Genomic DNA, 115,343 nt, shown 5'->3' with positions numbered 1-115,343 from the left:
GGCGCGTGCGGGTCAGCGGCTCGTACGGGTGCGGTAGCGCCACGTCGAGAGAGTGGTGAAGACGGCGATGAGCAGGGCCGAGAAGGCCAGGGTGTAGAGCGCGGGATGGTGGGCGGGCCAGTTGTCCTGGAGGCGGAAGCCCGGTGGAGGGGTGTTGCCGAAGAGACGGCGCAGGGCGTTCGCGAGCGAGGTGATCGGGTTCCAGGCGGCGACGGTGGACAGCGGGCCGGGGAGGCCGGCGCCGGAGACGAACCCGGAGGAGATGAACGTGGCGGGGAACAGCCAGATGATGCCCACGCTCGCCGCCACCTGGACGTTCGGACAGACGAGGCTGACGAACACACCGATCCACGACATCGCGAAGGCGAAGAGCAGGACGAGCAGGAATCCGATGGCCACCTGGACGGGATGGGTGTGCGGGTGCCAGCCCATCAGCAGCCCGCACGCGGTGGTGACCGCGACGCTCGCCACGCAGGTGGTGAGGTCGGAGGTCGTCCGGCCGAGCAGCAGGGAGACACGGGAGACCGGCAGCGTGCGGAAGCGGTCGACCATGCCCTGTTCCAGGTCCCGGGACAGTCCGACCGTGGTGAACGTCGTGGTGAAGGCCACGGTCTGGGCGATCAGCCCGGGAACCATGTACGAGCGGTAGGCGTCGCCGCCCAGGCTGCTGCCGAAGACGTAGCCGATCAGCATGGCGTACACGACCGGTTCCACCAGGCAGGAGACGAGGAGTCCTGGCGTGCGCCGCAGATGGAACAGGTTGCGCATGGCGAGATCGGCGCTCTCCCGGCTGATCCGCAGGAGAGCGAACCGGGTGAGGGCGCTGCGGTGGGGACCGGCCGGGCCGAGGGGGTCGGAGCGACCGTCGGCCGGGGCGGGTGCGGGGCGCTCGGGGGCCGGCGGCTTCCCGGACCCCGGTGTACGGGTGATCGCGCTCACCGGGCCTCCCGGGCTCGCGCGCCGTTCACCGCGGGCTGTGCGGCACCCTTCCCGGTGGGGGCCTGAGTGACGCCCTTCCCGGTGAGGGCGAGGAACACGTCGTCCAGGGTGCTGCGGCTCAGACCCACCTCCAGGACGTCGACTCCCTCGTCGTCCAGCGCGGCGAGGGCACGGCCGAGGACGGCGGAGCCGTCGGTGACGGCCGCCTCCAGGCGGTGGGCCCGGCGGTTCACCTCCGGTTCCGTGCCGGTGGCCCGGGCCAGGGCGCGGACGGCGGGGGCGAGCTGGGCGTCGTCGGCGACGCACAGGACGAGCCGCTGGCCGGCCCCGGCCTTGAGGTGGTCGCTGGTGCCCTCGGCCACGACCGCGCCCCGGTCGATGACGGTGATGCGGTCCGCGAGCCGGTCCGCCTCCTCCAGGTACTGGGTGGTGAGCAGGATCGTGGTGCCGCCGGTTACGAGTTCGCCGACCGCTTCCCAGGTGTCGAGCCTGGCCTCGGGGTCGAGTCCGGTGGTGGGCTCGTCCAGGATCACCAGGGGCGGGGAGCCGACGAGTGCGGCGGCCAGGTCCAGCCGCCGGCGCATACCGCCCGAGTAGGTGCCCGCCGGGCGTCCGGCCGCCTCGGTGAGCCGGAACCGTGCCAGCAGGTCGTCGGCGACGCGCCGGGCCGTCCGGCCGCCCATGCCGCGCAGCCTCGCGACGAGGCAGAGATTCTCGAAACCGGTCAGTACACCGTCTACGGTCGCGAACTGGCCTGCCATTCCGATCGAGGATCGCACTTTTTCGGGTTCACTCGAAACATCCCAGCCGTTCACCACGGCTGATCCGGAATCCGGTTTCAGCAGTGTCGTGAGGATTTTGACCAGAGTGGTTTTCCCGGCTCCGTTCGGCCCCAGCAGGGCCATGACCTCTCCAGAGGCTACTTCCAGATCCACTCCACGTAACGCGTGATGATGTCGGAATTTTTTGTGGATTCCGTGTACGCGGATGGTCGGCGCGGTCGTGGGATGCACGGATGCCCAACTCGTCTCTGTCGCTGGCTGGTTGAGTCTGCCGCTTCCTGTTGTACTCCAAGCTTCCGACGTCGATCCATCTAGAGATGATCAAGGTTTTTTGGGCTCCGCTTTGTGTTTCTTGATCGTTACTTGGTGAGGGATTGAGGGGTTCTGCATCCCCGTCGACGTACTGTTTGTGTCGTGCATGAATTACTCACGATGCTTCGCGAAAGGGCGGTGCGTGACCCGCACGGGCCCGCCGTGACATTCGTTTCCGAATTCGATGAGATCCGTTGCTCGGTGCGTACCAGGGAAGAGCTCGATCTTTTTTCCCGGCGCATCGCGTCCTGGCTTCAGGAAAGGCTTCTGCCGGGCGATCGCGTCCTCCTCCTCCATCCGCCGGGCGTCGAGTTCGCCACCGCTTTCTCCGCGTGTGTCTACGCCGGCCTCATCGCCGTCCCCGCCCCTATGCCGGGCCGCTACCGCCATGAGCGCCGCAGGCTCGCCTCGATCGCCCGGGACGCGGGGGTGCGGGCGGTGCTGACGCAGGAGTCGGTCCTGCCGGACGTCGAGAAGTGGCTGGCCGAGGAAGGCGTCGTGGGCGCGGTCGTTCACGCCACCGACACCGGCGAGGGCGACCCGGAGGCCTGGATCGCGCCCGCCGTGTCCGCGCAGACCCTGGCCCTGCTCCAGTACACGTCCGGTTCGACCGGCACGCCGAAGGGAGTGATGGTCAGCCACGGCAACCTGGCGCTCAACGCGGAGTGGGTCGAGCGGGCCTACGGCCTCGGACCCGAGGCGCGGTGGGGCAGCTGGATCCCGCTCTACCACGACATGGGCCTGATCGGCATGATGCTGCCCGGCCTGCTTCGGGGCCGCGGATACGTCCAGATGGACCCGATGTCCTTCCTGCGCCGCCCGTACAACTGGCTGCGGATGCTGGACGCGCTCGACGTCCACGGCACCGCCGCACCGGACTTCGCGTACGACCTCTGTGTCCGACGGGTGACCGACGAGCAGCTCGCCACGCTCGACCTGTCGCGTCTGGCCGGCATGGGCGACGGCTCCGAACCGGTCCGCGCCGACACGGTGAGCCGCTTCTGCGAGCGGTTCGCCGCCGCCGGGTTCCGGCCCGAGCAGTTCCTCCCGATGTACGGGCTGGCGGAGGCGACCCTGCTCGTCTCCGGTACCCACGGGCGGCCGACGGTCGTGACCGAGGCCGATGTGCCCGCGCTGGAGGAGGGGCTCCTGCGGACCGCCGAGGACGGGGCCGCCACCCGCACGCTGACCGGATGCGGTCCCTCGACCGGCTCGGAGGTGCTGATCGTCGACCCGGACAGCCGTCGGACGCTGCCCGACGGCCGGATCGGCGAGATCTGGCTCGGCGGCCCCTGCGTCACCGCCGGCTACTGGAACAACACGGAGGCCACGGACGCCGCCTTCCGCGCGTGCACCGCCGACGGCCGGGGCCCGTTCCTGCGCACCGGCGACCTCGGCGGTCGGCGCGACGGCGACCTCTACATCACCGGCCGCCGCAAGGACGTCCTCGTCCTGCACGGACGCAACCTCTACCCCCAGGACATCGAGGACGAACTACGGGCTCAGCACGAGGAGTTGGAGGGCCTGCACGGGGCGGTGTTCATGGTCGGCGACGCGGACGGAGTGGACCACACGCCCTCGGCTGTCGTCGTGCACGAGATACGCGCCCACTGGGGTGCCGAACGGCTCGGCGAGATCGCCGTCGCGATGAAGCAGACGGTGGCCAGGGAGTTCGGCGTCCCGGTCGGTGCCGTGGCCCTCGTCCGGCCCGCCGGCGTGCGACGCACCACGAGCGGCAAGGTGCAGCGGTCGGCGATGCGCGCCCAGTATGTCGGCGGGGAGCTCCGGACCCTGCACCTGAGCGAGGATCCGCTGCTCACCTCGGCCCTCCTGACACATCGGCGGGTGAGCGCGTGACGACCGGCATCACGGCGACCGACGACCGTGCCCCGCTCCGCCCCGGGCCGACCACGGCCGGCCTGGAAGCCCTGCTCGCCGCGCACGAGGACGAGGCCTTCTCGCCCGCCGGGCTCGCCGCGCTCGACGAGCGCGAGGAGTTCCCCGGCCGGGCGGTCCGCGTCCTCGACGACGCGGGGCTCGCCGCGCACTACGTCCTGACCCCGGACAGCGACGTCACCGAGACCGTACGGCTGCTGCGGGCGGTCGCCCGCCGCGACCTGACCGTCGCGATCGCCCACGGCAAGACCTTCCTCGGGGCGGTCCCCGTATGGCTGGCGGGCAGTCCGGAGCAGACCACCGAACTCGCCGAACGGGTACGCGCCGGCGCCCCGGTCTGCTGGGGCCTGACCGAACGCGACCACGGAGCCGACCTGTTCGCCTGCGAACTGGCGGCGGTCGCGGAGCCGGTCACGAACGGCGACCCCGAAGCGGGAGCCGCCGCGACGGGAGGCCGAAAGGGCGGCGGTGCCGCAGGCCGAGGCGACGCCGACGCCGCCTCGCGGACAGGGGCAGGGGCAAGGACAGGGGCGGGGGAAGGGGCAAGGACAGGGGCGGGGGAAGGGGCAAGGACAGGGGCGGGGGAAGGGGCAAGGACAGGGGCGGGGGAAGGGGGAGGGACAGAGGCCGGAGGCGCAGCCGAAGCGCGGGCTGAAGTCGAAGGCCGGGCCGAAGCCGAGGTCGGATCCGGAGCCCGGGCCGATTCCGGAGCTGGAGCCGAGGGCGGAGTGCTACCCGGTTCCAGGGCCGGAGGCCTCGGCTGGCGGCTGGACGGTGAGAAGTGGCTCATCAACAACGCCACCCGGTCCGCGTTCGCCTGTGTTCTCGCGCGGACCGACCCGGCGGGTGGCCCACGGGGCTTCAGCCTCTTCCTCGTGGACAAGCGACGGCTTTCCGCGGGCGCGTGGCGGGACCTGCCCAAGGTCCGTACCCATGGCATCCGCGGCGCGGACATCAGCGGCTTCGTCCTCGACGGTGCCCGGCTGCCCCCCGACGCCCTCGTCGGAGCGGTGGGCGACGGGATCCCGGTGGTTCTCACCTCGCTCCAGCTCACCAGGATCGCGTGCGGCGCGCTCTCCCTCGGAGCGGCCGACCACGCGCTGCGACTGGCCCGGGACTTCGCCGTCGAGCGGGAGCTCTACGGCCGCCGCCTGGCCGACGTCCCCCATGTGCGCCGCGTCCTGGGCCGGGCCGCGACCGCCGCGCTGATCGCCGAGGCCGTGGCCCTGCTGGCCGCCCGCTCCGTCCACACCCTGCCCGGTGAACTGAGCGTGGTCTCGGCGATCTGCAAGGCGTTCGTGCCGACCCGGACGCAGGAGACGCTCACCTCGCTCGGTGAACTGCTGGGCGTACGGGGCTTCCTCACCTCTCCGCCCGGCGGAGGCTTCGCCAAGCTGGAACGCGACCACCGCATCTGCGCGATCTTCGACGGCAGTACGGCCGTCAACCGTGCCGCCCTGCTTCATCAACTCCCGCGACTGGGACGGCAGCTGCGGCGGCGCCGGGGCGACGCCGACGCCGTGCGGGCCACCGCGGACCTCACCGCCGCACTGCCCGCCTTCGACCGAGGCCGGCTGTCCCTGCTCTCCGTCACCGGCTGCAGCGTCGTCCAGGCCCTGCCCGACGCGGCGGACCGGGCAGGGCACGAGGGGCCGCCGGAGCTGGCCGCGCTCGCCGACCGGCTGCTCGGCGAACTCGCCTCCCTGGAGGCGGATTCGGTGGCGTTCGTGCCGGTGGCGGGAGGACTGCCGAGCGCCGCGTTCGACCTCGCCGCACGCTACGAACGCGCCTACGCGGCCACTGCCTGCCTCCTGCTGTGGCTGGAGAACCCCGCCCTGCGCCAAGGACGGCCGGGGGCCGACGCCCTGTGGCCGAGAGCCTGCCTGGCGGCCCTGCTGGGCGAGGAGGACCCCGAGGTCCTCGACGCCATGGCCGAGGTTCTCCTCGACCGCACCACACCGGTATTCACCTTGCTGGGAGGTGCCGCGTGAACCCCACCCCACCCCTCGCCCGCGTCCACACCCCGCAGGACGAGATCCCCGCCGTGCCGGGCCTCGCCCCGAAGCGGGCCGACGAGCTGGAACACCTGCTCGGCTCTCTTCTCGACCCCGGCAACCCCACGGGTGCCGCCGCGATCCTCGACGCCGACGAGCGCGCGGAGACGTTCGCCGCCGGGGAGTCGCTGCTGCACACGTACGGGCTGAACGCGGAGTTCGTACCGCCCGAGCTCGGCGGCCGGCTCGACCGGGCCGACCACCTCGCCGAGGTCATGCGCACCGTCTACCGCCGTGACCCGGCACTCGGCCTCGGGTACGGCGCCAGTTCGCTCATCGCGGGCGTCACCCTGTGGACGGCCGGGGACGAACGGCAGACCGGGCACGCCGCCCGCATGCTCCTGGACGGCCGCCGCATCGCCATCGCCTTCCACGAACTCGCGCACGGCAACGACATGGCGGGCACCGACTTCACCGCCACCCCCACCCCCGAGGGCCTGCTGCTGAGCGGACGCAAGGAGGTCGTCACCAACATCCGGCGCGCCGACGCCCTGGTCGTCCTCGCCCGCACCGACCCGAAACCCGGACCGCGCAGTCACTCCCTGCTCCTCGTCGACCGCGCCGCCGCCGACCCCTCCCGACTGACGGACCTGCCGCGCTTCGCCACCGTCGGCATGCGCGGCGTCCAGCTCGGCGGAATGTGCTTCGACGCTCTGCCGGTGCCGGCCTCCGCCGTCCTCGGCCGGGCCGGAGCGGGCCTGGAGAACGCCCTGAAGGCCCTCCAGATCACCCGTACCGTCCTGCCCGCCATGACGACCGGCATCCTCGACACCGGGCTGCGCATCGCCGTCACCCACCTGAGCGGACGGCACCTGTACGGCGGCCCCGCCACCGACATCCCGCACGTCCGATCCACGCTGGCCGGCGTCTTCGCCGACCTGCTGCGCGCCGAGACACTGGCCGCCGTCGGTGCCCGCGCGCTGCATCTGCTGCCGGGCTCGGTGAGCGTGTACTCCGCCGCGGTGAAGTTCGAGGTGGCCCGGCTGCTCCTGGAGGCCATGGACCGCCTCGCGGAGCTGCTCGGGGCCCACTTCTACCTGCGGCAGGGGCCGACCGCGCTGTTCCAGAAGCTGCTGCGGGACCTCGCCCCCGTAGGCTTCGGACACATCGCCCGCGCCGCCTGCCAGATGAGCCTGCTGCCCCAACTCCCGCTGCTGGCCCGCCGCTCGTGGGCCCCCTCCGGCGCCGGTGGATCCGTCGCCGAGCCGCCCGCCGACCTGTTCGCCCTGGCCGAAGGCCTGCCGCCGCTGCGCCACGACCGGCTGGCGCTGCACGCCGCCGGCCGAGACCCGCTCGCCGCCTCGCTCCACGCCCTGGCCGACGAACCCTGGGCACCGGACCACGCGGACCTGTCCGCCGCCGTCCGCTCCGATCTCGCGCGACTGGTCGAACTCGCCGAGGAGTGCGTGCTGTTGTCGCCCCTCGACCTCGGCGTCGACGCCCGTCCCGAACACTACGACCTCGTCACCCGGTACGTGCGTCTGCTGACCCGGACCACCTGTGTCCAGGTGTGGCGGCACGCGGAACCGGGGAGCTTCCTGGCCGATCCGGCCTGGCTGCGTGCGGCCCTGCACCGCTCCTCCCCGGGCCCATACCGGCCCGGCCCGCCGCCCGGCCCGGTGGAGGACGCCCTCTTCACCGAACTCCGGGACCGGCACAGGACCGGCCGCTCCTTCGGCCTGACCGCACGGCCACTCACCGTGTGACAGGCCGTCGGACGAAGCCGTCGTCCGGCCCAGGCCGTTGTCCGGCCCAGGCCGTTGTCCGGCCCAGGCCGTTGTCCGGCCCAGGCCGTCGTCCGGTCCTGCCCTGCCCGCACCCCGGCCATGTACAGCGGCCCTCACCGCCGTTCGCACCGTCCTCTCGTTCCGCCCCCACCAGAAAGAGAACCCCCAGATGACCACCGCTGGCTCCCGTGACGTGCACACCTGGCTGACCGAGCGGGTGGCGACGTACTTGCGTCGCTCGCCGCAGGACATCGACACGTCCGTCCCGCTGGCCGACTACGGCCTGGACTCGCTGACCGCGCTGGCCGTCACCGCCGACATCGAGGACGAGTTCGAGGTGACTGTCGACGACGCGCTGACCTGGGACCACCCCACCATCGACGCGCTGGCCGCGGTCCTGGCGGACTTGGTCGGGGAGCAGGCCGGGGCGGAACTCGCGAGCGAGAAGAAGGCCTGACGATGCAGCACGAGGAGCATGAGGAGAGCACCGCGGTGACGCGCCACGGCCTGCCGCTGACCGCCGCCCAGCACGGGGTGTGGGTCGCCCAGCGGCTCGCCCCCGACAGCCCGATGTACTCCTGCGGCATCTACTTCGACGTACCGGGCGCGGTGGACCGCGAGCTGCTCGCGTCGGCCGTCGCGCGGTCGGTGGCCGAGACCGAGGCACTCCGGGTCCGCTTCCACGAGACCGGCCAGGACGTGCGCCAGGTCCTGGACCCGTCCGTGACGGGCGAGTTGGCCTTTGTCGACGTGAGCGGCGAGCCGGATCCGGCCTCCGCCGCGCTGGCCTGGATCGAGGCCGGCCAGGCGCGGCCCATACCGCTCGACGGCAACGGCGGACCGTTGTTCCGGCACACCCTGCTGCGGCTCGGGCCCGAGCGGCACTGGTTCCACTTCGCCTACCACCACATCCTCCTCGACGGCCGGGGACAGGTCCTCCACTGCGGCCGGGTACTGGAGACCTACACCGCGCTCGCCGCCGGCCAGGAGCCGCCCGCCTCCGGCTTCGCCACCCTGGAGGAGGTCCTCGCCGAGCAGGAGGCCTACCACGCCTCCGGCCGCCGGGAGCGCGACGGCGCCTACTGGCGGGCCGAGTTCGCCGACCTGCCCGACTCCACGGAACTCGCCTCCGGCCCCACCCTCACCGAGTTCGCTTCCGGTACGACGCCCGCGGGGTTCGCCTCCGGCCCCATCCTCACCGAGTTCGCCTCCGGCACCACCGACCTCGCGCCCAGCCTGCCCAGCGAGGCCGGCCGGCTGCCGCAGGACGTCGCCCACCGCCTGTGCGGCCTCTCCGGGACCCGCTGGTCCCTCCCGGTGATCGCCGCCATGGCGGCCTACACCCACCGGGTCACCGGCGCCCACGACGTCATCGTCCGCGTGTTCATGGCGGCCCGGCTGAGCCCGAACGCCCTGGCGACACCGGCCATGCTGGTCAACGACGTCCCGCTGCGCGTGCCCGTGGACGGCTCCACGACCTTCACCGAGCTCCTCGACCGCGTCGCCGCCCGCCTCAACGAGGCGACCCGTCACCAGCGTTACCCCCAGGAGCAGCTCCGCCGGGATCTCACCGCCGCCGCCCACCCGGGCAGTCTCGGCGGGCCCTCCGTGAACGTCCTGTCGTTCGCCTCGCCCCGGGTGCCCTTCGGTGCCGTCGAGGCCCAGGCCCACCAGCTGGCCTCCGGCCCCGTCCGGGACCTCGCGGTGCACGCGTTCGGCGACCCCGCTGGCGAGGGCGTGGAGATCGTCCTCAACGCGCATCCCGGCCGCTTCACCCCCGAGACGGCTGCCGGGCACCGCGTCCGCTACGTCCGGCTGCTGGACGCCGTGACCGAACGTCCCGAGCAGTCGATCGGCGCGATCGACCTGCTCGACGACGAGCAGTGGGAGCGATTCCAGGCCTGGAACGAGACCGGCCGTACGAGGGACCGGCGCTCACTGGTCGAGCTGTTCGCGGAGACAGCCGGTCACAGTCCCGGCGCCGAGGCCCTGGTCTTCGACAACCACCGCCTCACCTACGGCGAACTCGACGCCCGCGCCAACCGCATGGCGCACGCCCTGCGCCGCGCGGGCGTCGGCCCCGAGTCACGGGTCGCGGTGCGGCTGCCCCGCTCGGCCGACCTGATCGTCGCCCTGCTCGCGACCCTGAAGGCGGGCGCCGCGTACGTACCCGTCGAACCCGGCCTGCCGGACGACCGGATCGCCTACCTCCTCGCCGACTCCGGGGCCCGCTTCGTCATCGACGAGGAGAACGCGGCCCGCCTCGGCGCGGGCGAACCGGACACGGACCCGGGTGTCGCCGTCCGCGGGGACAACGCCGCCTACGTCATCCACACCTCGGGCACCACCGGCCGCCCCAAGGGCGTGGTCGTCACCCACGCCGGGATCGCGGCCATGCTGACCTGGATGCAGGACGAGTACCGGCTGACCCCGGCCGACCGCGTCGTGCACAAGACGCCGATCGGGTTCGACGTGTCGGTGTGGGAAATCTTCTGGACCCTCACCCGGGGCGCGACGCTCGTCGTGGCCCGCCCCGACGGCCACCGCGACCCGGCCTACCTCGCCCGACTGGTACGCGACGAACGGGCCACCGTCATCCACTTCGTCCCGGCCATGCTGGGCCCCTTCCTCGACGAGTACGCCCATCTGCCCAGCGAGTCGCTGCGCATGGTCAGCTGTGGTGGCGAGGCGCTGCCCGCCGCGCTCGCCGACCGCTTCCACCGCGCGTGCGGTGCGCGACTGCACAACTCCTACGGTCCCACCGAGTTCTCCGTGACGGCCACCTCCCACGCGTGCGCCCCCGGCGTGCCGGTCACGATCGGCACGCCCACCACGGGCTCCCGCGCCTATGTGCTCGACCCGGCCCTGCGGCCCGTGCCGGACGGCACCACGGGCGAGCTGTACCTGGCGGGCGGCCAGTTGGCGCGCGGCTACCTCGACCGGCCGGGCCTGACCGCCGGCCGTTTCGTCGCCGACCCGTACGGCCCGCCCGGCACCCGCATGTACCGCACCGGCGACCTCGTGCGCCGCCGGGCCGACGGCGACCTGGAGTTCGCCGGACGCGCCGACGACCAGGTCAAGATCAACGGTCAGCGCGTCGAGCCCGCCGAGGTCGAGGCCGTACTGGCCTCGGCGCCCGGCGTCGACCAGGCGGTCGTCCTCGTGCACGACACCGCCGCCGGCGGCCGTCAGCTCGCCGGCTACGTCACCGGCACCCCCGCGACCGACCCGCGCGCCTGGCTCGCCGACCGGCTGCCCGCCCACATGGTGCCGGTGTCCGTCCTCACCCTGCCGTCGATCCCGGTCACCCCCAACGGCAAGGTGGACCGCCGGGCCCTGCCCGCCCCCGTCGCGCCCGCCGCCGGGCGTGCCCCCACGACCGCCGCCGAGCGGACCCTGCACGCCCTCGCCGCCGATCTGCTCGGCCACCCCGGACTGGGCGTGGACGACGACCTGTTCGTGCTGGGCGCGGACAGCATCCACGCCATCCAGCTCTCCGGGCGCGCCCGCCGCCAGGGCCTCGTTCTCGCTCCCCAGGACGTCTTCCACCACCCGACCGTCGCCCGCCTCGCCGCCGTGAGCCGCGCGGTGCCGGCCGACGCCCCCGCCCAGGACGACGACCCGGTCGGCCCCTTCCCCGAGACCCCCATGGAGCGGCGGCTGGCCGAACGCGGCGGCCCCACCGCCGGATACGCCCAGTCCCTGCTGCTCACCACGGAGCCCGGCCTGTCGTACGACGCACTGCGGGCCGCCCTGCAGTCCGTGCTCGACCGCCACGACGCCCTCCGTATGCGCGGGCGGGACATCCGGCCGGTGGGCGCCGTACGGGCGGAGGACTGCCTCGTACGGGTGGAGGCTGACAGCGGGCCCTCGCCGGACGCGCTCAGGGAGACCGCCCGCCGCCAACTCTCCCCCGAAGAAGGCCAGATGGTCCGGGCCGTCTGGTGCGACGCCGGGCCGTCCACCCCCGGCACCCTGCTGCTCGTCCTGCACCACCTCGTCGTCGACGGCGTGTCCTGACGGATCCTCCTGACCGACCTCGCCGAAGCCCTCGCGGCCGGAGCCGAGGGCCGCTCCCCGTCGCTGGCCCCGGCGGGCACCTCCGTGCGCCGCTGGGCCGAACACCTCGCCGCCCTCGCCGACGACCCGGACACGGGGGCCCAACTGCCCCTGTGGACCGAGCTGCTGTCCACCGAGGAACCCGTACTCGGCGCCCGCCCGCTCGACCCGGCCCTGGACATCCACGGCACCGCCCGCACGGTCACCGTCACCGTCCCCGCCGACCTCACCGACACCCTGCTGACGACGCTGCCCGCCGCCTACCGGGCGACCCCCGACGACATCCTCCTGGCCGCGCTCTCCGCCGCCGTCCAGCGGCAGCGGGGCGAGGGCCCCGTCCTCGTCGACCTGGAGGGCCACGGCCGCGACCACCTGCCCGCCGGCCTCGACGTGTCCACCACCGTCGGCTGGTTCACCCGCATCCACCCGGTGCGCCTCGGCACGGGCACCGAGACCGGGCCGCAGCTGATCAAGCGCACCAAGGAGGAGCTGCGCGCCGTCCCGCACGGCGGACGCGGCCACGCCCTCCTGCGAGACCGCCTCACCGGACTCCCGACCCCGCAGATCTCCTTCAACTACCTGGGCCGCCTGGACGCACACGCCCTCGGCGGCTGGCACCTGGCCGACTCGGAGACGGCCGTGGAACTGGTCGCCGACGGCGGCCTAGCCCTCACCCACACCCTCCAGATCGACGCGTACGTCCGCGACGGCGCCCTCACCGCCGTATGGACGTACCCGGAAGGCGTCCTCGCCGATGCCGAGGCCCGCGCGATCGCCGACGCGTGGACCGGAGCGCTCGCCGAACTCGCCGCGCACACCCGAGGCGGCGGCCTCACCGTCTCCGACGTGCCCCTGGTGCGGGTCACCCAGGAGGAGCTGGACAAGTTCCGTGGCGCGGCGGACGTGCTGCCGCTCTCCCCGCTCCAGGAGGGCCTGCTCTTCCTCGCGCTGTACGAGCCCGACGACCCGTACGTGGGCCAGCTCGTCCTCGACATCGACGGCGGCTTCGACAGCGACCGTATGAAGGCCGCCGCGGGGGCGCTGCTGCACCGGCACCCGAACCTGCGCGCCGGCTTCCGCACCCGCCCGACGGGCGTCCCCGTCCAGATCGTCCCCGCCGACGTGAAGGTGGCGTGGAAGGAGGAACGGGAGGGGACCGACCTGGAGGACTTCCTCGCCCGGGACCGGGCGCGCGGCTTCAGCGTCGTCCGGCCGCCGCTGATCCGGTTCACCGCGCTCGGCGACCGCCTCGTGGTGACCCACCACCACCTGCTGGTGGACGGCTGGTCCCTGCCCCTGCTGGTGCGCGAGCTGTTCACCCTGTACGGCGGCGGCGAGGAGCTGCCCCCGGCCCCCGCCTACCGCGACTACCTCGCCTGGCTCGCCGAACAGGACCCGGACGCCTCCGCTGAGGCGGTGGGGGAGCGGCTCACCGGTCTGGCCGCACCCACCCTGATCGCCCCCGCCGGGCACACCCCCGAGGGATACGGTGTCCACGAGGTCGTCCTGCCCGAGGAGCTGACCGACGCGCTGACCTCCCTGGCCCGTGCGCACCGGCTCACCCTCAACACCGTCTTCCAGGGTCTGTGGGCGCTGCTGCTGGCCGGGCTGACCGGGCGGGACGACGTCGTGTTCGGCACGACCCTCTCCGGCCGCCCGCCCGAGCTGCCCGGCGCGGAGTCGACGATCGGGCCGTTCATCAACACCCTCCCGGCCCGGGTCCGGATCGAGCGGGACGAGCCGCTGGCGGAACTGCTGGCCCGGGTGCAGAGCGAGCAGCAGGCGCTGCGCCCGCACCAGCACGCCTCCCTGGCGAGGATCACCCGCTCGACCGGCTTCGAGTCACTGTTCGACACCATCATCTTCTTCGAGAACTACCCGACGACCGACGGCATCGAGGCTGGCGGACTGCGCCTGGCCCACGCAGACCTCCACGAGCGAACCCACTACACCCTGAGCCTGTACGTCTTCCCCGGCGAGCGGCTGCGGCTGCTGTTCGGCCACCGCGGCAGCGTCCTCGGCCCGGAGGCCATGACACGGATCGCGGACCGCCTGACCGAACAGCTGGGCGAGGCGGTGGCCGGACTCGACGTACCGGCGGCGGAGCTGACCGCCGTGTCCGAGGCGGACCGGCTGCTGATCATGGGCGAGCGTGCCACCGCCCTGCCCGACGGTCCGCAGACCACCGGGCCGGGCGGGGGCGGGGCGCCCCGCACACCGCAGGAGGAGATCCTGTGCGGCATCGTCGCCGAGGTCCTCGGCGTCGAGGACGTCGGCGTCGACGACGAGTTCTTCGCGCTCGGCGGCACCTCGATCCTGATGATCCGGCTGGTCCACCGCGTCCGGGACGAGTTCGGCGTCGACCTGTCCCTGCGGGACGTGTTCGCCGCCCCGACCGTCGCCGGGATCGCCGAACGGCTGTCCGGTATCGGCCCGCAGGCCAAGCGGATCACGGCGGACGAGCGGCCGGCCCGCCTCCCGCTGTCGTTCGCGCAGGAGCGCATGTGGTTCCTGCAACGGCTCCAGGGCGGCTCCGGCACCTACAACATCCCCATCCAGGTCCGGCTGACCGGCCCCCTGGACGCGGACGCCCTCGGCGCCGCGCTCGCCGACCTCGTCGCCCGCCACGAGGCACTGCGCACGCTCTACCCGGAGGACGACGAGGGCCCCCACCAGATCGTGCTGCCCCCCGACACGCCCTTCACCATGGATGTCGTACGGGACGCGGGTCCCGCCCCCGACCTGCTCGCCTCCGCTTCCCGGCCCTTCGACCTGGCCCGCGATCTGCCGCTGCGGGCGACGCTCTACGCGACCGGCCCGGACACTCACGTCCTGCTTCTCGTGGTGCACCACATCGCCACCGACGGCGCCTCTCTGCGCCCGTTCACCGAGGACCTGTCCGCCGCCTACCGCGCCCGCCTCGACTGCGCCGCGCCCGACTTCCCGGCACTTCCCGTCCAGTACGCGGACTTCGCCGTCTGGCAGCGCGACACCCTGGTCGGGGATTTGCCCCGGCAGATCGACCACTGGAAGCAGAACCTGGCCGACCTGCCGCCCGAGGTCACCTTCCCCGGCGACCGGCCGCGCCCGGCGGTGGCCACGCACCGAGGCGACCACGTGGAGTTCAGCGTCGCGCCCGAGCTCTACCAGAGGGTCCTGGACCTGGCCGGCCGCAGCCGCACCACCCCGTTCATGATCCTCCAGGCGGCCGTGTCGACGCTGCTGACCCGGCTCGGCGCGGGCGAGGACATCCCGCTCGGCGGTGTCATCGCCGACCGTCCCGACTCGGCGCTCGACGACGTGGTCGGCGTCTTCATCAACACCCTCGTCTACCGTGTCGACACCTCCGGCGACCCCCGCTTCGAGGACCTGCTCGACCGCGTCCGCGAGACGGGTCTGGCCGCCTATGCGCACCAAGGGGTGCCGTTCGAACGGCTGGTCGAGGAGCTCAACCCGGAGCGGTCGAGGTCCCGGCACGCCTTCTTCCAGGTGATGCTGGCCTGGCTGGACCTGACCGAGGCCCGTATCGACCTGCCCGGAGTGCACGCCGCCCCCGGCCCGGTGACCAGCGGCACCTCCAAGTTCGACGTGCACTTCGACTGCCATGTCGAGGGCGACGGGCTGCTGTGCCGCCTGGAGTACACGACCGACCTGTACGACCGGCGCACCGCCGAGAGCTTCGCGGCCCGCTTCGTCCGCGTCCTGGACGCGGTCACCGCCGACCCGGCGCTGCGGCTCTCCGAGGTCGACGTGCTCGACTCCGGCGAACGCGCCCTGGTGCTGAAGGGCTGGAACGACACCGCCGTACGGTTCGACGGCGAGGCGTCGGTGGTGGAGCTGTTCGAGCGGCAGGCGGCCCGGCACCCGGACGCCGAAGCCGTCCGCTTCGAGGACGAGCACTTCGCCGAGCACCTCGACGAGCGCGTCACCTATGGCGAGTTCAACGCCCGCGTCAACCGGCTCGCGCACGCCCTGATCGCCCGGGGCGTCGGCCCCGAATCACGGGTCGCCGTGATGCTGCCGCGTTCGGTGGACCTGATGGCGGCCCTGTGGGCGGTGCTCAAGACGGGCGCCGCGTACGTGCCCATCGACACCGGCTACCCGGCCGACCGCATCGCGTACATCCTCGAGGACTCCGGCGCCCGGCTGCTGATCTCCGACCGGGACGTGGACGGCTTCGAGCGGATCGGTCCCGACGCGGGACCGGGGGAGTCGACGGCGAACCCCGGCGTCACCGCGCACGGCGACAACGCCGCGTACGTCATCTACACCTCCGGCTCCACCGGCCGCCCCAAGGGCACGGTCAACACGTACGCGGGCATGGCCAACCGGCTGTACTGGATGCAGCGCGACCACCACCTCACGCCCGCCGACCGCGTACTGCAGTCCACGCCGGTGAGCTTCGACGTGTCGGTGTGGGAGGTCTTCTGGACCTTGATGTACGGCGGCACCCTCGTCGTCGCCCGGCCCGACGGCCACCGCGACCCGCTCTACCTGGAGCGGCTGATGCGCGAGGAGTCCGTCTCGGTCGTGCACCTCAGCTCGTCCATGCTGGGCGCCTTTCTCGCCGAGACCCGCCTGCCGGACTCCGTCCGCCTGGTCGTCTCCGGTGACGAGGCGCTGCCCGCCGAGCTGGTCCGCCGCTTCCACGACGGCTCGCGGGCCGTGCTCCTCAACGCCTACGGCCCGACCGAGGCCGCCGTCGACGTCACCGCCTGGGCCGCGCCGCCGGACACCGAGACCGTGCTGATCGGCGGTCCCGTCGCCAACACCCGGGTGTACGTGCTGGACTCGGCCCTGGCGCCGGTCGCCCCCGGCGCGCCCGGTGAGCTGTACGTCGAGGGCGTCCAGCTCGCCCGCGGCTACCTCGACCGTCCCGCCCTGACCGCCGAACGGTTCGTCGCGAGCCCCTACGGCCCGCCCGGCGCCCGTATGTACCGCACGGGTGACGTGGTCCGCTGGACGGCCGACGGCGAGCTGGAGTACCTGGGGCGCGCCGACGACCAGGTCAAGCTGCGCGGTCTGCGCGTCGAACTCGGCGAGATCGAGGACGCGCTGGCCGACCACCCGGCCGTCGCCCAGGCCGCCGCGGCCGTGCACGGGCAGTGGCTCGTCGGCTACGTCGTCCCCACGGCCACCGGCGGGACGGTGGACGCCGACGAGCTGCGCGACCGGCTGGCCGCCCGGCTCCCCGAGTACATGGTCCCCGCCCAGGTGGTCGCCCTGGAGACGCTGCCGCTCACCCCGAACGGCAAGCTCGACCGCAAGGCCCTGCCCGTGCCGGACCTGGCGCACGGCTCCGGGCGCGGACCGCGCACCCCGCAGGAGGAGATCCTGTGCGGCCTGTTCGCCGAGGTGCTGGGCGCGGACGAGGTGTCGATCGACGACGACTTCTTCGCGCTCGGCGGCCACTCCCTGCTGGTGACCCGGCTGGCGAGCCGCATCCGCGCGGCCCTCGACACCGACGTCGAGCTGTCCGTCCTCTTCGAGGCGACGACCGTGGCGAAGCTGTCCGCCCGGCTCACCGCCGCGGGCCCGCGCCGGGCCGGCGTGGTCGCGCTGCCCCGCGAGGGGCGCCTGCCGCTGTCGTACGCGCAGGAACGGCTCTGGTTCCTTCACCGCTTCGAGGGACCGTCCCCGACCTACAACCTGCCCGTCGCGCTGCGCCTGTCCGGTGACCTCGACGTGACCGCGCTCACCGCCGCCGTCACCGACGTGGCCCTGCGGCACGAGACGCTGCGGACGGTCTTCGCCGAGGACGAGCACGGCCCTCACCAGGTGGTCCTGCCTCCGTCGTCCGTATCGCCGCCGACCGTCGTACGGATCGACGAGGCCGCGCTCGACGACCGGCTCGCCGACGCCGTCCGCGTCCCCTTCGACCTCACCGCCGAAGCCCCGCTGCGCGCCACGGTGTTCGACCTGGGCGACGGAGAGTACGTCCTCCTCCTCGTCCTGCACCACATCGCCGGCGACGGCGCCTCCATGCCCCCGCTGGCCCGCGACCTCGCCGAGGCGTACACCGCCAGGGCGCGCGGCGAGGACCCCGCCTGGACGCGGCTCCCCGCCCAGTACGCCGACTACGCGGTGTGGCAGCGGGACGCGCTCGGCTCGGCCGACGACCCGGACAGCGAGCTGGAGCGACAGCTCGCCCACTGGAGTTCCGCCCTCGCCGGGCTGCCCGAGCAGATGGAGCTGCCCTTCGACCGGCCCCGGCCCGCCGTGCCCACCCACCAGGGCGAGACCGTCACGTTCACCGTCCCCGCCGAGCTGCACGAGGCGCTGGTCCGTATCGCCCGCGAGCAGCACACGACCGTGTTCATGACCGTGCACGCGGCCCTGGCCGTGCTGCTGCACCGGCTGGGCGCGGGCGACGACATCGTGGTCGGCTCACCCGTGGCCAACCGCACCGACGACGCCCTGGCGCCCCTCGTCGGCTACTTCGCCAACAGCCTCGTCCTGCGCGCCGACCTGACCGGCGACTCGGACTTCACGGAGGTGCTGCGGCGCGTACGGGCCGCCGACCTGGCGGCCTACGCCCACCAGGACGTGCCTTTCGAACGGGTCGTGGAGGCGGTGAACCCGGTGCGCTCCACCACCCGGCATCCGCTGTTCCAGACGATGCTGAACTGGAACAACGCCGACCAGCTGGCCGTCCTCGACCTCGTCGACAGCCTGCCGGGCGTCCGGGGCCGGGTGCTGCCGGTCGCGTCCCCGTCCGCCAAGTTCGACCTGTCGTTCTTCCTGAGCGAGCGCCCGGAGGGTGGTGTCTCCGGAATCCTGGAGTTCGCCACCGACCTGTTCGACCGGTCCACGGCCGCACGCCTCGCCGACCGCTTCACCGGGCTGCTCGCCGACCTCACCGCCGAACCGGCCCGCCCGGTGCGCGAGTTCGACGTCGTGGGTGAGGAGGAGCGGCGGCTGCTGCTCACCGAGTGGAACGCCACCGCCCACGCGCTGCCGTCGGGCACCCTCACCGACCTGATCGAGGCCCAGGTGGCCCGTACCCCGCTCGCCCCGGCCGTCGCGTACGGCCGAACCGAGCTGTCGTACGGCGAACTCGACGCCCGCGCCAACCGGTTGGCCCGGCACCTCATCGGCCTAGGCGCCGGTCCCGAGCGGTTCGTCGCCGTGTTGCTACCGGTGTCCGAGGACATCCCGGTGACCCTGCTGGCGGTCCTGAAGACCGGCGCCGCCTATCTGCCGCTGGACCCCTCCCACCCCGCCGACCGGCTCGGGTTCATGCTGGGTGACATCGAGCCGGTCGCCGTCGTCACGACGGCCGGCCTCGTGGAGAAGGTCGCCCTCGTGTCGGACGTCCCGACGGTCCTGCCCGGCGATCCGGCGATCGAGCGGCGGTCCGCGGCCCCGGTCACGGGCGTCGAACGGCGGCCCGGGAACGCCGCGTTCGTGATCTTCACCTCCGGGTCGACCGGCCGGCCCAAGGCGGTCGTGGTCGAACACCGGTCGCTGGTCGCGTATCTGGCGTGGGCGACGCACGAGTACGAGAGCATCCGCCGCCGGGTCCTCGTGCACTCACCCGTCGCCTTCGACCTCACCGCCACCGGCATGTTCGGCCCGCTGATCTGCGGTGGCCGGGTGGAACTGGTCCGCTGGACATCGAGCGGCCCCGACCCGGACGCGGCGGTCACCCGGCCCGACTTCGTCAAGGCCACCCCCAGCCATCTGCACCTGCTGGGCGCCGTGCCGGACGAGTACTCCCCGGGCGGGCAACTCGTCCTCGGCGGCGAGTCGCTGCTCGGCGACGTCCTGGACGCCTGGCGGGCCCGGCACCCCGGCACGACCGTCCTCAACGAGTACGGTCCGACGGAGACCACCGTCGGCTGCAGCCTGTTCCGCATAGAGCCCGGCGACCCCGTGCCGCCCGGCGTCATCACCATCGGCACGCCCGCCTGGAACACCCGGATGTACGTGCTGGACGCGTGGCTGCGCCCGGCGCCCGTCGGCACCGCCGGCGAACTGTACGTCGCGGGTGACCTCGTCACCCGCGGCTACCACGGCCGCCCCGGCCTGACCGCCGGACGCTTCGTCGCGAGCCCCTACGGCCCGCCCGGCTCCCGGATGTACCGCACCGGCGACCTGGCCCGCTGGACGGCGGCCGGACGCCTGGAGTTCGTCAGCCGGGTCGACGACCAGGTGAAGATCCGGGGCTTCCGCGTCGAACTGGGCGAGGTGGAGGCCGTCCTGACCGCCCAGCCCGACGTGGACGCGGCCGTCGTCGTGGTCCGTGAGGACCAGCCCGGCGACAAGCGTCTCGTCGCCTACGTGGTGCCGGAGCCGGGCAGGTCCGCCGACCCCGCCGCCCTGCGCGCGGTCGCGGCCCGCGCCCTGCCGGACTACATGGTCCCCTCCGCCCTCGTCCCGCTGGACACCCTGCCGCTGACCGCCAACGGCAAGATCGCCCGCAGGGCGCTGCCGGCCCCGGACCTCACCGCCACGGGCGCGGGCAGGGCACCCGCCGAGGGCCTCCAGCGGCGGGTGGCGATCCTCTTCGCCGCCGTCCTCGGGGTGCCCGGCGTGGGCGCCGACGACGACTTCTTCCGCCTCGGCGGTCACTCCCTGCTCGTCGCCCGGCTGGTCAACCGGATCCGCGCCGACCTCGGAGCGGAGCTGTCCATCCGGGAGGTCTTCGAGCACCCGACCGTCGCCGGGCTCGCGGACCTGCTGGCGGACCGGCCGACGCGGACCTCCCGGCCCCCGCTGGTCAGGCGCGAACGGCCCGACCGGGTGCCCCTGTCGGCGGCGCAGCGGCGGATGTGGTTCCTCGACCGGCTCGACGGCCCGGCACAGACGTACACCATCCCCGTCGTCCTGCGGATGACCGGCACCCTCGACCGGGACGCCCTGCGGGACGCCTTCGGCGACCTGGTCCGGCGCCACGAGGCGCTGCGCACGGTGATCGTCGAGGGGCCGGATGGACCGGAGGGGCTGGAAGGCCCGCACCAGGTCGTCGTCGACACCGAGCCGCGCTTCGCGGTCCGGTCGTACGACCCGGCCGACTTCGACGCGGGGCTGGCAGAGGCCGCGAGTGTGCCGTTCTCCCTGGACCACCAACCGCCCATCCGAGCCGTGCTGTTCACCGACGAGGAGCACGAGCACGCCCTTCTCCTGCTCCTGCACCACATCGCGGGCGACGGCGCCTCCATGCGGCCCCTCGCCGAGGACCTCTCCACGGCCTACGCCGCCCGCCTCGCCGGCCGCGCCCCCGACTGGGCTCCGCTGCCCGTCCAGTACGCCGACTACGCGCTGTGGGAGCGGGAACTCCCCGCCGACCGGGTCGACTTCTGGACGCGGGAGCTGGCCGGGATCCCCGACCAGATCGAGCTGCCCACCGACCGGCCCCGGCCCGCCGTCGCGTCCCAGCGCGGTGGCACGGTGCACTTCACGGTGTCCGCCGCACTGCGCGGCCGAGTCGACGCCCTCGGCCGTGACCGGGGCGCCAGCGCCTTCATGGTGCTCCACGCCACGCTCGTCACCCTGCTGAACCGGCTGGGCGCCGGCGACGACATCGTGATCGGGACGCCCGTCGAAGGCCGCCCGGACGCCGCGCTGGAAGACCTCGTCGGCCTGTTCGCCAACACCCTGGTGCTGCGCGCCGACACCTCCGGCGCCCCGACCTTCGAGGAACTCCTCGATCGGGTACGGCGGTCGGACGTGGCGGCGTACGACCACACCGACGTGCCGTTCGAGCACCTGGTCGAGGTCCTCAACCCGGCGCGCTCACGCTCCCGGCACCCTCTCTTCCAGGTCATGCTGACGGTCAACCAGGAAGCCGTCGCCCCCACGCTGCCCGGCCTCGAGGTGACCGTCGGGGACGTGCCCGGCGACCGCGCCAAGTTCGACCTGTCCCTGTCGCTCGTCGAGACCGCCGAGGGCGGCTGGTCCGGATCGGTCGAGTACGCCTCCGACCTGTTCGACCGCGCCACCGCCGAGAGCGTCGCCGCCCGCTATCTGCGCCTGCTCCAGGAGGTCACCGCCGACCCGGCGCGCCCCCTGCACGCCCTGCCCCTGCTCACCCCCGCCGAACGCGAGGAGGCCCTCGTCCACCGCAACGACACCGCCCGGCCACTGCCGAAGGCGTCGCTACCGGAGATGTTCGAGGCCCAGGTGGCGCGTACGCCGCATGCCGTGGCCGTCGTCGCGGACGCTACGGAGCCCTCGAACGGTACGGAGCCCTCGAACGGTACGGAGCTGACGTACGAGGAGCTGAACCGTCGCGCCAACCGGCTCGCCCGGCACCTGGTCGCGCTCGGGGCGGGGCCGGAGACGGTCGTCGCCGTGGTGCTGCCGCGCCGCCCGGACGTGGTCGTGGCGCTGCTCGCGGTCCTGAAGACCGGCGCCGTCTACCTGCCGATCGACCCGGCCGACCCCCAGGCACGGATCGACGCGCTGGTCGCCGACGCGGGCGCCACGATCGTGCTCGACGAGGCCGCCCTCGCCGCCGCCCCGGACACCTCCCCGGACGGTGACCTCGGCGTCCGGGTCCACCCCCACCAGGCCGCCTACCTGATCTACACCTCCGGATCGACGGGCCGCCCGAAGGGAGTCGTCGTCGAACACGGCTCGCTCGCCGCGTATCTGAGGGAGGCCGAGGCGATGTACCCGGCCGCGTCCGGCGAGTCCCTGGTCCACACCTCCCTCGCCTTCGACATGCCGGTGACCACGCTGTTCACCCCGCTGATCACGGGCGGCCGGGTGCGGTTCGCCGACCTGGACGAGAACACCCCCACCCCCGGCCTGCTCAAGGTCACTCCGAGCCATCTGCGGCTGTTGGATTCGCTGCCCGACCGCGTCAGCGACGCCCGGGACCTGGTCATCGGCGGCGAGGCCCTCGACGGCACCGCTCTCCAGGCGTGGCGCGATCGGCACCCCGAGGCCGTGGTGATCAACGAGTACGGCCCGACCGAGGCGACCGTCGGCTGCGTCGTCCACCGCCTCGAACCGGACGACGACCTCGCCGCCGGGCCCGTGCCCATCGGCCGCCCCATCGGCAACGCGCGCGTGTACGTGCTCGACGAGCACCTGCAGCCCGTCCCCGACGGCGTGTGGGGCGAGCTGTACCTCGCCGGCGCCGGACTCGCCCGCGGCTACGCCGGACGCCCCGGTCAGAGCGCCGAGCGCTTCGTCGCCGACCCGTACGGTCCGCCCGGCACCCGGATGTACCGGGTCGGCGACCGGGCCCGCTGGAACCGCGCCGGGGTCCTGGAGTACGCCGGACGCGTCGACGACCAGGTCAAGATCCGGGGCTACCGGATCGAGCCCGGCGAGATCGAGACGGCGCTGACCGCGCTCGACGGGATCGCCCGAGCCGCCGTGGTCGCCCGCGAGGACCGTCCGGGCGACCAGCGACTGGTGGCGTACGTCGTCGCCGAAACCCCTTCGGCGGTCGATGAGTTGCAGGCCCGGCTCGCCACCGTCCTCCCCGCCCACCTCGTACCGTCCGCGTTCGTCGAGGTCGACGAGATGCCGCTGAACCCCAACGGCAAGCTCGACCGCAGGGCACTGCCCACCCCGCCGGACACCGCCGCCGGTACCGGCCGGGCACCGCGGACCGAACGGGAGGCCCTGCTGTGCGGGCTGTTCGCAGAGGTGCTGGGGGTGCGGGAGATCTCCGCCGACGACGACTTCTTCGCGCTGGGCGGTCACTCCCTGCTCGCCGTCCGGCTGGCCGCCCGGATCGGTGAGACTCTGGCGGTCCGCTTCAGCCTGTCGGCACTTCTCGAAGCACCGACCCCGGCGGGACTGGCACACCACCTCACGGAGGGCGGCCCGCACGCCGCGTCGTGGGTGCCGGACTCGGAAGCCGAGCTGAGTCCCGCCCTGCGCTTCACGTCCGGCACATCCCCCGCCGGCTCCCTCGACGTGCCGCACGCCGGCCCGCATGCCGGTGGTCCTCGGGAGATTCTGCTGACCGGGGCCACGGGGTTCGTCGGAGCCTTCCTCCTGGCCGAGCTGCTGCACCGGACAACGGCGCGGGTGCACTGCCTCGTCCGTGCGCGGACCGACGCCGAGGCGCGCGAGCGGCTGACCGGGGCCCTGCGGCGCTACGGCATCGACCTCAGGCCGACGCCGGACGATCCGCGGCTGAACGTCGTCCGGGGGGACCTGGCTGCGGTGGACCTCGGCCTCGGCCCCGCGGACTGGGCGGAGCTGCGCGAGCGGGTCGACACGATCGTGCACGGCGGCGCACACGTCCATCACCTCTCGCCGTACCCGCGGCTGAAACCGGCCAACGTGGAGGGCACCCGAACCCTGCTGCGCCTGGCCGCCGAAGGCCGGCCGAAGGCGTTTCACCACCTCTCCACCCTCGGTGTGTTCGGACTCGGCCAGGACTCCCGCCTGGTCACGGAGGATTCACCGATCGACGGTGAGAAACACCCGTTCGGGAACGGGTACGCGGCGAGCAAATGGGTCGCGGACCGGCTGGTGGAGCGTGCCTTCGAACGGGGGGCCACCGGCGCCATCCACCGGCTGGGCCGCATCTGGGCGCACACCTCCACCGGTGCCGTCAGCCCGGACGACATGTTCTCCCGACTGCTCACCAGCAGCGTCGCGCTGGGCTGCCATCCGACCGGACCGGAAGGGGAGGAAGCGCTGCTCCCCGTCGATGTCCTCGCCCGCGCCGTCGTGGGACTGATCCTGACCGGGACCGCGACCGCCCGTGTGCACCACCTGCACCACCCGCGCCGGGTCGGCGCCGGTGCCTTCATGAGCACGTACGACCGGATGCGCGGGACGGTCTCCGAAGCGGTCCCGCTCACCGTATGGCTGCACCTCCTGCGGCGCGCGAGCCGACGGGGACAGGACCTGCCGATCCTGCCCTACCAGGCGTATCTCGAAGAGCACGCCAGGAAGGTGCCGGACCCGTGGCAGGCGACCCTGGAGTTCGAGAACGACAGGACGCTCCAGCGGCTACGGGACCTGGGGGTCGGGGTCCCGGACATCGACGAGGCCGCGATCTCCCGCTACTGGAACTTCGTCGAACGGTGAGGCGAACCGCGCGGACCGGCCCCAGTGGCCCGGCCGCCTCCGAACGCCCCTGCGGAGGTGCCGTCCGCGACATGCCCCCAGACCAGTGACTGCCACCCGCCCTCCACATCGACCTGATGACCGGCCACACCGCCTGGACCGCCGGGCGGACCGTGGCCCAACCCACCTACAACGTAAGGAACACGGACTCATCATGACCAATCCCTTCGAGAACCCCGACGGCGTCTACCGGGTCCTGGCCAACGACGAGGGCCAGCACTCGCTGTGGCCCGACTTCACCGCCGTACCCGCCGGGTGGACCACCGTCTTCGGCCCTGACAGCCGCACCGCCTGCCTGGAGTACGTCGAGCGCGAGTGGACCGACCTGCGTCCCCAGAGCCTCGTCCGGGCCATGGGCGAGTGACGACGCGAGCGAAAGGGAACAGGCACGTGAGCAGCGTCGACATGACGCAGGCGCCGTACGCCCCGGCGGCCGTCGACGGCACGGTGCGGTACGGCACCCGCACGCTGGCCCGGTTGGGCCATGTGGCGGCGGAACTAATGGACCAGGCGGGCGACCGGGTCGACGACCAGGCGTGGGTGGCCCTCGCCCGGCACGTCTGGGAGGACGCCCCCGCCGAGGTGCGGCGCACCGTGAGGGAGTTCCGCAGGCATTCCGGCCCGGACGGCGCAGTCGTCCTCAGGAGGCTGTCCATCGGTGCCGCGTACCTGCCGCCGACCCCCATGGTGAAGGGATCGGTCCAGCACAGCCCGTCGCTGCCGGCGGCGACCCTGCTGCTGTTCGCGGCGGGGCTCGGCGACCCGGCCGCGTTCGCGGCGGAGAAGTCCGGGGCCCTGGTCCAGGACGTGGTGCCGGTGCCGGGCCAGGAAGAGGTGCAGGGCAACGTCGGCTCGGTCGAGCTCACCTTCCACACCGAGAACGCCTTCCACCCCCACCGCCCCGACTACGTCATGCTCCTGTGCCTGCGCCCGGACCACGAGGGCGTGGCGGAACTGCGCACCAGCTGCATACGACGCGTGCTGCCCCGGCTGACCTCCGCCACCCGCGAGGCCCTGGGCCGCCCCGAGTACGTCACGCAGGCACCCCCGTCCTTCGGTCGCGGCGACGGCGGCACCGTCCACGCCGTCCTCACCGGCGCCCCCGAGGACCCGGACCTGTGCTTCGACGAGGCGGCCACCCGTGCCCTGACCCCCGAGGGCCGGGACGCCCTCACGGAACTGGCGAGGGTGGCCCACGAGACGTACACGGGTGTGCTGCTGCGCCCCGGCGATCTCGCCGTCGTCGACAACAGAGTGACCCTGCACGGGCGTTCGGCGTTCACCCCGCGCTACGACGGCGCGGACCGGTGGCTCCAGCGGACGTTCGCGTTCAGCGACCTCCGGCGCTCCCGCGACCACCGCCCCGGAGACGGAACGGTCCTGGTCAAGTGACCCGCTCAGGCAACGGCGAAAGGCGAGCACACGATGAGTACTGACACGGCACCCCGCACGGTGTCACCCCTCGCGGTGTTCGAACGCCACGAGTCCAACGTCCGCAGCTACTGCCGCAGTTTCCCGGTGGTCTTCGAGCGGGCCCGGGGACACCACCTGTGGGACGGCACCGGACGCCGCTACGTGGACCTGCTCTGCGGGGCCGGTTCGCTCAACTACGGCCACAACCCGCCGGAGATCGTGGACCGGGTCATGGCCTACCTGGCGGCCGGCGGCCCGGTGCAGTCGCTGGACCTGCACACCGCGGCCAAGGCCGACTTCCTGGCCCGCTTCACGGAGGTGATCCTCGAACCCCGGGGCCTCGGGGACCACGTGGTCCAGTTCCCGGGCCCGGCCGGCACTCTCGCGGTCGAGGCCGCCCTCAAGCTGGCCCGCAAGGTCACCGGACGCACCAATGTGATCGCCTTCACCGGCGGCTTCCACGGCGCGTCCCTGGGGGCGCTGGCCGCGACCACGGCGCCCCTGCTGCGCGGTGCGGCCGGGGTCACCCTGAGGGATGTGACGGCCCTCCCCTACGGGGACGCCCCCGGCGCTGTGGCCGCCCTGGAACAGGCCATGGCTCCCGGCTCCGACGTCCCCCCGCCCGCCGCGATCCTCCTGGAGACCGTCCAGGGCGAGGGCGGCCTCCACACGGCCTCGGCGGCCTGGCTGACCCGGATCCGTGAACTGGCCGACGCCGTGGGCGCGCTGGTGGTGGTCGACGACATCCAGGCGGGCTGCGGCCGCACCGGCACCTTCTTCAGCTTCGAGGACACCCCGGGCCTGCGCCCCGACCTCGTCTGTCTGTCGAAGTCGCTCAGCGGCATGGGACTGCCCATGGCGGCGCTCCTGATCCGCCGCGAGTACGACCAGTGGGCCCCGGGTGAGCACAACGGCACCTTCCGCGGCCACAACCTGGCCTTCGTGGCGGGTTCCGCGGCCCTGGACCACTGGACGGACCCGCACTTCACCGACCACGCCGTCGACCTCGCCACAGCGATCCGCACCGGCCTGGAGGACCTCACCGCCGACCTCCCGGCGGGCGTGGCCCACGTGGTCGGCAAGGGCGCGATGAGCGGCCTGCGCTTCGCCACGCCCGACCTGGCGTCGGCGGTCCAGCGGGCCCTCTTCCAGGAGGCGGTCATCGCCGAGATCTCGGGCCTCGGCCACGTCCTGAAGCTCCTGCCACCCCTCACGACGCCGCTGACCGACTGGAAGGAGGTCCTGGACACGATCCGCGAGACGGTCCTCGCCACGGTGACGCACACGACCCCCTGAGCCGCCTCCGGGACTCCGCGTCCTCAGGCGCCCCTGCTCGTCGAAGTCGAGGTGACTGTGACGTCTGCCGTGGTCAGTGCCCCCTTGCTGGGTCGAGGCCGGCCTGGCACGAGTCGTGCCGCCCCCGCCTCACGCCCGGGTGGCGCGTCGCGGGGCCAGGACGGCTATGACGGGCTCGGTGCCCGAGCAGACCCCCATGACGGTCTGACCGGGTGAACCGGCACGAGCCGACATCTGACGGCGGTGTGGGCCCGACCGGCGTACCGGTCGGGCCCACACCGCAGTCAGCGGGTTGCCGTCACAGTGATCGTTCAGCGGTCGGAATAGCTGAAGTCGCCCACGGTCCAGGCGCTGACGTTTTCGATCGCGACACGGTACATCCCGCCTGTCTCCGGGATCCCCATAGTGCCCTGCAGGATCCGGGCGACGTGGAAGTGCAGATGCGCAGGCGGCCCGTTCGTCTCGGGGGTGTTGAAGACAGCGGCGAACTGGCCCAGGCGGTCCGAGTCCGTCAGTACCTCCGAGACCCTCTGTCGCCACACTGCTTCGGGAGCCAGCCGACCGGTGATGACAGCACCGCCGGTGACCACGGTCAGGGACATCTGGTTGCTCTGGCCGGACTCCACCAGGGCGGCGAGGTCAACCAGCAGTTCGTCAGGCTTCGACACGAGGCCGATTATATTCACCGGCCACCCGGCTGCTTCAGCGGTGACGCCACCCGGCAAGGCAGGCGCTCACGGTCTTGGCGCCGAAGACCATCCACTGCGTCAGGGGCGACGGCCGGCTGCCGCAAACCCTCGAGGAAGGCCCGGGCCGTATCGAACCGGTCGAGGCGGGTTACCTCGTCTTCGAGCGCGCGAAAATCTATGTTGGCCAGAGTAGACATTGGGCTGCGGTGTGGTTAAGGTTTCTCTCGTAGCCAAGATCGAGCGAGGCCCGGCAGACATGAACTGCCGGGCAGTAATACGGCAGTTGCAGTGCGCAGGACGGTGCGGTGGTGGAGTACCGAAGCCAGAGCGGTTGCAGGACGGTGACGGGGCTGACCACCGCACCGGGTGGCCCGCGGTGATCAGGGGCCGCCATGAGCGGTACCGCAGTGGCAGTACCGGTAAGTGCAAGTTCGCGGTAACCGGCAGCGAAGTCAGTGAGCAGTACCTCGGTGAAGGCGTCGGCTGCGGGCGCGCGCACCGGGAGATTCGGCAGTGGGGTTCTGAGCCAGAGCAGACGCAGGACGGGCGACGGGGCCGGCTGCCGAAGAGTGGCGCTGTCTGAGGCCACCAGCAGTTCGCGGTGCCAGCAATTCGCAGTTTCCGTCAGTGAGTAGTTCCTAAGAGGGAGAACGGAGGAGCCGAGCGCCATCAGGATCGCCCGGGTGGAAGTCCTGGACCCGGGTACCGCAGGACATCGACAGTGAGGTGGTCTCCGGTCAAGCAACCGCGATCCCCGCGGCTCCGACAGCGTCTCGGTCGGGTCCGCGGAAACAGAGGGCCGGTGCGGTCTCAGGGCCGGCAGATGGTGTAGTTGTTCCTTCGGGGCCCTGGTGCCAGTACGGCGCCAGGGCCCCTCCGTGCGTTCCGCAGAGAGGTGCAATGACAGCAGACGACACGTTCGGCCGCCTCGACGACGACGATTACCCCGCCTACACCATGGGCCGGGCCGCCGAGATGCTCGGCACCACACAGGGCTTCCTCCGCGCCATCGGCGAAGCCCGCCTCATCACCCCACTGCGCTCCGCGGGTGGCCACCGCCGCTACTCCCGCTACCAGTTGCGCATCGCCGCCAGGGCTCGGGAGCTCGTCGATCGGGGCACCCCCATCGAGGCCGCCTGCCGGATCGTCATCCTCGAAGACCAACTCGAGGAAGCCCGGCGCATCAACGCCGAGTACCGCCGCGCCGCCGAATCAGCGAACCCAACGGCAGCGGCATGAGATGAGCGTGCCCGTCAGCGTCGGCGGGCACCGCACGCACGGTCTCGTGTGTGGCGTGAACATTCCTGTGGTGACCCGGTGTGTGGGCGTGTAGCGTCTGCGTCAGCTGTCGTGGTTCGGAATTTCTTCCTGCCTACGCCTCTGGTGTGGGTGTTTTGCTGTGCTGTGCCGCAGGGACCAGGGCGATCACCTCCGTCTGCCACATGGAGTGGGAGGCGTTCATCGACTGGAAGGCATGAGACATGGCAACGGGAACTGTGAAGTGGTTCAACGCGGAGAAGGGCTTCGGCTTCATCGCCCAGGACGGCGGCGGCCCGGATGTCTTCGCGCACTACTCCGCGATCAACTCCACGGGCTTTCGTGAGCTCCAGGAGGGCCAGGCCGTGACGTTCGACGTCACCCAGGGCCAGAAGGGTCCGCAGGCCGAGAACATCAACCTGGCCTGACCTCGCAAGCCTGCCCGAGAGGTCGCGCACGCCGCGTCAGGTGGCCGCCGCCCGTGCAGGCCCTGCCGCCCACCTGGACGAAGGCGCCTGCTCTCGTGCCGGGCCGGCGCAGGATCAGAGGCCGCGCAGGATCAGGGGCCGCGCAGCAATGGCTGCGCGGCCCCTGATCTGTGGAGGCCGGGGCCGCTGCCCTCCCGGGGTGGCTGCTTACTCCCATGCCCGGCTTCGACGCGTGCCCGGCTTCGACGCGTGCCCGGCTTCGACGCGTGCGGGGCGCGACCGGAACCGGGGACCGTGCTGCATGGCTGTGGCTCAGGCGTCGATGATGACGGGGATGATGAGGGGTTTGCGGCGGTGGGTGCGGAACGCCCAGTTCGCCACGGCGCGGGCGACGAGCTGCTCGAGCTGGTGCGCGTCCCCTACGCCTTCCTCAGCCGCGGTGGACAGGGTCTTCTCGATGACGGGGATGACCGACTCGAAGGTGGTGTCGTCGTGGACGAATCCCCGGGCCAGGAAGTCCGGGGGCTCGGTGAGAGCGCCGGTGTCCGCGTCGACGATCGCCACCACCGTGACCACGCCTTCGGCGGCGAGGGTGAGACGGTCCTTGAGGGACGCCTCGGTGGCCCCACCGACCTCCATGCCGTCCACGTAGACGTTGCCTGCGGGGACCTTGCCGGTGATGGACGCGCGCCCGTCGACCAGGTCGACGACGACGCCGTCCTCGGCGATGACGACCCGGTCCGGGTCGACGCCGGTACGGATGGCGAGGTCGCCGTTGGCCCGAAGGTGGCGCCATTCGCCGTGCACCGGCATGACGTTGCGGGGTTTGACGATGTTGTAACAGTAGACGAGTTCGCCGGCGCTGGCATGCCCGGAGACGTGCACCTTGGCGTTGCCCTTGTGGACCACATGGGCGCCCCACCGGGTAAGACCGTTGATCACCCGGTAGATGGCGTTCTCGTTGCCGGGAATGAGCGAGCTGGCGAGCAGGACGGTGTCGCCCCTGCCGATGCGGATCACGTGGTCCCGGTTGGCCATCCGGGACAGCGCGGCCATCGGCTCGCCCTGGGAGCCGGTGCACACCAGAGTGATCTTGTGGTCCGGGAGCTTCTCCAGCTCCTTCGGGCTCACGACCAGACCGGACGGGACCTTCAGATAGCCCAGGTCACGGGCGATGCCCATGTTGCGGACCATCGACCGGCCGACGAAGGCGACCTTGCGGCCGTGCTGGTGGGCGGCGTCCAGGACCTGCTGGATGCGGTGCACATGGCTGGCGAAGCTGGAGACGATGACCCGGCGTGGCGCGGTGCGCATCACCTGCTCGATCGCCGGGTTCAGATCACGCTCGGAGGTCGTGAAGCCGGGCACTTCGGCATTGGTGGAGTCGGTGAGGAACAGGTCCACACCCTCCTCGCCGAGGCGGGCGAAGGCGCGCAGATCGGTGATGCGGTCGTCGAGAGGGAACTGGTCCATCTTGAAGTCGCCGGTGTGCAGAACCATCCCGGCCCGGGTGCGGATCGCGACCGCGAGGCTGTCGGGGATGGAGTGGTTGACCGCTACGAACTCGCAGTCGAAGGGCCCGAAACCACGCCGGTCGCCCTCCCGCACCCGCACCGTGCGCGGCCGGATGCCGTGTTCCTTGAGCTTGGCCTCAAGAAACGCCAGCGTCAGCTTGGAGCCGACGACGGGAATATCGGACCGCTCGCGCAGCAGGTACGGCACGCCGCCGATGTGGTCCTCGTGGCCGTGGGTGAGAACCACGGCCACGATGTCGTCCAGCCGGTCACGGATCGAGGTGAAGTCCGGCAGGATCACGTCCACGCCAGGCTGGGTCTCCTCGGGGAACAGCACACCGCAGTCGACGATGAGCAGCTTGCCGGCGTGCTCGAAGACGGTCATGTTGCGGCCGATCTCACCCAGGCCGCCCAGGGCGATGACCCGCAGCCCCCCTTCGGGAAGGGGCGGGGCGGCTTTCAATTCGGGGTGCGGATGACTCATACCCCGACGGTACCCGGAGAGCGGACGGCGTGATCCATCGCCTGTGTGATCCCACGGCGGTCGGCGACCGTTCGGCTGCTCGTCCGGGGCACGATTCATCAGTGACGGGTCTGTACCGGGAGCGGTGCAACTCCCGAGCTGGAAGCGACAGTTGCTGACTGACGTGACGAGTGACACCGAGGCCGGCAAGGCCGCTGAGAGTGGGGCGAGCGCCGTGGACGACGGGGTGGTCGCCGACTTGATGGCCCGGGCTCAGGCCGGTGGGGTGAAGCACACCAGGGCGGGCGGCCTGCCGCAGCAGGCGACCAAGCGGGTGCTGGTGTCCGCGCTCAGTGATCATCTGGGGCACGGGCCCGGTGAGCGGGCACGAGCACGGTGAGCGGGCCGAGGCGGCCGGGAGAACTACCGCAACGGGCACCGGTCCAAGACGGTGATCACGGAGTCTGGGCCGACCGGGGCGTGGCCCCGACGATCACACACGCGTCGTTCGCGGACATCGTCAGTTCCCTTCCAGGGCTGCGGGTCGACCGCGCAAGGTGTCGGCGAGCTGCTCGGAGAGCTGCTGCCAGCTGGCGTCGAACTTCGACACGCCTTCGTCCTCAAGGGTCTGCACGACGTTGCCGTAGTCCACACCGACGGCCCGCAGCCCGGCGAGAACCTGCTCGGCGTCGTCGTAGTGGGTACGCACCGAGTCGGCCGGTACTGGGCCGTGGTCGGCAACCGCGCGCAAGGTGGCCTCCGGCATGGTGTTGACCACGCCGGGTGCGACCAGTTCGGTCACGTAGCGGGTGTCGGGGTAGGCGGGGTCCTTGACGGAGGTCGAAGCCCACAGGGGACGCTGAGGGCGGGCTCCCGCCCCCCGAAGGGCTTGCCAGCGGGGTGACGAGAGAACCCGCTCGTAGTGCTGGTAGGCAAGCCGTGCGTTGGCGATCGCCGCCCGGCCGCGCAGCCGGGCCGCCTGCGCGGTGCCGGTCTTGTCCAGGCGTGCGTCCGCCTCGGCGTCTACGCGGGAGACGAAGAACGAAGCCACCGACCCGATGCCCGAGAGTTCCCGGCCCTCATCGCGGGCGCGTTCCATCCCGTCGAGGAAGGCATCCACGACCTCGTCGTAGCGAGCGAGGGAGAAGATCAACGTGACATTGATGCTGATGCCCTCGGCCAGACACGCGGCGATCGCCGGCAGGCCCTGGCGTGCGGCCGGAATCTTCACGAACAGGTTGGGACGATCGACCAGCCACCAGAGCGCCCGCGCCTCAGCAATCGTCGCAGCGGTGTCGTGCGCGAGCCGAGGGTCGACCTCGATGGAGACCCGCCCGTCGACACCGTCCGTCGCGTCATAGACCGGGCGCAGCACATCACATGCCCACCGGACGTCGGTTGTGGTCAGCGCCCGCAGCGCCTCACCGACCCCGACTCCGCGGGCCGTCAGGTCACGGATCTGCGCGTCGTAGGCGTCGCCGCTCGTGATGGCCTTGGCAAAGATCGTCGGATTGGTGGTCACCCCCACCACCCGGTCCCGCGCAATCAGGTCCGCCAGGCTCCCGGACACCAGCCGCTCCCGGCTGAGATCGTCCAGCCAGATCGACACGCCGGCATCGCTCAGTGTGTTCAAGGGATTCATGACGCTGCCCGCTCCTCCCGCGCGCCAAGCGAACGGGCTCCTGCTTGCTCGTCCGCGGCCCGCACCAGAGCCTGCCTGTCGCTCCATCGTCTCTGGAAGCCCAGTGGCCCGCATCCGCACACCGGACCAGGCCGACAGTGCGGACGCCCGTCCGCCACCTGTCCGTCACCTGTCCGCAGCAGTTCTTGAACACTACGGAACGTCTGATTCGATATAGGTGAAAATGATTTGCGTTCTATGCGTCTCGCAAGGTTGTGGCGGTCTCGCCGATTGCTCGTTGGTGAGGTCGCGGTTTGCGGCGAGTTGAATCCTCCTTTCGGAGTGTCCGGGTGGGGGCTGGTCCCGTAGCGGCAGGCCAGGCGAGTGCCGGCAGTCAGCTCGGTTGGTGCGTCTTCGCGGGTCGGCGGAGTCGGCGATCCGCGCCGGGAATCAACGTCGCCAGACGCGGCCAATCCGACACTCGCGCATTTCGCTTGGGGCCACGGACAGGAGTCCGAGGCGAGGCCGAGTAGGGGGCGGCCGTGATCGGCTCCGGTTCCGGCTTCATGCCGAATCTCAACGCCCGCCAGTCCTCGGCGGCGACCTTGGCCGAAACCCTTCGTCATCCGGATCCTGTTGCGACGCGACGGTCTGAAGCGCCGCGCAGAGCGCGGCACGCGCGCGGACCAGCGTCCAGACCGCGTCCGCCTCGGCCTCGGCCTCGCCCAGCGACAGCCGGTCGAGGTACCCGGCGAGGACGGGCAGCGCCGCCCCCAGCGGGTCCTCGGAGGCACGTGCGACGGCCGCCTGCATCGGCGTCGCGACCTCGCCCGCCCGCCACGTCCACACCAGGTCACCGAAGTCGATGATCCCGGTCGGCACGAACCCTCCGTCGGCATCGAAGTCACCGACCACGTTGCACTCGTGGATGTCGGTGTGCACCGCCTGTTCCGGCAGCCGCCCGGCGGTCGTGCCGCCGACGAGCTCGGCCACACACGGGGTTGAAGTAGCCTCGCGGAGTACGAAGTTGATTTGGCTCCACTTGGCTGTCGGCGGCCACTTCACATTCCCCAGGCACGGCCAGATACGTGATCACAGTTGGTGATCGATGAGGGCTGGGTCACAGCGGGACTCCAAGAACGCCTGGTAGGCACGGCGTATGGAGGAACTTGCACGGCTCAGCGATATCGAGCAGGCCGCGGCCGGCGACGGACATCCGGTCTGGGCCGCCCAGGGACAAGGCGGTGACGGCCTGGGGCCGGGGGTACGGGCCTGGTGCCACGGCGCGGCGCTGGCGGTGGCGAGCCCGAACCCTCAACAGGACCGGCTTGCGGTCAAGGGCGACGGCGCCGACGTGGCCGTGCTGGTGCGGCGGATCCTGGAGGAGATCGGCCCGTCCTACCGAGTCCTGGGGGAAGCTGCCTTGATCGATGCGCTGGTGCGGCAGCTGCCCAATCTGGCGCAGGTCCACAATTTCTTCTGGATGGAGGCCACGTCCCCATCCGGTGCCGCCGCCGCAGGCGTGCGGTGGCTGAACGCCCGCGAGGAGAAGGAGGTGACCTGGCTGTTCGACCGCTTCTTCCCTGACTCCCACGCGCAGCCGGGACGCGCGGGCATGCGCCGCTGGGCCGGGGTCGTCGGCGAGGTGGACAGCAGCATCGGGGCGAAGCCGCTAGCGGTGGCGGCGGACGCGTGGTCCGTGGCCGGGTGCGGGTTCATGGGAGGGGTGGTCACCCACCCCGCCGCCCGCGGACGCGGTCTTGCGCGGGCCGTGTGCGGCTTCGTCATGGACGCCCTCGTCAACCAGCACGGCCGCGCCGCGCTCATGGTGCTCACCGGTAACGCGCCGGCCATCGCCACGTATGAACGCCTCGGCATGGCCAAGCGCCTGTTCGGGGCGGCGCACATCGCGGCCCGGTGAGGCCAGGGCTCCACGGTGGCAAGCCGACGCGGGCCCGCTCACACGAAGTGATCACTGGCGGCCAGCTCCCCGCTAACTGGCTGCTATCACTTGGCGAACACGTGCTGCGACGTGCCCTCGTTGGAGTGCATGCGCTGCTCCGTCCGCCCGGCGACAGCAGGGTGTGCGCGTCGATCACGGTCTTGTCGGAGGCCGTGTGTGTTGATCGCGGTCATGTCGGGAGGCCGGGGTGGGTTTGTCGCGCGCTGAACTGTTCGCAGCGAGCCGGAGGGACAAGCGTCTCGATCCGGAGATGTCGCAGCGGGTTCTGGCGGAGAAGTACGGGGTGCACCGGCGGACGGTGCGCCAGGCGTTGAGCTGGCCCGCACCATCGCCCGCTACGGCCGCGTCGATCTGCTCTGTCTGGACGAGTTCGGCTATCTCGATCTGGACAGTGCGGGAGCGAAGCTGCTGTTCCAGATCTTCATCGAGCGGGAAGAACGCAGGGCTATCGCGATCGCGTCGAACGCTCCGTTCTCCAAAGCGCACTTGTTCCGGCGAACCCGTGCCAGGTGCTGCCGAAACTTCACGGGTTCGATGGGGTCCAAGAGGCTGCCCAGTCGCCTCGATGTTCGCGCCACGCGGTCCTGAGGACTTCGAGCTCGGTGCGAGGGAAGTGCTCACCCCACTTGCCGCGGTATGCGCTCTCGCCGTACTCCCTCACGACCTCGTCGAAGCAACGGATCACTGCTCGGGCAACGACGTCGATGTTCTGCTGGGTGGCCCAGATCTCAGCCCCGGTGTTGTCGTGGTCACTGCCGCGGGCCAGCTCGAGTAGGCGGATCCACACGTCGGTGCCTTCACGGTAGAAGATCCATCGGAAGGCGGTGGGCTCGGCCTCGAACTGTGCTCGGCATTCGGTCTCGCCGACGATCAGACGTGTTACTGCCGTCAAGAGATCTTCGGGGGCAGCGGTGATATAGGACGCCGTGACTTCGGCTTCCGCCTGGTGGTCGCTGACGATGCAGTCGGCCCAACCACGTCCGGTCAGGGCCCAGGTGAGTCGCAGGTGGGCCATCGTCGTTCCCCTCCTCCAGCCATGGGTTCCCTGCGCTGATCACCGAGGGCCCGGCGCACACATCCGAGTCTGGGGGATGGCGAGAGGGCTGACCACCGGATTCTCTGACGCTGGCCGACCATCAGCAATCGGGCAGACGCCCGGGGTCGACGTGGTCGGCGAGATAGCTCAGGGTGGCTTGCGGGTCCATACCAAAGGCCGCAGCGACGAGCTTGGGATCCATGGAGTTCACCAGGTCGACGAGACGGGTGCTGCGGATCATGCGGGGCGGGAAGCCGCAGTCGTCAAGGACATGGGAGAGATAGGCAGTGAGGCTGGGCTCCGTCCGGCCTTTGTTCCCTTGGTGACCATGACGTGCGGGTTGTCCGTCCGCCATGCCTCACGGTGGGCCAGGCACCGCTGCAGCACCGCCTCCGGGAGGCCGGCCGCAGCCGCGTCGGTGTGAGGGTGCCCCGTCGGCTTGGGCGGATTCTTGGGGTCCTCGCAACACGTGACGGTCTACGTGGTCGTCAGTAGATCACGCAGGCGCTCGGCTGGGGTTTTCCAGCCGAGCGTTTTGCGTGGCCGGCCGTTGAGTTGCTGGGCGACGTGTTCGAGGTCTTCGGCACTGTGCACGGACAGGTCGGTTCCTTCGGGGAAGTACTGTCGCAGCAGGCCGTTGACGCTTCTATGTCAAGCAGCGAGCTGGTGGTGGGTGATGTGGTGCTGCCAGGTAGCTCGGTCTTTGGTGATGGCGCGGTGGATGACGTCGATCAGATGGCGTTTGAGGATGCGTCGGGCGCCGCGGGCTCCTTTGGCCGGCTCGTGGCGGGCCAGAAGTGCTCGTGCGCCCGGGTGGAATCGCTGTTGGACGATGGACGTCGTGTAGAGCACGCTGTTGAGTCGCCGGTTGCCGCCTCGGTGCAGCCGGTAGCGTTCCTTGTCGGAGGGTAGACCGGGATCGGCGCGGTCCCGGTGTAGCGGGTGAGCTTCGCTGAGCTGGTGAAACGGGTGATGTCACCGATCTCGGCGAGGAGGACCGCCGCGGAGACGTGGCTGATCCCTGTGATCTCCAGCAGCGCGGGTGCCAGCGGGGTGACCAGTTCCCGGATGGTGGTTTCGAGTCCGCGGACACGCTCGTTCAGCCCGTCTGTCTCCGTGATCATCTCGATCAGCACCAGGCGGACGTGATCGCTCATGTCCGTGGTGTTCCCCGTCAAGTCCTTGTGTGCAGTCTGTCCCTCGCCGTCCGCTGGATGTTGTGGGTCAGGACGTTGGTGACGGCGCATAGTGGTGGGCAAGATCGGTGGCGAGGTCGCGGAGGTGAGCCCTGGCTTCGGTGGGGCCGTGCACAGTGATGGTGCTTCCGAACGGCAGTAGTGCTCGTACGTCCTCCAGATGCAGGAAGCGGATCGTCACCTTGTGGCCGGTGGCGGATTGTTCGTGGTCGTCCCGGACGAGTCGTTGGCCGAAGATCCGTTGCGCTCGCTCGATCTGGGTCTGGTCGATGGTGGCGCTGACCTCTATCGCGTGGTCGTGCTCCCACTGATCGATGAGCGCGGCGGCGACGGTGGCCAGGGTCTGGCTCTTGCGGATCCGTCGTGGCTGGTCGACTTCTTTCCACGTCGTGATCCGTTCGAGTCGGTACATCCGTGGCACTCGGGCACAGTCGGCGACGAGGTACCAGATGCCGGCCTTGGCGAACAGCCCGTAGGGATCCACGACCAGGTCGCGTAGGCGAGACTCGCGTGCGCTGTCGTACTCGATCCGTAGCCGGCGACCTCGCCGCACCGCGCCGACCAGTGAAGCCGGAGTCGTGCCGGAAGCTGGTGTCTGACGCCAGGGACGGCTGTCCACGTGCACTACGTCGGTGAGCGGCAGGAGTGCACGGACTCGACGTGGCTGTGCAGCGGCGATCTTGGAGAGCGCGCGCCTGCTTTCGACCGATGCATCGAGCTCCGCACGTTGCTTGTCATCCAGCCCGGTGAGCGACAGATGATCACGCTCGCCCGGTGTGAGCCGTGTGAGGTCGAGTCCGGATCCGGGAAGCATGGTCACGCCTCCGAGGCGGCCCCGGTGTGCGGTCACCGGCAGACCGGCGTCGCGGAGCCAGTTCAGATCCCGGGTGATGGTTCGAAGGGACACCCCGAGCGCTGAGGCGAGTTCCTGTGTGGTCACGGCGTCCCTCGATTCGAGGAGCAGCATCAGGGAGAAGAAGCGGTCCGGAGTCACCCACCAATCTTTTCCAGGAATTGCGACATGATGTGACGCATATCCCGGTCAGGCTGGCGGATGCGTACCTGCCACCTGTGAGAAGGAACAGCCATGACCAGATCCGTCGTGTCCATCGTCTACGTGAACGACGCTCCCGCCGCAGCTCGTTTCTACGGAGACCTCCTCGACCTGAGCCCCTCCTTCGAGACGCCGGGATACATCACCTTCGACCTCGGGCCGGGCGCTGACCTCGGTCTGTGGTCCGGCCAGTTCGAGAATCTGTCACCGGATGTCCCGCGTACCAGTGAGGTGTGCCTGGCCACCGACAGTGGACCTGACGAGCTCAACGCCACCTTTGAGCAGTGGAAGTCGAAGGGGGTCACAATCCTGCGCGAGCCTCATGATTTGGGGTTCGGCCTGACCTTCCTCGCAGCCGACCCTGACGGGAACCGCATCCGCGTCGCACCGCGGGGCTGAAAGGCCGCGATGCGGCAGGCGCGCACGACAGGTGTCGCGCCTGCCGTCGTCCGACTTCGAGAGGACGACGAGTGTCCCACGCGAATGTTCCCCTGAGCGTCGTGGGCCGTAGGCGGCTCGTGAAGCGGTGCCAGACACGTCGCATCGCGAGCGGAGTTCAGGCCAGTGCCCCTTGGAGCCACCCTGGTCATCCGACGGGCCATGAAGCTGATGGCAGCAAGGGCTTGTCAGGCACCAGGCGGTCGGGGGAACGGGACGACGTTGTCGTGGGCGGAGACATGCTCTGTGGACGTGCCCTCCCTCCGGGCGAGAACGGCGCTGGCCAGGGTCAGCCTCGTCACCAGCTGCCGGAGTTCTTCGATCTCGACCCTCTGGTTCGAGATGGTCTGTTTGAGCTTGCTGACAGTTTCACGGAGCCGCTTCTCGGTCTCAGGGGTCTGCTGGGTCTCTGCGCGCACGCGCTCGTAGAACTCGTTCTTCAGGTCGACGTGCCGTCTGAGGATGGCCATGCGATGGACACCCGCCTCTTGGGCTGGTACTCCAGCCGGACTTCTAGATATTCCCTGGTCAACGACCTGGCAGCGGGGAGTGTAGCGGGTGTTCGGCGGTCGCGGGACGGTCTTTTCGGGGCTGTCCCGCGAACGTGTGCCCGCGCCGCATGTAATGACGACAATCCGGACAGTCCTCCCGCGTGATCAACGACATGCCGACGAGCGTGTGGGAACAAGAACTCGAAGAACTCTTCCTACGGACCGGAGCCCGCTTCACCCGGGTGGAAGCCCGGCGCCGGATGCGGGACTACGTGCGCGGGCTGCTCGGCCCGGCAGGCCACAAAAACGGTTGGCAACTCGCCGAGTACGCCGGGCACGCCACCCCCGACGGCCTGCAGCACCTGCTGTCCGGCAGCCGCTGGGACGCCGACCGCATCCGCGACGATCTGCAGGCATACATCGCCGAACAACTCGGCGAGCCGGACGGGGTGTTGATCCTGGATGACACCGGCTTCGTGAAGAAGGGCACCACCTCCGCAGGGGTGTAGCGCCAGTACTCCGGCACGGCCGGGCGGACCGAGAACTGCCGGATCGGCGTCTTCGCCGCCTATGCGACGACCCGGGGCCACACCTTGGTCGACCGCGAGTTCTACCTGCCCAAGTCCTGGACCGGCGACCGGGAGCGCTGCCAAGCGGCCCGCATCCCCGACGATCGCGGCTTCGCCACCAAGGGCGAGCTCGCCCGCGCCATGATCGAGCGCGCTCCGGCCTCCCCGCTCCCCATCACCTGGGTCACCGCCGATTCCGCCTACGGCCAGGACTCCCACTTCCGCCGCTTCCTCGAAGGCCGCGGCCTCTCCTAGGTCGTCGCCGTGCCCAAGTCCCAGCAGGTCCACGGCCCGCGCATCGACTTCCTCATCGAACAGGCCCCCCGAGGTGTGGCAGCGCCTGTCCGCAGGGAGCGGTGCGAAAGGCGAGCGCTACTACGACTGGCCCGCCGCCCGCCGCCCGCCTGCCCGCCTTGTTCGAGTTCGACGGCGACGAGCGCACCCGGCAGCGGTGGATGCTGGCCCGCCGCAGCATCCACAAGCCCGACGAGATCGCCCCTTTGCTGCAGCCCCTTTTCCTCCGCCACGGCCTTCTCCAGCCCCTCAAGGAGCTCCGGCTCGACCACCATGCCCGCCGCGTGGTGATGCGCGCGGGCGACGGTGGAGTCCACGCTGACCAGGCTGAGTCCGACGTCGTCGCGGGCCGCCGCCTGGGCGGTCATCGCGTCCATGAGGGTCTGGAAGACCTCGTCACGCGCCCACATCCGGAACCGGTCGTAGATCGTAGACCAGGAGCCGTAGCGCTCGGGCACGTCCCGCCAGGGGCTGCCGGTACGGATCCGCCACATCACCCGCTGCGCGACCACCCGTCGAGCCCGTGGACACCTCGATGCCCGCCGATTTCGTTGAGCCCGCACCCTGTATTCGTGTTGGCTAGCGGCACCGAACTGTCAGTACCGCAGGTGTCCGCTTGGCTGTAGCAGGGAGTTGAACGTGCAGGACATTGTTGTCGACCCCGTTGCCCACAATCGGGCAGCCTGGGACAAGTGTGTCCAAGAGGGCAACGAGTGGTCGAGGCCGGTGAGTGCTGAGGACGTCGAGCGCGCCCGCATGGGCGACTGGTCGATTGTTCTCATCGGGCGTGAGCCAGTCGACCGCTCGTGGCTGCCGACGGACCTGACCGGCAAGGACGTGTTGTGCCTGGCCTCCGGCGGTGGCCAGCAGGGTCCGATCCTCGCCGCCGCAGGGGCGCGGGTCACCGTATTCGACAACTCGCCCCGCCAGCTCGGCCAGGACCAGATGGTGGCGGCGCGCGACGGACTCGAGCTGCGCACCGTCCTGGGCGACATGCGCGACCTCAGCGCCTTCGGCGATGCGACATTCGACGTCGTATTCCATCCGGTCTCTAACCTATTCGTGCCAGACTTGGCACCGGTGTGGCGTGAGTGCTTCCGTGTCCTGCGACCGGGCGGAACTCTGCTCGTGGGCTTCCTCAACCCTGATGTGTACTTGTTCGACCACGAGGCGCTCGACGAGCGCGGCGAGCTGATCGTCGTGCACAAGCTGCCTTACAGCGATGTCACGCAGTACTCCGCCGAGGAACGCGCCACGAAGTTCGGCGCGGATGCCCCTCTTGAATACAGCCACACCCTCACCGACCAGATCGGCGGGCAACTCGCCGCGGGGTTCGTCCTCACCGGCTTCGCGGAAGCGCCGCACCAATCCAACGCATCCGCGCAATATATGTCGAACTATTTTGCGACGCTGGCGGTCAAGCCGGGCTGACCCAGTCGTGGGGCCGGCCGAGACGGCCGTGTCTCCGAATGGCCAAGTGGAGCGCTGTGCCAGCCTGACCCCCACTAACTTCGCTCAGCCACGATCAGGCCCCGCGGCGTCGTCGGATTGATCGTGCCCACGCGCGCGTAAGCCACCTGGAGACCGCGGAAGATCGCAGCCGCCAGCAGCCCGTACGCGAGGGCACCGAGAGGGGGCGACGTATCAGGCATGGCGATTCCCATCCGTGTCCTGCAACGCGAACCGCCTGGAGGTCGTGATCCATGAGGAAAGCGTTGCTCGTGGCGACTGAAGGAGGGCACGCGCCCGGAGGGCACCTACTGCCGACAAGGCCACGAGTACATGCCGGAGAAGGTATACCTGGGTTCTCGTCAGCAGGTCCGGCAGTGCCGGGGCGGGGCAAGGCCCGAGAGGTCCACCCCGGCGATATGACATCTCGTGACAGATGAGAGGCTCAGACGGGTGAGCGAGACACCACCGAACACCCTGCAATACCGCTTTGACGGGCCAGAAGAGGCCCCGGTCCTGATCCTGGGCCCCTCCCTGGGTACTACCTGGCACAGGTTGTAGAGACCGTCCGTGGGCGTCCAGGCCGGTCCAAGATGAGCGCGTAATGCCAGGTCAGGGCATTCCGGTCCGGTGGAGTCGACTCAGTCGGTGATAGGCGTGTGAGAGCGGAGTGCGACGAGAAGCCCCGCAGGTGCGGCCCGGCGGGGCTTCTGAGTAGGTGAGTTTCCGCGTCCGCCTTGAGCCCCGTTGCACTCGGGGCCTCCTCTCTCGAGCACCCGACGCAAGGACGCGGTGACGACACGCGTTTACGGCCGATGCAACGTCTCCCTGGAGCCGCATGGGGCGATCACCTTGCTGACCGACCCCGACGGGTACTGGGCGCGCTTGCTGTCGCTTATCCCTCGTGACGCGCGCCTGGAGAATCCTGGAAGCGATGCGCTCATGGAGGAGGGTGGACCCGTGTGGGAGTTGTGGAAACGCCTGGCCGGCACCAAGCACTACCCAGGGAAACCCGACGGCAGCGGCCCGGTTGTCGCAGGTAAAATTGCTGGCCCGCAAGCGGTCGCACCTCATCCCCATCTACGACATCCGCATCAAGCAGCTATTCGAGCGACCGAAGGTGGACCACTCCTTCTGGGCCGCGCTGCCTGCGGCCCTGCGGGTGGACAACGGTGCCTTCCGTGATCAGTTGATCCATCTCCGCGGCAAGGCGGGTATCGGTGAGGACATCGGCGTCCTGCGTGTGTTCGGCGTCATCGCCTGGATGCTCGAAGGCGGGCAGGGCCAGGTCGCGACGAGCTGAGCCCTGAGGTGGAGTGGGGGGAAGGCGCATGCGGAGGCTGATGGGGCACCGAGGGCGGGCGACGATAAGGGCAGACATATTGAGCCCTACCGGTCAGATGTCCCGGAAGAGACAAGGGAGCCCCGTGACCTGCCGCATTCGACGTCTGTGCGTTGCTGACCTGCACATACGGCCTTTCGGCTGTTTCACGCTCGTGCCCGTTTATGGAGCCGGAAGTCCCAGAAAAGTCCCAGAGGACTCCCACTGCCGTCGGCCACTCTTTCGGCGTTATGCAGAGTGAGGATGACGTCTCCTCGGATGTGTGGCCGGGTCGCCTTCGTGATGGTGCAGGTCCCGGCGGTGATCGGCCCGGCAGCCACGAACCTGGCGGGGGACGCCGCCTTGACCAGCTCGTGCAGCGGCCCGGGAGGCTCGGTCGCACCACCGGACCGATGGAGGTCACGCCTCGCGGGAACCCTCGTACATGGCCTCGATGGCCTCGGCGTACTCGCGTTCCACGACAGGCCGCTTGACCTTGAGGCTCGGGGTGAGCTCACCGTGCTCCACGTCGAGGTCGCGCGGCAACACCGAGAACTTCTTGATGGTCTGCCACCGCTGCAGTTCGCCGTTGACACGCTGGACGAAGCCGTCGATCAACTCGTGCACCTGCGGTGACGAGACGACCTCCGCGTAGCCGTGGCCATCGAGGCCGTGGGATGCCGCCCACGGCATGATGACGGTCTCGTCCAGGGCGATCAGTGCGGTGCAGTAGTTGCGACCGTTGCCGATGACCAGGACGTTGCTGGTAAACGGGCAGATGGCTTTGAAGCGCCCTTCGATCTCCGTAGGGGCCACGTACTTGCCGCCCGAGGTCTTGAACAGGTCCTTCTTGCGGTCGGTGATCCGGACGAAGCCGTCGCCGTCGACCTCTCCGATGTCGCCGGTGTGGAACCAGCCGTCGCTCTCCAGCACCTCGTCGGTCTTCTCCGGGAGGTTGTGGTAGCCGCGCATGATTCCGGGGCCTCGGAGAAGGATCTCGCCGTCGTCGGCGATGCGGACCTCGGTCCCGGGCAGGGGTTTGCCGACGGTGCCGACGCGAAGGTCGTCGGCGGGGTTGACGGTGCAGGCGGCGCTGGTCTCGGTCAGGCCGTAGCCTTCGAGGACGGGCACGCCGGCGCCGGCGAAGAAGTAGCCGATGTCGGGCGCGAGCGCGGCACTGCCCGAGACGCTGCCGCGCAGATTGCCTCCGAAGGCAGCGCGGATCTTGCGGTACACCAGCCGGTCGGCCAGGGCGTGCTGCACGGAGAGCCACAAGGGGACCTGGCGTCTCGCGGTCGCCGCCACGGTGTTCTGCTGCGCCCTGGCGTAGTCGCGGGCGACCTGCGCCGCCCAGAGGAAGATCTTGTACCTGGCGCCGCCCTCGGCCCTCGCCCTGCTCGCGATGCCGTTGTAGACCTTTTCGAAGATCCGCGGTGCGGACGCCATCACGGTGGGCCGGACGGCGGGCAGGTTGGTGATGATGCGGTCGACACGCCCGTCCACGGCCATCACATGTCCGGTCCTGATCTGACCGGAGATCAGAGCCTTGCCGAAGACGTGGGACAGCGGCAGCCAGAGGAACTGCACGTCGTCGGGGCGCAGCAGCCCGCTGACCTCCTGTGCTACGCCCTGGTACGACCAGCAGTCGTGGACGAGGCGAACGCCCTTGGGGCGGCCGGTCGTACCGGAGGTGTAGATAAGGGTCGCGAGTTGTTCCCGCTCGATGGCGCCGACGGCTGCCTCGATTGCGGCAGGGTGCTCTTCCAGGTGCGCGGTGCCGAGCTTCTCGAGCTCGGCGAGTGACAGCACCTCCAGGCCGTCCACGGGTATGGCGTCCGCCTGGGGGTCGAAGAGGATCGCGTGGTCGAGCCCGGGCAGGCGGTCGGCATGGGCGACCACCTTGGCCAGCTGGGCGGCGTTCTCGACGAAGATCGCCCGGCTGCCGGAGTCGGCGAGGATGTACGCCGTCTCGTCGGCGTTGGTGCTGGGGTAGACGGCGGTGGCGGCAGCGCCCGCGCACATGACGCCCATGTCGGCCAGGATCCATTCCACGCGAGTGGAGGAGGAGATCGCCACACGCTCTTCGGGCCGCACCCCAAGTGCAAGAAGGCCCGCCGCGATCACCTTGACCCGCTCGCCGGTCTGCGCCCAAGTCAGCGAGTGCCACTGCTCGGTGCCGGAAGGGCCGTCGTCGGACGGTGCGGGGTAGCGGTAAGCCTCCAGGTCAGGTGTGGCCCGGACTCTTGAGAGGAAGAGGTGTGCCACGGAAACGGGGCGGCTTTCAAGAAGGGACTGCGCGGAACTCACATCGACCTCCGGGCCCGGATGCGCCCATCCAAAGGCTTGTTAACTGGCTGGTAACTCGTAAGCAGAGCTGAGACTAAAGGCAAATCCTCCGGCACGTAAGGGGGAGGTTCTGGGGTGAACCCCCGCCAACCGCGGGTGTACTGCGCGCCGTTGGTCAATGCGCCCCATGCAGTGGGCGGAGCGTGCAGCGACGGCTTGGTCGAGCGGGCGGAAGGGCAGAGTGGGAGGCCGCTCCCCGGGCGACCCGCTGTGGTGGAACGGCACACGAGGGTTCGTCGGCTGGTCAGGCCCCGGCCGAGACCTGAGTCTTCTCGCCCGAGGCTGCGGCTGTTCCTTCTGCCGCCTGGAGTGTCTTGTTGCGGTGTACGGAGGACAGGAAGGAGGCCGCGATCAGGAACACGCCGACCAGGCCGGTGATGATCTCGCTGATCTCGTGCTGGATCGTCACCAGCAGGATCGCGGCGAGCGCGCCGATCGCGTAGTGGGCGCCGTGCTCCAGGTAGACGTAGTCGTCCAGGGTGCCCTCGCGGACCAGGTAGACCGTCAGCGAACGCACGTACATCGCGCCGATGCCCAGGCCGAGCGCCATCCAGAAGATGTGGTTGGTGATGGCGAAGGCGCCTATCACCCCGTCGAAGGAGAAGGACGCGTCCAGAACTTCCAGGTACAGGAAGAGGAAGAACGCGGCCTTGCCGGCCAGGGTGACCGCCGGGACCGGTTTGCCCTCGGCCCTGGCCTTTTCCTCCTCCTCGTGTTCGTGCTCCTCCTCTTCGAGTTTGTCCTCGAAGTAGCCGGAGAGACCGCCGACCACGAGATACGTGACCAGGCCGGCGACGCCGGAGAGCAGCACGGTGGCGGACTTGTCGGCGTGGCCCGTGCTGACGTGGGCGTTGGTGGCGAAGGTCATCGCGGTGGCCAGCAGCACGATCAGCGCGACGCTTACCGACAGCATGTCGACCTTGCCGAGTTTGGCGAGCGGGCGTTCCAGCCGGGCCAGCCACCTGATGTCCCGGTCCTCGAGGATGAAGTCCAGGAAGATCATCAGCAGGAACATGCCGCCGAAGGCGGCGATCGCCGGGTGGGCGTCGGTGACCAGGTCCTCGTAGCGGTTCGGGTCGTCGAGGGCGAGCTGCACCGCCTCGATGGGGCCGACCTTCGCGCTGATGGCGACGATCACGACCGGGAACACCAGCCGCATGCCGAACACCGCGATCAGAATGCCGAGGGTGAGGAAGATGCGCTGCCAGAAGGCGTTCATCTTCTTCAGGATCCCGGCGTTGACGACCGCGTTGTCGAAGGACAGCGAGATCTCGAGGATCGACAGGATCAGTACGATCCCGAACGCCTCCCAGCCCCACTGCCACGCGGCGAAGGCAAGGCCGGCCGCCGTGACGGCGAACGACCAGCCGAATGTCCTCAAGATCATGTCTTTCCCATGCAGTCGGAGTGAATACGGAGGCTGGGAGCCTCCGGCGCCGCTCGTGTCACGACGCCAGCCGGTCGAGATGGCTTGTGGGCGCGTGGGGCGCTACCTCGAACCAAACGGTCTTTCCCGTGGCTGTGGGCGTACTGCCCCAATCGGACGCCAGAGCCGCGACCAGCAACAGGCCGCGACCGCTCTCGGCGTACGGACCGCCACCATGCGAGGTCCGGAAAGGGCGAGCCGTGTCGGCCACCTCCACCCGCAGCCGGGCCCTCGTCCAGCTCACGACGACGCTGTACGGGCCGGTGGCGTGCTGCAGCGCGTTGGCGATCACCTCGCCGGAGAGCAGCGCCAGGTCATTCAGTGTCTCGTCCGGAAGCGGCAGACCCCAGTCACGGACCGTCGACAGGACGAGCCGACGCGCCGTGGGAACGGTCTCGTCCCCCGTGCTGAGGGTGAAGCCGCGGCACAGGGGTTCTCTGTGAGTGTGCACCATGATCACCCCTTGACGGGTGCGCTCGCGGTGCGGACCAGGCGGCGACACCGCGGACACGGCCGGCGGGCGTGAGGCAGCAGGCATATGAAGGAGGGGCTGGCAGCGGGTCCCGGGATCGGTCGTAGGTCTTGTCTTCGCGCGCGTTGGTGCGCCCGCGCCGGGCAGAGGCTGATCTGTCTGTGATGCGTGGCCGGTCCATCCGGGACGGACCGGCCACCTGCCCCTTGCCTGGCTCAGGACTTCTGGGCGAGGGCCTTCAGCGCCTTCTCCGCGCCGGGGTTCAGCTGGACGGGGGTGACGATCTCGGCCATGTCGAGATCGATCTCGGCCGCGGCCGCGTTCACCTTCTCCAGTTCGCTCTTCTTCTCGTAGACGAGGTTGACGATCTCGGCGGCGAGATCCGGGTCGAAGCCCTTCTTCACCAGCAGCACGTTCGGTACCACGATCGTGGGCACGTCCTTGGACTGGTTGTATACGGACTTGGGGATGGAGGCCGTCATGTAGACGTCGCCGTACTCCTGGTTCAGAGCGGACAGTTGCGGTGTCACGTCCAGGAAGCGGACCTCTTTCTTGAGGCTGGTGGTGAGGTCCGTGATCCCGCCGCTGGGCAGTCCGCCGGACCAGAACAGCGCGTCGATCGTGCCGTCCTTCATGGCGTCCACGGTTTCCGGGAGGCCGAGACGGTCGGCGGAGATGTCCTTGGCGGGGTCCAGCCCGGCGGCCTTCAGCAGCCGGTTGGCGATCACTTCCGTGCCGGAGCCGGGGGCCCCGGTGGACACTCTCTTGCCCTTCATGTCTCCGATGGAGTCGATCCCCGCGTCGGAGCGGACCAGTACCTGGGTGTAGTTCGGGTACAGCCGGGTCAGTGCCTCGATGTCCTGGGGGGAGGAGAAGGACTGCTTGCCCTCGACGGCGTCGCCGGCGGTGTCCAGCAGGGAGAAGGCGACGTCGTAGGTGCCGGCTCCGAGGCCCTGGATGTTCTGCACGGAGGCGCCGGTGGTGGTGGCGGTGGCCCGGTAGCCGTCGAGGTTGTCGGAGATCAGCTCCGCGAGTCCGCCGCCGACCTGGTAGTAGACGCCGGTGGTGGGGCCGGTCGCGATGGTGAGCCGGCCTCCCTTCCCGCCGCTGTCGGCGGCCGTGTTCTCGGTCTGCTTCCCGCCACCGCAGGCGGTGGCGAGCAGACCTACGGCGAGAGCGGCGGTGGCGAGGCGCAGGGTGCGCATCCGGTGCTTCATGAGGAGAGCTGTCCTTCCGTGATGGTGTCCGCCTCGGGGTTCTCACCGGTGGTGGAACCCGAGAGGGTGGACTGCCGACGGCGTACGAGATGCACGCCGAGGGCGAGTACGAGGGCCGCGCAACCCGCGGTGATCGCCACGGGTTCGAGGTACAGCAGGCACAGGGCGGCGGCGGCGCACAGCGCACGCTCCACCGGGCCCGCCGGGCCGAGCAGCCGACCTCCGGTGGCCGCGGCCAGTGCGGCCACGGCGAGGGCGGAGACCGCGGTGGTCCACAGGACGCCCCACAGGCCGCCGGTGCCGAGCAGATGGGCGCCGTTGTCGGTGAGGACGAAGGCGAACGGCACGAGGAACGCGGGCAGCGAGTACTTCCAGGTCGCCACCATCGTGCGCATCGGGTTGCCGCCGGTGATCGCGGCGGAGGCGGCCGCCGCCATGGCCGTCGGCGGGCTCACCTCGGAGAGCACGGCGTAGTAGAAAATGAACATGTACGCCTCGTGGGTGGCGACTCCCAGTTCGAGCAGGGCCGGCGCGATGATCACCGCGGCGATGATGAACGAGGCGGTGACCGGGACCGCGAGTCCGAGGACGGACACCGCCACGGCCGCGAAGAGCACGGTCAGGACCAGTGTCACGGTCGGGTTCTCGCCGAAGGCCCCGGCCGCGTCGACGATGACCGAGGCCAGGTTCAGGCCGAGACCGGTCTGGGTGACGACGGCGACGATCATGCCCGCCGCGGCGCAGGTGGCGACGACCGGGAGGACCGACTTGCTGCCCTCGGCGAGGGCTTGGTACAGGCGTCGCGGCGTCATCCTGTGCTTGGGGTCGAGGAACGACAGCAGGAACTGCAGGGCCGTCGCGTAGACCACCGCCCTGAAGGGGGGCAGTCCCATCGCCATGAAGCCGACGATCATGAAGAGGGAGAGGAAGTGGTAGCCGAACCGGCCCAGCAGGCGCAGTGCCGAGGTGGGCTCGTCGTCCACGACGGGCTGGGTGTGGTGCTTGCGGGCGTCGATCTCGACGGCGAGGAGGATGCCCAGGTAGTACAGGAGCGTGGGCACCAGCGCGTACAGCAGGACGGTGAGGTAACTCTCCCTCAGGTACTCGGCGATGATGAACGCGGCGGCGCCCAGTGTCGGCGGGGAGAGGATCGCGCCTATCCCGGCGGCCGCGAGCACTCCGCCGCCCTGCTCCTTGCCGTAACCGGCCCGGCGCAGGACGGGCCAGGCGACCGAGCCCAGGCTGACCGCGGTCGCGGTGCCGGAACCGGAGACGGTGCCGAGGAGGAAGCCCGCGGCGGTCACCGTGCGTCCGGGCGCGCTGCGGGAGCCGCGGAAGGCCGCGAACGACAGGTCGATGAAGAACTTGCCCGCGCCGGAGATGTCGAGGACGGCGCCGAAGATGGTGAACAGGACGATGTAGGTGCCGGCGACGTTCAGCGGCACGCCGTAGACGCCGTCGGTGCCCATGAAGAAGTGGGCCGCGATCGCGTCGATGTCGAAGCCGCCGTGCGCCAGTGACCAGTCGTACGGCAGCTGTCCGCCGTAGTACGCGTATACCAGGAAGCTCGCGCAGAAGGCCGGCAGGACCCAGCCGGTGGTGCGTCGGCACGCCTCCAGGACCAGCACGATCATGGCGAGGCCGGCCGCCGTGTCCAGCGAGGTCGGCAGCTGGCGCCGCTCGATGAAGGCGTCGAACTCCATCAGCGGGTACAGGCACACGGCGAGTGCCGCAGCGGCGAGCAGCCAGTCGAGCCACCCCGGGTTGTCGTGGCGGACAGCCGCCTTGTCCGGCACCCCGTCGGCGGGCGCGGTGCGGTCACCGCGTCGCCAGGGCAGCAGCAGCGCCGGTACCCGCACTGTCCCGCGGTGGGTCAGGAAGATCAACGGCAGCGTCCCCGCGAGGAAGAGAGTCAGGTAGTACTGGGTGCCCTTGGCAACCGGAAAGAAGATCGCGTACAGCACGAAGACCGACAGCGAGGCGCACACCACGGACACGGCCGCGGAGACCCGGGGGGAGAGTTTCCGGGCCGGCCGCTCCTGCTCGAACTCGGCCACGAGCTCCTCGGCTGATCGCTGCCTCGGCTCGGGCGGCACCGTTGCCATGCTCATCGCGGCTTCTCCTGGGACTAGGCGGTTCGTGGTGTCCCAGACCGTGGCAGCTGTTCACATGCGTGCAACAGAGCACGACCGAGGACTTAACGTAGGTTTAGGGTTCAGTGACGGCGGTCACTTCTACGCTCATCGCACCGGCTGTGACCTGCGCGCTCCCTCGGCACCTGTGCCGCCGGGCCTCAGGGCCCGCCGGATTCCATCCACCGGGAGGCCGTGTGCGGATACTTCTCGTCGAGGACGACAACCGGGTCGCCGACGCCCTCACCGGTGCCCTCCGGCGCCACGGATACGAGGTACGGCGTGCCGCGAACGCCGCCGACGCCCTGGCGGCACCCCCCGCCGATCTCGTGCTGCTCGATCTGGGCCTGCCCGACCGGGACGGCATCGAGGTCTGCCGCGAACTGCGCGCCCGCGGCGGCGTACCGGTGATCGCGGTGACCGCGAGGGGAGACGAGCCCGACCGGGTGCGGGGGCTGCGCAGCGGCGCCGACGACTACGTGGTGAAACCGTTCGGCACCGCGGAGTTGCTGGCCCGTATCGAGGCGGTGCTCCGGCGCAGCGTGAGCCAGCGCGGCCATGAGGACCGGCTCGTCGCCGTCGAGGGCCTGGAGGTGGACCTCGGGCGGCGCACGGTCACCGTGGACGGGCGCAGCGTCGCCCTGACCTTCAAGGAATTCGAGGTTCTCGCCCTGCTGGCCCGCGCGGGCGGTGCCGCCGTACCCCGCGACCGGATCGTGGTGGAGGTGTGGCAGACGACGTACGACGGCATGTCACGCACCCTCGACGTCCATGTGGCCACCCTGCGCGGCAAGCTGGGGCGGGCGGGGGGCTTGGTACAGACCGTGCGAGGGTTCGGGTACCGGCTCTCCGCGGGCCCGGGGGCGGCCCGTGGTCCGGGGGGCGGCACCGGGCCGGGAGCCGACGGTGGTGGCGCGGAGGCCGGCGGTCCGGCGGCGGCAGGCGAGTGAGGACGCAGGATGCGCCGCCGACTTCTCTTCATCGTCTTCGTCCTGGTCGCAGGTCTGATCGTCGCGCTCAGCCTGCCCCTGGTGCGGGCCACCGCGGAGCGTACGGTCCAGAGTTCGTTCATCGGGAGGGTCGAGGACGGCGCATGGTTCGCGGACCTGGCCGCCACCGCCCTGGAGTCGGGGCGGACCGGCCGTCTGGAGGCCGCCGCCGACCGCTACGCGAACCTCTACGACTCACGCGTCGCGGTGGTCGACGCCGACAGCGAGACCGTGATCGCCTCGCGCCCCGTCGACCTGGAGGAGCCGCAGGTGCGGTCGGCGCTGCTGCTCGCCCTCGCCGACCGGCCTCCCGAGCAGCCCGGCGTGTGGTGGCCATGGGACGACCGGCCCTTCGTGCTGGCCGAGCCCGTCCGGCGCGACGGCCGTGTGCTGGGCGCCGTGCTGATCGTTTCACCCACCGAACAGGCCCGTTCCGAGGTGGCCGACCATCTGACCCTGGTGGTGCTTGGCAGCCTCGCGGCACTCGTCCTGGTGGTGATCGCGGTCGCGGCGCCGGTGGTCCGCTGGGTGCTCCGTCCTGTCCACGACCTGGACCGCGCCACCCATGAGGTGGCCCTCGGGAGCCTGAAGACCCGTGTGTCGGAGCGGGTGGGTGCCCCGGAACTGCGCCGCCTCGCCAACCACTTCAACGTGATGGCGGACAGCATGCACGCCTCCCAGGAGCAGCAGCGGGCGTTCGTGGCACAGGCGTCCCACCAACTGCGCAATCCGCTGACCGCGCTCCGGCTGCGGGTGGAGAACCTGGAGGAGTTCGTGAACGACCCGCGCGGTCTGAACGAACTGCACTTCGCCGTGGAGGAGGCCGACCGGTTCGGCGAGATGCTCGACGGGCTGCTGCGGCTGGCCAGGGCGGAGGCGTCGGAGGCGGAAAGGGGACCGGTCGACGTCACCGCCGTGGTGACGCACCGGGTCGATGCCTGGCGGGCTGCCTTCTCCGGTGCGGGTGTCCCGCTCACCACGCAGATTCCCGACGGCGTGAGCGCGCTGTCCCTGCCCGACTGTCTCGACCACGCACTCGACACCCTGCTCGACAACGCCCTCAAGTTCGGCGAGGGGGCACCGGTCGATGTCTCCGTGCACCGCGCCCCGGCCGGGGCAGCGATGGAGACGGTCGAGGTGACGGTACGGGATGCCGGCCCCGGCCTGACCGCGGAGGAACTGTCCCAGGCGGGCGGGAGGTTCTGGCGCAGCACACGTCACCAGAACGTCCGCGGCACGGGGCTCGGCCTCGCGCTCACCCGCATGGTGGTGGAGGCGGGCGGCGGTGAACTGCTCCTGGCAGCCGCGCGGCCACACGGACTCTCCGCCACCGTACGGCTGCCCGCCGCGCCGGCACCCCCCGGCGATCCCCTGTCCGATCCGCTGTGAGGGGAGCCGGTGACGGTACTTGCGAGCGGTCAGGGATGTGACTCGCGGTACCACCGAGCGGCGCCGGGGTGCAGCTCCAGCGGGTGGGTGGCGATCGCCGTACGCCGGTCGAGGCGGCGGGCCTCAGGGTGCGCCCGGATCAGCCGGGACTGCCCCTCGAACAGCAGCCGGGTCAGCCAGTACGCCTCCGCGTCCGGCATGTCCCGCCGTACCACCAGGAAGTTCGGCACACTCACCGTGGTCACCGCGCTCTGCGCCCCGTACACGACGGCCGGCACGGTGGTCTCGGTGTACAGCTCGCCGTAGGACCGGGTGAGCTCGTCGACCATGTCGCCGAGGTCGACGAGGCGGATCATGGTGCTGCGGCGCAGTTCGGTGATGGCTCCGGTCGGCAGACCGCCGCTCCAGAAGAAGGCGTCGATACGCCCCTCGGCCAAGGCGGTCGCCGACTCGCGCACATCCAGCCGCAGCGAGGTCAGGTCACCGTCGGGGGAGAGCCCGGCGACCTTCAGGATGCGCTCGGCGATCACCGCCGTGCCCGAGCCCTCGGCCCCCACGGAGACCCGCAGCCCGCGCAGAGCCTTCGCGCTGCGCACCGGGCTGTCCGCGCGGACCACCAACTGCACGTAGTTGTCGTAGAGCGAGGCCAGCGCCACTAGGGGCAGCTTGCGGGAGAAGGGCGCGCTGCCGGCGACCGCGTCGGCGGCGGAATCGGCGAGGGTGAAGCCCGCCTGGGCCTGGTCGGCGGCGACCCGGCGCAGATTGTCCACACTGCCTCCGGTGTGCAGAACCCGCGCCGAGACGTCCGGCAGCCGACTCTCGATGAGGTCGGCGTAACCGGCCCCGTAGTCCGCGTAGACACCGCCGGGGTTGCCGGTGGCCACCTTGATCTCCCCGGACGGGCGGGGCGGCGCGTCGCTTCCGCCGCACCCTGCGAGCAGCAGTGCCGCGGTGAGGGCGGCGGCGAGTACGCGTGCCAGCCGCATGGGTACCTCCCTCGACGTTCCAAGCCGCGCACAGGGCGCGCGGCCCATGTCGTGCGGGGTCCGCTGGGCCGACTCGGTCAGCCTATCCGTCTGCGAAGACGGCGGTCCGTGACCGGGCGGTGGGCGGTCGGCGGCGTACCCGGCGGTGCTGCGTCTGCGTTCCTCAGGATGTCGATCGATCCGGCTCAGAAGACCTATGGCCACGGGTACGCCGCAAAAGATGCCTTGCCAACAACACCACGCAGGCCACCATCGTCAACGTCGCAGCAATCCTCACCCAGGAGGCGCTGCCACTGCTAGTCGCCGTCCACCCACAGAACACGATGCTCAAGCACATCCCACCCGGGCCGTCAAAGAACTCGCTCCTCGGGTTTCCGTGACATCCCCACCTTCCTTCAGCTCTCGCAAGTCTCGGCCCCGGCCGCTCCAGCTGGGAGGAACCTTTCCACCGCCGCACGAGGACCGGGGCAGGGGAGCCGCCGCGCCGGTACAGGCAACTCAGCGAGGCGGCCCTGGTCGTCGGTGCCGTCCTTCGGGTGGGGGCACCCGGAACATCGCCCGCCGTAGCCGGCCGGGCAGAAGGGCCCGCCCGGCCATGACCAGGCCGATGCCCAGCATGGCGCCTCCGATGGCGACGCAGCCGGAAGACAGCCAGCCGACGTTGTTCTCATCGGCCCAGCCCCCGAGGGCTGCGGCGACGAGGAAACCCAGCAGGCACGCGGCACTGATCAGGGCGTACCACCAACGAGAGAGCACAAGTTCACCCCTGCATGCGCCTCGAACGGGTTGACGAGCACCCGCATCTGGGGGTCGAGTGCGTACTCCGGGAACTGCACATTGCCTCCTCGACGTACTACCGCTGGCGCCGTGCCGAGCGCGAGCCGTGCGAGCGCGTCCGCCAGGACGCGGAGCTGACCGAGCAGATCCGGCAGATCCACGCCGACTCGGGCGGGATCTACGGCTCGCCGCGCGTCCACGCGACCTTGAAGCGCGAAGGTGTGCACGTGGGCCGCAAGCGGGTCGAGCGGCTGATGCGCGAGGCCGACATCGCAGGCGTCAGCCCGCGCCGGGGCGGCTTCACGCGCCGCGATCCCAAGGCCACGCTCGCTCCGGACCTGGTCGAGCGGGACTTCACGGCGCCCACGCCGAACCGGCTGTGGGTCACCGACCTCACGATGATCGCCACCGGCGAGGGGCCCTTGTGGCTGTCCGCGATCCGGGACGCGTTCTCCCGCCGGGTGGTGGCCTGGGAGACCTCCGCCCGCGCGGACGCCGACCTCGTCCTCACCACGCTCGAGTACGCCCTCGCCTCCCGCGAGGTCGAGCCCGGCACACTCGTGCACCACGCGGACCACGGCTGTCAGTACACGTCCGTGAAACTGACAACTCGCTATGCGTGCGGGAGTTCACGCGTCCATGGGCTCGGTCGGGGACTCGTACGATAACGCTCTCGCGGAGAATTTGTGGATGCTGATCAAGACGGAGTGCATCCGCGACCGCGTCTTCGCGACCAGGGCCGAGGCGAACCTCGCGCTCTTCGAGTACATCGACGGCTTCTATAACTCCCGGCGCATCCAGAAACGGCTCGGCTACCTCAGCCCGGTCGAGTTCGAGGAGAAGCACTACGCCGACCAGGCAACGACCGAACGAACGAACCTGAAACCCCGTCAACCCGCCCTGACCAGCTGATCAGCACCTCCCGCACACCGGGGGAAGCTCAAAGCGATACGCAGCCCGCGAGGTATTCAACCTGATCAGACCGGTTTCAAGCACCCCCGCGTTATAGGGGCGTCCGTGAGACGTGAGAGGGTCTGGGGCGTGAGTGAGACACCGTCGAACACCCTGCAATACCGCTTTGACGGGCCAGAAGAGGCTCCCGTCCTGATCCTCGGTCCCTCACTGGGTACCACATGGCACATGTGGGACCGTCAGATTCCCGAACTGACCAAGCAGTGGCGGATCTTCCGCTTCGACCTGCCGGGCCACGGCGGCGCCCCCGCGTACCCCGGCGGCTCGGTCACCGAGCTGGCCGCCCGGCTGCTGGCCACGCTCGACGCCGTCGGTGTGCAGCGCTTCGGCTACGCGGGCTGCGCTCTCGGCGGTGCCATCGGCGCGGAACTCGCGCTGCGCCACCCCGAACGGCTCGCCTCGCTCGCGCTGATCGCCGCCTCGCCCCGCTTCGGCACGGCCGACGAGTTCCGCCAGCGCGGAGTGATCGTGCGGACGAACGGCCTCGACCCCATCGCCCGTACGTCTCCGGACCGCTGGTTCACCGCCGGGTTCGCGGCGGCGCAGCCCGCCATCACCGAGTGGGCCGTGCAGATGGTCCGCACCACCGATCCCGGCTGCTACATCGCCGCCTGCGAGGCGCTCGCCTCGTTCGACGTGCGCTCCGAACTCGGCCGCATCGGTGTGCCGACCCTCGTCCTCGTCGGCTCCGACGACCAGGTCACCGGCCCGGCAGAGGCCCGTACGCTCGTCGCGGGCATCCCGGACGCCCGGCTCGCCGTCGTCCCCGGCGCTTCGCACCTCGTCCCGGTCGAGCAGCCCGCCGCCGTCACCGACCTCCTCGTGCGCCACTTCTCCACGGCCTGGCAGCCCGCCTACGACTCCGCCACCGGCCAGGTCGCCATCCCGGCGGCCCCGGTCAAGCCGGCCCTCACCGTCGTACCGCCGCAGGCCGGGCCGGTCGCCGCGATCGCTCCGGCCGCCGTCCAGCCGGAGGCGATGGGAAGACCGGATCCGTACGACGCCGGGCTGAAGGTCCGCCGCGAGGTGCTCGGGGACGCCCACGTCGACCGGGCGCTGGCCCAGGCGGACGAGTTCTCCGGCGACTTCCAGGAGTTCATCACCCGCTACGCCTGGGGCGAGATCTGGGACCGGCCCGGACTCGACCGCCGCTCCCGGAGCTGCGTCACCCTGACCGCCCTGGTCGCCGGCGGGCATCTGGACGAGCTGGCCTTCCACACCCGCGCCGCCCTCCGCAACGGCCTCACCCCGGACGAGATCAAGGAAGTCCTCCTCCAGGCCGCCGTCTACTGCGGGGTACCGGCGGCGAACAGCGCGTTCCGCGTCGCCCAGCAGGTCATCCGTGAGGAGACCACTCCCGAGGGGTGAGCCGGTTTCCGGTGGTGGGGGGCAGGATGGACCCATGAAGCTCACGCTCACGAAGAAGTCGCACGCCTGCGTCCGTCTGGAGAAGGACGGACGCACGCTCGTCATCGACCCGGGCGGGTTCAGCGAGGAGGACGCAGCGGCCGGCGCGGACGCCGTCCTCGTCACGCACGAGCATCCCGACCACTTCGACGAGGGACGGCTGCGGACGGCCCTGGAGGGCAACCCGGCCGCCGAGATCTGGACCCTGCGGTCCGTCGCCGAGAAGATCTCCGCCGCCTTCCCGGGCCGGGTGCACACCGTCGGCCACGGCGACACGTTCACCGCAGCCGGGTTCGACGTCCAGGTCCACGGCGAACTGCACGCCGTCATCCACCCGGACATCCCGCGCATCACCAACGTCGGCTACCTCGTCGACGACGGACGCGTCTTCCACCCCGGCGACGCCCTCACCGTCCCCGACCACGCGGTCGAGACGCTGATGCTCCCCGTCATGGCCCCCTGGAGCAAGATCTCCGAGGTCATCGACTACGTCCGCGAGGTCGAGCCGCAGCGCGCGTACGACATCCACGACGCGCTCCTCACCGATCTCGCCCGCCCCATCTACGACCGGCAGATCGGCGGCCTGGGCGGCGCGGAGCACCTGCGCCTGGCGCCCGGCGCCTCCGCGGACATCTGAGAAACGCGCAGGTTAGAGGGTGACGACCGGGCGGGAGAGGCGTTGTCAGACCCGCCCGGTAGGTTGTGGGACATGCGCATCGCGACCTGGAACGTGAACTCGATCACCGCCCGCCTCCCGAGGCTCCTGGCCTGGCTGGAGAGCAGCGGCACGGACGTGCTCTGCCTCCAGGAGGCCAAGATCGCCGAGGACGGCTTCCCGTTCGACGCGCTGCGCGAGGCGGGCTACGAGGCGGCGGTGCACGCGACGGGCCGGTGGAACGGCGTGGCGGTGATCTCCCGCGTCGGCATCGAGGACGTCGTCAAGGGCCTGCCCGGCGATCCCGGCTTCGACGGCGTCGTGGAGCCGCGCGCGATCTCCGCGACCTGCGGCCCGGTCCGCGTCTGGTCGGTGTACGTGCCGAACGGCCGCGAGATCGACCACCCGCACTACGCGTACAAGCTGCAGTGGTTCGAGGCCCTCAAGGCCGCCGTCGCCGGTGACGCGGGCGGCAGCCGCCCCTTCGCCGTGATGGGCGACTACAACGTGGCGCCGACGGACGACGACGTGTACGACATCGCCGCCTTCGAGGGCCTCACCCACGTCACCCCCGCCGAGCGCGCCGCCCTCGCCTCCCTCCGCGAGGCCGGCCTCTCCGACATCGTCCCCCGCCCCCTCAAGTACGAGCACCCCTTCACGTACTGGGACTACCGCCAGCTCTGCTTCCCGAAGAACCGGGGCATGCGCATCGACCTGGTCTACGGCAACGAGGCGTTCGCCAAGGCGGTGACCGACTCGTACGTGGACCGCGAGGAGCGCAAGGGCAAGGGCGCCTCGGACCACGCGCCGGTCGTGGCCGACCTGGACGTGTAGCCGGTCACAGCAGACGGAGGTCGACCGACTCGGCCAGCGCCGCCAGTCCCGCGTCCCCGGGGTGCAGACGGTCCCCGCTGTCGTACGCCGGGAGCATCCGGCTCGGCCGCTCCGGGTCCCGGAGGACCGCGTCGAAGTCGAGGACGCCCTCGAAGTCGTCGCTGCCCCGGATCCACTCGTTGACCGCGACCCGCTGGGCGTCGACGGCGGCGGTGCAGCGGGCCTCGCCCTCGCAGGGCGCGATCGTCGCCACAAGCACCCGTAGACCGCGTGCGTGGGCCCGGGCGGCGATCTCCCGCAGCCCGGTGATCACCTCGTCCGCCGTCGTGCCCCAGCGGACGTCGTTGACGCCCTCGAAGACGACGACGGTGCGGGCCGATGTCTGGGCGAGCACATCACGGTCGAGGCGGTGCAGGGCGCTGACGCCGCCCGTGTCGGTGGAGACGCCGTCGCCGGGGTAGCGGTCGGTGACCACACGGTTCGCCGAGATCCCCTGGTTGAGGACCCCGTAGTGCGGGATCGCGTTCTGGCTCAGCAGTCGGTCGGCGAGGACGTCCGGCCACCGCCGGTTCGCGCCGACCGTGGACTTCTCCCCGTCGGTGATCGAGTCCCCGAGGACAACGACGGAGCCCGGTCCGCCGCCCACGTCCACGCCGGTCAGCAGTGGCCAGGTGGTCAGCGTGGAGGTGTACGCCGCCGCCGAGCTGTCGCCCGCGTGGTCGCCCGGCTCGCTGACGTACGACGTCTGCTGGGCGAGCCGGTGCACGGGCGCGGCCGACACGGTCCCCGGCAGGTGGAAGCTCACCAGCAGGTTGGTGTCCGGGGGTACCTCGAAGCCCAGCGGGTCGCTGAAGGCCTGTGTGCCCGCCGGGATTTCGGTGCTGGACGAGCCTCGGAACGGCAGCGCCACCGGCGTGCTCCGGGCCGTCGCCCCCGCCGCCTGCAGGGCCACGGTCGCGCTTTCGACCCGCACCGGCGCCGAGGCGAAGGTGTTGTCGAGCCTGATCCGTACCCGAGGTCCGCCCGCAGAGGTGTGGACGACCAGCCGCAGCGTCCGGTCGGTCCACGGCCCGACGGCCGTGTATCCGGAGGTGGAGGCGGCCCAACTGCCGCTCCAGCCACGTGAGTCGGGGCGCACGGACAGGGCGAACACATGCAGGTCCCGGTTGCGCGGCAGCGTCACGGAGGAGACCTCGCGACCGGGCGTGAGCGGCACGGTGACGACGTACAGGCGTGCCTTCTCGGCGAGTTGACCGTCGGGGGTGTTGATGTGGGGGAGTGCCACGGCCTTGGTCGCGAGGGGGCCGGTACGCCAGTCCGGGGCGGCCAGACGGTAGGTGGAGCGGGCACCGCCCGAGTAGCGGACCGTGCCGGTGCCCGCCGCTTCCGTGCCGCCCGTGGCGGCGACGAGGAAGGCGAGGGCGTCGCCCCGGCCACTCACCCGGACGGACTGGCCGGCGGCGCGTACGTTGTCGGGCCGGCCCGCCGCGCGGCGCGGCCACGTCAGCCGGGCGCCCTGAACGGTCAGCGCCCGCCCGGGAGTCCACCCGGCCGCCGCCAGGTCGGTGGCGGAGAGCGAACCGCCGGAGCCGTCGAAGTCGGCCTCGGTGGGCCGGATGTCGTCGCTGACCGCCCGGTTGTCGAAGAGGCGCTCCAGCGGCGCCGGTTGGGCCGCCCCGGCGTCGGCGGCCCGCGCGGAGGCGACGGGTGCGACCGTAGCCAGCAGGGCCAGTACGACGGCCGTTCCCCAGACGCGTCGACGCACGCGTGACCCCTCCCGCTCGGTGAAGACGATGACGCCGATGACGACAACCACCACGCCATCGGTACAACGATGAGACGACAGATGCGCCACGAAACTAAAGAGGCGTCAGCACCCCGTCAACGAGGCCGGCGCGAACCGTGGGCGAACTCCCGTAGAACAAGCGGTTTCCGCGCGCCTGTGGTGCGAAGGGCGGTGCGAATGAAACGCTGGCCGCATGAACATCTCTTTCCTGGGTAACTGGCGCAAGAGGCGTGGTCCCGCGTTCGGGGTCGCGGTGTTCACCGGCGGCGACGGTGACGAGGACGGTCACGAGGGACTCGCCGAACTCCTCTCCGAGTGTGAGCTGCTGCGTACACAAGCCGCGCGGTCCGGAGTCCGACTCGACGACTCGGCGGCCTCGTTGGAGGAACTGGACCAACTCGTCCCGCGCTGGCGCGACGACGAGGAGACCCTGGCCTGGCTCGGGAACGACGCCGGGCTCTATCTGGGCACGGTCGTCGTACGGACCGTCCCCGGCGCCCGCTGGGAGATCTGGCCCGACGGGCAGCCCGTGGTGCGGCTGACCTCCGGACGGGAGATCGATGTCGTCGAGGCCGGCCACGAGTGGGCCGCCAGTGGCGCACCGGAGCTCTCCCGGTTGTACGCGGAGATCGCTGAGCAGTGACTGCCCGCATGGCGCCTGCGGTGACCGCCCGCGTGGCACCTGCGGTGGCGCCTGCGTGGCGCTTGCGGTGACGCCCGCGGTGGGTTCACGGTGTGTTCTGCGATGTGGTGCGATTCCTGACAATACGGCTAATCCCCGGGAGTGCGTGTCGCGTATGGAGGCACCTGACGTCCGGATAGTTTGCGGCACCTGCGACACGACACGGTCGAGAGCGAGTAGGGCGGGCAGGGCATGGCGGTCGATCCGCTGATCGAGATGCACGACGTGAACAAGTACTTCGGCGAGCTGCATGTCCTCCAGGACATCGACCTCACCGTTGCCAAGGGGGAGGTGGTCGTCGTCATCGGCCCGTCGGGGTCGGGGAAGTCGACGCTGTGCAGGGCGATCAACCGGCTGGAGCCCATTCACTCCGGCACGATCCGGATCGACGGACAGCCGCTGCCGAGGGAGGGCAAGGCGCTCGCGGCGCTCCGCGCGGATGTCGGCATGGTCTTTCAGTCCTTCAACCTCTTCGCGCACAAGACGGTCCTGCAGAACGTCTCACTCGGTCAGATCAAGGTCCGCAAACGGAAGAAGGAGGACGCCGAAAGGCGTTCCCGCGAACTCCTCGACCGCGTCGGCCTCGCCGACCAGGCGCCGAAGTACCCGGCGCAGCTCTCCGGCGGCCAGCAGCAGCGGGTGGCCATCGCCCGCGCCCTCGCCATGGATCCCAAGGTGATCCTGTTCGACGAGCCCACCTCGGCACTCGACCCGGAGATGATCAACGAAGTCCTCGAAGTGATGCAGCAGTTGGCACGCGAGGGCATGACCATGGTCGTCGTCACCCATGAGATGGGCTTCGCCCGTTCCGCCGCCAACCGCGTGGTGTTCATGTCGGACGGCCGCATTGTCGAGGACCGCGCTCCGGACGCGTTTTTCACGGACCCGGAGAGCGACCGTGCCAAGGACTTTCTCTCCAAGATCCTCAAGCACTGACCTCCGCCACTGGACCGGGCGCGGGCCTCGACTACGATGAGCGGTTCCTCCACTTGGGGGTGAGCGAGGCCGTGGACGCCACCCCGGCCGAGACAGGGACGCTGCTGCCAGGCGCGCAGTAGCCCGAGGGCCAGGCCCGCCCGGCGGCAGCCGGAGATCACTGCTCGCGCAGCGGGATCGACACGTACGACGGGTCGTTCGGCGGCGAGGAGAAGGTCAGCTGCGCGCCGGTCGGGTTGTGCTCGATGTAGAGCGGGTCGACCGTGTCGACGACCAGGGCGAGACGGTGGCCCGCCGGAACGTCGTAGGCCGTGGAGAGCAACTCCAGGTCCACGCCGAACGGCCGGCCGGGTGTCTGGCCGTGGAAGGTGTACGGCGCGTGGCTGACCAGCTTGCCGAGGCCGAGCGGGCCCACGTCGTACAGGTACGCGACGAGGGTGCCGCTCCCCTTGGTGGCCGTCACCGTGGTGTGCAGCTCGGCGGTGCCGCGCACGGACTGTGCTGTCGGATACCTCTCCGACTGCCACACGGCCGCCCAGCGGCGCGGCAGCAGCGGTATCGAGGCCATGGGCGGGAGTTGGGCCACCTGGTCCAGGATGCCGGACAGGAAGACGACGCCGCCGTTCGCCCCCGAGTCGACGTTCGCGCGGATCGTGGTGCCGCTCGTGAGGGCGATCTTCTTGCGCGTCGCGGTGACCGACTTCCAGTCCGGATAGCCCTCGAAGGCGCCGCCCGTACGGGACTTGAGCTGGACGGGCCGCTCGCGGTCGATGCCGTTGGCCGTGCCCTTGAGGTACCGGTCGAACCAGCGCTGTGTGTCCGTCCACACGTCGTTGGGCAGTCCGAACAGGCCGGTCATCTCGGTGGTGGCGTGGTCTCCGGGCCGCAGCTGAAGCCGCTTGGGGCCGGTGAGCTTCTCGTAGAAGTCGGCGTACTGGTTGGGCGGGAAGATCGAGTCGCCCCAGGCGTTGGCGAGCATGACCGCCGTGCCGTTGGTGTTGAGCCGGTCCGTATAGGCCTCGGGGGAACGTTTCTCCCCCCAGGCGATCATGTCGCCCTCCTTGTCCAGGTCGGAGGCGTAGAAGTCCTTGAAGATCTGCTGCAGTTCGGGGCCCTGGCGGCCGGTGACCCGGCCGGCTCCGTCCAGCAGGGCGGCCGCCTGGAGGTGCTGGGTGCGCCCGCCGTAGATCGAGTCGATCAGGTCCGCCCAGCCGCTCAGCGCGGCGACCGCCTTGACGCGCGGGTCCTGCGCGGCGGTGAGCAGGCTGATGCCCGCGCCGTACGACAGCCCTGCCATGCCGATGTGCCCGGCGTCGGCCGGCGTGTGGGCGAGGGCCCAGTCGATGACCTTCGAGGCGTCGGCTGTGTCGGGTGGCCCGGCCACCTCTATGTATCCGCCGGACTCCCAGAAGCCGCGGACGTTGTAACTGACCACCACATAACCGGCCTCGGCGAGCTTGCGCGCCTGGGCCAGGTACTCGACCTGGGGCAGGCCCCAGCTCGTGGGCAGCACGAGGAGCGGGTACGTGCGCGAGGCGTCGGCCGGGGCGACGACGTTGGCCTTGAGGACCGTGCCGCCGTATCCCTCGATGTCGACGAAGCGGGTGGTGGGGGCGGAGCCTGACGAGGCCTGTGCGGTGGGGGCCAGGCCGAGGGCCGTGCCGGCGACCAGGGTGGCCGAGACGGCGCCCACGACGCTGGTGCGCAGGGCCTTGGCGGTACGCGATGTGGTGCCGTGCGGGTGTCTCACGGGTCACTCCTCACTCGTGTCAGTGCAAAGTGACCCGACGGTAACCGGGCATCCTTACCGGAAGTAACTCCTCGGTAAGTTACGTGACGGTAACGTTCCGGTGGTTCGCTAGGGGGCGCGGTGCGAGATCTGGGCCGGCGTCGACGGAGGCGGACTCTGGGCCGCGCGGGTGACGTCCGCCACGAGTTCGACCACGTCGGCGCCGTATGCCTGGGAGTTGACGACCTTCAGGAGGAGGACGAAGGTGCCGGTGCCGTATTTGCGGTGCAGGCGCTCGTGGTTGCGGGCGAGATAGCGGGTGGCGGCCTGGTTGGTGATCGCGCGCTGGCCGCAGAACAGGAACACGGGCCGCGCCTGGTCCGGCTGACCGGTGGTGATCCGGGCCAGGATCACATGCTCGCTGACACCGGGCTCCAGACGGTAGCGCTCGCTGCCGATCTCGAAGGCGGCTCGGTCGGGGCCGGGTTCGGGGTCGGTGTTGAAGCGTATGCCGGGCAACATGGCCGCTATGTGCGCGGCCATCCGGCGGTTGGAGCCGGGTCCTCCGACGCAGAACTCGGTGCGTTCGCCGAAGCCCTGCCGAACCGCTTCCTGCGTGATCATCTGCACGTGTGCGCCGCAGTCCTTGATGAGCGCGGAGAGCTCCAGCAGCGCGAACACGTCGAAGCGGTGGACCGCCAAATCCGCGCTGGACGGATCGCGGTTGACCACCAGCAGGGACTCGGAGTTGTCGGGCAACCCGAAGAACGTCTGCTTGCGGCGGAGCTTGCGCTTCCACAGGTACGTCCGGACGAACCAGCCCAGCGAGGCGCTGAGCCCCGCCGCGATCACGCCCAGGACGATATTGCGCACGTCGTCATTCATGGCCGCGCATGGTAGCGGGCGCCGTCGAACGCCGCCCGAATCCCCGTCCGGCGTACGGCTTCGGGGCGCCTCCTGACGAGACCATGGCAACCGCGTTAGTCTGCGCGAACGGTCCTTGACTGGAGGTATCGATGCGTCTGCGTCGCCCTGTCGCGCGGAAACTGGCTGTACTGGCGGCTACGTCCGCCGTCGTGTCGGTGGGGGCGGCCCCGCCGACCTCCGCCTCGACCCCCACCGTCGAGAAGAAGCCGGTCGCCGTCGGGTACGGCGGCGCCGTGTCCAGCGTCGACCCGGACGCCTCCGCCGCCGGCATCGAGGTGCTCCGCAAGGGCGGCAACGCGGTGGACGCTGCCGTCGCCACGGCCGCCGCGCTTGGCGTCACCGAGCCCTACTCCGCCGGCATCGGCGGAGGCGGCTACTTCGTCTACTACGACGCCGGGTCCCGTACGGTGCACACCGTCGACGGCCGGGAGACCGCGCCCAAGAGCGCGGGCGAGGACCTCTTCCTGGAGAACGGGCAGCCGATCCCGTTCGCGGAGGCCGTCACCAGCGGGCTGAGCGTCGGCACCCCCGGCACGCCCGCCACCTGGCAGACCGCGCTGCGGAGTTGGGGCAGCAAGCCGCTCGGCACACTGTTGAAGCCCGCCGAGAAGCTCGCCCGCGACGGGTTCACCGTCGACGAGACCTTCCGTGCCCAGACCGCCTCCAACGAGGCCCGCTTCCGGAACTTCCCGGCCACGGTCGACCTGTATCTGCCCGGTGGTGAGCTGCCGGTGGTCGGCTCGACCCTCAGGAACCCCGACCTCGCCCGCACCTACGCGAAGTTGGCCCGTGAGGGACTGGGCGCCCTCTACCGGGGCGACCTCGCCCGGGACATCGTCGACACGGTCAACAAACCCCCGGTCGACCCGGGTTCGGGTTACAACGCCCGCCCCGGCGACCTCACGACCGCCGACCTCGCCGCCTACCGCACCAAGCGCCAGGCGCCCACCAAGGCGACGTACCGAGGCCTCGACGTCTACGGCATGGCGCCCTCGTCCTCCGGCGGCACGACGGTCGCCGAGGCCCTCAACATGCTGGAGCGGACCGACCTGTCGAAGGCGACCGACGTCCAGTATCTGCACCGCTACATCGAGGCCAGTCGTATCGCCTTCGCCGACCGGGGCCGCTGGGTCGGCGACCCCGCCTTCGAGGACGTACCGACGAAGGGGCTGCTGTCGCAGCGGTTCGCCGACTCGCGCGAGTGCCTGATCAAGGACGACGCGGTGCTCACCAGCCCGGTCGCACCGGGTGACCCGCGCAACCCCGCTCCCTGCGCGACAGGCGGTACGGCCGCGCCGACGACGTACGAGGGCGACAGCACCACCCACCTCACGGTCGCCGACAAGTGGGGCAACGTCGTCGCCTACACGCTCACCATCGAGCAGACCGGCGGCAGCGGCATCACCGTGCCGGGCCGGGGCTTCCTGCTCAACAACGAGCTGACGGACTTCTCCTTCACCCCGGCCAACCCGGCCGTGCACGACCCCAACCTGCCGGGGCCGGGCAAGCGGCCGCGCTCGTCGATGTCACCGACGATCGTCCTCGACCGGCACGACAAGCCCGTGGTGGCGCTCGGCTCACCCGGCGGCGCGACCATCATCACCACCGTGCTGCAGACCCTGACCGGCTTCCTCGACCGGGGCCTGCCGCTGGTCGACGCGATCGCCGCGCCGCGCGCCAGCCAGCGCAACCAGACCACCACCGAGCTGGAACCCGGTCTGTGGGACAGCCCGCTGAGGACCCAGCTCGAAGCCATCGGGCACGGCTTCCGGCAGAACCCGGAGATCGGCGCGGCCACCGCCGTCCAACGGCTGTCGAACGGCAAGTGGCTGGCCGCCGCGGAGACGGTACGGCGCGGGGGCGGCGCGGCGATGGTCGTGCACCCCGTCAGGTAGCACCCCTCTCAGGTAGCACCCCGTCAGATGGTGCCCTCGGAGGCGGGCGGCGGCGTCGTACGGAACGCCAGCCGCCCGTCCTCCACGTCCGCCACCACCCGGCTCCCGGACGGCAGCCGCCCGTCCAGCAGCAGCCGGGACAGGGGGTTGTCGACCTCCCGCTGGATCGTGCGGCGCAGCGGCCGGGCCCCGTACTCGGGCTGATGGCCGTCACGGGCGAGCCGGTCCACGGCGCGGTCGGTGAACTCGATGGTGATGTCCCGCGCCCGCAGCCGTTGCCGCGTCCCCTCCAGCAACAGGTCGGTGATACGGCGCAGTTGGTCGTCGGTGAGCTGGCGGAAGACCACGATCTCGTCGATGCGGTTGAGGAACTCGGGCCGGAAGTGCTCCCGCAGCGGCCGCAGGATCCGCTCGCGCCGGTCCTCCTCGGCCGCCTCGGCGCCGCCCGCCGAGAAGCCCAGCCCCGACCCGCCCCGGCTGATGGCCTCCGAGCCCAGGTTGCTGGTCATGACGATCACGGTGTGGGTGAAGTCGACCGTGCGGCCCTGGGCGTCGGTGAGCCGGCCGTCGTCGAGGACCTGGAGCAGGATGTTGAAGACGTCCGGGTGCGCCTTCTCCACCTCGTCCAGCAACAGCAGCGCGTACGGATGCCGTCGTACGGTCTCCGTCAGCTGCCCGGCCTCCTCGTGGCCCACGTAGCCGGGCGGGGCACCCATCAGCCGGCTGACGGTGTGCCGCTCCTGGTACTCGCTCATGTCGAGCCGCACCATCCGGTCCTCGCTGCCGAACAGTGCCTCCGCCAGGGCGCGGGCCAGTTCCGTCTTGCCGACACCGGTCGGGCCCAGGAAGAGGAAGCTGCCGATCGGCCGCTCGGGACTGGCGAGCCCGGCGCGGGAGCGCAGCACCGCGTCGGCGACCACACTCACCGCCTCGTCCTGCCCGACGACCCGCCGGCGCAGTCGCTGGTCCAAGCCCAGCAGGCGTTCCTTCTCCTCCTGGGTGAGGCTGCTGACGGGGATGCCGGTCTGCCGGGAGACCACCTCGGCGATGTCCTCGGCGCCGATCTCCAGACTCTGGCCGTCGTCGGCCCGCCTCTCGCCGCGCCCTTCGGCGATCCGCTCCTTCAACTCGCCGATCCGGTCCCGCAACCGGGTGGCCTGCTCGTACTGCTCGCCCGCGACCGCCTGGTCCTTGTCCCTGGTCAGTTGCTCGATCTCCTGCTCCAGGTCACGCAGGTCCGTCCCCTTCGTCCGGGCGCGCAGCCTGACCCGGGCACCGGCCTGGTCCATGAGGTCGATGGCCTTGTCGGGCAACCGGCGGTCGGTGAGATACCGGTCGGACAGATCGACGGCGGCCGTCAGTGCCTCGTCGGTGTAGCGGACCTGGTGATGGGCCTCGTACCGGTCGCGCAGGCCGCGCAGGATCTCCAGGGCGTCGGCGCCGCTCGGCTCGGGGACCAGCACCGGCTGGAACCGGCGGGCCAGCGCCGCGTCCTTCTCGATCCGCCGGTACTCCTCCAGGGTCGTCGCGCCGACGATGTTCAGCTCGCCGCGCGCCAGGGCCGGCTTGAGGATGTTGCCCGCGTCCATCACGCTGCCCTCGCCCGCCCCGGCGCCCACGACGGTGTGCAACTCGTCGATGAAGACGACCAGTTCCTCGGAGTGCGCGCGGATCTCGTCGACGATGCTCGTCAGCCGCTCCTCGAAGTCGCCCCGGTAACGGGTCCCGGCGACCACCCCGGACAGATCCAGGGCGACCACCCGGCGCCCGGCCAGCACATCGGGCACGTCCCCCTCGGCGATGCGCTGGGCCAGCCCCTCCACGATCGCGGTCTTGCCGACGCCCGCCTCACCGATCAGCACGGGATTGTTCTTGCCGCGCCGGGACAGCACCTCGACGGTCTGCTCGATCTCCTCCTGCCGTCCGATGACCGGGTCGATACGACCCTGCCGCGCGAGCTCGGTCAGATCGCGCCCGTACTTGTCGAGGGTCGGCGTGTCCGCGCGGCGCGACTGCTCCTTGCGTGACGGGAGCCCCGTGGGAGTCGCCGTGGCCGAGGGCTCCGACGCCTCGGGCGGCAGCGCGGAGGCAGGGAGATGCGCGGCGCCGAGAATGTGCCCGGCGGCCGAGTCCGGGTTGCCCGCGAGGGCGCTCAGGACGTGTTCGGGGCCGATGTAGCCGGAGCCGGTGACCCGGGCCAGTTCGTGCGCGTCCAGCAGGGCACGTTTGACGGCGGGCGTCAGGGCCAGCGACGCGGGCGCCGGCCCCTGGCCCGGCTTGTGCCGCTCCGGGCCCGACCGTTCGTCGATCTCACCGGCCAGCGCGTCGGGGTCGGCGCCCGCGCGGGCCACCAGACTTCGGGTCGGCTCGGCGGAGAGAGCGGCGCGCAGCAGGTGCTGGGTGTCCAGGTCACTGCTGCCGTGCCGCGCCGCGTACGCCGCCGCGTCGGCCACCAACTGGCGGGCCTGGCCGCTCATCAGCCGGCCGATCTCGATCCGCTGCGGGCGCGGGCCGCCGAAGAAACGGGCGAAGAACTCACTGAAGGGGTCCGGACCGTAGCCCTCGGGCCCCGGGAATCCGTTGTTCATTCGCCACCGGGTTCCCGCGGGGTACGGGGCTACACCGGGCGTCGTGGGAGGTGCGGTTCGTTTGTGACTGCGGGTGCGTGAGGGCTGATCGCGCAGTTCACCGCGCCCCTGAGAAGCAGGGGCTGCGCCCCGCGCCTCTCGTCGGCCCGCAGGGCGGTGTCTTGCAGGCCGCGGGGCCTGGTCCATCAGGCGCGGCGGGGGGAATGCGCAAGCAGCCCCCACGCACCCGCAGTCGCGCGACCGCCCGCGATGGCCGTGGCGTTTCGACGCGACCGTCACCGCGCCGTCAGTACGCGCGGTCCCCCCTCCGTGATGGCCACCGTGTGCTCCACGTGCGCCGCTCGGGACCCGTCGTCCGTCCGCAACGTCCATCCGTCCGGCGCCGCGTGGAACCCGTCCGTGCCCCCGCCGATCAGCATCGGCTCGATCGCCAGCACCATCCCGTGCCGCAGCCGCATGCCGCGACCGGGCCGCCCCTCGTTCGGCACCCCCGGGTCCTCGTGCATACGGCGCCCGATCCCGTGCCCGCCGAACCCGTCCGGAATTCCGTACCCGGCGGCGCGGCACACGGAGCCGATCGCGTGGGCGATGTCGCCGATGCGGTTGCCGACCACGGCTGCCTCGATGCCGGCCGCGAGGGCGCGTTCGGCCGTCTCGACGAGCCGTACATCCGCCGCGCGCGCCTCGCCGACGACGAAGCTGATCGCCGAGTCACCCACCCAGCCGCCCAGTTCGGCGCCGAAGTCGAGGGAGACGAGGTCGCCGTCGCGCAGCCGGTACGTGGTCGGGATGCCGTGCACGATCGCGTCGTTCACGGAGGCGCAGAGCACGGCGGGGAAGGCCGTGGGGGCGAAGGAGGGCCGATAGCCCAGGAACGGCGACGACGCGCCCGCCTTCCGCAGAACCTCCTGCGCCACCTCGTCCAGTTCCAGCAGTGACACGCCCACGTCCGCGGCCTCCCGGGCCGCCGTGAGCGCGCGCCCCACGACCTGCCCGGCCTCGTGCATGGCGTCCATCGAGGCATCCGTCTTCAGTTCCACCATGCCAATTACTATACCGCCCAATGCCCAATTAATATACCGGTCCACTCGCGCGGAACGGTATTAGAATGGCGCCATGGTGCGCACCCCCTTGACCCCCGAAGAGCGCGAACGCGGCGAGCGGCTCGGCCGGTTGCTGCGTGAGGCCCGCGGTGGTCGCAGCATGGCGGAGATCGCCGCCGGCGCGGGCATCTCCGCCGAGACCCTCCGGAAGATCGAGACCGGCCGTGCCCCCACACCGGCCTTCTTCACGATCGCCGCCCTCGCCCGCACGCTGGGTTTGTCCATGGACGACCTCGTCGTGCGGTGCGCGCCGGTCGACGCGGTGACGCCCGCGGCGGCCGTCGCGTGAGCCGCTCTGAAAACTGCACGTAGCCCGGCTGTAACACAACTGGTGTTTTCTGGCGGACCGGAGCAGTCCAGTCTGCCGGGGAGTGTGCGATGGCTGTGGATCAACTCCCGGTTCCTGTACGGGAGTTCGCGGAATACCTGAACAAGCTGATGACGAGGCTCGACCAGGGCGGTGGCTGGTGCGCCGTTTTCTGGCAGCGCGACCCCGAGGGCATACGGGCCTGCCTGGACGGCCTGGAGGTGCCGCCCTGGGACGTCGTCGAAGCGCTCCTGCACGACCTCGGCACCGCGTACGGTCCCACAGCCGCGGCCCAGGAGACCGGGCGGGCCCGCGCCCTGCACGCCGCCTCGGTCGCCGCGCACGACTCCCGGCCCGGCGGTCGCGAGGCCCTCTGCGACCGGCTCGACGTGATGCTCCGCGAACAGCGCTACGCCGCCGACCGCACCGCCGAACTGACCCGTCTGCTCCAGGCCGCCACCACCCAGGACGAGACCGACTCCGCCCGCCTCGACCTGGCCTGGGCCCATGACGACCACGAGCGCGCCACAGCCCGCTGCGCCGAGTTGCGCACCCGAATCGAGGAGATCGACCGCCGCGCCCCGCACAGCCCTCCCGACACGGACCGGTACGAGCCCCTCGCCGAGGAGCCTGCCCCGACCGGTTCCACCTCTACGCCCGAGCCCCGGAGCCCCGGCCCGGAGCCGGCGGCCACCACGCCCGCCCCCGCTCCCACCAAGCAGCGCTCCAAGCGCCGGCCACGAGGGGGCGCCCGCTTCGCCGGGGCGGTGGAGACCGAGGAAGCCGCGCCCGTCGGAGCCGCTCCGGCCGTGGGGCGCAAGGGGCGTGCGCCGAGAGGTGCCCGGTACGCCGGTGTCGCGACGCAGGCCGACGCGGTGGCGCCGAAGCCGCAGGCTCGGGAGCCGTTGGGCGACGAGGCGCGCCGTGAGGTCGTCGCGACCGTGGAACGGTTGCAGCGGCTGCGGCGGGAGGGGCGCAGCGGGGAGGCGCACGCGCTCCTCGTGGAGGTCGCCCACTGGCCCGCCGCCCGGTTCCCGTTGCTCGCGGCCGACATGGAGCGCGCGGGGCTGGGCGCCGACTGGGCGACCCTGCTGTGGGAGGCGGGTTCGCTGCCCGCCGACCGGCTGGTCGTGGTCGCGGACGCCCTGCGGGCTGTGGGTCGTGCCTCGGACGGGGAGCAGATGCTGCGGCAGGGCGTCTCACGGCCCGCCGAGGAGATCGGCGAGGCCGTGCTCGGCTTCCTCGGCGAGGGGCGTGAACGGCAGGCGCGTGCGCTGCTCGACGCATATGTGAGCATCCGTACGCCTCAGGAGGCGGCGCGCACGGCGGAAGCCCATCCCCAGCGGCTCACGCCCCTCGTGCTGGCGGCGGCGCGCGGTGTCTCCGAGGAACGCCACCGCGAGGTGGCGCACGCCCTGCGCGTGCAGGGCCGCACCTGACGCACCGAACCCGCTCGACGCACCGAACCGACTGGACGCACCGAACCCGCTCGACGCACCGAACCGACTGGACGCACCGAACCCGCTCGACGCACCGAACCCACTGGACGCACCGAACGGTTCCGCACCGGAAACACAGGGGCTATCACCCACTGGAGTGCGAAACGAGATCGACTCGGCCGGTTGACGACGATGGTCTTGCCCAGCCCGTTCGACGGGGCTTAGCTTCAAGCCTCTACGGCCTGCTTCTACGGGCGTAGAGGCTCTCTGACGTCCCTGTCGAAGGAGCAGCTGACATGGCCAACGTCGTACGCGCCGCCCTGGTCCAGGCGACATGGACCGGCGACACCGAATCCATGGTCGCCAAGCACGTCGAGCACGCCCGCGAGGCCGCCCGGCAGGGCGCGAAGGTGATCGGCTTCCAGGAAGTCTTCAACGCGCCCTACTTCTGCCAGGTCCAGGAGCCCGAGCACTACGGCTGGGCGGAGCCCGTGCCCGACGGGCCGACCGTGACCCGTATGCGGGAGCTGGCCCGCGAGACCGGCATGGTGATCGTCGTCCCCGTCTTCGAGGTCGAGCGGTCCGGGTTCTACTACAACACCGCCGCGGTGATCGACTCCGACGGCAGCTACCTCGGCAAGTACCGCAAGCATCACATCCCGCAGGTCAAGGGCTTCTGGGAGAAGTACTACTTCAAGCCCGGGAACCTCGGCTGGCCCGTCTTCGACACGGCTGTCGGCAAGGTCGGCGTCTACATCTGCTACGACCGTCACTTCCCGGAGGGCTGGCGCCAACTCGGCCTGAACGGCGCCCAGCTCGTCTACAACCCCTCCGCCACGCACCGGGGCCTGTCCTCCCATCTGTGGCAGCTCGAACAGCCGGCGGCGGCCGTCGCCAACGAGTACTTCGTCGCGGCGATCAACCGGGTGGGCGTCGAGGAGTTGGGCGACAACGACTTCTACGGCACCTCCTACTTCGTCGACCCGCGCGGCCAGTTCGTCGGCGAGGTCGCCAGCGACCAGGACGAGGAACTCGTCGTACGGGACCTCGACTTCGACCTGGTCGAGGCGGTACGCCAACAGTGGGCGTTCTACCGTGACCGGCGGCCCGACGCCTACGAAGGACTCGTCGAGCCCTGACGTGGGCACGTACAGCCGTGACACACGCAGCACCCGTACCGCAGTGAAAGGAGTGGTGCAGCCGTGACCGACGAACTGCTCGGGCGCCACAAGGCCGTACTGCCCGACTGGCTCGCGCTCTACTACGCGGACCCGATGGAGATCACCCACGGCGAGGGCCGCCATGTCTGGGACGCCGCCGGGAACAAGTACCTGGACTTCTTCGGCGGCATCCTCACCACGATGACGGCGCACGCGCTGCCCGAGGTCAGCAAGGCGGTGAGCGAGCAGGCAGGGCGGATCATCCATTCCTCGACGCTCTACCTCAACCGGCCGATGGTCGAACTCGCCGAGCGGATCGCGCAGATGTCCGGCATCCCGGACGCCCGCGTCTTCTTCACCACCTCCGGCACCGAGGCCAACGACACCGCGCTGATGCTGGCCACGACCTACCGCCGCAGCAACCAGATCCTGGCGATGCGCAACAGCTACCACGGCCGCTCCTTCAGCGCGGTCGGCATCACCGGCAACAAGAGCTGGTCCCCGACCTCGCTGTCCCCGCTCCAGACGCTGTACGTGCACGGCGGCGTCCGCACCCGCGGACCGTACGCCGATCTGAGCGACGCCGACTTCATCACGGCCTGTGTCGCCGACCTGGAGGACCTGCTCGGCCACGGCCGACCGCCGGCCGCGCTGATCGCCGAGCCGATCCAGGGCGTCGGAGGCTTCACCTCACCGCCGGACGGCCTGTACGCGGCTTTCCGCGAGGTGCTGCAACGGCACGGAGTGCTGTGGATCGCGGACGAGGTGCAGACCGGGTGGGGCCGCACCGGCGACAACTTCTGGGGCTGGCAGGCGCACGGGCAGAACGGGCCGCCGGACATCATGACCTTCGCCAAGGGCATCGGCAACGGCATGTCCATCGGCGGTGTCGTCGCCCGCGCCGAGGTCATGAACTGTCTGGACAGCAACTCGATCTCGACCTTCGGCGGCACCCAGATCACCATGGCCGCCGGCCTCGCCAACCTGAACTACCTGGTCGAGCACGACCTCCAGGGCAATGCCCGGCGCGTCGGCGGGCTGCTCATCGAGCGGCTGCGGGCGATCACGACCCAGATCCCGGCGGTGAAGGAAGTGCGCGGCCGGGGTCTCATGATCGGTATCGAGCTGGTCAGGCCCGGCACGCAGGAGGCCGACCCGGAGGCGGCGGCCGCCGTCCTCGAAGCCGCCCGCCGTGAAGGCCTGCTGATCGGCAAGGGCGGTGGCCACAACACCAGCGCGCTGCGGATCGCACCGCCGCTGTCGCTGACCGTCGCCGAGGCCGAGGAGGGCGCCGACGCCCTCGAACGCGCTCTGAGGAGCATTCACTAGCGCCAGAGGCAGAACTGAGGAACACCGCCATGACCACCGCCTCGGAAACCCCGCAACCCGCCCTGTCGGTACGCCAGGTCCTCGGTCTGGACCGGGTCCTCGCCGGAGAACCCGAGGTGGTGGCCGGCGCCGGGCAGCTCGACCGGCCCGTGCGCTGGGTGCATGTGGCCGAGGCCGCCGACGTGGGAGTGATGCTCACCGGCGGCGAGATGGTCCTCACCACCGGGGTGCTGCTCGCCGGGAACGAGGAGGCCCAGGCCGAGTACATCCGCTCCCTGCACCGGGCCGAGGCCGCCGCGGTCGTCCTCGGACTCGGCCGGGCCTTCCCCACGCCGCCCGACGTGATGCGCCGGGCGGCCGAGCGGTGCGGGCTGCCCATGGTGGTGCTCCATCGGCCGTTCCCCTTCGCCGAACTGACCGAAGAGGTCCAATCCAGACTCGTACGACGCAAGTTCGCCGCGGTCAGCCTCTCCGAGTCCGTACGGACCGCCCTGACCGGGCTCATCACCGCCGGTGCCCCGCTGCAACGGCTGCTGGACGAGATCGCCCACCACGCGGGCTGTCCGCTCGTCGTCACCAATCTCGCCCATCGCGTCCTCGCCACGGCGGGGGAGCGGCCCGCCGTCGACGACGTGCTGCGTGACTGGGAACGCATCGCCCGCCAGGCCGGCGGCAGCGAGGGCGACGGCTGGATCCGGGCCGAGCTGGGCGGGCGCGGCGAGCGGTGGGGGCAGATCGTGCTCTGCGGGTACCGGGGCGACACCGCCACCGGGCGGCTGCTCGCCGACCGGGCCGCCGAGGCCCTCGTCCTGCACCGCATGCTCGGCGGCTCCGCGCACTCCTGGGAGGAGCAGTCCGCGCAGGGCCTGCTGACGGACCTGGTCTCCGGGGTCGTACCGGCCCGACAACTGCTGCCGAGGGCGCGGGCTGCCGGGCTCCCGGTCAACCGCCGCACGTTCGTGCCGCTCGTCGTACGGGACGGCGACCCGGCCCATCTCGACCGCGTGCTGAGGATGGTGGGGCTCAGCGGACTCGTCGCCGAACTGACGGAGGGCGCCACCGCCGTCCTCCTCAGCCTGGCCCGGGACCAGGACGCGCAGGCGCTCACCGCGCACTTCGCGACCCGGCTGCGGTCGGAGTCGGGGGAACGGAGGACGGTCGTGGCCGCCGCCGAGGCGCGGACCACCTGGGAGGACGTGCCGGGCGGGTTGCGCGAGGCGCGCCATGTGGCGGACGCCGTCGCCCAGTCGGCGCCGGCCGGGCTGGACCTTCCGGTCGTCGTACGACTGCGGGACGTCCATCTGCGCGGCCTGGTCCGGCTGTTGCGGGACGACCCCCACGTACAGGCCTTCGCCGAACGGGAGCTGGACGGCCTGCTGTGCGGCGACGGGCACGCCGAGCAGGAGCTGCTGCCCGTCCTGCGGACCTATCTCGCCACCGGCCGCAACAAGTCGCGCACCGCCCAACTGCACCATGTGAGCCGGCCCGCGCTGTACCGCCGCCTGGAAGCGATAGAGGCCCGCCTCGGCGTGGACCTCGACGACTTCGAGCAGGCCGCGTCCGTGCACATCGCCCTCCTCGCACACGACGCGCAACAGGGTTGAAACATGCCGGGACCTGGGAAAACGGCGGTGAAACTTGCGCCCACGAAGAGGTGACACGGTGGAACGGACAAGGCCCGCAGACGTGACACCGTGCCACTCAAAGCCGCTTGTCGGACTTCCTACGCTCGCTGCACACCGAGTGACCGGAGGTCCCGATGAGCAGAGTCATCCGCGCAGCCATCTTCCAGACGGCCTGGACCGGCGACAAGGAGTCGATGATCCAGGTCCACGAGCAGGCGGCCCGCGACGCGGCCGCCCAGGGTGCTCAGGTCCTGTGCTTCCAGGAACTGTTCTACGGGCCCTACTTCTGCCAGGTCCAGGACAAGGCGTTCTACGAGTACGCGGAAGCGATCCCCGACGGCCCGATCGTCAAGCGCTTCCAGGCGCTCGCCAAGGAGCTGAACCTCGTCCTCGTGCTGCCGATGTACGAGGAGGAGCAGCCGGGTGTCCTCTACAACACCGCCGCCGTGATCGACTCGGACGGCAAGTACCTCGGCAAGTACCGCAAGCACCACATCCCGCAAGTCCCAGGATTCTGGGAGAAGTTCTACTTCCGTCCCGGCAACGCGGGCTGGCCGGTCTTCGAGACGACCGTTGGCAGGATCGGCGTGTACATCTGCTACGACCGGCACTTCCCGGAGGGCTGGCGGGCGTTGGGCCTCGGCGGAGCCGAGATCGTGTTCAACCCGTCCGCCACCTCGCGCGGCCTCTCCCGCTACCTGTGGCAGTTGGAGCAGCCCGCGTCGGCCGTCGCCAACGAGTACTTCATCGGCGCGATCAACCGCGTCGGCGTGGAGGAACTGGGCGACAACGACTTCTACGGCACCTCCTACTTCGTCGACCCCGAAGCCCAGTTCGTCGGCGAGGTGGCGAGCGACAAGGAGACCGAACTGGTCGTCCGCGACCTGGACCTGGCCAAACTCCGCGAGGTCCGCGACCGCTGGCAGTTCTTCCGCGACCGCCGCCCGGACGCGTACGGGCCGCTGACGGCGCCGTAGTCAAGCCTCCCCGCGCCCCTCTGCTTCCAAGGGGCGCGGGGCTGTCACACCATGCGGCTGCCGTCGCGATGGGGCCCCTCCCGCTCGATCGGAGTCGAGAGCGGGGGAGCGACCAGCCACGAACGACCGGCACTTTCCCGACAACCGAACGGAGCGTGACCGAATGAGCGGCCGTACTCTGATCCGCGGCGGTCTCGTCATCACCGCGTCAGACGAACTGCACGCCGACGTCCTGATCGAAGACGGCCGAGTCGCCGCTCTGGCGGCAAGCGGTACGGCCACCGCCGAGGCCTGGACCGCCGACCGCACCCTCGACGCCACCGGCAAGTACGTCATCCCGGGTGGCGTCGACGCCCACACCCACATGGAACTCCCCTTCGGCGGCACCTTCGCCTCGGACACCTTCGAGACCGGCACCCGGGCCGCCGCCTGGGGCGGTACGACGACGATCGTCGACTTCGCCGTGCAGAGCGTCGGCCACACCCTGCGCGAAGGCCTCGACGCCTGGTACGCCAAGGCGGAGGGCAACTGCGCGATCGACTACGGCTTCCACATGATCGTGTCCGACGTGAACCAGGACACGCTCAAGGAGATGGACCTGCTCGTGCAGGAGGGCGTGACCTCCTTCAAGCAGTTCATGGCCTACCCCGGCGTCTTCTACAGCGACGACGGCCAGATCCTGCGCGCCATGCAGCGCTCCGCCGAGAACGGCGGCCTGATCATGATGCACGCCGAGAACGGCATCGCGATCGACGTGCTGGTCGAGCAGGCGCTGGCACGAGGCGAGACCGACCCCCGCTACCACGGCGAGGTCCGCAAGGCCCTGCTCGAGGCCGAGGCCACCCACCGCGCCATCAAGCTCGCCCAGGTCGCGGGCGCCCCCCTGTACGTCGTGCACGTCTCGGCGATGGAGGCGGTCGCCGAGCTGGCCCGGGCACGCGACGAGGGGCTCAACGTCTTCGGCGAGACCTGCCCGCAGTATCTGTTCCTCTCCACGGACAACCTCGCGGAGCCGGACTTCGAGGGCTCCAAGTACGTGTGCAGCGCGCCCCTGAGGCCGCGCGAACACCAGGCCAGGCTCTGGCAGGGGCTGCGCACCAACGACCTCCAGGTGGTCTCCACCGACCACTGCCCCTTCTGCTTCGTCGGCCAGAAGGAGCTGGGGCGAGGGGACTTCTCCAAGATCCCCAACGGTCTCCCGGGTGTGGAGAACCGGATGGACCTCCTCCACCAGGCGGTCGTCGACGGGCACATCTCGCGCCGCCGCTGGATCGAGATCGCCTGCGCGACCCCGGCCCGGATGTTCGGCATGTACCCGAAGAAGGGCACCATCGCGCCGGGCGCGGACGCCGACATCGTGATCTACGACCCGCACGCCGAGCAGGTCATGTCCGCCGAGACGCACCACATGAACGTCGACTACTCGGCGTACGAGGGCAAGCGCACCACCGGCCGGGTCGAGACGGTCCTCTCGCGCGGCGAACTCGTCATCACCGAGCGGGAGTACACCGGGCACGCCGGGCACGGTGTCTACACCCCCCGCTCCACCTGCCAGTACCTCAACTAGGAGCGGAGCACATGGACTTCGGACTCGTCCTGCAGACCGACCCGCCGGCCTCGCGCGTCGTCGAGCTGATGAAGCGCGCCGAGAACAACGGTTTCACGTACGGCTGGACCTTCGACTCCGCCGTGCTCTGGCAGGAGCCGTTCGTCATCTACAGCCAGATCCTGTCCAGCACGACGAAACTGAGGGTCGGCCCGATGGTCACCAACCCGGGCACCCGCACCTGGGAGGTCACCGCCTCGACCTTCGCCACTCTGAACGACATGTTCGGCAACCGCACGATCTGCGGCATCGGCCGCGGTGACTCCGCGATGCGGGTCGCGGGCCGCAAGCCCAACACCCTGGCCCGGATCAGCGAGGCGATGAAGGTGATCCGGTCGCTGGGCAGCGGGGGAGAGGCCGACCTCGGCGGCACGGTGATCCGGTTCCCCTGGATCAAGGAGGGCGCCGAACTCCCGGTCTGGATGGCCGCGTACGGCCCGAAGGCCCTGAAGATGACCGGTGAGGAGGCCGACGGCTTCATTCTCCAGCTCTCCGACCTCTACCTCACCGAGTACATGGTCAAGGCGGTCAAGGACGCGGCCGTGGCCGCCGGGCGTGACCCGTCCGAGGTGAAGATCTGCGTGGCCGCCCCCGCGTACGTCACCGAGGACGACTCGCCGGAGGCGCTCGCCCACGCGCGGGAGCAGTGCCGCTGGTTCGGCGGGATGGTCGGCAACCATGTCGCCGACCTGGTGTCCAAGTACGGCGAGCACTCCGCCGCCGTCCCGGACGAACTGACGGAGTACATCAAGGCCCGCGAGGGGTACGACTACTCCCACCACGGGCGCGCCGACAACCCCGACACCCAGTTCGTGCCGGACGAGATCGTCGACCGGTTCTGTGTCATCGGCACCGCCGAAAAGCACATCGAGAAGCTGAACGCGCTGCGCGCCCTCGGCGTCGACCAGTTCGCCGTGTACGACATGCACGACGCCCAGGAACGCGTCATCGACACCTACGGCTCGACGGTCATCCCGGCGCTCAACGGCTGACCCGCCTTCCCGATCCGGTCCGGCGACTGCAAGAATCCGGCCACCGCACCATCCGGAACTAGCCGCTCCACTCCTGTCGCCCCCCACACCTTGACTCCCTTCCCCGTCGTCCAGGGGAAGGGGCCCAAGGCCTCCGCACGGCCTTTCTCTCCCGTCCCGCCTCCCTGATTGGCCTGCCCATGACCGACACAGTCCCCACGGGGGCGCCGATAGCCCAGTCCGCCGACGCGTCCGGCCGGATCGAGCTGGCCCCCGGGGCCTTTCCCGCCGACAGTCCCTTCGCCAACGAGGACCTGCGTCCCGTACCCGTCTCCGAGCGGAAGTGGACGACGTACAACTTCGCGGCGCTGTGGATCTCCATGGCGCACTGCATCCCCAGCTGGACCCTGGCCTCCGGTCTGGTCGCCCTCGGCATGGACTGGAAGCAGGCGGTCTTCACCATCGCCCTGGCCAACGTCATCGTGCTGCTGCCGATGCTGGCCACCGGACACGCCGGACCCAAGTACGGCATCCCCTTCCCGGTGCTCGCCCGCGCCTCCTTCGGTCTGCGCGGCGCCAACATCCCGGCGCTGATCCGCGCGGCCGTGGCCTGCGGCTGGTTCGGCATCCAGACCTGGATCGGCGGCTCCGGCATCTTCGCCCTCGGCTCCAAGCTCACCGGCGGTGAATGGGAGAACGCGGGGAAGATCGCGGGCAACCCCTGGCCGCTGTGGCTCTGCTTCCTCCTGTTCTGGGCGCTGCAGATCGCGATCATCTACCGGGGCATGGACTTCCTCCGGCACTTCGAGAACTGGGCCGCGCCCTTCGTGATCGTCGGCGCGCTGGTGCTGCTGGCCTGGATCGCGGTCAAGGCCGACGGCTTCGGCGCGCTCCTCGACCAGCCCTCCAAGCTCGGCTGGGGCCCCGACTTCTGGCCGGTCTTCTTCCCCTCGTTGATGGGAATGATCGGCTTCTGGGCCACTTTGTCCCTGAACATCCCTGACTTCACCCGCTTCGGTGCCAGTCAGAAGGCGCAGACCTGGGGCCAGTCCCTGGGCCTGCCGACGACCATGACCCTCTTCGCGATCCTCGCCGTGCTGGTGACCTCCGGTTCCGAGGTCGTCTACGGCGAGGCCATCTGGGACCCGGTCACGCTCGCCGCCAAGGCCGACAACGTCTTCGGGCTCCTCTTCGCCCTGATCACCGTGCTGGTCGCCACCATCTCCGTGAACATCGCGGCGAACGTGGTCTCACCGGCCTACGACCTGGCCAACCTCGCCCCGAAGCTCATCAACTTCCGTACGGGCGCGCTCATCACGGGTGTCGTCGGCATCCTGATCTTCCCGTGGAAGCTCATCTCCACGCCCGAGTTCTACATCTTCACCTGGCTCGGCGTCGTCGGCGGTCTGCTCGGCACGGTCGCGGGCATCCTCATCGCCGACTACTGGATCATCCGCCGGACCGTCCTGTACCTCGCGGACCTGTACACGCCGGGCGGACGCTACTGGTACACCTCCGGCTGGAACTGGCGCGCGATCGTGGCCTTCGTGGTCGGCGGTGTCCTCGCGGTCGGCGGCTCGTACTCGACCGTCTCGGCGGACGGCGTGTCGTCCGGGCCGTTCCCGCACGACGGCGTCATCCCGTTCCTCAAGCCCCTCGCCGACTACGGCTGGGCGGTGGGCCTCGCCGCGTCGATGCTGCTGTACGTGGCGCTGATGGCCGGCCGCAGGGAGCGTGTCACGCGTTCCTGAGCGGAGCGGGCGGGTGGCCGTGGCGGAGAGAGCCCCTCACCGGGCGTCCTCCAGCACGGCCACCGCCTCCTTCGCGGCCTTGATGGCACCCTTGTTGATCTCGTCCGTGCTCGGCGCCTTCTTCGACTCGAAGTCGCTGCCGTTGTACGTGACGACCACCAGCGCGTTGGACACACGGACGTACACCACGCCCTCGCGCGTCTGCTGCTTGTCCTCCGTGGTCAGGTTCACCACCGAGTAGGCCGCGTCACCCAGACCGGGCACGGCTCCGCCGCCGCTCTTCTCCGTGGTGCGCGCCCGGTAGGTGGACTCCGCCTTGTCGTCCGTCTGCTGAATCTCGTAGGAGACGTCGAGCCAGCGGTAGTCGTAGCCCTTGAGCGCGTTCCACGAGCAGGTGCGGCGCACGGACTCGTCGGTCGACGCGATCTCCTTGCCGGCCGTCTTCGCGCCCGGAACAAGCGATTTGACCGTTTTCGACGTGATGCCCGTGCAGGGCGAGGGTGCCTTCTCGTACGTTTTCACCGCGGCCGACGCCGACGGCGCGGACCCGGAATTCGACACAGGCCCGGACGCGGTGTTCTGCGCGGACTTCTCCCCGGCCGGGCTGGCGTCCTGCGAACCGGACGACAACGTCCAGCCCGCACAGGCGAGTACGGCGACCGGCAGCAGACGCGCGGTCAGGGCGAGCGGCAGAGGGAGATCACGCACAGCGCACTTCTCGGGGTCGAGGCGGGCGGTACCGCCGGGCGGTGGGGTACGCCAGTGTCACACGACTGCCTGTGGGACGAAAGTGCGAACTCGCTCCGTGCATACACGGTGACTGAGCCTCATGCGCGCGGAGCCACGGCTTCCGCCCCAAGTGCGTGTCAGGATCGGCTCATGATCCCCATACGCGGCCGTACGGCCTCCCGCGCGCTGCTCGTCGTCGCGGCCCTGACCCTGACCGCCGGCTGCGGGCTCTCCGAGGAACTCGACCGCGAGCGCAACCCCGACCGTGCGACGCCCTCGGTCTCGGCCTCGCCGGCGGAGACGGGTTCACCCCGAGGGCCGGGGTTCTCGGAGCCGGCCGAAGCGGCGGAGCCGGAGTTCGGAGCGGATCCGACCGGGGTCCCCTCGCCCGACCCGACGGAGGCCTGCCCGGCCTCCGGAGTGCGGATGCTGCCCGGCCCCGTCGAGGCCGCGATGGGGCTGCGGGCGATGAGCGTGACCCTCACGAACTGCGGCACGAGGCCGTACACGCTCAACGGCTACCCTTCGCTCCAAGTCCTCGACGAGGACGGCCAAGTCGTCGATACGACCGTCCTCCAAGGCGCGCAGGAGATCACCACCGGAGTGCCTGACCCCGGCCCGCACACGGTGACCCTGCAACCCGGCAAGCAGGCCGACACCTCGCTGGTCTGGCGCAACACGGTCACCGAGGTGAACACGCCCGCCGTCAACGCCCCCTTCCTGAGGATCGCCCCCGCGAAGGGCGAGCCCGCGGAAGAACTCACCGTCGACGGCGGCATCGACCTCGGCAACACCGGACGCATCGGCGTGACGGCGTGGGAGAAGGTCGTCGACGGCAGGTGAAAGGTGGGTCGCCGACGGCAGGTGAAAGCGGGTCGTCGACGGCAGGCGACAGGGCGGTCGTCGACGACGGATAAGCGGTTGCGGGGGCCCCGCCCTGATCAGCACCCTTGATCCATGACTCAGTCACTGTCCGCGACCGAAGCCGAACCCCCTTCCCTGCGCGAGGAGATCCTCGCCTACTACGAGCGGGGGAAGGAGGACGGCCGCCTCAGGGAGGGTGAGGGGCGCCTGGAGTTCTGGCGCACCCAGGACGTACTGCGGAGGCTGCTGCCGCCGGCTCCGGCGCGGGTGCTCGACGTCGGCGGGGGCACGGGCATCCACGCCGAGTGGCTGGCGCGGGACGGACACGAGGTCGAGGTGGTCGACCCCGTGCCGATGCACGTGGAGCGGTCCGGGCGGCTGCCCGGGGTCACCGCCCGGCTCGGGGACGCCCGCGCGCTGCCCGCCGAGGACGCCGCGTACGACGTCGTGCTCTTGCTCGGACCGCTCTACCACTTGCCCGAACGCGCCGACCGTGTACGGGCGTTGACGGAGGCTTTTCGGGCCGTGCGCCCGGGTGGGACGGTCGTGACGGCCACGATCAACCGGTTCGCCGGGCTCAACGACACGCTCCGGCAGGGGAATTACTTCATCCCGGAGCGTCGGACGCGCGTCGACGAGGTCTCGGCCGACGGCAGGCACCGGTACTCGTCGGCCGACCCGCACTTCACCACCGCCTACTTCGCCGACCCTGCCGAGGTGCCGGGCGAGTTCGCGGACGCCGGGCTCGTGTACGAGGCGCAGTACGGCGTCGAGGGTGTGGCCTGGCTGATGGGTGCTGTGGAGGAGTGGCTGGACGACTCCGAACGCAGGGAGGCCGTACTGGCGGCGACCCGGCGCATCGAGTCGGAACCATCACTGATGGGGGCGAGCGGGCATGTACTGACGGCGGGCCGGCGCCACTGAGGGGCCGGGCAGTCGACTGGAGAGCCGTCAGAGGGTCGCGTCGCGTGCGTCGAACGCGCCTCGCGCGGTGGGAGCCCCCTCGCTCCGGAGCCGGGGAAGCCTCGTCTCAAGTGGACCGCGCGCGCCGGGTTCGGGAGGGGTGGGCGTGCGCGGCCTCGAGGAGTTGCGCGGCGCCACGGACGGCGGCGGTGTGCGGTGCGGGCACGGGCTCGACCGGGGCGTGCACTCGCCCGGTGAGGCCGAGGGCGAGGTCGGGGCGCAGTGCGCCTCCGCCGGCCAGGAGCATCCCCCGCCGCAGAGCGTCGAGCGTCTGCCTGGTGCCGTCCTCCTCCAGCATCGTGGTCACCATCGCGGCGACCACGTCGGTGATCCGTGTCGGCGCGGTGAGGCTGTCGAGGTCGCCGGTGCCCAGAGCGGCGCGACGCGCGTCGGTCACGGCGCCGTCGGCGAGAAGGGTGACCTCGGTGACGTGGGCGCCGATGTCCACGACGAGCAGCGGGCGGCTCAGGTCGGCACGCGCGGCCATGGCCACGGCTCGCGCGGCCGGGACGGTCAGCACCGTGTGCGGACGCAAGGTCTCCACCGCGACGCGGGCCTCGGCGCGGAAGGCGACCCCGCCCAGGACGGGCACGGTCAGGATGAGCATGGGGCGGACGAGGCGGGGCAGGCGGTGACCGAGCAGGCGGTCGAGCATCCGGCTGGTCCCCGGAGTGTCGACGATGGTGCCGCGCCGGACGGGGCGGGTGATGCCTTCGCCGAAGGTCACCGTGGGAACGTCGACGAGCATGCCCCGGCCGGACATCCAGGCCCGGGTGCGGGCGCTGCCCAGGTCGAGGGCGATGCCGCAGCACTGTCGGCACCAGGGCCAGGGCAGGTGTCGGACGTCGTGCTCGCCGGTGGTCTGATTCACCGTCTCACCTCTTGCGCAGGGCGGGGAACGAGGACGGGCGGGGCGGTTGTCATGCCGCGCCGCGCAGACAGGGGACGCAGAACCGCGTGTAGGGCAGGATCTTCAGGCGCTCGACCGGGATGGGCTGGGAGCAGCCCCGACAGATGCCGTACGTGCCGTCCTCGACACGGGCGAAGGCGGCTGTGATCTCCTTGAGGACCTGCTCGATGGCGCCCTTCTGTGCCGACAGCACCTGCTCCGGCGCGTCCTGCCCGGCCTCGTCGACGGCCCGCAGTTGCGTCAGGCGGGAGGCGCGTTCATGGTCGAGGCGCTGACGCGCCTCGTGCGCTGTCAGACGCTCAGGACAGCTTTCGGCGCGGGGTGTGTCGAGCGACATGGTGAGTCCTCCCTCGAGCGAGGCGGAAGGCGTACGGAACGGGTGCGCGGAGCCGGGGCCCCGCCGGGGACGGGAGCGGCAGACCATGGGGAACGGGGGCGGGACACCACGCCGGGGACCGGAGCGGGAGACCACGGTGGGGTGGTCATGCCCTTCACCCTGGCCGATGCGCTGAGGGAAACCCATCGGGCGTGGTACCCATCCGGGGCCGGTCCGGGAGTCCACCGTGGCCGGGCAGGGCCGGCCCGGAAATGGGCATCGCGACCCATCGACGGATCAGCGGGGGGCGGGCAGGCTGGCAGCGGGCCGGTCCGAGGAGTGACCGCAGCTCATGCCCGGGTGCGCGGTGACCGACAGTGGAGACAGAACCGTGTCACGAAGAGGAAGGCGTCATCACGGTGTCCCTGTTCTGGCGGATCTTCGCCCTCAACGCCGTGGTGCTGGGGACCGCGACCGCGCTGCTGCTGTGGGCTCCGGTGACGGTCTCCGTACCGGTCCTGCTGACCGAGGCGGTCATTCTCGTGGGCGGCCTGGTGGTCATGCTGATCGCGAACGCGGCCCTGCTGCGGATCGGTCTGGCACCCCTGGACCGGCTCACGAAGCTGATGACCACCGTCGATCTGCTGCGTCCCGGGCAGAGGCTGACTGTGCACGGCAGGGGTGAGACCACCGAGCTGATCCGCGCCTTCAACGCCATGCTGGAGAGACTGGAGCACGAGCGGGCCGCCAGCAGCGCCCGTGCCCTGCTGGCGCAGGAGGCCGAGCGCCGCCGTGTCGCCCAGGAACTCCACGACGAGGTCGGCCAGAGCATGACCGCCGTCCTGCTGGGGCTGAAGAGGGCGGCGGACCAGGCGGACGAGCCGCTGCGCGGTGAGCTGCGCCAGGCGCAGGAGATCACCCGGGAGAGCCTGGACGAGGTACGTCGCCTGGTGCGCCGGCTGCGACCGGGCGTCCTGGAGGATCTCGGCCTGGTCAGCGCCCTCACCTCACTGACCACCGAGTTCGCCACCCACACCGGGTTGCGGGTGGTGCGCGGCTTCGGCTCGGGCCTGCCCGCGCTGGATCAGGAGAGCGAACTGGTGCTGTACCGCGTCGCCCAGGAGGCGCTGACCAACGTGGCTCGCCATGCCGAGGCCGACCGGGTGGAGGTGAGCCTTCGGCCCGGAGACGGGACGGTGGTGCTGGCCGTCACGGACGACGGGCGGGGCACAGGGGTGGCGCGTGAGGGAGCGGGGATCCGCGGGATGCGCGAGCGGGCCCTGCTGATCGGGGCCACTCTGGATGTCACCTCCCAGCCGCAGGCCGGTACGCAGGTCCGGCTGACCGTGCCCGTTCCGAGGAAGCAGCCATGACCACGACCGACGCGTCGTCCACGATCCGCATCCTCCTCGCCGACGACCATGCCCTGGTGCGGCGCGGCGTGCGGCTCATTCTCGACCAGGAGCCGGACCTCGAGGTCGTCGCCGAGGCCGGTGACGGCGCGGAGGCCATCGCCCTGGCCCGCACCCATGAGGTCGACCTCGCCGTGCTGGACATCGCCATGCCCCGCATGACCGGTCTGCAGGCTGCCCGCGAACTCATCGCACGGCAGCCGGACCTACGTGTGCTGATGCTGACCATGCACGACAACGAGCAGTACTTCTTCCAGGCCCTGAGGGCCGGAGCCAGCGGATACGTCTTGAAGTCCGTGGCCGACCGCGACCTGGTCGCCGCGTGCCGGGCCGCCATGCGCGACGAGCCCTTCCTCTACCCGGGCGCGGTCACCGCCCTCATCCGCAACTACCTCGACCGCGTCCGCCACGGCGAGGAACCACCCGAGCAGGTCCTCACGCCCCGGGAGGAGGAGGTGCTCAAGCTCGTCGCCGAGGGCCACTCGTCCAAGGAGATCGCCGACATGCTCTTCATCAGCATCAAGACCGTCCACCGGCACCGGGCCAACCTGCTGCACAAACTCGGCCTGCGCGACCGTCTGGAACTCACCCGCTACGCCATCCGCGCCGGCCTGATCGAACCCTGAGGCCTACGGGCCTTCCGGCTGCTTCGGGGTTCGGGCGGCCCTCCGGCCGGGACACCGGCGCTCCCGCCACACCGGGCTTCCGCTCGAGCACCACCGACGCCGACGCCGAGAAGGGGAACGGCTCATGGCACGTCCCGCGCGGACCGTCCCGCGCGCGGGCGGCGGCGATGCACCACACGCCGATGACAGGCACTCGGCCGTCCGCCACGTCCTGGCGCCCAGCCCTCGTGCCACCCTCGGTGAGCGTCCGTCGCCGTAGGCCACCGCGACTCTTGTCCCGAACCGCGTAGGCCACCGCCACTCTTGTCCCGAACCGCGGCAGATGCCGTACGTGCCCGTCCGGAACCGGCGTAGGCGGCGTCGGTCCGAGGTGTTCCGGCAGCGGAGCCGGCGCGGGCAGCGGAGTCCAGCGACATCACGGAGCACTTGCTTCCCACCGGGGCCCGGCACGGCGACCACCGTGTGCACCGGCACGGTTCCCGTTCGCCCGCCACCCTCGCCGCCCGGGTCGGCCGACCGTCAGCGGGCACGGGCCCCGTCTCGGTGGTCACGCACCCGTGCATACGGCCTGGTCGCGTCCCGGACACCGGGTGTGCGGGGCCGGACGCTGAGCCAGGACGACGGACGCGGACGACGGACGCGGGCGATGGACGCGGACGGTTTCCGGCGACCCGGTCATGGGCCCGGCATGGGGGCCGAGTACGTGCAGAAATGGGTGCTGGGCCCGATGGTGAGGGCCCACGCCGCGTGTGACGGTGAAGAGACCCCCGACCTGCCGGCTCCGGAAGGAGGAGGCATGCCTCACCAGTCGCACACCCCTGAAACCCGTACGCGGCACAGCGACCCTCGTTCGGCCCGCGGTTCGGAACCGGGGCGACCTGGTCCACCGCGCGGCCACCGCGGACGGCGGGGACCGGCCTGGGCGCTGCTGGCCGTCTCGATGGCGATGCTGGTCACCGGCGTGGTGCTGCCGCAGGGCCTGCTCCTCGCCTCCGGCCTCGTGACGGCCGGCATGGCGGCCCATCTGCTCGCGCCGCCCCCTGACCCGGACCACCCCGGCGTCCCCTTACCCGAGGTGACCCCCGCCGGCGGCGGTCACCCCCGAGGAGCGCCCCACGGTGCCTGACAAGCCGGAAGAGAAGGGGGATGTGTCCGGTCTGCGTAGGAGTCCGTGACGCTTACGCGGACGTGTACCCGGACGCGCACGTGTCCGCCCTGTCCGTCCCCTGTGGAAGGTGGTGACCCGTGGGGCATGCCGACACCCTGCTCGCGATGGGCGGCGCCTTCCTGGCCGCCGCCGTCTTCGCCCGCCTCGGCAGCCGGATCGGCCTGCCGACCATCCCACTGTTCATGCTCGCCGGCATTCTGCTCGGCCCTCACACCCCTGGCCCGGTCCTCGTCGAGGACGCGCACGACTTCGAGATGCTCTCCGCGCTCGGTCTGGTGCTCCTGCTGTTCTACCTCGGCCTCGAGTTCCAACTGGACGACCTCAGAAGCGGCGGCAGGCGCCTGCTGGCAGCCGGCGGCACCTACCTGCTGCTGAACGTCGGCGCGGGCCTGGGGTTCGGGTTCGCCCTGGGATGGGGGGCACGCGAAGCCCTGGTCCTCTCGGGTGTCCTGGGTATCTCCTCCTCCGCGATCGTCACCAAGATCCTCGTGGACTCCGGCCGTATCGCTCGCCCGGAGACCCGGCTCATCCTGGGCGTCACCGTCGTGGAGGACATCTTCCTCGCCCTGTATCTCGCCGCGCTCCAACCCGTCATCAGCGGCGCCCAGGGCATCACGGAAACGATCCTCCAGGCGGCCAAGGCGTTCGGCTTCCTGATGGTGCTGGCCGTCGCGGCGCGCTACGGCACCCGCCTGATCGGACGCCTGATCGCGGTGCGCGACAACGAACTGCTGGTCATCAGCTTCCTGGGCGCCGCGATTCTCGTCGCCGGCATTTCGGAGGTGCTGGGAGTGGTGGACGCCATCGGTGCCTTCATGGTCGGCCTGATCCTCGCCGGAACCCCCTCCGGGCCCCGGATCCGTGAACTCGTGCATCCGCTGCGTGACGCCTTCGCCGCGATCTTCTTCTTCGCCTTCGGTCTGGCCGTGGACCCGGCGGACATCGCCTCCGTAGCCGGTCCGGTCACCGCGGCGGTGGCACTCACCGTCGCCATGAACGTGGCCGCGGGACTGTTCGCGGCTCGTCTGTACCAGTACGGGCCCCGGCCCACCGCGAACATCGCCACCACGCTCCTGGGGCGTGGTGAGTTCGCTCTGGTCCTGGCCGCCATGGCCGCCACCGCGGGACTCGACGGCCGCCTCGCCCCGTTCATCGCCAGCTACGTCCTCGTCCTGGCCGTGCTCAGCCCCATCGTCGCCGGGCGGGCGCACCTGCTCGCCCGCGCACTCGAAGCCGCGCACTCCCTGCTGCCGGAGGGCCGAGCACGACATACCGAAGCCGCCGGCCCGCTCAACGATCGCCAGGACCACTACGACGCGACCGTCACCCGGCGAAGCGGGTAGTTTGGTTGGGAAGTTCCCTTTCCGGGCGCGGTTCCGGGTGGGCTCCGGCAGGAGCGGCCCCGGCTTCGAGGTTGCCGGGAGGGGCGTCCTCCCGACGCGGGCACGCTGTCGTACGCACAGGGGGCCGACGCATGACTGAGCCTCTTCTGACGTTCGGGCACGGCACCGCGGGCCGTGAGCGGTTGACCGCCCTCCTGCACGGCGCCGGGGTGGCGGCGGTCGTCGACGTGCGCACCGCCCCCGGCAGTCGACGGAACGCGGATGTGAACAGGGCGCTGCTCCAGGACTGGATGCCGGAACAGGGGATCGCCTATCGCTGGGAGAAGAGACTCGGCGGCTTCCGCAGGCCCGCGCCGGACTCGCCGGACGTGTTCTGGGAGAACGTCTCCTTCAGGGGGTACGCCGGACATGCGCGAAGCGCCGACTTCCTCACCGCGATCGACGACCTGCTGAGGCGGACGGCGACGATGCGTACCGCGGTGATGTGCGGTGAGACGCTGTGGTGGCGCTGTCACCGGCGGATCATCGCCGACTTCGTCGTTGTCGCCCGGAGGGTCCCGGTGCTCCACCTCGCACACGACGGGCGGCTCAGCGAGCACAGGCCCACGGCCGGGGCACGCCTGCGCGAGGACGGCCTGATCGTCTACGACCGCGACCCTCGACGCCCCGGACGGTAGGGCCCGCCCCATCCCCGGCCCTGCCCGGTGACCCGGGGAGGTGAGGCACCGCCGGCCGGCTCGGCCCGGTCGCTCAGGGACCCGGAACCCTGGCCCGGCTGACCGACAGGGAGACGACGCCCGGTGGCCGGGCGTCGTACGGGACCTCGGTGCTGGTCGTACGGGACCTCGGTGCTGGTGGAGCCAGGCGGGAGCTGCCCCCGCCACGCGCCTGGACCCGGCCGCCGTCCGCCAGGAGGACGGCGTCGCGGCCCGGGTCGGAGGGACCCGCGACGGGGCGACTACCCTGGCCCGAGCCGCATGGCCGGTGTCCGCGAGCCCGGGGGCGAGCCCTTCCCGGATCCTGCCCGGGGGCCCCGGTTCCGAGAGCCGACCCGCTCGGGCGAGGGCCGGCAGGCCCGGCCGACGCGCGGATACAGCGAGGTGAGAGGTCGTATGTTCACCACCCGCCCCACCCTCCAGGGCACCTTCGGCATGGTGTCCTCCACCCACTGGCTGGCCTCGCAGTCGGCGATGGCGGTGCTGGAGGACGGAGGCAACGCCTTCGACGCGGCCGTGGCGGCGGGCTTCGTCCTGCACGTCGTGGAACCGCACCTCAACGGGCCCGCGGGCGAGGTGCCGATCATCCTCGCCCCGGCGGGCGGCGAGGTCCGGGTGCTGTGCGGACAGGGCGTCGCGCCCGCCGGTGCCTCGGCCGAGCACTACCGAGGGCTCGGGCTCGACCTCGTGCCCGGCACGGGACCGCTGGCGGCGGCCGTCCCGGGCGCGTTCGACGCCTGGATGCTGCTCCTGCGCGATCACGGCACCAAGGACCTGGCCGACGTCCTGAAGTACGCCATCGGATACGCGCAGGACGGTCACGCGCCCGTGGAGAACGTGGGGGCGACGGTCGAGTCGGTGCGTGCACTCTTCGAGGAGGAATGGGTCTCCTCGGCGCGGGTGTACCTGCCGGACGGGCGGGCGCCCAGGCCCGGCGAACTGTTCCGCAACCCGGCCCTGGCCGCGACCTGGCGGCGGCTGCTCACCGAGGTCGAGGGGGCCGGGGACCGGGAGGCCCGGATCGAGGCGGCCCGCGAGGTGTGGCGCTCCGGCTTCATCGCCGAGGCCCTCGTCCGCCAGGCCGGGCGGCCGACCCTGGACACCAGCGGCGAACGGCACACCGGAACGCTCACCCTGGCCGACCTCGCCGACTGGTCCGCGTCCTACGAGGCCCCGGCGACGTACGACTGGAACGGCTGGACTTTGTGCAAGGCGGGCCCCTGGAGCCAGGGCCCGGTGCTCCTCCAGCAACTCGCCCTGCTGCCTTCCGAGATGCCCGCGTACGGGTCCGCCGAGTACGTGCACCTCCTCGTCGAGGGCTGCAAGCTCGCCATGGCCGACCGCGAGGCCTGGTACGGGGACGCGGCGCCGGTACCGGTCGCCGAGCTGCTGTCCGACGAGTACAACGCCGTCCGGCGGGCCCTCGTCGACGGGGCGGCGTCCCACGAGCTGCGGCCCGGCAACCCCGGCGGCCGTACCCCGCGGCTCAGTGTCCACGCGTGCACGGTGGCCACCGAGGAGCCAGGGTTCAATGCCTTGGGGACCGGTGAGCCGACCGTCGCGAAGGCACTCGGGGGAGTCGGCGAGCCCACCGTCGCCAAGAGCCCCCGCTCACCGGTGCCGGGGGAGCCCGAGACCGCGGCGGACGGGAGCACCCGCGGCGACACCTGCCACCTCGACATCGTCGACCGCTGGGGCAACATGGTCGCGGCCACACCCAGCGGGGGCTGGCTGCAGTCCAACCCGGTGGTGCCCGAACTGGGTTTCCCGCTCGGCACCCGGCTTCAGATGGCCTGGCTGGACGAGGGACTGCCCAACTCCCTCACCCCCGGGCGCCGGCCACGCACCACGCTCACCCCGTCGCTGGCGCTGCGCGACGGTGTGCCGGTCATGGCCTTCGGCACGCCCGGCGGCGACCAGCAGGACCAGTGGCAGCTGCACTTCTTCCTCGCGGTCGCCCTCCGCCCGCCGGTCCGTGGCGGTCTCGACCTCCAGGGCGCGATCGACGCCCCGAACTGGCACAACGACAGCTTCCCCGGCTCCTTCTACCCGCGCGGCATGCGCCCCGGCAGCATCACGGTCGAGTCCCGGATGCCCGGGGAGGTCGTCGAGGAGCTGCGCCGGCGCGGCCATGACGTCACCGTCGGCGAGGCCTGGTCCGAGGGCCGGTTGTGCGCCGTCGCACGGGACCCGCGGACCGGCGTGCTGTCGGCGGCGGCGAACCCGCGCGGGACGCAGGGGTACGCGGTCGGACGCTAAGGCGGGGACGGCGGGTGGCAGGGCCGGAGCACCGGCCACCCCGGGCGTTCATGGCGATTCCATACCGAATGCACCGGAGGGGCGGGGATTGTCAGTGGCGCGTGCTGTCATGGAGCCATGATCGAGGACAACGGAACCATCGACGGGTTTCTCGCCCGGCACGGCTCGGACGTCGAGGAAGCGCTCCGCAAGGCCGCCGCCACGGAGATCATGCCGCGCTTCCGGCAGCTCGCCGCCCACGAGGTCGACCAGAAGAACGGCCCGCACGACCTGGTGACGGACGCGGACCGCAAGGCCGAGCTGTTTCTGACCGAGGCACTCCCCACGCTGCTGCCCGGGTCGGTCGTGGTCGGCGAGGAGGCGGTGCACGCCAACCCCCTGTCGTACGAGGCGATCCAGGGCGGGGCACCGGTCTGGATCGTCGACCCGGTGGACGGCACCCGGCAGTTCGTGCACGGTGAGCCCGGCTTCTGCACCCTCGTCGCCCTCGCCCAGGGCGGAGTCCTGCGCGCCTCCTGGACGTACGCCCCCGCTCTCGACCGGTTCGCCATGGCCGTACGCGGTAGGGGAGCCACGCTCGACGGCGAGCCCCTGCACGCCGGCTCGCCCGACCCCGGCCGTGATCTCGAAGTCGCCACCTCCCACCCCGACTACACGACGGACGACCAGAAGGAGGCCCTGCTCGGCCTCTGGACGGACGGTGTCGCGCCGCGTGCCTGCGGATCCGCCGGCCTGGAGTACCTCGCCATCGCCCGGGGACGCCTGGACGCGGTCGCCTTCTCCTGGGAGGCCGCCTGGGACCACGCGGCAGGCCTCCTCCTCGTCGAGGAGGCGGGCGGCGCCCACCTGACCCTCACCGGCGAGCCGTTCCGGATAACCGGCGGCAACGCCCTGCCGTTCACCGCCGCCCGGGACGCGGCCACGGCCCGCCGTGTGGTGGGCCTGCTCTCGGGCGGAGCCTGACCGGAAAGATCGCGGGACTGCCCGGCCGTGGCCCACCCATGCCGGTCGGTGTCGGTGGTCGGGCATATCCTGATCGCAGGTGTGCCGGTGGACGGGAGTCCGGCGGCAGCGCTTGGTGGACATCGGCTGACGAAGGGGTCCGGACGTGCCGTCGATGCTCGACGCGGTGGTGGTGGGGGCGGGGCCGAACGGCCTGACGGCTGCCGTGGAGCTGGCCCGGCGCGGGTTCTCCGTGGCCGTGTTCGAGGCGAAGGGCACCGTGGGAGGGGGCGCCCGCACCGCGGAGCTGACCCTGCCCGGGTTCCACCACGACCCGTGCTCGGCGGCGCACCCGCTGGGCATCAACTCGCCCGCGTTCAAGGCGATGCCGCTCCACCGCTACGGCCTGGAGTGGCTGCACGCCGACCTGCCCATGGCGCATCCCTTCCCCGACGGCTCGGCGGCCGTGCTCTCGCGCTCGGTGGGGGAGACGGCCGCCTCGTTCGGGCCGCGTGACGCGGGCGCGTACCGCAGGCTGGTCGAGCCGTTCCTGCCCAAGTGGGACACGCTTGCCCGGGACTTCATGTCGCTGCCTCTGTCCGCGCTGCCCCGCGACCCGGTCACCCTGGCCCGGTTCGGACTCGTGGGGCTGCCGCCGTCGACCTGGCTGATGCGCCGCTTCAAGGACGAGAAGGCCAAGGCACTGTTCGCCGGGCTCGTCGCCCATGTCATCGCCCCGCTCGGCGGGGTCGCGACCGGCGCGGTCGGCCTGGTCTTCGCGCTGGCCGCGCACGCCGCCGGCTGGCCGGTCGCCCGGGGCGGCTCCCAGTCCATCTCCGACGCGCTCGCCGCGTATCTGAGGGACCTCGGCGGCACCGTCCACACCGACTACGAGGTCAAGCGCCTCGACGACCTGCCGCCCGCCCGCGCGTACGTCTTCGACACCTCACCCACCGCCCTGGCCCGGATCGCGGGCTTCGGGAGCTACTACGCGTCGTACCGCTACGGCGCCAGTGTCTTCAAGCTCGACTACGCGCTGGACGGCCCCGTGCCGTGGACCGCCGAGGAGGCGCGCGGAGCCGGCACCGTCCAGGTCGGGGCGAACCAGGCGGAGATCGGCGCGGCGCTCGACGCGGCCTCCCGCTACGGCCGGGCCCCCGACACACCGTTCCTGATCACCGTGCAGCCCAGTGTCGTCGACCCCGGCCGAGCACCCGAGGGCAAGCACGTCTTCTGGGCGTACGGCCATGTGCCGAACGGCTGGACCGGCGACCTCACGGACGCCGTCGAACGTCAACTGGAGCGTTTCGCACCGGGGTTCCGCGACCGAGTCCTCGCCCGCGCGACCGCAGGCCCGCCCGAACTGGCCACGCACAACGCGAACTACGTGGGCGGCGACATCGCCTGCGGCGCCGCCTCCGGCCTGCAGTTGATGCTGCGTCCCAAGCTCTCGCTCCTCCCGTACCACACCCCGCACCCGGCGGTCTTCATCTGCTCGTCGGCGACCCCGCCGGGCCCCGGTGTGCACGGCATGTCGGGCCACAACGCGGCCAAGGCGGTGTGGCGGCGGCTGCGGCATGATTTGTGACACTTCGACAATTCGCCTACCAAGCAAGGCGAATCTACAAATCGACAAGGGTCTTTACAAATCCTCCATATCAATGAGTAAGTGGCGTGGGTAAGTTGCCGACATGGAAGTTCGGAGAGCGGTACCGCGCTCCGGCTCACGGCCTGCCGTGCGCCTCGCCGACCTCGCTCAACTCGTCCGGGCACCGGCCGCGTTGAGCGTCCCGGGTGACGTCCTCGCGGGCGCCGCTGCAGCCGGGAACCCGCTGGGCGTACGGACGTTCGGCGTGATGGGTTCGTCCGTCTGCCTCTACTGGGCCGGCATGGCCCTCAACGACTACGCCGACGCCACGATCGACGCGGTCGAGCGCCCCGAGCGCCCCGTCCCGTCGGGCCGCGTCCCGCGTCGCACCGCCCTGGCCGTCGCCGGTGCCCTGACCGCCGGGGGCCTGGCGCTCGCCGCCGCCTCGGGGGGCCGCAGAAGCCTGGCGGGAGCGCTTCCCCTGGCCGGTGCCGTCTGGGCGTACGACCTCAAGCTGAAGTCCACCCCGGCGGGCCCGGCCGCCATGGCCGCCGCACGCTCGCTGGACGTCCTCGCGGGCGCGCTGGCCGTCGGACACGGACACGGACACGGACGGGAGCGTACGAGCGGAACGGGCGCCGCCCTGTGGCGCGGCGCCGTCCCCGCCGCGCTGATCGGCGCCCATACCTACACCCTGACCGCCCTCAGCCGCCACGAGGTCTCCGGCGCCCCCGCCCGGCTGCTGGCCGTGACCCTCGCTGCCTCCACCACCACCGCCCTCGCCACGGCGCTCCCTGCCGTCCGCGTCGCCCTCGCGCACGCGGTACGGCGCTCGGACGGTGCGGGAACGGTGGTACGGCGCCCGGACCGCGCAGGAACGACCGCCGCCCCGGGCGCCGCCGCCGCGCGGGGCGCAGTGGTCACGCGGGGCGCAGTGGTCGCCGCCGGAGCCCTCGCCTACCTCGGCAGCTACGGAACGGCGCAGGTCCGTGCCATACGGGACCCCTCGGGTGAGAACGTGCGGCGTGCCGTCGGGGCCGGGATCCTCGGGCTGCTGCCCCTGCAGGCGGCGCTGACCGCACGGAGCGGGGCCACGGCCGCGGCAGCCGCCCTGGGCGTCGTCCACCCCCTCGCGCGGCGGCTCGCCCGGCGCATATCCCCCACCTGAGCAGCTCTTACCTCCCGCAGGAGGAAAGTCGGAATGACCCGACCCCCCACCACGCCTCTCAGATTCGGCTACGGCACCAACGGCTTCACCAACCACCGGCTCGGTGACGTCCTCGCGGTTCTCGCCGACCTCGGCTACGACGGAGTCGCGCTCACCCTCGACCACGGCCACCTCGACCCGTACGCGGACGACCTGCCCCGGAAGGTGGCCGTGGTCGCCCGGGACCTGGCCCGGCACGGCCTCGACGTGACCGTCGAGACCGGCGCGCCCTACCTCCTCGATCCCTGGGGCAAGCACCAACCGACGCTCATGTCGGACGGCGCCGAGCAACGGGTCGACCTGCTGCGGCGGGCCGTACGTGTCGCAGCCGACCTCGGGTCGCCCACCGTCCACCTGTGCAGCGGCCCCGCGCCGAACGGCGGACTGCCGGAGCGGGACGCGTGGAAGCGGCTCGCTGCGGGCGTCGAGGCCGTCCTGGAGACGGCGGGGGAGCACGGCGTCTCGCTGGCCTTCGAGCCGGAGCCGTACATGTTCGTAGACACCGTGGAACGGTGCCTGGAACTCACCGAGATGGTTGGCGGGCACGAATTGTTCGGGATCACCCTCGACATCGGGCACGCGCACTGCGTGGAGGACCGGAGCGTCCTGGAGTGCGTCCGCCTCGCCGCTCCGCGCCTGCTCAACGTGCAGATCGAGGACATGCGGCGGGGTGTCCACCAGCACCTCGAACTCGGCACCGGGGAGATCGACTTCCCGCCCGTGCTCGCCGCCCTCCGGAACCTCGACCACCGCGGTCTGGTCTCCGTGGAGATCCAGGGCGGGTCGCTCGACGCCCCCGAAGTGGCCCGCCGCTCCCTGGACTTCCTCCGCGCCGCGACGGCCTGATCCGCCCTCCTGGTTACTGTTCTTTTCGAGCTCTCCATCCCTACGCAGGTTGGTATGCCATGGTTCCCTCCGGAATGACGCTCCCTGATTCCGCCCGCCCGGTCTACGACACCGACGGCAGCAAGGAGCCCGACTCCTACACCTGGCCGCCGTCCCTGCACGACGAACTCACCGACCGTCTGGGCACGTTCCCCCTCCTCACCTACTGGGGACCCAACGCCGGCATGCCCTCCACCCAATGGATCCTCGGTGCCGCCCGCCAGGTCTTCGACGAACACGACCCGGACCTCACCCTCGTCTACGTCCCCCAACTCGACTACGAGCCCCAACGATCGGGCCCCGACTCACCGGCCACGACCCGCGCCGCGCGTCAACTCGACGACGCCCTGCGCCCGCTGCTGGACCACTTCCTGAGCGCCGCCATCGTCGAAACGGGTGCGGTGCGTCCGGCGGGCGGTCGGGATCCGGGGTGCGGCCGAGCCGCGGCCGGCGCGGCTCCCCGTCATACCGGGCCGCGCTCCGGGGCGCCGACCGAGGCGTTTCACAGGCCCGCACGGGTGAACGTCACATGCGTGACTCCACCGGGCGAGGAGACGGCCTCGACCTCGTAGTCCTTCCCGAGGTCCTCCAGTCCGTCCCAGAGGCGTACGCCTCGGCCGAGCACGATCGGGACCACCACGATGTGCATGTGGTCGATGAGCCCGGCGGCGAGGAAGTCGCGGACCACGGTGGGCCCCCCGCCGATGCGTACATCCTGGCCGCCCGCAGCCTCGCGGGCCGTCTCCAGCGCCTTGGCGGGCGAAGCCTCGAGGAAGTGGAACGTCGTGCCACCTTCCATCTCGATCGACGGGCGCGGGCGATGGGTGAGGACGAAGGTCGGGGTGTGGAAGGGCGGGTTGGGCCCCCACCACCCCTTCCACTCCGGGTCCTCGTGCCAGCCGGGGTGGCCGAACTTCCCGGCACCCATGATCTCCGCGCCGATCCCGGGATCGAACCGCCGCACGAAGGCGTCGTCGAGGCCGCCGGTCCCGCCCGGCCGGCCCATCCTCTCGTGCCACCACCGGGTGGCGAACATCCACTCGTGCAGCCTTTCACCGGCGTGGCCGAACGGTGCGTCACGGCTCTGGCCCTCACCGGTGGCGAAGCCGTCGAGCGAGAGGGAGAAGTTGTGGACGCGGGCGAGTGACATCACTGAGCGGCTCCTCTTCCATCTGGCGTGACGACTTGTGAAACAGGTTCCAGTGAGGCCGTCCCCGCTACGGCCTGAGGACTGAGCTCTGCTCCGGCGGCTCGAGCATGCGGCTCGTACACCTGACACGGTATCGGTGCTCGTCGGTCCTGACAGCGGTACGGCGAGCTCGTGGGTAAGGGCCCCGGGCATCGCCACGCGGCGCTCCGCCGGGGCCGTCGTACCGGCGTGGGCCCCCTTCCCAGCGAGGGTGCCCTGGGGCGTTAGCGGGTGAGCAGGCAGGCCAGGGTGCTGATCGCTCCGGCGCAGGCGAGGACGGCCGAGGCGCACGCCGCGTGGCGTCGGAGCAGGTCGCGCCGGAGCACGGCATAGCGGTCGTCGTACTCCCGGCGCAGGCCGGCGGCCCGTTCCGTCGTCGCCAGCAGCATGCGCCGCGTGATGTCGACGCGCTGCCGGACGTAGTGCCGTGTGATGTCCTCCGCCTGGGCGGCCGTGAGCCAGGGCATCCGCGCACAGAGGTCCTCGGCCTCCCGGTGTGCCTCCTCGATGTGCGTCCGGGCGAGAACGTAGCCCTCGACCGCGTCGGCCAGCGCGCTTTCGTCGTGCGAGGCCTGCCCCGTCTCGCCCCTCACCGCGGTTCGTCCGTGTGGCTCTCGGCGTCCAGAACGTCCCGCTTCCCGCTGTGCTGCCGGTATTCGATCTTCGCCAGCCGTGGGTGGTGCAGGTCGAAGGCCGGGGATTCGGAGCGGATGCGCGGCAGGGTGACGAAGTTGTGGCGGGGCGGCGGGCACGAGGTCGCCCACTCCAGGGAGCGACCGTAGCCCCAGGGGTCGTCGACCTCGACGCGCTCGCCCTTCTGGGCGGTCTTCCAGACGTTGTAGAGGAAGGGCAGGGTGGACAGACCAAGGAGGAACGAACCGATGGAGGAGAGGGTGTTGAGGGCGGTGAAACCGTCGGCGGCCAGATAGTCGGCGTAGCGGCGGGGCATCCCTTCGGCGCCGAGCCAGTGCTGCACGAGGAAGGTGGTGTGGAAGCCGACGAACAGGGTCCAGAAGTGGATCTTCTCCAGGCGGTGGTCGAGCATGGTGCCCGTCATCTTGGGCCACCAGAAACTGAATCCGCCGAACATGGCGAAGACGATCGTGCCGAAGAGCACGTAGTGGAAGTGGGCGACGACGAAGTAGCTGTCGGTGACGTGGAAGTCCATCGGCGGTGAGGCGAGCAGCACGCCGGTCAGGCCGCCGAAGAGGAAGGTGACCAGGAAGCCGGCGGCCCACAGCATCGGCGGTTCGAAGGAGATCGAGCCCCTCCACATGGTGCCGATCCAGTTGAAGAACTTCACCCCGGTCGGCACGGCGATCAGGAAGCTCATGAAGGCGAAGAACGGCAGCAGCACGGCACCGGTGGCGAACATGTGGTGCGCCCAGACGGTCACCGAAAGGCCGGTGATGGCGATGGTGGCGCCCACCAGCCCCATGTACCCGAAGATCGGCTTACGGGAGAACACCGGCAGGATCTCGGTGACGACGCCGAAGAACGGCAGGGCGAGGATGTAGACCTCGGGGTGCCCGAAGAACCAGAAGAGGTGCTGCCACAGGATGGGCCCACCGTTCTCGGGGTCGAAGATGTGCGCGCCGAACTTCCGGTCCGCCTCCAGGGCGAACAGCGCGGCCGCGAGTACGGGGAAGGCGAGCAGAACCAGCACCGAGGTGAGCAGCACGTTCCAGGTGAAGATCGGCATCCTGAACATGGTCATGCCCGGCGCGCGCATACAGATAATCGTGGTGACGAAGTTGACCGCGCCGAGGATCGTGCCGAATCCGGCGAACGCCAGCCCCATGGTCCACATGTCGCCGCCCACCTGAGTGGTGCGTTCGCCACCGCTGAGCGGGGTGTAGGCGGTCCAGCCGAAGTCCGCGGCGCCTTCTGGGGTGAGCAGGCTGCCCAGCACGATCAGGCCGCCGAAGAGGAACAGCCAGTACGAGAACATGTTCAGCCGGGGGAAGGCCACGTCCGGCGACCCGATCTGGAGCGGCATGATCGCGTTGGCGAACCCCGCGAACGTTGGTGTGGCGAACAGCAGCAGCATGATCGTGCCATGCATCGTGAACGCCTGGTTGTACTGCTCGTTGGAGAGCAACTGCGTTCCGGGCCTGGCCAGTTCGGCTCTGATCGCCATCGCCAGCGCCCCGCCGACCAGAAAGAAGCCGAACGAGGTGATCAGATAGAGGTGGCCGATCTTCTTGTGGTCGGTGGTGGTCAGCCACGCGACGATCACCTGTCCGCGACCGTGGTGCTCCGCCGCTGGAACCGGCGCGACAGGTTCGGTGTCCGTTGCCATGATTTCCTCGATCGGCAGTGGTGGCGTGGGCAGGGAGGAGCGGGCGGCGCGTGACCACCCGTGGGGAATCCCTCCCGAAGATCCGGTGCCATCGCCCGACAACGAGACTCCATGGGACCGAATGACCGATGGATTCACCGGCCCGAGGGATCCTGTCGGGCGATGAGGGCGGGCGATGAGGGCGGGCGAGTCCGCGACGACCGGCTCCTCGACCACGGCCTCGCTCACGTACCCGGGGCGACGAGGCGTCACCTCCTTTCGCCGGGCGCCCGGCTGCCGGGAAGAGCCCTGGCGTGTCCTCCTCCCGCACCCTGACGGACGAACGGCCCTAGCGTGGCGAACGGAGTCGTGCGGAGTCGCCTGCCGGGCGAAACGGCCTGGTCAGCAGCGTCGGTGGGGTGGCAGGCGGGTCGGGCGCCGGTTCCTTGATCGGTTGCGGCGGGCCGTGGCGCCTCCCACGGTGAGCGCAAAGGACAGATGCTTCGAAAGGAACGTGCATGCGTGCCCTCGTCTCCCGTGGTCTCCTCCTGCCGCCTCTGGTCTGCGGGGCACTGGTCTTCGGGCCGGTCGGCACCGCCACCGCAGCCGTCGACGCGGGCCGAACGCCACCGGACCGCACCTCTGCCGGGGGCGCCGCGGTCCCCGAACCCGACCTGGACGGCTTCTTCGCCACGCTGGAGGCGCAGATCGACGCGCTCGTGGCGAAGGAAAAGGCCGACACGGAGGCGCTCGTCGCCCAGGAGGAGGCCGAACTGGACGCGCTCTTCGCCAGGCTCGACCTACACCTGGACGGGCTGTTCGCGAACCTCGACATCGACGCCGACACGGGTACGGGCATCGTCCCGGGCACGGGCACGGGCACGGGCACGGGCACGGGTACGGGCATCGTCCCGGGCACGGATACGGGCGCCGTCGGGGGCACGGACGCCGACACGGGCGTGGACACGGACACCGACACGGACACCGACACGGGCGTCGACCTGTCCGGAACCGACGCGGACGAGTTGCTGGGCCGGCTGAAACTGCTCGACCAGATGGACGAGGACGACGTACTCGCCCCGCTGCTGAACGAGTTGACCACCGTGGCCGGGCTGGACGCCGACGAACTCGACGAGGCGACCGAGGCGGACCGGCACGTCAGGGCGCTGCGGGCGGCCCACGCCGCCGTTCAGCAGCGGTTGCAGAAACTGGAGGCGGCGGCCCCGGCCGGTTCCGGGCGCGCCGTCGCGGCGGCCGACCCGGTCACGGACCTGCTGGCCGCCCTGCAGTCCGCGCTCGACGGCCTGATCGAGGCGCTGACCTCGCTCGACCTGGGAGCCGTACTGGACGCGGTCACCGGTCTGCTCGCCCCGGTCCTCGGAGTCGTCACGGGGCTGCTGCAGCCGGCGCCCGGCCTGGTCACCGGCCTTCCCGGCGGCGCTGCCCCCTCGGTGCCGGCGCTGCCCGCGACGTGACCGCGTCGCGGCCCGCCCACTCGACCGGGACTCAGTCGCCGTCCGGCACGTCGCTGATCCCCAGCCTCAGGTGCTCCACGTGGTAGACGGCCTGGTCCAGCAGCTCGGCGACATGGTGGTCGTGCAGCGCGTACACCACCGAACGGCCCCGCCGCTCGCCCACGACCAGGCCGAGGTTGCGTAGCAGGCGCAACTGGTGGGAACAGGCGGACTGTTCCATCCCGACCTCGGCGGCCAACTCGGTCGCCGGGAGCGGGCCCTCGCGCAGCCGGGCCAGGATCAGCAGCCGGGACGGGGTGGAGAGGGCCTGGAGGGTGGTGGCCACCTTGGCGACGTTGCCCGCGTCCAGGCGCACGCGGGCGGCGGCGTCCTGCGTGGCGTCCTGCGCTGCGGTGACGGCTCCATGACCCATGGCGAGTATCTTACCCATCGCACATGAAGGCATGAATGAGTCTTCATGTGTTCCTGTATGGTGGGCCGCGTGTCTGTCACCCTCGCGCCTTCACCCACCCGCCGTACGCCCGCCACGACGGCCCCCCGCCGCCGTACCCGCGTCCTCGCCCTGCCCGAGGCCCGCTGGGCGCTGGCGTCGACCGTCGCCTTCCTGCTCGCGTTCCCGCTGGACATCGCCGGCGTCTCCGCCTGGCTGTACGGCCCGCTCTATGTGCTCGCGTACGCGGCCGGCGGCTGGGAGCCCGCCCTCGAAGGGCTGCGGGCGCTGCGGGAGAAGAGCCTGGACGTCGATCTGTTGATGATCGTCGCGGCCCTCGGAGCGGCCGCGATCGGCCAGGTCCTCGACGGCGCCCTGCTGATCGTCATCTTCGCCACCTCCGGTGCCCTCGAAGCCCTGGCCACGGCCCGCACGGAGGACTCCGTACGGGGACTGCTCGACCTCGCGCCCACCACGGCCACCCGGCTGTCGGCGGACGGCGCCACCGAGGAGACCGTGCCGACGGACCGGCTCGCCGTAGGCGACGTGGTGCTGGTCCGTCCCGGGGAGCGCATCGGCGCCGACGGGCAGGTCCTGGAGGGCGAGAGCGAGGCCGACCAGGCCACCATCACCGGCGAACCGCTGCCCGTTCCCAAAGCCCCGGGCGACGAGGTCTTCGCGGGCACCCTCAACGGCACCGGCGCGCTGCGCGTCCGCGTCGAGCGCGACCCCGCCGACTCCGTGATCGCCCGTATCGTCAGCCTCGTCGAGGAGGCCTCCCGCACCAAGGCACCGACCCAGCTCTTCATCGAGAAGATCGAACAGCGGTACGCGGTTGGGATCGTCGTCGCCACGCTCGCCGTCTTCGGCGTCCCGCTCGCCTTCGGCGAGGACCTCACGGACGCCCTGCTCCGCGCCATGACCTTCATGATCGTCGCCTCGCCGTGCGCGGTCGTCCTCGCCACCATGCCGCCGCTGCTCTCCGCCATCGCCACCGCCGGCCGCCATGGTGTCCTCGTCAAGTCCGCCGTCGCGATGGAACGCCTCGGCGAGATCGATGCCGTCGCCCTCGACAAGACCGGCACGCTCACGGAGGGCACACCCGAGGTCACGGCCGTACGGCCCCTGCCGGGCTCCGGACTCGACGAGGACGGGCTGCTGGCGCTGGCGGCGGCCGCCGAGCACCCCAGCGAGCACCCGCTGGCCCGAGCGGTGGTGGCGGCCGCCGGTGCGCGGGGGCTGCGCCCGGCCGCCGCCGAGGACTTCTCGGCCATGCCCGGCCGGGGCGTGCGGGCCACCGTCGAGGGATGCGTGGTGGCGGTGGGGCGCCCGGGGGAGTACGGGGAGGGTGCCGACGGCGGTACGACCGTCCTCGTCGAGCGGGACGGGGTCGCCGTCGGCACGCTCACCCTCACCGACCGGCTGCGCCACGACGCGCCCGCCGCGGTGACGGCGCTCACCGACGTGACCGGTGCGTCCGCCGTCCTGCTGACCGGCGACAACAGGCGTACGGCCGCGCAGGTGGCGGACGCCACCGGAATCACCGATGTGCGGGCGGAGCTGCTGCCGGAGCACAAGGTGGAGGCCGTACGAGAGCTCCAGGGGGCGGGCCGCAAGGTGCTGTTCGTCGGGGACGGCGTCAACGACGCGCCCGCGCTCGCCGCCGCGCACTCCGGTGTCGCGATGGGGCGGGCCGGGTCCGATCTCGCGCTGGAGACGGCGGACGCGGTGGTGGTGAGGGACGAGCTGGGCGCGATTGCGGCGGTGGTGCGGTTGTCGCGGGCGGCTCGGCGGTTGGTGGTGCAGAACCTGGTGATCGCCGGTGTCTGCATCGCGGTGCTGGTGGTGTGGGATCTGGTGGGGCATCTGCCCTTGCCCCTCGGGGTGGCCGGGCACGAGGGGTCGACGGTGTTGGTGGGGCTCAATGGGCTGCGGTTGCTTCGGGAATCCGCGTGGGGGAGGGCGGAGCGAGCGGCCTGAGGGGCAGTAGCAGGTCACACCACGCTGATGTCGAATTCCCGCCAGCCCCACGCCCTCCCCTCCCCGATGCTTGAGGCATGCGGAACGGGATGTACAGGGATACGGAACGGTGTGTGCGGGCCGTGCGGTCGAAGGACGCTCGGTTCGACGGGTGGGTCTTCACGGCGGTGGTGACCACGCGGATCTACTGTCGGCCGAGCTGTCCGGTGGTGCCGCCGAAGGCGGAGAACATGACGTTCTACCCGAGCGCGGCGGCGTGTCAGCAGGCCGGTTTCCGGGCGTGCAAGCGGTGCCGGCCGGACACCACTCCCGGGTCACCCGAGTGGGATCAGCGGGCCGATCTGGTGGCGCGGGCGATGCGGCTGCTGGGGGACGGGGTGGTGGACCGGGAGGGCGTGCCGGGGCTGGCCCGGCGGCTCGGCTACAGCACGCGGCAGATCGAACGGCAGTTGCTGGCCGAGCTGGGGGCGGGCCCGCTGGCGCTGGCCCGCGCACAGCGGGCGCAGACCGCGCGGCTGCTGATCGAGACGACCGCGCTGCCGATGGCGGAGATCGCGTTCGCCGCCGGGTTCGCCTCGATCCGGACGTTCAACGACACCGTGCGGGAGGTCTTCGCTCTGTCGCCGAGCGAACTGCGCGAACGGGCCACACGATCCGCCCGGCAGCGCTCCGACTCCCCCGGCACCGCGGGGGCGTTGAGTCTCCGGTTGCCCTTCCGGGCCCCGCTCAACCCCGACAACCTCTTCGGCCACCTCGCGGCCACCGCCGTCCCCGGCGTGGAGGAGTGGCGCGACGGCGCGTACCGGCGCACGCTCCGCCTCCCCCACGGCCACGGCATCGTGGGCCTCACGCCGGAGCCCGACCACATCGCCTGCCGCCTCACCCTCAGCGATCCGCGCGACCTGCCCGTCGCCATCAGCCGTTGCCGTCGCATGCTCGACCTGGACGCCGACCCGGTCGCCGTCGACGAGCAGTTGCGCACCGATCCGGAGCTCGCGCCGCTGGTGGACAAGGCGCCCGGCCGCCGGGTGCCGCGTACCGTCGACGAGGCCGAGTTCGCCGTACGGGCGGTGCTGGGTCAGCAGGTGTCCACGGCCGCGGCCCGTACCCACGCGGCCCGGCTGGTCACCGCCCACGGCGAGCCCGTCGACGACCCCGAGGGCGGCCTCACCCACCTCTTCCCCTCCCCCGAGGCGCTGGCGGACGTCGACCCCGAGACGCTCGCGATGCCCCGCACCCGCCGGTCCACCCTCACCACACTCGTGCGACAACTCGCCGACGGAGAGCTGCACCTGGGCGTCGACAGCGACTGGGCGGAGACCCGCGCCCGGCTCCTCGCCCTCCCGGGCTTCGGCCCCTGGACCGTCGAGGTCATCGCGATGCGCGCCCTCGGTGACCCCGACGCCTTCCTTCCCGGCGATCTCGGAATCCGGCGCGCCGCGAAGGAGCTGGGCCTGCCGTCCACCCCGGCCGCGCTCACGGCCCGCGCGGCGGCCTGGCGGCCGTGGCGGGCGTACGCGGTCCAGTACCTGTGGGCGACGGACAGCCACCCCATCAACTTCCTGCCCATATAGACCGGTTCGGCCATCATCGACCAACCAACCAACCAACCAACCAAGGACCAAGGACCTCCCATGGAACAGCGAAATCAAGTGCGGCAGGTGGAGAAGGTGCGGCAAGCACAGCGAGTGCACCAGGTGCGTCAAGTACCGCGACTGAGGCGGCACACCGTCATCGACAGTCCCTATGGCCCCCTCACCCTCGTCGCCGACGACGGTGTCCTGTGCGGCCTCTACATGACCCGGCAGCGCCACCGCCCGGCGGAGGAGAGCTTCGGCGCCCGCGACGACACCCTCTTCGCCACGGCGGAGGAACAGCTCACGGCCTATTTCGCGGGCGAGTTGAAGGAGTTCACCCTCGAACTCCGACTCCACGGCACCCCGTTCCAGCGCGCCGTCTGGGAACAGCTCGTGCGGATCCCCTACGGCGAGACCCGCTCGTACGGTGACCTCGCCCACGCCCTGGGCAACCCGAAGGCCTCGCGCGCGGTCGGCCTCGCCAACGGCAAGAACCCCGTCGGCATCATCGTCCCCTGTCACCGCGTGGTCGGTTCCGACGGCAGCCTCACCGGATACGGCGGCGGCGTGGAGCGCAAACAGCGCCTGCTGGACTTCGAACGGGGAACGGCTCTCTTCTGATTCCGGCGGAGCGTGCGGCACCGCTCCCTCTCCGGCCCTCAGGCGCTCGCCGCGCCGATCCCGCGCAGCACCGTCGGAAACGCGGTGCCGATGGGCTCGCGGATCACCTCGTCGGCGATCTCGTCGTACGGGGTCGGCTCGGCGTTGACGATGACCAGCCGTGCCCCGTGGTCGGCCGCGACACCAGCGAGCCCGGCGGCGGGCTGGACCTTGAGGCTGGTGCCCACGGCGACGAAGATCTGACAGGCCTTGGTGATCGCGACGGCCTCCCCGAGCACGACGGGGTCCAGGCGCTCGCCGAACATCACCGTCGCCGACTTCAGCACGCCCCCGCACTCCAGGCACGGCGGATCGTCCTCACCGGCCTCGACACGGGCGAGGGCATCCGCCATCGACCCGCGGGCAGAGCACTCGGTGCACACGAACTCCCGGGCCGTGCCGTGCAGTTCGAGGACCTTGCGGGCCGGCATCCCGGCGAGCTGGTGCAGCCCGTCGACATTCTGCGTGATCACCCGCACCGGCACCCCGGACCGCTCCAGCTCGGCCACCGCCCGGTGCGCCACATTGGGCTCCGCCCGCAGGGTCCGGTTCTGCCTCCGCATCTGCCACGAACGCCGTCGGATCTCCGGATCGCCCATGTAGTACTCGTACGTCACCAGCTTCTCCGCCTCCGGATCCCGCCGCCACAGCCCGTTCGGGCCCCGGTAGTCGGGGATGCCGGAGTCGGTGGAGATGCCTGCGCCACTGAGGATGGCGACGAGGGGCTTGTTCATGGGGCGAGGGTAGGTCGCCGGTTCGGCCGGGGCGAGCGGAATATCGGGAACGGCCGTAGTGGCGTCAGGGCGTCGGCAGGCCGTAGGTACGGTCGTAGTGCTGGGCTACCAGGACGCCGGAGGGTGCGCAGGCGAGCTGCCAGTCGTTGACGCCGGTCTCCAGGCCGTCCGTGAAGTTCCACAGCAGTCCGCCCCCGGCGGCGCCGATGGCGTAGAAGCCGTTCCTGTTCTTGTAGGCGGGGACGTAGACGGCGTCGGCGCCGGCGGTGACCGGCCGGTCGGTGTTCAGACGCGGGGTGGGGCAGAACCAGCGGCGGGCTCCGGTCCCGGCGTTGAAGGCGTACACGCCGTAAGGGTCCGTTCCGGTGACGTAGATCGTGTTGCCGTAGGCGCCGAGGGAGGCGAACATGCCGCGTTCGGGCTTCACCCGCCAGCGGAGCCTGCCCGTGGCGATGTCCAGGGCCTCCAGCTCCTGGCCGATGGTGAACACCGTGCGGTTGAGCACGGCGAGGCCGGGCCGCAGGTCGTAGCCGACGGGGTGCCGCCACAGGACGCCGGAGCTGTCGGTGCTGCGGACGGTGACATTGCGCAGACCGTCGGCGTAGACGAAGTAACCGGGGACGATGACCGGCGCCAGCCGGATGCCGACGTCCTCCGGGCTGATGGGGATGACCTCGGCCAGACGGGCCGCGAGGTCGACACCGAACACCGTGTCCGTGGACGTGGCGACTCCCTGCTCGTCGGACTCGCGCCGCAGGCCGACGCCGATGACGGAGATCGCCCGGTCGTCGATGTTGCCGAGCAGGGTGTTGAACCGGAAGTCCGGCCCGAAGTCGATGGTGAAACGTTCCGTTCCGTCGACCGGGTCGACTCCGATCACGGTCGACCCCTCACCGAGCGCGATCGCGGCGTCGAAGGCCAGCACGGTCGGCGTGGGGGACTGGCTGATGCCCTCGTAGACCCACTTCGGCCGGGTGCCGTCCTTGAGGTCGAGACAGACCATGTCACCCGGGCGGGTCTTCACCAGGGCCGTTCCTTCGTGGAAGACGGCCGGTGCCTGGAGAAGCGGGCCGCCGCGGTAGGTCCACAGCGGCTTCGGGGCCGGACCCGCCGGCTTCACGGACCGGACGGCCGGTTCCTTCCGGCGGGCGAGCACCAGGGCGGCGCCGGTGGCGACGGCGGCGGCGCCCGCCGACACCGCGAGGACCGAACGCCGGGACGGACCGGACCGGGAGGCCGCGCGGCGGTGACCGGTGGAGCCGGCGCGGTAGGGCCGCGGCTCCTCGGGAGGGGAGTACGGCTCGGCACCGGCGGAGGGCTCCGGCTCAGCCGGCCCGCAGGCCGACCCGTCGGCCTGCGGGCCGGGGCGCCCGGAGCGGTCGTAGGGGCCGGAGGCGCACGCCGACGGGGTCGCCGTGGCGTTCGGCGCGCTGTCCTGCTGGAAGTCGTACGCGGCGCGCTCGGGCTGGAAGTCGTAGGCGGCCCGGTCCGGCGCGAAGTCGTACGCGGCGCCGTCCGGGCGGGCGTCGTACGTGGCCCGGTCCGGCTGGAGGTCGTCCGTCCGCGGGCCCTCGGTGTGGCCGTACTCGGCGACGCGGTCCGTGCCGTGGTCGTACGCCGGACGGTCCGTGCTGTGGCCGTGCCGTGCCCGGTCCTGGTCGCAACGGTCGGGGGCCTGGTCGTCGCCGTACACGTCCGGCTTCGGATCCGTCGCGGTCGAGGCGAACGAGGCCGGGCTGTTCGGCGCGATCTCGAGCGTCCTGACCGCCGCCGCGCGGAGCGCGATGGAGGAGGCCACCCAAGGCGGCAGCCAGTCGTCGCCCGTGCACTGCTCCACCCCGCCGGGCGCGCAGGCGGCGGCCAGTTTGTCCGGGGTGATCCGCAGCCGGGGGTCCTTGGCGAGACAGAGGTTGATGATCTTGTCGAGGGGTTCGGGCACGCCTGTCAGATCGGGTGCGCTGTGCACGACCTGGTAGAGGAGCGTGGCCGCCGCGCTGCCGTTGAACGGAGCGTGCCCGGCCGCGGCGAACGTCAGGACCGAGCCGAGCGAGAAGATGTCGCCCTCGGGGCCCAGCGGCTCGCCCGTGGCCTGCTCGGGGCACATGTACTCGAAGGAGCCGAAGAGGGCGCCGGAGCGGGTGAGGTCGTAGCCGTCGCTCGCGCGCACGATGCCGAAGTCGATCACACGGGGACCGTCGGCGGCCAGCAGGACGTTGGACGGCTTGAGGTCGCGGTGCACCAGCCCGGCCGCCTGCACCGAGATCAGCGCCTCGGCTATGCCCGCGCCCAGCACGAGCACCGAGTCCACCGGCAGTGGGCCGTGCGCGGCGACCGCCTCGGCCAGGGTGGGGCCGGCGATGTAGGCCGTGGCCAGCCACGGGACGGGGGCCTCGGGGTCGGCGTCCACCACGGGCGCGGTGTATCTGCCGCCGACGGCCCCGGCGGCCTCCACCTCCCGGCGGAAGCGGATGCGGAAGTTCTTGTCCCCCATCAGCTCGGGACGGATGGCCTTGACCGCGACGGTTCGCCCTTCGGGGGACCGCGCGAGATAGACCCGTCCCATGCCTCCCGCGCCGAGCCGGGCCACGAGACGGTAGGGACCTAGCTCCTCGGGATCGTCTGAGCCCAGTGGTTCCATGACCTCGGCTGCCTGTTCGGTGAGTACGGGCGGGAAACGGCCCGCGGTGGGGGAGACCGACTGATCCGGGCGGCTCCCGGTGACCGTTCCCCCAGGAACTCCGGATCTCCCGGAGCCACGGCCCGCCCTCGGGCCGCCGGTCACGGGTGTCCCGAGTGCTGCCCCGGTGCCGGAGCGAGGCGAAGAGGCGGGATCGCTCGGTCGGGGGTGACGTCAGCCTAGATGCTGAAGTGACGGGCGGGCAGCGTTTTCAGCCAGCGCTTTAAACTTCCATTAAGTGGATGGTTCACGCTTTTCACGTTCCGTACAAGGGAAGTTGACGGGAGGTCAGCTGACTCCTGTAACCGGCGGACGCGGCCCCCGATGGCGCCGTGGCCGATCTTCGACGGTCCCCGGAGTCTTCCCGTCACCGGTTCAGCCGACCGGCGTCCCGTTCTCCAGCTCCACCGGACCCGTGCCCTCCGCCAGCGCGTCGAGGGCGGCGAGCACCCTGCCGCCCAACGCCCCGAGGAGGTACCCGGTGAGCTCGGCACGCGGGACGAGCCGCCATGACAGCAACTCCTCCTCCTGCAACCGGATCCGCTTCAGGTCCTCCTCGCCGAGCACCCCGCCGTCGTACACGTACGCCACCAGAGGTGGCCGCCCCACCCCGTGCACCCAGTCCACGGCGAGCAGCCGCCCCGGCGCGACGTCCAGCCCGATCTCCTCCAGGGTCTCGCGCCGGGCGCCCTGTCTCGGGGTCTCCCCGTCGTCCGACTCGATCGTCCCGCCCGGAAGTGCCCATCCCTCGCGGTAGTTGGGCTCGACGAGCAGCACCCGCCCCTCGGCGTCACGGAAGATCGCGGCGGCGCCGGCGAGGACACGGGGCAGGCTCGCGATGTACGCGGCAAAGTCCGCAGTGGTCATCCAGGAAGGGTAGACGGCGTCCCGGGGGCGGGGAACGGGCGCCCGGGGAGCGGAACGACCGGCGCTCAGGGGCCGGAGACCACCGCCAACCGGACCGTGCGCTCCGCGAGTTCCCCGATGCGCACCCCGTCGAAGCCGAACACGGCGCTGCGCACGGTGTCCTGAAGGGGCTCCTTCCACCGGTCCGGGATCGCCGCGGCCCCGCAGAGCACACCCGCCACCGAACCGGCGGTGGCCCCGTTCGAGTCGGTGTCCAGCCCGCCCCGGACGGTCAGCGCGATCGTACGGGTGAAGTCGCCCGCGCCGTACAGCAGTCCGGCGGTCAGCACCGCGGCGTTCGGCACGACGTGGATCCAGCCCAGCCCGCTGCTCTCCTCGTCCACCGTCGTCAGCGTGTCCTCCCAGGACAGCCCGGCGTCGTGCAGCGACACGACCCGCCGCACGGTCCGGGCCAGGCGGCTGCTCGCAGGGATCACCGCCAACGCCTCGTCCACGGCCGCCCGCACCCCGTGCGCGGTGAACGCCGCCGAGACCAGCGCCGCCGCCCACATCGCCCCGTACACGCCGTTCCCGGTGTGCGACAGCACCGCGTCGCGACGCGCCAGCGAGGCCGCCTGCCTGGGCCGGCCCGGACAGGTCCAGCCGAAGACGTCGGCACGGATGAGGGCGCCGATCCACTCCTGGTACGGGTTGTCGTACGTGGCGGTCAGCGGCGGTTTCAGACCGTTCGCGAGGTTGCGGTACGCCGCCCGCTCCGCCGTGAACGTCTGCAGATACGGCAGCCGCAGCAGCCACAGTTCGCCGACCTGCTCGGTACTGAAGCCGAAGCCGTGCGTTTCCAGCAGGTGCAGTCCCAGGATCGCGTAGTCGATGTCGTCGTCCCGGCAGCTGCCGTGGATCCGGCCGCGTACGCACTCACGCCACTCCGGCCGCAGCGCGAGCCCGTCGCCCTCCACGGCCGGCTCCGGGAAGTAGTCGGTCAGGGGCAGGGCCCCGGCCCGCCGTAGATAACCGTCGATCCGCTCCCGCGTCCACACGTCACCCTGCTCGACCGGTTTCCCGAGCATGTTGCCCGCGATCCGGCCCAGCCAGCCCCCGAGGACGCGGTCGGCGAGTTCGGTACCCACGGGGGGCATCGCGGTCACAGGCGGCGCGGGCGTCATGGGCGTCATGGGTGAAGGTCTACCCAATTCCGGGCATGGCCGCTCGGGGAGCGGAGTGGTGATGAGGCGGCGGCAGGTGCGAGCCCTCGGAGACATCGGTCGTACGCCGGGGGCGCGCGTGCGGTGTATCGGTGCGCGGGACGGGCATGGCGGACGGGGCACGGGCCGGTTAGGGTCACAGCGGCGCGACTGCCTTGACGTGCGACGCAAGGCCCGATGAGCGAGGGGAACACAGGTGGCGAACGCCGCTGGGGACGGGACTGACACTGGCACGGCGATCCCGCGGGTGCTGATCGCCGCGGACAAGTTCAAGGGCACGCTGACGGCCGTCCAGGTCGCCGGGCGGGTCACGGCGGGCCTGCGCCGGATCGTGCCCGACCTGGAGGTCGAGGCGCTGCCGGTGGCCGACGGGGGAGACGGCACGGTTGCCGCCGCGATCGCGGCCGGATTCGAACGACGCGAGGTGAGGGTCGGTGGGCCTCTCGGCGACCCCGTCACCGCCGCGTACGCGCTGCGCGGCGACACCGCCGTGGTCGAGATGGCCGAGGCGAGCGGGTTGCAGCGGTTGCCCGCCGGCGTCTTCGCACCGCTCACGGCCTCGACGTACGGCTCCGGAGAGCTGCTGCGGGCCGCGCTCGACGCCGGCGCCCGCACGATCGTGTTCGGTGTCGGCGGCAGTGCCACGACGGACGGTGGCGCGGGCATGCTCGCGGCGCTGGGCGCGCGTTTCCTGGACGCCGGCGGTGAGCCGGTCGGCCCCGGCGGCGGAGGCCTGCGCGATCTGGTGACGGCGGACCTGTCGGGCCTCGACGAGCGGTTCGCATCGGTCGACCTCGTCCTGGCCAGCGATGTCGACAACCCGCTGACGGGCCCGACGGGCGCCCCGGCCGTGTACGGGCCGCAGAAGGGCGCGAGTCCGGCGGACGTGGCGACGCTCGACGCGGCGCTGACCCATTTCGCGGCCGTCCTGGAGAAGACGGTCGGTGAGCGCGCCGCCGAATACGCCCTCGCCCCGGGTGCGGGCGCGGCCGGCGGCCTCGGCTACGGCGCCCTCGTCCTCGGCGCCCGCTTCCGCCCGGGGATCGAGGTCATGCTCGACGTCCTGGGCTTCGCGGCGGCGCTGGAGAAGGCCACGCTGGTGATCACCGGCGAGGGTTCCCTGGACGAGCAGACCCTCCACGGCAAGGCCCCGGCCGGGGTCGCGGCCGCCGCACGCGCCGCCGGCAAGGAGGTCGTCGCGGTGTGCGGCCGACTCGCGCTGCCTCCGAAGGCCCTGGGCCGGGCCGGTATCCGCCGGGCGTACCCCCTGACGGAGGTCGAGCCGGACCTGGCTCGCTGCATCGCCGATCCGGGGCCCATCCTGGAGCGGGTGGCCGAGCGGATCGGCCGGGACTTCCTCATCTGATCCGCTACGGCAGGGGGATCGGATTGCGGTCCGGTTCCCTGAAGTACTTGCCGCTTCGTGGCCTGTCTCCACGCGAGGTAGCTGACCCCCTCAAGGGCAAGCGAGCCGTATGTGCCACGGACGCTCTTGTACGCGAAACGGGTGTGGCCCGAGCCGTGATGGCTCGGGCCACACCCGTCAGCGGTGGAGCGGAGGTCAGGGAAGCTGCGCCGCCCGTGCCTCACGCCGGTTGTCGCGGAAGTTGTTCACCCGGCGCGCCGTGGCGAACAACGGGATGACCGCGCCCATGACGAGCTGCAGGGCGCAGCCGGTCTGGAGGAGGAGCTGGCCGCCGGGGGCGTCGAAGGCCCAGGCCGCCAGGAGGCCCATCGCGAGGACGATCCAGGTGAGCACCGCTCCCGCGAGGGGACCTCGCGGCTTCGGGTACTCGACCCGGCTCACCATCAGCCACGCGACACCGACGATGGCCAGGAGCGTCGCCACGAAGGGCAGCTCCAGGAGCACGATCGAGATGACCGTCAGCGCGCCGAACGGTGACGGCATGCCCTGGAAGGTGCCGTCCTTGACCGTCACACAGGAGAATCTCGCCAGCCTCAGCACCACCGCCAGCAGCACGACGATCGCACCCACCGCCGCCACCCGCTGGTGCGCGTCGTCCGCGACCATGCCGTAGACGAGGACGAAGTACGCCGGCGCGAGGCCGAAGCTGATCAGGTCGGAGAGGTTGTCCAGCTCCGCGCCCATCGGCGAGGAGCGGAGCTTGCGCGCCACCAGCCCGTCGAACAGGTCGAAGATCGCCGCGCACAGCATCAGGATCACGGCGGTGGCCGCGCTGTGGCGTGCCATGCCGGGCTCCTGGCTGCCGGTGAGGTCCGGGATCAGGATGCCGGTGGTGGTGAAGTACACCGCCATGAAGCCGCAGGTGGCGTTGCCCAGGGTGAGGGTGTCCGCTATCGACAGGCGGAGTGACAGCGGCATCTCCTCCGCGTCGGCCTCCACCTCGTCGGCGTCGGGCACCCAGCCCGCCCCGGTCTGGCCGGGTTGGGTCTCCGGATCAATCACGGTCAATGCGAGTCACCCCAGCCACGGTCTTCTGGCCCACCTCGACGTCGATCTCCACACCTTCGGGCAGGTAGATGTCGACGCGGGAACCGAAGCGGATCAGCCCGATCCGGTCACCCTGCTCGACCTTGGTGCCCTCGGGGATGTACGGAACGATACGGCGGGCCACGGCGCCGGCGATCTGGATCATCTCG

88 protein-coding genes and 7 pseudogenes (1 of these 95 running past the window's edge) are annotated in these 115,343 nt (G+C 71.1%); 57 read left to right on the top strand and 38 right to left on the bottom strand.

The window, feature by feature from the left end:
* Positions 1-12: 12 nt before the first annotated feature.
* Positions 13-939 carry an ABC transporter permease gene (locus ACFY9I_RS02325; protein WP_390995368.1) on the bottom strand — a complete coding sequence of 309 codons (927 nt, stop codon included), beginning with the start codon at positions 937-939 and terminating at the stop codon, positions 13-15.
* A complete protein-coding gene (locus ACFY9I_RS02320) occupies positions 936-1,952 on the bottom strand; it encodes an ATP-binding cassette domain-containing protein (RefSeq protein WP_390995365.1) in 1,017 nt (338 codons plus the stop codon). The genes ACFY9I_RS02325 and ACFY9I_RS02320 overlap by 4 nt, the downstream gene beginning before the upstream one ends.
* Positions 1,953-2,153: 201 nt before the next feature.
* On the opposite strand from ACFY9I_RS02320, the gene ACFY9I_RS02315 reads away from it, so the two are divergent.
* From ACFY9I_RS02315 to ACFY9I_RS02275, 9 genes and pseudogenes are all read left to right on the top strand, one after another.
* Positions 2,154-3,890: an AMP-binding protein gene (locus tag ACFY9I_RS02315; RefSeq protein WP_390995744.1), complete on the top strand. Its 1,737-nt coding sequence runs from the start codon at positions 2,154-2,156 to the stop codon at positions 3,888-3,890.
* Positions 3,887-5,920 (top strand): acyl-CoA dehydrogenase family protein, encoded by a 2,034-nt coding sequence (locus ACFY9I_RS02310; RefSeq protein ID WP_390995363.1) that lies wholly within the window; start codon positions 3,887-3,889, stop codon positions 5,918-5,920. Before ACFY9I_RS02315 ends, ACFY9I_RS02310 begins: the two co-directional genes overlap by 4 nt.
* A complete protein-coding gene (locus ACFY9I_RS02305; RefSeq protein WP_390995360.1) occupies positions 5,917-7,689 on the top strand; it encodes an acyl-CoA dehydrogenase family protein in 1,773 nt (590 codons plus the stop codon). The genes ACFY9I_RS02310 and ACFY9I_RS02305 overlap by 4 nt, the downstream gene beginning before the upstream one ends.
* A 190-nt stretch (positions 7,690-7,879) precedes the next feature.
* A complete protein-coding gene (locus ACFY9I_RS02300) occupies positions 7,880-8,167 on the top strand; it encodes a phosphopantetheine-binding protein (protein ID WP_390995358.1) in 288 nt (95 codons plus the stop codon).
* Positions 8,168-8,169: 2 nt separating this feature from the next.
* A pseudogene (locus ACFY9I_RS02295) lies at positions 8,170-13,890 on the top strand (amino acid adenylation domain-containing protein); the annotation flags it as partial.
* A 21-nt stretch (positions 13,891-13,911) separates the two neighbouring features.
* Positions 13,912-24,777 carry an amino acid adenylation domain-containing protein gene (locus tag ACFY9I_RS02290; protein ID WP_390995741.1) on the top strand — a complete coding sequence of 3,622 codons (10,866 nt, stop codon included), beginning with the start codon at positions 13,912-13,914 and terminating at the stop codon, positions 24,775-24,777.
* A gap of 193 nt (positions 24,778-24,970) precedes the next feature.
* Complete coding sequence (locus ACFY9I_RS02285; protein WP_390995355.1) at positions 24,971-25,180, top strand: MbtH family NRPS accessory protein; 210 nt, start codon at positions 24,971-24,973, stop codon at positions 25,178-25,180.
* 26 nt (positions 25,181-25,206) lie between these two features.
* Positions 25,207-26,208, top strand: a complete 1,002-nt coding sequence (locus ACFY9I_RS02280; protein ID WP_390995352.1) for a TauD/TfdA family dioxygenase — start codon at positions 25,207-25,209, stop codon at positions 26,206-26,208.
* A 33-nt stretch (positions 26,209-26,241) separates the two neighbouring features.
* Positions 26,242-27,525: a diaminobutyrate--2-oxoglutarate transaminase gene (locus ACFY9I_RS02275; RefSeq protein ID WP_390995349.1), complete on the top strand. Its 1,284-nt coding sequence runs from the start codon at positions 26,242-26,244 to the stop codon at positions 27,523-27,525.
* Positions 27,526-27,836: 311 nt separating this feature from the next.
* On the opposite strand, the gene ACFY9I_RS02270 is transcribed toward ACFY9I_RS02275, so the two are convergent.
* Positions 27,837-28,193 carry a hypothetical protein gene (locus tag ACFY9I_RS02270; protein ID WP_390995346.1) on the bottom strand — a complete coding sequence of 119 codons (357 nt, stop codon included), beginning with the start codon at positions 28,191-28,193 and terminating at the stop codon, positions 27,837-27,839.
* A gap of 921 nt (positions 28,194-29,114) precedes the next feature.
* On the opposite strand from ACFY9I_RS02270, the gene ACFY9I_RS02265 reads away from it, so the two are divergent.
* Together ACFY9I_RS02265 and ACFY9I_RS02260 are read left to right on the top strand one after the other, a co-directional pair.
* Positions 29,115-29,453: a MerR family transcriptional regulator gene (locus ACFY9I_RS02265; protein ID WP_390995344.1), complete on the top strand. Its 339-nt coding sequence runs from the start codon at positions 29,115-29,117 to the stop codon at positions 29,451-29,453.
* 242 nt (positions 29,454-29,695) lie between these two features.
* Positions 29,696-29,899, top strand: coding sequence for a cold-shock protein (locus tag ACFY9I_RS02260; protein ID WP_030052720.1), 204 nt, complete (start codon positions 29,696-29,698; stop codon positions 29,897-29,899).
* A 312-nt stretch (positions 29,900-30,211) separates the two neighbouring features.
* On the opposite strand, the gene ACFY9I_RS02255 is transcribed toward ACFY9I_RS02260, so the two are convergent.
* A complete protein-coding gene (locus ACFY9I_RS02255) occupies positions 30,212-31,897 on the bottom strand; it encodes an RNase J family beta-CASP ribonuclease (protein WP_390995341.1) in 1,686 nt (561 codons plus the stop codon).
* Positions 31,898-32,060: 163 nt separating this feature from the next.
* Between ACFY9I_RS02255 and ACFY9I_RS02250 the strand changes: the two genes are divergently transcribed.
* The gene (locus tag ACFY9I_RS02250; protein ID WP_390995339.1) at positions 32,061-32,276 is read left to right on the top strand and encodes a hypothetical protein; all 216 of its coding nucleotides are present in this window, start codon (positions 32,061-32,063) and stop codon (positions 32,274-32,276) included.
* Positions 32,277-32,396: 120 nt separating this feature from the next.
* On the opposite strand, the gene tal is transcribed toward ACFY9I_RS02250, so the two are convergent.
* Positions 32,397-33,518, bottom strand: a complete 1,122-nt coding sequence (gene tal / locus ACFY9I_RS02245) for a transaldolase (protein WP_390995336.1) — start codon at positions 33,516-33,518, stop codon at positions 32,397-32,399.
* Between the two features lie 555 nt (positions 33,519-34,073).
* Positions 34,074-34,490 (bottom strand): hypothetical protein, encoded by a 417-nt coding sequence (locus tag ACFY9I_RS02240; protein WP_390995333.1) that lies wholly within the window; start codon positions 34,488-34,490, stop codon positions 34,074-34,076.
* Positions 34,491-34,656: 166 nt separating this feature from the next.
* Here ACFY9I_RS02240 and ACFY9I_RS02235 point away from each other — a divergent pair, with 166 nt between their 5' ends.
* Both ACFY9I_RS02235 and ACFY9I_RS02230 read left to right on the top strand, forming a co-directional pair.
* Positions 34,657-35,418, top strand: a complete 762-nt coding sequence (locus tag ACFY9I_RS02235; protein WP_390995330.1) for a GNAT family N-acetyltransferase — start codon at positions 34,657-34,659, stop codon at positions 35,416-35,418.
* 357 nt (positions 35,419-35,775) lie between these two features.
* Positions 35,776-35,934, top strand: a pseudogene (locus tag ACFY9I_RS02230) (ATP-binding protein); the annotation flags it as partial.
* Positions 35,935-35,983: 49 nt separating this feature from the next.
* Here the strand turns inward: ACFY9I_RS02230 and ACFY9I_RS02225 are convergent.
* The 5 genes and pseudogenes from ACFY9I_RS02225 to ACFY9I_RS02205 form a co-directional block, all read right to left on the bottom strand.
* Complete coding sequence (locus ACFY9I_RS02225; protein ID WP_390995328.1) at positions 35,984-36,475, bottom strand: hypothetical protein; 492 nt, start codon at positions 36,473-36,475, stop codon at positions 35,984-35,986.
* Between the two features lie 121 nt (positions 36,476-36,596).
* Positions 36,597-36,737, bottom strand: a complete 141-nt coding sequence (locus ACFY9I_RS02220) for a hypothetical protein (protein ID WP_390995325.1) — start codon at positions 36,735-36,737, stop codon at positions 36,597-36,599.
* A 236-nt stretch (positions 36,738-36,973) separates the two neighbouring features.
* Positions 36,974-37,147: pseudogene (locus tag ACFY9I_RS02215) on the bottom strand (IS30 family transposase); the annotation flags it as partial.
* An 80-nt stretch (positions 37,148-37,227) separates the two neighbouring features.
* A complete protein-coding gene (locus ACFY9I_RS02210; RefSeq protein WP_390995322.1) occupies positions 37,228-37,653 on the bottom strand; it encodes a transposase in 426 nt (141 codons plus the stop codon).
* A gap of 67 nt (positions 37,654-37,720) precedes the next feature.
* Positions 37,721-38,686: a WYL domain-containing protein gene (locus ACFY9I_RS02205; protein ID WP_390995319.1), complete on the bottom strand. Its 966-nt coding sequence runs from the start codon at positions 38,684-38,686 to the stop codon at positions 37,721-37,723.
* Positions 38,687-38,779: 93 nt separating this feature from the next.
* On the opposite strand from ACFY9I_RS02205, the gene ACFY9I_RS02200 reads away from it, so the two are divergent.
* The gene (locus ACFY9I_RS02200) at positions 38,780-39,145 is read left to right on the top strand and encodes a VOC family protein (RefSeq protein WP_390995316.1); all 366 of its coding nucleotides are present in this window, start codon (positions 38,780-38,782) and stop codon (positions 39,143-39,145) included.
* A 227-nt stretch (positions 39,146-39,372) separates the two neighbouring features.
* On the opposite strand, the gene ACFY9I_RS02195 is transcribed toward ACFY9I_RS02200, so the two are convergent.
* The gene (locus ACFY9I_RS02195) at positions 39,373-39,705 is read right to left on the bottom strand and encodes a hypothetical protein (RefSeq protein WP_390995738.1); all 333 of its coding nucleotides are present in this window, start codon (positions 39,703-39,705) and stop codon (positions 39,373-39,375) included.
* Between the two features lie 143 nt (positions 39,706-39,848).
* Here ACFY9I_RS02195 and ACFY9I_RS02190 point away from each other — a divergent pair.
* A pseudogene (locus ACFY9I_RS02190) lies at positions 39,849-40,629 on the top strand (IS701 family transposase); the annotation flags it as partial.
* A gap of 309 nt (positions 40,630-40,938) precedes the next feature.
* Here ACFY9I_RS02190 and ACFY9I_RS02185 read toward each other — a convergent pair.
* Positions 40,939-41,026: pseudogene (locus ACFY9I_RS02185) on the bottom strand (transposase); the annotation flags it as partial.
* A 151-nt stretch (positions 41,027-41,177) separates the two neighbouring features.
* Here ACFY9I_RS02185 and ACFY9I_RS02180 point away from each other — a divergent pair.
* The 4 genes and pseudogenes from ACFY9I_RS02180 (at position 41,178) to ACFY9I_RS02165 (ending at position 43,290) form a co-directional block, all read left to right on the top strand.
* Positions 41,178-41,969 carry a class I SAM-dependent methyltransferase gene (locus ACFY9I_RS02180; protein WP_351201255.1) on the top strand — a complete coding sequence of 264 codons (792 nt, stop codon included), beginning with the start codon at positions 41,178-41,180 and terminating at the stop codon, positions 41,967-41,969.
* A gap of 471 nt (positions 41,970-42,440) precedes the next feature.
* Positions 42,441-42,539: pseudogene (locus ACFY9I_RS02175) on the top strand (3-oxoadipate enol-lactone hydrolase); the annotation flags it as partial.
* 240 nt (positions 42,540-42,779) lie between these two features.
* Positions 42,780-42,974, top strand: a pseudogene (locus ACFY9I_RS02170) (DUF6308 family protein); the annotation flags it as partial.
* A gap of 43 nt (positions 42,975-43,017) precedes the next feature.
* Entirely contained in the window at positions 43,018-43,290 is a 273-nt protein-coding gene (locus tag ACFY9I_RS02165; RefSeq protein ID WP_390995313.1) for a DUF6308 family protein, read from the top strand.
* 438 nt (positions 43,291-43,728) lie between these two features.
* Here the strand turns inward: ACFY9I_RS02165 and ACFY9I_RS02160 are convergent, their stop codons facing one another.
* From ACFY9I_RS02160 to ACFY9I_RS02140, 5 genes are all read right to left on the bottom strand, one after another.
* Positions 43,729-45,615: an AMP-binding protein gene (locus ACFY9I_RS02160; RefSeq protein WP_390995310.1), complete on the bottom strand. Its 1,887-nt coding sequence runs from the start codon at positions 45,613-45,615 to the stop codon at positions 43,729-43,731.
* A 283-nt stretch (positions 45,616-45,898) separates the two neighbouring features.
* Entirely contained in the window at positions 45,899-47,041 is a 1,143-nt protein-coding gene (locus ACFY9I_RS02155; protein ID WP_390995307.1) for a DUF475 domain-containing protein, read from the bottom strand.
* A gap of 58 nt (positions 47,042-47,099) precedes the next feature.
* Positions 47,100-47,534 (bottom strand): ATP-binding protein, encoded by a 435-nt coding sequence (locus ACFY9I_RS02150; RefSeq protein ID WP_390995304.1) that lies wholly within the window; start codon positions 47,532-47,534, stop codon positions 47,100-47,102.
* Between the two features lie 233 nt (positions 47,535-47,767).
* Positions 47,768-48,769 carry a TAXI family TRAP transporter solute-binding subunit gene (locus ACFY9I_RS02145; protein WP_390995301.1) on the bottom strand — a complete coding sequence of 334 codons (1,002 nt, stop codon included), beginning with the start codon at positions 48,767-48,769 and terminating at the stop codon, positions 47,768-47,770.
* A complete protein-coding gene (locus ACFY9I_RS02140) occupies positions 48,766-50,880 on the bottom strand; it encodes a TRAP transporter fused permease subunit (protein WP_390995298.1) in 2,115 nt (704 codons plus the stop codon). The genes ACFY9I_RS02145 and ACFY9I_RS02140 overlap by 4 nt, the downstream gene beginning before the upstream one ends.
* Positions 50,881-51,098: 218 nt before the next feature.
* Here ACFY9I_RS02140 and ACFY9I_RS02135 point away from each other — a divergent pair, with 218 nt between their 5' ends.
* Together ACFY9I_RS02135 and ACFY9I_RS02130 are read left to right on the top strand one after the other, a co-directional pair.
* The gene (locus tag ACFY9I_RS02135; RefSeq protein ID WP_248509340.1) at positions 51,099-51,851 is read left to right on the top strand and encodes a response regulator transcription factor; all 753 of its coding nucleotides are present in this window, start codon (positions 51,099-51,101) and stop codon (positions 51,849-51,851) included.
* A 9-nt stretch (positions 51,852-51,860) separates the two neighbouring features.
* Entirely contained in the window at positions 51,861-53,279 is a 1,419-nt protein-coding gene (locus tag ACFY9I_RS02130) for an ATP-binding protein (RefSeq protein WP_390995295.1), read from the top strand.
* 29 nt (positions 53,280-53,308) lie between these two features.
* On the opposite strand, the gene ACFY9I_RS02125 is transcribed toward ACFY9I_RS02130, so the two are convergent.
* Complete coding sequence (locus ACFY9I_RS02125; protein ID WP_390995293.1) at positions 53,309-54,265, bottom strand: TAXI family TRAP transporter solute-binding subunit; 957 nt, start codon at positions 54,263-54,265, stop codon at positions 53,309-53,311.
* Positions 54,266-54,763: 498 nt separating this feature from the next.
* Complete coding sequence (locus ACFY9I_RS02120; RefSeq protein WP_390995291.1) at positions 54,764-55,021, bottom strand: hypothetical protein; 258 nt, start codon at positions 55,019-55,021, stop codon at positions 54,764-54,766.
* Positions 55,022-55,035: 14 nt separating this feature from the next.
* On the opposite strand from ACFY9I_RS02120, the gene ACFY9I_RS02115 reads away from it, so the two are divergent.
* The 5 genes from ACFY9I_RS02115 (at position 55,036) to ACFY9I_RS02095 (ending at position 58,910) form a co-directional block, all read left to right on the top strand.
* Complete coding sequence (locus tag ACFY9I_RS02115; protein ID WP_390995289.1) at positions 55,036-55,710, top strand: IS3 family transposase; 675 nt, start codon at positions 55,036-55,038, stop codon at positions 55,708-55,710.
* Positions 55,658-55,954, top strand: a complete 297-nt coding sequence (locus tag ACFY9I_RS02110; RefSeq protein ID WP_390995286.1) for an IS3 family transposase — start codon at positions 55,658-55,660, stop codon at positions 55,952-55,954. Before ACFY9I_RS02115 ends, ACFY9I_RS02110 begins: the two co-directional genes overlap by 53 nt.
* 129 nt (positions 55,955-56,083) lie before the next feature.
* Positions 56,084-57,382: a 4-carboxymuconolactone decarboxylase gene (gene pcaC, locus ACFY9I_RS02105; RefSeq protein ID WP_390995283.1), complete on the top strand. Its 1,299-nt coding sequence runs from the start codon at positions 56,084-56,086 to the stop codon at positions 57,380-57,382.
* Between the two features lie 34 nt (positions 57,383-57,416).
* A complete protein-coding gene (locus ACFY9I_RS02100) occupies positions 57,417-58,058 on the top strand; it encodes an MBL fold metallo-hydrolase (RefSeq protein WP_390995281.1) in 642 nt (213 codons plus the stop codon).
* A gap of 72 nt (positions 58,059-58,130) precedes the next feature.
* Complete coding sequence (locus ACFY9I_RS02095; RefSeq protein ID WP_390995278.1) at positions 58,131-58,910, top strand: exodeoxyribonuclease III; 780 nt, start codon at positions 58,131-58,133, stop codon at positions 58,908-58,910.
* A gap of 4 nt (positions 58,911-58,914) precedes the next feature.
* Here ACFY9I_RS02095 and ACFY9I_RS02090 read toward each other — a convergent pair whose 3' ends face one another.
* On the bottom strand, positions 58,915-60,705 hold the full coding sequence (locus tag ACFY9I_RS02090; protein ID WP_390995735.1) for a GDSL-type esterase/lipase family protein: 1,791 nt from the start codon (positions 60,703-60,705) through the stop codon (positions 58,915-58,917).
* A gap of 184 nt (positions 60,706-60,889) precedes the next feature.
* Here ACFY9I_RS02090 and ACFY9I_RS02085 point away from each other — a divergent pair, with 184 nt between their 5' ends.
* Both ACFY9I_RS02085 and ACFY9I_RS02080 read left to right on the top strand, forming a co-directional pair.
* Complete coding sequence (locus ACFY9I_RS02085; protein WP_390995275.1) at positions 60,890-61,339, top strand: DUF6278 family protein; 450 nt, start codon at positions 60,890-60,892, stop codon at positions 61,337-61,339.
* Between the two features lie 231 nt (positions 61,340-61,570).
* Complete coding sequence (locus ACFY9I_RS02080; RefSeq protein ID WP_390995272.1) at positions 61,571-62,314, top strand: ATP-binding cassette domain-containing protein; 744 nt, start codon at positions 61,571-61,573, stop codon at positions 62,312-62,314.
* 157 nt (positions 62,315-62,471) lie between these two features.
* On the opposite strand, the gene ACFY9I_RS02075 is transcribed toward ACFY9I_RS02080, so the two are convergent.
* Together ACFY9I_RS02075 and ACFY9I_RS02070 are read right to left on the bottom strand one after the other, a co-directional pair.
* Positions 62,472-64,064 (bottom strand): CocE/NonD family hydrolase, encoded by a 1,593-nt coding sequence (locus tag ACFY9I_RS02075; protein ID WP_390995269.1) that lies wholly within the window; start codon positions 64,062-64,064, stop codon positions 62,472-62,474.
* Positions 64,065-64,172: 108 nt separating this feature from the next.
* Complete coding sequence (locus ACFY9I_RS02070) at positions 64,173-64,928, bottom strand: hypothetical protein (RefSeq protein ID WP_390995267.1); 756 nt, start codon at positions 64,926-64,928, stop codon at positions 64,173-64,175.
* 131 nt (positions 64,929-65,059) lie between these two features.
* Between ACFY9I_RS02070 and ggt the strand changes: the two genes are divergently transcribed.
* Positions 65,060-66,865, top strand: a complete 1,806-nt coding sequence (gene ggt / locus ACFY9I_RS02065; RefSeq protein ID WP_390995264.1) for a gamma-glutamyltransferase — start codon at positions 65,060-65,062, stop codon at positions 66,863-66,865.
* A 23-nt stretch (positions 66,866-66,888) separates the two neighbouring features.
* Here the strand turns inward: ggt and ACFY9I_RS02060 are convergent, their stop codons facing one another.
* Both ACFY9I_RS02060 and map read right to left on the bottom strand, forming a co-directional pair.
* Positions 66,889-69,453: an AAA family ATPase gene (locus ACFY9I_RS02060; protein WP_390995261.1), complete on the bottom strand. Its 2,565-nt coding sequence runs from the start codon at positions 69,451-69,453 to the stop codon at positions 66,889-66,891.
* Positions 69,454-69,728: 275 nt separating this feature from the next.
* Complete coding sequence (map, locus tag ACFY9I_RS02055) at positions 69,729-70,496, bottom strand: type I methionyl aminopeptidase (protein WP_390995258.1); 768 nt, start codon at positions 70,494-70,496, stop codon at positions 69,729-69,731.
* 73 nt (positions 70,497-70,569) lie between these two features.
* Between map and ACFY9I_RS02050 the strand changes: the two genes are divergently transcribed.
* The 9 genes from ACFY9I_RS02050 (at position 70,570) to ACFY9I_RS02010 (ending at position 81,721) form a co-directional block, all read left to right on the top strand.
* Positions 70,570-70,845 carry a helix-turn-helix domain-containing protein gene (locus ACFY9I_RS02050; RefSeq protein ID WP_390995255.1) on the top strand — a complete coding sequence of 92 codons (276 nt, stop codon included), beginning with the start codon at positions 70,570-70,572 and terminating at the stop codon, positions 70,843-70,845.
* Positions 70,846-70,934: 89 nt separating this feature from the next.
* Positions 70,935-72,302 (top strand): hypothetical protein, encoded by a 1,368-nt coding sequence (locus ACFY9I_RS02045; protein ID WP_390995252.1) that lies wholly within the window; start codon positions 70,935-70,937, stop codon positions 72,300-72,302.
* Between the two features lie 296 nt (positions 72,303-72,598).
* Positions 72,599-73,441 carry a nitrilase-related carbon-nitrogen hydrolase gene (locus tag ACFY9I_RS02040; protein WP_390995249.1) on the top strand — a complete coding sequence of 281 codons (843 nt, stop codon included), beginning with the start codon at positions 72,599-72,601 and terminating at the stop codon, positions 73,439-73,441.
* Between the two features lie 63 nt (positions 73,442-73,504).
* Positions 73,505-74,791 (top strand): aminotransferase class III-fold pyridoxal phosphate-dependent enzyme, encoded by a 1,287-nt coding sequence (locus tag ACFY9I_RS02035; RefSeq protein WP_390995246.1) that lies wholly within the window; start codon positions 73,505-73,507, stop codon positions 74,789-74,791.
* Positions 74,792-74,820: 29 nt separating this feature from the next.
* Positions 74,821-76,395, top strand: a complete 1,575-nt coding sequence (locus ACFY9I_RS02030; protein ID WP_390995243.1) for a PucR family transcriptional regulator ligand-binding domain-containing protein — start codon at positions 74,821-74,823, stop codon at positions 76,393-76,395.
* A gap of 155 nt (positions 76,396-76,550) precedes the next feature.
* Entirely contained in the window at positions 76,551-77,393 is an 843-nt protein-coding gene (locus ACFY9I_RS02025; protein WP_390995241.1) for a nitrilase-related carbon-nitrogen hydrolase, read from the top strand.
* Positions 77,394-77,556: 163 nt separating this feature from the next.
* Positions 77,557-78,960 carry a dihydropyrimidinase gene (gene hydA, locus ACFY9I_RS02020; RefSeq protein ID WP_390995238.1) on the top strand — a complete coding sequence of 468 codons (1,404 nt, stop codon included), beginning with the start codon at positions 77,557-77,559 and terminating at the stop codon, positions 78,958-78,960.
* Between the two features lie 11 nt (positions 78,961-78,971).
* A complete protein-coding gene (locus ACFY9I_RS02015; RefSeq protein ID WP_390995235.1) occupies positions 78,972-79,991 on the top strand; it encodes a TIGR03842 family LLM class F420-dependent oxidoreductase in 1,020 nt (339 codons plus the stop codon).
* 179 nt (positions 79,992-80,170) lie between these two features.
* Positions 80,171-81,721 carry an NCS1 family nucleobase:cation symporter gene (locus ACFY9I_RS02010; RefSeq protein ID WP_390995233.1) on the top strand — a complete coding sequence of 517 codons (1,551 nt, stop codon included), beginning with the start codon at positions 80,171-80,173 and terminating at the stop codon, positions 81,719-81,721.
* Between the two features lie 36 nt (positions 81,722-81,757).
* Here the strand turns inward: ACFY9I_RS02010 and ACFY9I_RS02005 are convergent, their stop codons facing one another.
* Positions 81,758-82,429 (bottom strand): hypothetical protein, encoded by a 672-nt coding sequence (locus tag ACFY9I_RS02005; protein WP_390995231.1) that lies wholly within the window; start codon positions 82,427-82,429, stop codon positions 81,758-81,760.
* 171 nt (positions 82,430-82,600) lie between these two features.
* Between ACFY9I_RS02005 and ACFY9I_RS02000 the strand changes: the two genes are divergently transcribed.
* On the top strand, positions 82,601-83,293 hold the full coding sequence (locus ACFY9I_RS02000; protein WP_390995229.1) for a DUF4232 domain-containing protein: 693 nt from the start codon (positions 82,601-82,603) through the stop codon (positions 83,291-83,293).
* Between the two features lie 114 nt (positions 83,294-83,407).
* Entirely contained in the window at positions 83,408-84,238 is an 831-nt protein-coding gene (locus ACFY9I_RS01995) for a methyltransferase domain-containing protein (RefSeq protein ID WP_390995226.1), read from the top strand.
* Positions 84,239-84,344: 106 nt separating this feature from the next.
* On the opposite strand, the gene ACFY9I_RS01990 is transcribed toward ACFY9I_RS01995, so the two are convergent.
* The gene (locus ACFY9I_RS01990) at positions 84,345-85,148 is read right to left on the bottom strand and encodes a rod shape-determining protein (protein ID WP_390995224.1); all 804 of its coding nucleotides are present in this window, start codon (positions 85,146-85,148) and stop codon (positions 84,345-84,347) included.
* A gap of 49 nt (positions 85,149-85,197) precedes the next feature.
* Positions 85,198-85,524, bottom strand: a complete 327-nt coding sequence (locus ACFY9I_RS01985; RefSeq protein ID WP_390995222.1) for a TraR/DksA C4-type zinc finger protein — start codon at positions 85,522-85,524, stop codon at positions 85,198-85,200.
* Positions 85,525-85,922: 398 nt separating this feature from the next.
* On the opposite strand from ACFY9I_RS01985, the gene ACFY9I_RS01980 reads away from it, so the two are divergent.
* The 11 genes from ACFY9I_RS01980 to ACFY9I_RS01930 all read left to right on the top strand — a co-directional run bounded on the left by ACFY9I_RS01980 (position 85,923) and on the right by ACFY9I_RS01930 (position 98,221).
* Positions 85,923-86,876 (top strand): histidine kinase, encoded by a 954-nt coding sequence (locus ACFY9I_RS01980; protein WP_390995220.1) that lies wholly within the window; start codon positions 85,923-85,925, stop codon positions 86,874-86,876.
* On the top strand, positions 86,873-87,541 hold the full coding sequence (locus tag ACFY9I_RS01975; protein ID WP_390995217.1) for a response regulator: 669 nt from the start codon (positions 86,873-86,875) through the stop codon (positions 87,539-87,541). The genes ACFY9I_RS01980 and ACFY9I_RS01975 overlap by 4 nt, the downstream gene beginning before the upstream one ends.
* A 796-nt stretch (positions 87,542-88,337) precedes the next feature.
* On the top strand, positions 88,338-88,667 hold the full coding sequence (locus tag ACFY9I_RS01970; RefSeq protein WP_390995215.1) for a hypothetical protein: 330 nt from the start codon (positions 88,338-88,340) through the stop codon (positions 88,665-88,667).
* A gap of 119 nt (positions 88,668-88,786) precedes the next feature.
* Complete coding sequence (locus ACFY9I_RS01965; RefSeq protein ID WP_390995212.1) at positions 88,787-90,052, top strand: cation:proton antiporter; 1,266 nt, start codon at positions 88,787-88,789, stop codon at positions 90,050-90,052.
* A gap of 131 nt (positions 90,053-90,183) precedes the next feature.
* Positions 90,184-90,729 carry a DUF488 family protein gene (locus ACFY9I_RS01960; protein WP_390995209.1) on the top strand — a complete coding sequence of 182 codons (546 nt, stop codon included), beginning with the start codon at positions 90,184-90,186 and terminating at the stop codon, positions 90,727-90,729.
* Between the two features lie 435 nt (positions 90,730-91,164).
* Complete coding sequence (locus ACFY9I_RS01955; RefSeq protein WP_390995206.1) at positions 91,165-93,027, top strand: gamma-glutamyltransferase; 1,863 nt, start codon at positions 91,165-91,167, stop codon at positions 93,025-93,027.
* A gap of 117 nt (positions 93,028-93,144) precedes the next feature.
* Entirely contained in the window at positions 93,145-93,990 is an 846-nt protein-coding gene (locus tag ACFY9I_RS01950; protein WP_390995203.1) for an inositol monophosphatase family protein, read from the top strand.
* 154 nt (positions 93,991-94,144) lie between these two features.
* Entirely contained in the window at positions 94,145-95,557 is a 1,413-nt protein-coding gene (locus ACFY9I_RS01945) for an FAD-dependent oxidoreductase (protein ID WP_390995732.1), read from the top strand.
* Positions 95,558-95,660: 103 nt separating this feature from the next.
* Positions 95,661-96,725, top strand: coding sequence for an SCO3242 family prenyltransferase (locus ACFY9I_RS01940; protein ID WP_390995201.1), 1,065 nt, complete (start codon positions 95,661-95,663; stop codon positions 96,723-96,725).
* A 33-nt stretch (positions 96,726-96,758) separates the two neighbouring features.
* The gene (locus tag ACFY9I_RS01935; RefSeq protein ID WP_390995199.1) at positions 96,759-97,610 is read left to right on the top strand and encodes a TIM barrel protein; all 852 of its coding nucleotides are present in this window, start codon (positions 96,759-96,761) and stop codon (positions 97,608-97,610) included.
* A gap of 74 nt (positions 97,611-97,684) precedes the next feature.
* The gene (locus ACFY9I_RS01930) at positions 97,685-98,221 is read left to right on the top strand and encodes an alkaline phosphatase family protein (protein WP_390995196.1); all 537 of its coding nucleotides are present in this window, start codon (positions 97,685-97,687) and stop codon (positions 98,219-98,221) included.
* Here ACFY9I_RS01930 and ACFY9I_RS01925 read toward each other — a convergent pair.
* The 3 genes from ACFY9I_RS01925 to ctaD all read right to left on the bottom strand — a co-directional run bounded on the left by ACFY9I_RS01925 (position 98,152) and on the right by ctaD (position 101,140).
* On the bottom strand, positions 98,152-98,799 hold the full coding sequence (locus tag ACFY9I_RS01925; protein ID WP_390995194.1) for a dihydrofolate reductase family protein: 648 nt from the start codon (positions 98,797-98,799) through the stop codon (positions 98,152-98,154). The two genes, ACFY9I_RS01930 and ACFY9I_RS01925, sit on opposite strands and share 70 nt — an antisense overlap.
* 263 nt (positions 98,800-99,062) lie before the next feature.
* Positions 99,063-99,431, bottom strand: a complete 369-nt coding sequence (locus ACFY9I_RS01920; protein WP_390995192.1) for a hypothetical protein — start codon at positions 99,429-99,431, stop codon at positions 99,063-99,065.
* The gene (ctaD, locus tag ACFY9I_RS01915) at positions 99,428-101,140 is read right to left on the bottom strand and encodes a cytochrome c oxidase subunit I (RefSeq protein WP_390995189.1); all 1,713 of its coding nucleotides are present in this window, start codon (positions 101,138-101,140) and stop codon (positions 99,428-99,430) included. The genes ACFY9I_RS01920 and ctaD overlap by 4 nt, the downstream gene beginning before the upstream one ends.
* A 497-nt stretch (positions 101,141-101,637) precedes the next feature.
* Here ctaD and ACFY9I_RS01910 point away from each other — a divergent pair, with 497 nt between their 5' ends.
* Positions 101,638-102,594, top strand: a complete 957-nt coding sequence (locus ACFY9I_RS01910) for a hypothetical protein (RefSeq protein WP_390995186.1) — start codon at positions 101,638-101,640, stop codon at positions 102,592-102,594.
* A 31-nt stretch (positions 102,595-102,625) separates the two neighbouring features.
* On the opposite strand, the gene ACFY9I_RS01905 is transcribed toward ACFY9I_RS01910, so the two are convergent.
* Positions 102,626-103,006 carry a metalloregulator ArsR/SmtB family transcription factor gene (locus ACFY9I_RS01905; protein ID WP_390995184.1) on the bottom strand — a complete coding sequence of 127 codons (381 nt, stop codon included), beginning with the start codon at positions 103,004-103,006 and terminating at the stop codon, positions 102,626-102,628.
* 57 nt (positions 103,007-103,063) lie between these two features.
* On the opposite strand from ACFY9I_RS01905, the gene ACFY9I_RS01900 reads away from it, so the two are divergent.
* From ACFY9I_RS01900 to ACFY9I_RS01890, 3 genes are all read left to right on the top strand, one after another.
* Positions 103,064-105,004: a heavy metal translocating P-type ATPase gene (locus tag ACFY9I_RS01900; protein WP_390995181.1), complete on the top strand. Its 1,941-nt coding sequence runs from the start codon at positions 103,064-103,066 to the stop codon at positions 105,002-105,004.
* An 89-nt stretch (positions 105,005-105,093) separates the two neighbouring features.
* Positions 105,094-106,578, top strand: coding sequence for an AlkA N-terminal domain-containing protein (locus tag ACFY9I_RS01895; RefSeq protein WP_390995729.1), 1,485 nt, complete (start codon positions 105,094-105,096; stop codon positions 106,576-106,578).
* A 141-nt stretch (positions 106,579-106,719) separates the two neighbouring features.
* On the top strand, positions 106,720-107,202 hold the full coding sequence (locus ACFY9I_RS01890; RefSeq protein WP_390995726.1) for a methylated-DNA--[protein]-cysteine S-methyltransferase: 483 nt from the start codon (positions 106,720-106,722) through the stop codon (positions 107,200-107,202).
* A 38-nt stretch (positions 107,203-107,240) separates the two neighbouring features.
* Here the strand turns inward: ACFY9I_RS01890 and ACFY9I_RS01885 are convergent, their stop codons facing one another.
* The 4 genes from ACFY9I_RS01885 to ACFY9I_RS01870 all read right to left on the bottom strand — a co-directional run bounded on the left by ACFY9I_RS01885 (position 107,241) and on the right by ACFY9I_RS01870 (position 112,655).
* Positions 107,241-107,975, bottom strand: coding sequence for a Sir2 family NAD-dependent protein deacetylase (locus ACFY9I_RS01885; RefSeq protein ID WP_390995178.1), 735 nt, complete (start codon positions 107,973-107,975; stop codon positions 107,241-107,243).
* Positions 107,976-108,039: 64 nt separating this feature from the next.
* Complete coding sequence (locus ACFY9I_RS01880) at positions 108,040-110,613, bottom strand: PQQ-binding-like beta-propeller repeat protein (protein ID WP_390995176.1); 2,574 nt, start codon at positions 110,611-110,613, stop codon at positions 108,040-108,042.
* 414 nt (positions 110,614-111,027) lie between these two features.
* The gene (locus ACFY9I_RS01875; RefSeq protein ID WP_390995174.1) at positions 111,028-111,519 is read right to left on the bottom strand and encodes an NUDIX domain-containing protein; all 492 of its coding nucleotides are present in this window, start codon (positions 111,517-111,519) and stop codon (positions 111,028-111,030) included.
* A 65-nt stretch (positions 111,520-111,584) separates the two neighbouring features.
* Positions 111,585-112,655: an ADP-ribosylglycohydrolase family protein gene (locus ACFY9I_RS01870; RefSeq protein WP_390995723.1), complete on the bottom strand. Its 1,071-nt coding sequence runs from the start codon at positions 112,653-112,655 to the stop codon at positions 111,585-111,587.
* A 262-nt stretch (positions 112,656-112,917) separates the two neighbouring features.
* On the opposite strand from ACFY9I_RS01870, the gene ACFY9I_RS01865 reads away from it, so the two are divergent.
* Positions 112,918-114,087 (top strand): glycerate kinase, encoded by a 1,170-nt coding sequence (locus tag ACFY9I_RS01865; RefSeq protein ID WP_390995171.1) that lies wholly within the window; start codon positions 112,918-112,920, stop codon positions 114,085-114,087.
* 195 nt (positions 114,088-114,282) lie between these two features.
* Here the strand turns inward: ACFY9I_RS01865 and pssA are convergent, their stop codons facing one another.
* Both pssA and ACFY9I_RS01855 read right to left on the bottom strand, forming a co-directional pair.
* On the bottom strand, positions 114,283-115,155 hold the full coding sequence (pssA, locus tag ACFY9I_RS01860; RefSeq protein WP_390995169.1) for a CDP-diacylglycerol--serine O-phosphatidyltransferase: 873 nt from the start codon (positions 115,153-115,155) through the stop codon (positions 114,283-114,285).
* A protein-coding gene (locus ACFY9I_RS01855; protein ID WP_390995166.1) for a phosphatidylserine decarboxylase crosses the window boundary here: on the bottom strand, positions 115,142-115,343 show its final stretch. Its footprint extends 455 nt past the window's final position; only the last 202 of its 657 coding nucleotides appear in the window; its start codon lies off the right edge, out of view — the gene reads right to left on this strand; the stop codon is at positions 115,142-115,144. Before ACFY9I_RS01855 ends, pssA begins: the two co-directional genes overlap by 14 nt.

The organism is Streptomyces sp. NPDC012510 (genome assembly GCF_042955065.1).
GTDB lineage: Bacteria > Actinomycetota > Actinomycetes > Streptomycetales > Streptomycetaceae > Streptomyces.
Note: the sequence above shows the minus strand (reverse complement) of the source record. Positions and strands in the feature narration are given on the sequence as shown.

Coding starts and splice junctions, on each gene's coding strand:
- ACFY9I_RS02315 (WP_390995744.1), top strand. CDS start 2,154: ATGCTTCGCGAAAGGGCGGTGCGTGACCCGCACGGGCCCGCCGTGACA.
- ACFY9I_RS02300 (WP_390995358.1), top strand. CDS start 7,880: ATGACCACCGCTGGCTCCCGTGACGTGCACACCTGGCTGACCGAGCGG.
- ACFY9I_RS02290 (WP_390995741.1), top strand. CDS start 13,912: ATGGGCGAGCGTGCCACCGCCCTGCCCGACGGTCCGCAGACCACCGGG.
- ACFY9I_RS02285 (WP_390995355.1), top strand. CDS start 24,971: ATGACCAATCCCTTCGAGAACCCCGACGGCGTCTACCGGGTCCTGGCC.
- ACFY9I_RS02275 (WP_390995349.1), top strand. CDS start 26,242: ATGAGTACTGACACGGCACCCCGCACGGTGTCACCCCTCGCGGTGTTC.
- ACFY9I_RS02265 (WP_390995344.1), top strand. CDS start 29,115: ATGACAGCAGACGACACGTTCGGCCGCCTCGACGACGACGATTACCCC.
- ACFY9I_RS02260 (WP_030052720.1), top strand. CDS start 29,696: ATGGCAACGGGAACTGTGAAGTGGTTCAACGCGGAGAAGGGCTTCGGC.
- ACFY9I_RS02255 (WP_390995341.1), bottom strand. CDS start 31,897: ATGAGTCATCCGCACCCCGAATTGAAAGCCGCCCCGCCCCTTCCCGAA.
- tal (WP_390995336.1), bottom strand. CDS start 33,518: ATGAATCCCTTGAACACACTGAGCGATGCCGGCGTGTCGATCTGGCTG.
- ACFY9I_RS02235 (WP_390995330.1), top strand. CDS start 34,657: ATGGAGGAACTTGCACGGCTCAGCGATATCGAGCAGGCCGCGGCCGGC.
- ACFY9I_RS02225 (WP_390995328.1), bottom strand. CDS start 36,475: ATGGCCCACCTGCGACTCACCTGGGCCCTGACCGGACGTGGTTGGGCC.
- ACFY9I_RS02220 (WP_390995325.1), bottom strand. CDS start 36,737: ATGATCCGCAGCACCCGTCTCGTCGACCTGGTGAACTCCATGGATCCC.
- ACFY9I_RS02210 (WP_390995322.1), bottom strand. CDS start 37,653: ATGAGCGATCACGTCCGCCTGGTGCTGATCGAGATGATCACGGAGACA.
- ACFY9I_RS02200 (WP_390995316.1), top strand. CDS start 38,780: ATGACCAGATCCGTCGTGTCCATCGTCTACGTGAACGACGCTCCCGCC.
- ACFY9I_RS02155 (WP_390995307.1), bottom strand. CDS start 47,041: ATGATCTTGAGGACATTCGGCTGGTCGTTCGCCGTCACGGCGGCCGGC.
- ACFY9I_RS02150 (WP_390995304.1), bottom strand. CDS start 47,534: ATGGTGCACACTCACAGAGAACCCCTGTGCCGCGGCTTCACCCTCAGC.
- ACFY9I_RS02145 (WP_390995301.1), bottom strand. CDS start 48,769: ATGAAGCACCGGATGCGCACCCTGCGCCTCGCCACCGCCGCTCTCGCC.
- ACFY9I_RS02140 (WP_390995298.1), bottom strand. CDS start 50,880: ATGAGCATGGCAACGGTGCCGCCCGAGCCGAGGCAGCGATCAGCCGAG.
- ACFY9I_RS02130 (WP_390995295.1), top strand. CDS start 51,861: ATGCGCCGCCGACTTCTCTTCATCGTCTTCGTCCTGGTCGCAGGTCTG.
- ACFY9I_RS02125 (WP_390995293.1), bottom strand. CDS start 54,265: ATGCGGCTGGCACGCGTACTCGCCGCCGCCCTCACCGCGGCACTGCTG.
- ACFY9I_RS02115 (WP_390995289.1), top strand. CDS start 55,036: ATGCGCCTCGAACGGGTTGACGAGCACCCGCATCTGGGGGTCGAGTGC.
- ACFY9I_RS02110 (WP_390995286.1), top strand. CDS start 55,658: ATGCGTGCGGGAGTTCACGCGTCCATGGGCTCGGTCGGGGACTCGTAC.
- ACFY9I_RS02100 (WP_390995281.1), top strand. CDS start 57,417: ATGAAGCTCACGCTCACGAAGAAGTCGCACGCCTGCGTCCGTCTGGAG.
- ACFY9I_RS02095 (WP_390995278.1), top strand. CDS start 58,131: ATGCGCATCGCGACCTGGAACGTGAACTCGATCACCGCCCGCCTCCCG.
- ACFY9I_RS02085 (WP_390995275.1), top strand. CDS start 60,890: ATGAACATCTCTTTCCTGGGTAACTGGCGCAAGAGGCGTGGTCCCGCG.
- ACFY9I_RS02080 (WP_390995272.1), top strand. CDS start 61,571: ATGGCGGTCGATCCGCTGATCGAGATGCACGACGTGAACAAGTACTTC.
- ACFY9I_RS02070 (WP_390995267.1), bottom strand. CDS start 64,928: ATGAATGACGACGTGCGCAATATCGTCCTGGGCGTGATCGCGGCGGGG.
- ggt (WP_390995264.1), top strand. CDS start 65,060: ATGCGTCTGCGTCGCCCTGTCGCGCGGAAACTGGCTGTACTGGCGGCT.
- ACFY9I_RS02060 (WP_390995261.1), bottom strand. CDS start 69,453: ATGAACAACGGATTCCCGGGGCCCGAGGGCTACGGTCCGGACCCCTTC.
- map (WP_390995258.1), bottom strand. CDS start 70,496: ATGGTGGAACTGAAGACGGATGCCTCGATGGACGCCATGCACGAGGCC.
- ACFY9I_RS02050 (WP_390995255.1), top strand. CDS start 70,570: ATGGTGCGCACCCCCTTGACCCCCGAAGAGCGCGAACGCGGCGAGCGG.
- ACFY9I_RS02045 (WP_390995252.1), top strand. CDS start 70,935: ATGGCTGTGGATCAACTCCCGGTTCCTGTACGGGAGTTCGCGGAATAC.
- ACFY9I_RS02040 (WP_390995249.1), top strand. CDS start 72,599: ATGGCCAACGTCGTACGCGCCGCCCTGGTCCAGGCGACATGGACCGGC.
- ACFY9I_RS02030 (WP_390995243.1), top strand. CDS start 74,821: ATGACCACCGCCTCGGAAACCCCGCAACCCGCCCTGTCGGTACGCCAG.
- ACFY9I_RS02025 (WP_390995241.1), top strand. CDS start 76,551: ATGAGCAGAGTCATCCGCGCAGCCATCTTCCAGACGGCCTGGACCGGC.
- hydA (WP_390995238.1), top strand. CDS start 77,557: ATGAGCGGCCGTACTCTGATCCGCGGCGGTCTCGTCATCACCGCGTCA.
- ACFY9I_RS02015 (WP_390995235.1), top strand. CDS start 78,972: ATGGACTTCGGACTCGTCCTGCAGACCGACCCGCCGGCCTCGCGCGTC.
- ACFY9I_RS02010 (WP_390995233.1), top strand. CDS start 80,171: ATGACCGACACAGTCCCCACGGGGGCGCCGATAGCCCAGTCCGCCGAC.
- ACFY9I_RS02000 (WP_390995229.1), top strand. CDS start 82,601: ATGATCCCCATACGCGGCCGTACGGCCTCCCGCGCGCTGCTCGTCGTC.
- ACFY9I_RS01995 (WP_390995226.1), top strand. CDS start 83,408: ATGACTCAGTCACTGTCCGCGACCGAAGCCGAACCCCCTTCCCTGCGC.
- ACFY9I_RS01985 (WP_390995222.1), bottom strand. CDS start 85,524: ATGTCGCTCGACACACCCCGCGCCGAAAGCTGTCCTGAGCGTCTGACA.
- ACFY9I_RS01975 (WP_390995217.1), top strand. CDS start 86,873: ATGACCACGACCGACGCGTCGTCCACGATCCGCATCCTCCTCGCCGAC.
- ACFY9I_RS01970 (WP_390995215.1), top strand. CDS start 88,338: ATGCCTCACCAGTCGCACACCCCTGAAACCCGTACGCGGCACAGCGAC.
- ACFY9I_RS01960 (WP_390995209.1), top strand. CDS start 90,184: ATGACTGAGCCTCTTCTGACGTTCGGGCACGGCACCGCGGGCCGTGAG.
- ACFY9I_RS01955 (WP_390995206.1), top strand. CDS start 91,165: ATGTTCACCACCCGCCCCACCCTCCAGGGCACCTTCGGCATGGTGTCC.
- ACFY9I_RS01950 (WP_390995203.1), top strand. CDS start 93,145: ATGATCGAGGACAACGGAACCATCGACGGGTTTCTCGCCCGGCACGGC.
- ACFY9I_RS01945 (WP_390995732.1), top strand. CDS start 94,145: ATGCTCGACGCGGTGGTGGTGGGGGCGGGGCCGAACGGCCTGACGGCT.
- ACFY9I_RS01940 (WP_390995201.1), top strand. CDS start 95,661: ATGGAAGTTCGGAGAGCGGTACCGCGCTCCGGCTCACGGCCTGCCGTG.
- ACFY9I_RS01935 (WP_390995199.1), top strand. CDS start 96,759: ATGACCCGACCCCCCACCACGCCTCTCAGATTCGGCTACGGCACCAAC.
- ACFY9I_RS01930 (WP_390995196.1), top strand. CDS start 97,685: ATGACGCTCCCTGATTCCGCCCGCCCGGTCTACGACACCGACGGCAGC.
- ACFY9I_RS01925 (WP_390995194.1), bottom strand. CDS start 98,799: ATGTCACTCGCCCGCGTCCACAACTTCTCCCTCTCGCTCGACGGCTTC.
- ctaD (WP_390995189.1), bottom strand. CDS start 101,140: ATGGCAACGGACACCGAACCTGTCGCGCCGGTTCCAGCGGCGGAGCAC.
- ACFY9I_RS01910 (WP_390995186.1), top strand. CDS start 101,638: ATGCGTGCCCTCGTCTCCCGTGGTCTCCTCCTGCCGCCTCTGGTCTGC.
- ACFY9I_RS01905 (WP_390995184.1), bottom strand. CDS start 103,006: ATGGGTCATGGAGCCGTCACCGCAGCGCAGGACGCCACGCAGGACGCC.
- ACFY9I_RS01900 (WP_390995181.1), top strand. CDS start 103,064: ATGGTGGGCCGCGTGTCTGTCACCCTCGCGCCTTCACCCACCCGCCGT.
- ACFY9I_RS01895 (WP_390995729.1), top strand. CDS start 105,094: ATGTACAGGGATACGGAACGGTGTGTGCGGGCCGTGCGGTCGAAGGAC.
- ACFY9I_RS01885 (WP_390995178.1), bottom strand. CDS start 107,975: ATGAACAAGCCCCTCGTCGCCATCCTCAGTGGCGCAGGCATCTCCACC.
- ACFY9I_RS01880 (WP_390995176.1), bottom strand. CDS start 110,613: ATGGAACCACTGGGCTCAGACGATCCCGAGGAGCTAGGTCCCTACCGT.
- ACFY9I_RS01875 (WP_390995174.1), bottom strand. CDS start 111,519: ATGACCACTGCGGACTTTGCCGCGTACATCGCGAGCCTGCCCCGTGTC.
- ACFY9I_RS01870 (WP_390995723.1), bottom strand. CDS start 112,655: ATGCCCCCCGTGGGTACCGAACTCGCCGACCGCGTCCTCGGGGGCTGG.